78 protein-coding genes and 1 pseudogene (1 of these 79 running past the window's edge) are annotated in these 81,792 nt (G+C 66.2%); 19 read left to right on the forward strand and 60 right to left on the reverse strand.

What is annotated here, in order from left to right; genetic code table 11:
- Together ACYVB7_RS13935 and ACYVB7_RS13940 are read right to left on the reverse strand one after the other, a co-directional pair.
- Window positions 1-416, reverse strand: partial view of a GGDEF domain-containing protein gene (locus ACYVB7_RS13935; protein WP_460508693.1) — the 5' portion only. It extends 1,000 nt beyond the left edge of the window; only the first 416 of its 1,416 coding nucleotides appear in the window; it begins with the start codon at window positions 414-416; its stop codon lies off the left edge, out of view.
- Window positions 417-515: 99 nt separating this feature from the next.
- Window positions 516-1,757: an MFS transporter gene (locus ACYVB7_RS13940; protein ID WP_460508696.1), complete on the reverse strand. Its 1,242-nt coding sequence runs from the start codon at window positions 1,755-1,757 to the stop codon at window positions 516-518.
- 152 nt (window positions 1,758-1,909) lie between these two features.
- Here ACYVB7_RS13940 and ACYVB7_RS13945 point away from each other — a divergent pair, with 152 nt between their 5' ends.
- On the forward strand, window positions 1,910-2,488 hold the full coding sequence (locus tag ACYVB7_RS13945; RefSeq protein WP_460508699.1) for a rhodanese-like domain-containing protein: 579 nt from the start codon (window positions 1,910-1,912) through the stop codon (window positions 2,486-2,488).
- A gap of 101 nt (window positions 2,489-2,589) precedes the next feature.
- Window positions 2,590-3,906, forward strand: a complete 1,317-nt coding sequence (locus ACYVB7_RS13950; RefSeq protein WP_460508701.1) for a tetratricopeptide repeat protein — start codon at window positions 2,590-2,592, stop codon at window positions 3,904-3,906.
- A 69-nt stretch (window positions 3,907-3,975) separates the two neighbouring features.
- On the opposite strand, the gene clpB is transcribed toward ACYVB7_RS13950, so the two are convergent.
- From clpB to ACYVB7_RS13975, 5 genes are all read right to left on the reverse strand, one after another.
- Entirely contained in the window at window positions 3,976-6,585 is a 2,610-nt protein-coding gene (gene clpB / locus ACYVB7_RS13955) for an ATP-dependent Clp protease ATP-binding subunit (protein WP_460508704.1), read from the reverse strand.
- Between the two features lie 143 nt (window positions 6,586-6,728).
- Entirely contained in the window at window positions 6,729-9,194 is a 2,466-nt protein-coding gene (locus ACYVB7_RS13960; protein WP_460508706.1) for a DUF3141 domain-containing protein, read from the reverse strand.
- Between the two features lie 30 nt (window positions 9,195-9,224).
- Window positions 9,225-9,989 carry an enoyl-ACP reductase gene (gene fabI / locus ACYVB7_RS13965; protein ID WP_460508708.1) on the reverse strand — a complete coding sequence of 255 codons (765 nt, stop codon included), beginning with the start codon at window positions 9,987-9,989 and terminating at the stop codon, window positions 9,225-9,227.
- Window positions 9,990-10,108: 119 nt separating this feature from the next.
- Window positions 10,109-10,912: a GNAT family N-acetyltransferase gene (locus ACYVB7_RS13970; protein WP_460508710.1), complete on the reverse strand. Its 804-nt coding sequence runs from the start codon at window positions 10,910-10,912 to the stop codon at window positions 10,109-10,111.
- Between the two features lie 19 nt (window positions 10,913-10,931).
- A complete protein-coding gene (locus tag ACYVB7_RS13975) occupies window positions 10,932-11,426 on the reverse strand; it encodes a molybdenum cofactor biosynthesis protein MoaE (protein WP_460508712.1) in 495 nt (164 codons plus the stop codon).
- A 314-nt stretch (window positions 11,427-11,740) separates the two neighbouring features.
- Between ACYVB7_RS13975 and ACYVB7_RS13980 the strand changes: the two genes are divergently transcribed.
- Window positions 11,741-12,655: a 4-hydroxy-tetrahydrodipicolinate synthase family protein gene (locus tag ACYVB7_RS13980; RefSeq protein ID WP_460508714.1), complete on the forward strand. Its 915-nt coding sequence runs from the start codon at window positions 11,741-11,743 to the stop codon at window positions 12,653-12,655.
- A 29-nt stretch (window positions 12,656-12,684) separates the two neighbouring features.
- On the opposite strand, the gene moaD is transcribed toward ACYVB7_RS13980, so the two are convergent.
- The 6 genes from moaD to ACYVB7_RS14010 form a co-directional block, all read right to left on the reverse strand.
- On the reverse strand, window positions 12,685-12,936 hold the full coding sequence (moaD, locus tag ACYVB7_RS13985; RefSeq protein WP_460508716.1) for a MoaD/ThiS family protein: 252 nt from the start codon (window positions 12,934-12,936) through the stop codon (window positions 12,685-12,687).
- 5 nt (window positions 12,937-12,941) lie between these two features.
- Window positions 12,942-14,237 (reverse strand): molybdopterin molybdotransferase MoeA, encoded by a 1,296-nt coding sequence (locus ACYVB7_RS13990; RefSeq protein ID WP_460508718.1) that lies wholly within the window; start codon window positions 14,235-14,237, stop codon window positions 12,942-12,944.
- Between the two features lie 11 nt (window positions 14,238-14,248).
- Window positions 14,249-14,797: a molybdopterin-guanine dinucleotide biosynthesis protein B gene (gene mobB / locus ACYVB7_RS13995; RefSeq protein WP_460508720.1), complete on the reverse strand. Its 549-nt coding sequence runs from the start codon at window positions 14,795-14,797 to the stop codon at window positions 14,249-14,251.
- Window positions 14,798-14,865: 68 nt separating this feature from the next.
- Complete coding sequence (gene thrC, locus ACYVB7_RS14000; protein WP_460508722.1) at window positions 14,866-16,293, reverse strand: threonine synthase; 1,428 nt, start codon at window positions 16,291-16,293, stop codon at window positions 14,866-14,868.
- A 17-nt stretch (window positions 16,294-16,310) separates the two neighbouring features.
- Entirely contained in the window at window positions 16,311-17,657 is a 1,347-nt protein-coding gene (locus ACYVB7_RS14005; protein WP_460508724.1) for a homoserine dehydrogenase, read from the reverse strand.
- 81 nt (window positions 17,658-17,738) lie between these two features.
- Window positions 17,739-18,986, reverse strand: coding sequence for a pyridoxal phosphate-dependent aminotransferase (locus ACYVB7_RS14010; RefSeq protein ID WP_460508726.1), 1,248 nt, complete (start codon window positions 18,984-18,986; stop codon window positions 17,739-17,741).
- A gap of 138 nt (window positions 18,987-19,124) precedes the next feature.
- Here ACYVB7_RS14010 and ACYVB7_RS14015 point away from each other — a divergent pair, with 138 nt between their 5' ends.
- The 4 genes and pseudogenes from ACYVB7_RS14015 to ACYVB7_RS14030 all read left to right on the forward strand — a co-directional run bounded on the left by ACYVB7_RS14015 (window position 19,125) and on the right by ACYVB7_RS14030 (window position 22,905).
- A complete protein-coding gene (locus ACYVB7_RS14015) occupies window positions 19,125-19,517 on the forward strand; it encodes an Mth938-like domain-containing protein (protein WP_460508728.1) in 393 nt (130 codons plus the stop codon).
- Window positions 19,518-19,687: 170 nt separating this feature from the next.
- Window positions 19,688-20,170: pseudogene (locus ACYVB7_RS14020) on the forward strand (peroxiredoxin); the annotation flags it as partial.
- A 281-nt stretch (window positions 20,171-20,451) separates the two neighbouring features.
- Complete coding sequence (locus tag ACYVB7_RS14025; RefSeq protein ID WP_460508731.1) at window positions 20,452-22,218, forward strand: PhoH family protein; 1,767 nt, start codon at window positions 20,452-20,454, stop codon at window positions 22,216-22,218.
- 33 nt (window positions 22,219-22,251) lie between these two features.
- Entirely contained in the window at window positions 22,252-22,905 is a 654-nt protein-coding gene (locus ACYVB7_RS14030; protein WP_460508734.1) for an AraC family transcriptional regulator, read from the forward strand.
- Window positions 22,906-22,930: 25 nt separating this feature from the next.
- Here ACYVB7_RS14030 and ACYVB7_RS14035 read toward each other — a convergent pair whose 3' ends face one another.
- The 12 genes from ACYVB7_RS14035 to mltG all read right to left on the reverse strand — a co-directional run bounded on the left by ACYVB7_RS14035 (window position 22,931) and on the right by mltG (window position 31,289).
- Window positions 22,931-23,311: a VOC family protein gene (locus ACYVB7_RS14035; protein WP_460508737.1), complete on the reverse strand. Its 381-nt coding sequence runs from the start codon at window positions 23,309-23,311 to the stop codon at window positions 22,931-22,933.
- An 85-nt stretch (window positions 23,312-23,396) separates the two neighbouring features.
- Window positions 23,397-24,815, reverse strand: coding sequence for a replicative DNA helicase (dnaB, locus tag ACYVB7_RS14040; RefSeq protein ID WP_460508740.1), 1,419 nt, complete (start codon window positions 24,813-24,815; stop codon window positions 23,397-23,399).
- Between the two features lie 234 nt (window positions 24,816-25,049).
- Complete coding sequence (rplI, locus tag ACYVB7_RS14045) at window positions 25,050-25,502, reverse strand: bL9 family ribosomal protein (RefSeq protein ID WP_460508743.1); 453 nt, start codon at window positions 25,500-25,502, stop codon at window positions 25,050-25,052.
- Window positions 25,503-25,519: 17 nt separating this feature from the next.
- Window positions 25,520-25,801, reverse strand: a complete 282-nt coding sequence (rpsR, locus tag ACYVB7_RS14050) for a small ribosomal subunit protein bS18 (protein ID WP_460508745.1) — start codon at window positions 25,799-25,801, stop codon at window positions 25,520-25,522.
- Window positions 25,802-25,812: 11 nt separating this feature from the next.
- Window positions 25,813-26,100 (reverse strand): primosomal replication protein N, encoded by a 288-nt coding sequence (priB, locus tag ACYVB7_RS14055; RefSeq protein WP_460508747.1) that lies wholly within the window; start codon window positions 26,098-26,100, stop codon window positions 25,813-25,815.
- Window positions 26,101-26,142: 42 nt separating this feature from the next.
- Window positions 26,143-26,508, reverse strand: coding sequence for a 30S ribosomal protein S6 (gene rpsF / locus ACYVB7_RS14060; RefSeq protein ID WP_460508749.1), 366 nt, complete (start codon window positions 26,506-26,508; stop codon window positions 26,143-26,145).
- Between the two features lie 101 nt (window positions 26,509-26,609).
- Entirely contained in the window at window positions 26,610-27,302 is a 693-nt protein-coding gene (locus tag ACYVB7_RS14065; protein ID WP_460508751.1) for an ankyrin repeat domain-containing protein, read from the reverse strand.
- The gene (locus tag ACYVB7_RS14070) at window positions 27,299-28,111 is read right to left on the reverse strand and encodes a TatD family hydrolase (RefSeq protein ID WP_460508753.1); all 813 of its coding nucleotides are present in this window, start codon (window positions 28,109-28,111) and stop codon (window positions 27,299-27,301) included. The genes ACYVB7_RS14065 and ACYVB7_RS14070 overlap by 4 nt, the downstream gene beginning before the upstream one ends.
- A gap of 101 nt (window positions 28,112-28,212) precedes the next feature.
- Window positions 28,213-28,602 carry a PilZ domain-containing protein gene (locus ACYVB7_RS14075; RefSeq protein WP_460508756.1) on the reverse strand — a complete coding sequence of 130 codons (390 nt, stop codon included), beginning with the start codon at window positions 28,600-28,602 and terminating at the stop codon, window positions 28,213-28,215.
- Window positions 28,595-29,668 (reverse strand): DNA polymerase III subunit delta', encoded by a 1,074-nt coding sequence (locus ACYVB7_RS14080; RefSeq protein WP_460508759.1) that lies wholly within the window; start codon window positions 29,666-29,668, stop codon window positions 28,595-28,597. The genes ACYVB7_RS14075 and ACYVB7_RS14080 overlap by 8 nt, the downstream gene beginning before the upstream one ends.
- Window positions 29,665-30,303: a dTMP kinase gene (gene tmk / locus ACYVB7_RS14085; protein WP_460508761.1), complete on the reverse strand. Its 639-nt coding sequence runs from the start codon at window positions 30,301-30,303 to the stop codon at window positions 29,665-29,667. Before tmk ends, ACYVB7_RS14080 begins: the two co-directional genes overlap by 4 nt.
- The gene (gene mltG, locus ACYVB7_RS14090; protein WP_460508882.1) at window positions 30,300-31,289 is read right to left on the reverse strand and encodes an endolytic transglycosylase MltG; all 990 of its coding nucleotides are present in this window, start codon (window positions 31,287-31,289) and stop codon (window positions 30,300-30,302) included. Before mltG ends, tmk begins: the two co-directional genes overlap by 4 nt.
- A gap of 212 nt (window positions 31,290-31,501) precedes the next feature.
- Here mltG and ygfZ point away from each other — a divergent pair, with 212 nt between their 5' ends.
- On the forward strand, window positions 31,502-32,485 hold the full coding sequence (ygfZ, locus tag ACYVB7_RS14095; protein WP_460508763.1) for a YgfZ/GcvT domain-containing protein: 984 nt from the start codon (window positions 31,502-31,504) through the stop codon (window positions 32,483-32,485).
- A 61-nt stretch (window positions 32,486-32,546) separates the two neighbouring features.
- Window positions 32,547-33,395: an NRDE family protein gene (locus ACYVB7_RS14100; RefSeq protein ID WP_460508765.1), complete on the forward strand. Its 849-nt coding sequence runs from the start codon at window positions 32,547-32,549 to the stop codon at window positions 33,393-33,395.
- A gap of 120 nt (window positions 33,396-33,515) precedes the next feature.
- Here ACYVB7_RS14100 and ACYVB7_RS14105 read toward each other — a convergent pair whose 3' ends face one another.
- From ACYVB7_RS14105 to ACYVB7_RS14115, 3 genes are all read right to left on the reverse strand, one after another.
- Window positions 33,516-34,187 (reverse strand): hypothetical protein, encoded by a 672-nt coding sequence (locus ACYVB7_RS14105; protein ID WP_460508767.1) that lies wholly within the window; start codon window positions 34,185-34,187, stop codon window positions 33,516-33,518.
- Window positions 34,188-34,274: 87 nt separating this feature from the next.
- Window positions 34,275-34,613: a YkvA family protein gene (locus ACYVB7_RS14110; protein ID WP_460508769.1), complete on the reverse strand. Its 339-nt coding sequence runs from the start codon at window positions 34,611-34,613 to the stop codon at window positions 34,275-34,277.
- A gap of 324 nt (window positions 34,614-34,937) precedes the next feature.
- On the reverse strand, window positions 34,938-35,417 hold the full coding sequence (locus ACYVB7_RS14115) for an Lrp/AsnC family transcriptional regulator (RefSeq protein ID WP_460508772.1): 480 nt from the start codon (window positions 35,415-35,417) through the stop codon (window positions 34,938-34,940).
- Between the two features lie 136 nt (window positions 35,418-35,553).
- On the opposite strand from ACYVB7_RS14115, the gene ACYVB7_RS14120 reads away from it, so the two are divergent.
- Complete coding sequence (locus ACYVB7_RS14120) at window positions 35,554-36,594, forward strand: zinc-dependent alcohol dehydrogenase family protein (protein ID WP_460508773.1); 1,041 nt, start codon at window positions 35,554-35,556, stop codon at window positions 36,592-36,594.
- A gap of 84 nt (window positions 36,595-36,678) precedes the next feature.
- Here the strand turns inward: ACYVB7_RS14120 and ACYVB7_RS14125 are convergent, their stop codons facing one another.
- From ACYVB7_RS14125 to ACYVB7_RS14145, 5 genes are read right to left on the reverse strand one after another with little or no spacing between them, the layout of a single operon-like run.
- Window positions 36,679-37,230: a CYTH domain-containing protein gene (locus tag ACYVB7_RS14125; protein ID WP_460508774.1), complete on the reverse strand. Its 552-nt coding sequence runs from the start codon at window positions 37,228-37,230 to the stop codon at window positions 36,679-36,681.
- Window positions 37,231-37,243: 13 nt separating this feature from the next.
- Window positions 37,244-38,140 (reverse strand): YbgC/FadM family acyl-CoA thioesterase, encoded by an 897-nt coding sequence (locus ACYVB7_RS14130; RefSeq protein ID WP_460508776.1) that lies wholly within the window; start codon window positions 38,138-38,140, stop codon window positions 37,244-37,246.
- Window positions 38,137-38,565, reverse strand: a complete 429-nt coding sequence (hepT, locus tag ACYVB7_RS14135) for a DUF86 domain-containing protein (RefSeq protein WP_460508778.1) — start codon at window positions 38,563-38,565, stop codon at window positions 38,137-38,139. Before hepT ends, ACYVB7_RS14130 begins: the two co-directional genes overlap by 4 nt.
- On the reverse strand, window positions 38,555-38,950 hold the full coding sequence (mntA, locus tag ACYVB7_RS14140; protein ID WP_460508781.1) for a nucleotidyltransferase domain-containing protein: 396 nt from the start codon (window positions 38,948-38,950) through the stop codon (window positions 38,555-38,557). The genes hepT and mntA overlap by 11 nt, the downstream gene beginning before the upstream one ends.
- Window positions 38,947-39,951 carry an alpha/beta hydrolase gene (locus ACYVB7_RS14145; protein WP_460508783.1) on the reverse strand — a complete coding sequence of 335 codons (1,005 nt, stop codon included), beginning with the start codon at window positions 39,949-39,951 and terminating at the stop codon, window positions 38,947-38,949. The genes mntA and ACYVB7_RS14145 overlap by 4 nt, the downstream gene beginning before the upstream one ends.
- A 74-nt stretch (window positions 39,952-40,025) precedes the next feature.
- Between ACYVB7_RS14145 and ACYVB7_RS14150 the strand changes: the two genes are divergently transcribed.
- Together ACYVB7_RS14150 and ACYVB7_RS14155 are read left to right on the forward strand one after the other, a co-directional pair.
- Window positions 40,026-41,174, forward strand: a complete 1,149-nt coding sequence (locus ACYVB7_RS14150; RefSeq protein WP_460508785.1) for an iron-containing alcohol dehydrogenase — start codon at window positions 40,026-40,028, stop codon at window positions 41,172-41,174.
- A gap of 65 nt (window positions 41,175-41,239) precedes the next feature.
- Complete coding sequence (locus ACYVB7_RS14155; RefSeq protein WP_460508788.1) at window positions 41,240-41,557, forward strand: hypothetical protein; 318 nt, start codon at window positions 41,240-41,242, stop codon at window positions 41,555-41,557.
- 38 nt (window positions 41,558-41,595) lie between these two features.
- On the opposite strand, the gene ACYVB7_RS14160 is transcribed toward ACYVB7_RS14155, so the two are convergent.
- The 17 genes from ACYVB7_RS14160 to ACYVB7_RS14240 form a co-directional block, all read right to left on the reverse strand.
- Complete coding sequence (locus ACYVB7_RS14160; protein WP_460508885.1) at window positions 41,596-42,675, reverse strand: phospholipase; 1,080 nt, start codon at window positions 42,673-42,675, stop codon at window positions 41,596-41,598.
- 14 nt (window positions 42,676-42,689) lie between these two features.
- Entirely contained in the window at window positions 42,690-43,508 is an 819-nt protein-coding gene (locus ACYVB7_RS14165) for an HDOD domain-containing protein (protein ID WP_460508790.1), read from the reverse strand.
- Window positions 43,509-43,518: 10 nt separating this feature from the next.
- A complete protein-coding gene (locus ACYVB7_RS14170; RefSeq protein WP_460508792.1) occupies window positions 43,519-44,346 on the reverse strand; it encodes an HDOD domain-containing protein in 828 nt (275 codons plus the stop codon).
- Window positions 44,347-44,474: 128 nt separating this feature from the next.
- Complete coding sequence (locus tag ACYVB7_RS14175; RefSeq protein WP_460508795.1) at window positions 44,475-46,979, reverse strand: Tex family protein; 2,505 nt, start codon at window positions 46,977-46,979, stop codon at window positions 44,475-44,477.
- Between the two features lie 76 nt (window positions 46,980-47,055).
- Window positions 47,056-47,976 carry an SDR family oxidoreductase gene (locus ACYVB7_RS14180; protein ID WP_460508797.1) on the reverse strand — a complete coding sequence of 307 codons (921 nt, stop codon included), beginning with the start codon at window positions 47,974-47,976 and terminating at the stop codon, window positions 47,056-47,058.
- Window positions 47,973-48,491, reverse strand: a complete 519-nt coding sequence (locus tag ACYVB7_RS14185) for a GNAT family N-acetyltransferase (protein ID WP_460508800.1) — start codon at window positions 48,489-48,491, stop codon at window positions 47,973-47,975. The genes ACYVB7_RS14180 and ACYVB7_RS14185 overlap by 4 nt, the downstream gene beginning before the upstream one ends.
- Window positions 48,488-49,459: a glutathione S-transferase family protein gene (locus ACYVB7_RS14190; protein WP_460508801.1), complete on the reverse strand. Its 972-nt coding sequence runs from the start codon at window positions 49,457-49,459 to the stop codon at window positions 48,488-48,490. The genes ACYVB7_RS14185 and ACYVB7_RS14190 overlap by 4 nt, the downstream gene beginning before the upstream one ends.
- 209 nt (window positions 49,460-49,668) lie before the next feature.
- Window positions 49,669-50,184, reverse strand: a complete 516-nt coding sequence (locus ACYVB7_RS14195; RefSeq protein ID WP_460508803.1) for a hydrogenase maturation protease — start codon at window positions 50,182-50,184, stop codon at window positions 49,669-49,671.
- A complete protein-coding gene (locus ACYVB7_RS14200; protein WP_460508805.1) occupies window positions 50,175-51,692 on the reverse strand; it encodes a Ni/Fe hydrogenase subunit alpha in 1,518 nt (505 codons plus the stop codon). Before ACYVB7_RS14200 ends, ACYVB7_RS14195 begins: the two co-directional genes overlap by 10 nt.
- A gap of 9 nt (window positions 51,693-51,701) precedes the next feature.
- The gene (locus ACYVB7_RS14205) at window positions 51,702-52,286 is read right to left on the reverse strand and encodes an NADH-quinone oxidoreductase subunit B family protein (RefSeq protein WP_460508807.1); all 585 of its coding nucleotides are present in this window, start codon (window positions 52,284-52,286) and stop codon (window positions 51,702-51,704) included.
- Window positions 52,283-53,014, reverse strand: a complete 732-nt coding sequence (locus ACYVB7_RS14210) for a 2Fe-2S iron-sulfur cluster-binding protein (protein WP_460508809.1) — start codon at window positions 53,012-53,014, stop codon at window positions 52,283-52,285. The genes ACYVB7_RS14205 and ACYVB7_RS14210 overlap by 4 nt, the downstream gene beginning before the upstream one ends.
- Entirely contained in the window at window positions 53,011-54,813 is a 1,803-nt protein-coding gene (locus ACYVB7_RS14215; protein WP_460508811.1) for an NAD(P)H-dependent oxidoreductase subunit E, read from the reverse strand. Before ACYVB7_RS14215 ends, ACYVB7_RS14210 begins: the two co-directional genes overlap by 4 nt.
- Window positions 54,814-54,913: 100 nt before the next feature.
- Window positions 54,914-55,930, reverse strand: coding sequence for an NADP-dependent oxidoreductase (locus ACYVB7_RS14220; RefSeq protein WP_460508812.1), 1,017 nt, complete (start codon window positions 55,928-55,930; stop codon window positions 54,914-54,916).
- Between the two features lie 71 nt (window positions 55,931-56,001).
- The gene (locus tag ACYVB7_RS14225) at window positions 56,002-56,463 is read right to left on the reverse strand and encodes a PaaI family thioesterase (RefSeq protein WP_460508814.1); all 462 of its coding nucleotides are present in this window, start codon (window positions 56,461-56,463) and stop codon (window positions 56,002-56,004) included.
- Between the two features lie 3 nt (window positions 56,464-56,466).
- Window positions 56,467-57,279 carry an SDR family oxidoreductase gene (locus ACYVB7_RS14230; RefSeq protein WP_460508816.1) on the reverse strand — a complete coding sequence of 271 codons (813 nt, stop codon included), beginning with the start codon at window positions 57,277-57,279 and terminating at the stop codon, window positions 56,467-56,469.
- Between the two features lie 93 nt (window positions 57,280-57,372).
- Window positions 57,373-58,368, reverse strand: coding sequence for an META domain-containing protein (locus ACYVB7_RS14235; RefSeq protein ID WP_460508818.1), 996 nt, complete (start codon window positions 58,366-58,368; stop codon window positions 57,373-57,375).
- Window positions 58,369-58,432: 64 nt separating this feature from the next.
- Entirely contained in the window at window positions 58,433-60,391 is a 1,959-nt protein-coding gene (locus tag ACYVB7_RS14240) for an acyl-CoA dehydrogenase (protein ID WP_460508821.1), read from the reverse strand.
- Window positions 60,392-60,684: 293 nt separating this feature from the next.
- On the opposite strand from ACYVB7_RS14240, the gene ACYVB7_RS14245 reads away from it, so the two are divergent.
- Genes ACYVB7_RS14245 through ACYVB7_RS14255 form a run of 3 tightly spaced genes read left to right on the forward strand, consistent with a single transcriptional unit; the run spans window position 60,685 to window position 64,322 of the window.
- Complete coding sequence (locus ACYVB7_RS14245; RefSeq protein ID WP_460508823.1) at window positions 60,685-61,953, forward strand: nitronate monooxygenase; 1,269 nt, start codon at window positions 60,685-60,687, stop codon at window positions 61,951-61,953.
- A 6-nt stretch (window positions 61,954-61,959) separates the two neighbouring features.
- Window positions 61,960-63,372, forward strand: coding sequence for a glutamine synthetase family protein (locus ACYVB7_RS14250; protein ID WP_460508826.1), 1,413 nt, complete (start codon window positions 61,960-61,962; stop codon window positions 63,370-63,372).
- Between the two features lie 23 nt (window positions 63,373-63,395).
- Window positions 63,396-64,322 carry a ketopantoate reductase family protein gene (locus tag ACYVB7_RS14255; RefSeq protein WP_460508828.1) on the forward strand — a complete coding sequence of 309 codons (927 nt, stop codon included), beginning with the start codon at window positions 63,396-63,398 and terminating at the stop codon, window positions 64,320-64,322.
- Window positions 64,323-64,346: 24 nt separating this feature from the next.
- Here ACYVB7_RS14255 and ACYVB7_RS14260 read toward each other — a convergent pair whose 3' ends face one another.
- Window positions 64,347-66,452 (reverse strand): EAL domain-containing protein, encoded by a 2,106-nt coding sequence (locus ACYVB7_RS14260; protein ID WP_460508830.1) that lies wholly within the window; start codon window positions 66,450-66,452, stop codon window positions 64,347-64,349.
- A gap of 388 nt (window positions 66,453-66,840) precedes the next feature.
- Here ACYVB7_RS14260 and ACYVB7_RS14265 point away from each other — a divergent pair, with 388 nt between their 5' ends.
- Both ACYVB7_RS14265 and ACYVB7_RS14270 read left to right on the forward strand, forming a co-directional pair.
- On the forward strand, window positions 66,841-68,259 hold the full coding sequence (locus ACYVB7_RS14265; protein WP_460508832.1) for an alpha/beta hydrolase family protein: 1,419 nt from the start codon (window positions 66,841-66,843) through the stop codon (window positions 68,257-68,259).
- 36 nt (window positions 68,260-68,295) lie between these two features.
- A complete protein-coding gene (locus ACYVB7_RS14270; protein WP_460508834.1) occupies window positions 68,296-69,501 on the forward strand; it encodes a porin in 1,206 nt (401 codons plus the stop codon).
- Window positions 69,502-69,591: 90 nt separating this feature from the next.
- Here ACYVB7_RS14270 and ACYVB7_RS14275 read toward each other — a convergent pair whose 3' ends face one another.
- The 3 genes from ACYVB7_RS14275 to ACYVB7_RS14285 all read right to left on the reverse strand — a co-directional run bounded on the left by ACYVB7_RS14275 (window position 69,592) and on the right by ACYVB7_RS14285 (window position 73,389).
- On the reverse strand, window positions 69,592-70,002 hold the full coding sequence (locus ACYVB7_RS14275) for a PaaI family thioesterase (protein ID WP_460508888.1): 411 nt from the start codon (window positions 70,000-70,002) through the stop codon (window positions 69,592-69,594).
- A gap of 35 nt (window positions 70,003-70,037) precedes the next feature.
- A complete protein-coding gene (locus ACYVB7_RS14280; protein WP_460508836.1) occupies window positions 70,038-71,213 on the reverse strand; it encodes a thiolase family protein in 1,176 nt (391 codons plus the stop codon).
- Between the two features lie 64 nt (window positions 71,214-71,277).
- Entirely contained in the window at window positions 71,278-73,389 is a 2,112-nt protein-coding gene (locus ACYVB7_RS14285; RefSeq protein WP_460508838.1) for a fatty acid oxidation complex subunit alpha FadB, read from the reverse strand.
- 221 nt (window positions 73,390-73,610) lie between these two features.
- Here ACYVB7_RS14285 and ACYVB7_RS14290 point away from each other — a divergent pair, with 221 nt between their 5' ends.
- Both ACYVB7_RS14290 and ACYVB7_RS14295 read left to right on the forward strand, forming a co-directional pair.
- Window positions 73,611-74,975 (forward strand): putative bifunctional diguanylate cyclase/phosphodiesterase, encoded by a 1,365-nt coding sequence (locus tag ACYVB7_RS14290; protein ID WP_460508840.1) that lies wholly within the window; start codon window positions 73,611-73,613, stop codon window positions 74,973-74,975.
- Window positions 74,965-75,843, forward strand: coding sequence for an HDOD domain-containing protein (locus ACYVB7_RS14295; RefSeq protein ID WP_460508842.1), 879 nt, complete (start codon window positions 74,965-74,967; stop codon window positions 75,841-75,843). Before ACYVB7_RS14290 ends, ACYVB7_RS14295 begins: the two co-directional genes overlap by 11 nt.
- A 25-nt stretch (window positions 75,844-75,868) precedes the next feature.
- On the opposite strand, the gene ACYVB7_RS14300 is transcribed toward ACYVB7_RS14295, so the two are convergent.
- The 6 genes from ACYVB7_RS14300 to ACYVB7_RS14325 all read right to left on the reverse strand — a co-directional run.
- A complete protein-coding gene (locus tag ACYVB7_RS14300) occupies window positions 75,869-76,576 on the reverse strand; it encodes an ABC transporter ATP-binding protein (RefSeq protein ID WP_460508844.1) in 708 nt (235 codons plus the stop codon).
- A gap of 33 nt (window positions 76,577-76,609) precedes the next feature.
- Window positions 76,610-77,452 (reverse strand): ABC transporter ATP-binding protein, encoded by an 843-nt coding sequence (locus ACYVB7_RS14305; RefSeq protein ID WP_460508846.1) that lies wholly within the window; start codon window positions 77,450-77,452, stop codon window positions 76,610-76,612.
- A complete protein-coding gene (locus tag ACYVB7_RS14310) occupies window positions 77,449-78,741 on the reverse strand; it encodes a branched-chain amino acid ABC transporter permease (protein ID WP_460508849.1) in 1,293 nt (430 codons plus the stop codon). The genes ACYVB7_RS14305 and ACYVB7_RS14310 overlap by 4 nt, the downstream gene beginning before the upstream one ends.
- Before the next feature lie 7 nt (window positions 78,742-78,748).
- Window positions 78,749-79,783, reverse strand: coding sequence for a branched-chain amino acid ABC transporter permease (locus tag ACYVB7_RS14315; RefSeq protein WP_460508851.1), 1,035 nt, complete (start codon window positions 79,781-79,783; stop codon window positions 78,749-78,751).
- Window positions 79,784-79,870: 87 nt separating this feature from the next.
- Window positions 79,871-81,103 (reverse strand): branched-chain amino acid ABC transporter substrate-binding protein, encoded by a 1,233-nt coding sequence (locus ACYVB7_RS14320; RefSeq protein WP_460508853.1) that lies wholly within the window; start codon window positions 81,101-81,103, stop codon window positions 79,871-79,873.
- A gap of 120 nt (window positions 81,104-81,223) precedes the next feature.
- A partial coding sequence (locus ACYVB7_RS14325) for a PD-(D/E)XK nuclease domain-containing protein (RefSeq protein WP_460508855.1) occupies window positions 81,224-81,792 on the reverse strand: 569 nt, incomplete at its 5' end.

The raw sequence follows: 81,792 nt of genomic DNA on the forward strand, positions 1-81,792 counted from the left end.
CGTTGCCGAACCAGGGTGTCCACCTCTTCCACGCCTGCTGCCAGTCGCCCTTGGGTGCCTTCCAGGCGCGTGAGCAGGTCGGGATCGGTGTGGCCATGAGAGGCCACCTGCCGGGTCATTTTGCGCACCCACTCCAAGCTGTCGACCAAGTCCACCCATTGGCGTCGGCGTTCCTCCTGCGACTGGGATTGCGCCAGCGACAGGCTCTGGCTGATGAGCGCCTCAGACTGCTGGACCAGGCGCACCGAGTCCATCAGATGGTCCAGCTCGTTGGCCACCACCTGCTGCAGGCCGTTCTGCAAGCGCCCCAGGGCCTGGTGCGTGAGCACTGCCGCCGACAAGGCCAGCCCCACCAGCGCCACCGTCCAGAGGCGGGTGCGGGCCACCAGGCCAAAGCGGGGGGCATCGGCGGTCACACGACCTCCAAGGCGTGGGGGTTCAGGGCCCCCCCAGGGACACCAACGGCTTCTTTCATGGGCTCAGTTAAGCACGAAACAGCCCCGTCTGGAACCGGGTCAAACCACCTTCACGGGGGCCGATGCCACCACCGTGCGCCGCCCCACGCCGGTGGCGGCCACCACCGCCAGCGCCAGGGTGAACGCGGCCCCGGTGAGGGTGGCGGCATACCAGCCCCGGTCCATGAACACGCCAAACACCACGGGCGACACCGCAAACCCGGCGTCCAGGCCCGAATACACCAGGCCGTACACCCGCCCGGTGGCCCCTTTGGGGGTGGCCTTCTTGATCATCATGTCGCGGCTGGGGCCGCCCACACCCACCGCAAACCCGGTGGCCGCCAGCCCCGCCATGGTGCCCATGGCCCCCAGCCAGCCCGTGGCGCACAGCAACAGCAGCACGGTGCCCGCCGCCATGGCCCAGGCCACCACACGGTCCGAATGGACGGTCTGCGCCGCCACGAAACCGCCCACCAGCATGCCCAGCGCACCGCACAGCATGTAGGCGGTGATGGTGAGCGTGGCCAGCTCCAGGCTGGCCCCGTGGGCCGCCTTCAGGATGGACGGGCCGAAGCTCTGAACCACCGCCAGCGTCATGGTGGAGAGGAAAAAAAACGCAAAACACCACCACACCACGGGCAGCTTCATGAAGGCCAAGTCTGTGCCCTTGGGCGCGTCCACATGGCGCACCACCACCTCGGTGCGCAGGTGCTCACGCTTCCAGAACAGCAACAGCAGCACACCGGCGTACATCAGCGCGGCGGCGTGGTAGGCGGTGCGCCAGTCGGCCAAGGCGGTGATGCCCACCAGAAACACCGGCGCCAACGCCCACCCCAGGTTGCCCGTGAGCCCGTGGGCGCTGAACGCGTGGCCCAGACGCCCCACCGACACGCGCTGGTTGAGGATGGTGAAGTCCGCGGGGTGGAACGGCGCATTGCCCGCGCCCGCCAGCAAGGCCACCACCATCAAGCCCGTGTAACTGGTGGTGATGGAGGCGACCAGCGATGCCGCCAGAAACAGGCCGATGGCCCCGAACAGCACCGGACGCGCCCCGATGCGGTCCACCACAAACCCCGCCATCGCCTGACCTGAACCCGAGACGACAAAAAAGATGCTCATCAGGAAACCCACGTCGCCATAACTCAGCCCGAAGTCCTTCATGAACATGGGAAACAGCGGGGCCAGCAACAGGTGCGAGAAGTGGGACGTGGCATGCGCCAACCCCACCAGGCCGATGACGGTGGCGTCCTTCTTGAGGGGCACAGGGGTGGGCGACGAGGGATGGAGGGCGGCGGCGGTCATGCGCCCCATGTTAAGGGGTAGGTTTGACTCGGGTTTGACACCCTCAGGGTTTCCCTGGGGTGCGCAGGCCCAATGCACCGTGTCCAATGTCAGGATGAAATAAGTTAACTGCTTATATTCTTATTTTACAATTTTTAGAACGGAGACACACCATGAAACCCATCCTCACCCTCGCCCTGGGCCTGTGCGCCACCTCGCTGGCCTTTGGCCAGGCCGCCACCATCGCCGTGGGCACGCCGCTGACCATTTTCGAAAACCAGAAAGTGGTGGTGGTGCAGACGGCCAAAGGCCCCATCGAGATCACCCGCACCATGACACCCTGCGGCAAGAACGGCGGCACCATCCAGCCGCTGGTGCCGGTGGCGGGTGTGCACCCCATTGGCGAGACCGAAATCATCCAGGCCCTGAGCGACCGTGAATCGCTGGTGGTGGACATGCGCGACACCAACGACCGGGTGAAGGGCACCATCCCCGGCTCGCTGGGCATTCCTTACACCGAGGTGGTGGACCGCATGGCCGAGCTGGGTTGCACCAAAGCAGGCAGCACCTGGAACTGCAGCGCCGCCAAGAAGGTGTACGCCTTCTGCAACGGCCCCACCTGCCCGCAAAGCCCCACAGCCATCCGCGCCATGACCCGCGAGGGCTTCCCCGCGGACAAGATCTACTACTACCGCGGCGGCATGCTGGACTGGGACGCCCTGGGCCTGACGTCCGTCAAGAACGAGTTCTGAACGCCCGCTCCTTCAGCATGGTGCAGGGCATCCAGCAGAGGCAACCTCAAGGAACACCTGATAATCGCGGGATTGACCTCACTCTTACATTGCCCGTTCGCATGACCTCTCCCGTTGCAGACCTCAATTTGCCCCTACTCAATGCCGCACGGCAGGCCATCCAGGATGGAGCGCTACAGAAAGCGGCAGAAACGCTGAACAAAGCCAACCGACAGAACCCCAACGACCCTCGCGTTCACCTGGTTGGGTCATGGTTGGCGGAAGTATCTGGCAATCTCAACGGGGCTTTGGACAGGATGCAACGTGCAGTCACCCTGGCCCCCAACTGGACGCCCGGCCAGCTGGGTCTGGGGTTGTTGCTTGTCAAGCACCGTCGGTTTGTCGAAGCGTTGGCGGCGTCGGACACGGCGTTGAAGCTGGAGCCAGACAACATGAGCGTGCTCATGGGTTCGGTTGAAATATCCCGCAAGGCAGGGGACTTGGAACGGTCCGTCAGGCTGTTGCGCCATGCATTGACCATCGTCCCCAATGACCCTCAATTGCGTTTGATGATTGCCACCGATTTGCAACGACACCGGCAACACGACGAGTCATTGCAGGTCTGGAACAGTCTTGCAACCGAATTCCCAGAAACCGTTGAGCCCCGACTTGCCCGGGTGCAAATTGCCCTTGCCAAAAACGATCCCGCAGGAGCCAAAGCGGATGCGGACTGGCTTGTGGAAAAAGAACCTGCCAACGAAACATTTCAGTACTACCAAGCAGTGGCCAACGGCAAAGTGCCCGACTCACAACCTGCTGCACTGACCATGGGGTTGTTTGACTGGTACGCAGAAACCTTTGACGCCCAGCTGGTGGGGAGCTTGGCCTACAGGCTTCCAAAACTTGTCGCCGATCGAATTCTCGCGGAGCGTGCTGACAAGAAGTTCAACGTGCTGGACCTGGGCTGTGGGACCGGCCTGCTCGGTGCCTGCCTTGGCAGGCTGCAAGGCGCTTTGGTTGGCGTGGAGCTGTCCTCCAAAATGATTGAACAGGCCGCCAAGCATGGTGTGTATGACAAATTTCACACCGTCAACTTGCATGACGCGTTGGAAGCCACTCCCGACTCGCTTTACGAAATCATCGCAGCACTGGATGTGTTCGTCTATGCGGGCACCGTGGACAAGGCCATCCCCAATGCCCACCGCATCCTGACCCCAGGCGGTCAGTTTGTGGCGTCATTCGAAGAAGCAGCGGTCGACGGTCCCAACATGGAACTTCGTCCTTCAGGTCGGTACGCCCACAAACGCTCGCATGTGCAAAGCGTGTTTGAACAAGCAGGATTTGTTGACGTGGTGGTGCAAGATGTGCTGCTGCGCATGGAGGCTGGAAACCCTCTGAACGGCTATGTGGTGTGGGGACGCAAAGCCGTCTCCCACTGAACACCGCCGTTGCAGTACGGAGCCCCCTCAACCATCGGTTGAGGGGGCTTTTTCAGTTTCGAAGTTCCGTTACGCGCCTACAGTCCCCGCAGCGCCAAACTCGAACTGCCCCGGGTTGCGCACCGGGTCCACGCTGACGGCAATCACCGACTTGGGCGGGTAATGCCCTTCCAGCAGCAGCTTGGACAGCGGGTTTTCGATCCGCTGTTGAATGGCGCGCTTGAGCGGGCGGGCACCAAACACCGGGTCAAAGCCCACCTTGGCCAGTTCGGCCAGGGCGGCGTCCGACACCTCCAGCCGCAGGTCCATGGCCTGCAAGCGGGCTTGCAGCACCTTGAGCTGGATGGCCGCGATGCGGGCAATGTGCTCGGCATCCAGGCCGTGGAACACCACCGTTTCGTCGATGCGGTTGAGGAACTCGGGACGGAAATGGTTCTTCAGCTCGCCCCACACCGCGTCCTTGATGTCCTGCACGTCCATGCCCACCATGCCCTGGATGAGGTGGCTGCCGATGTTGCTGGTCATCACGATCACGGTGTTCTTGAAATCCACGGTGCGGCCCTGGCCGTCGGTCAAGCGGCCATCATCCAGCACTTGCAGCAGCACGTTGAACACGTCGGGGTGGGCTTTTTCCACCTCGTCCAGCAGCAGCACGCTGTAGGGCTTGCGGCGCACGGCCTCGGTGAGGTAGCCGCCCTCCTCGTAGCCCACATAGCCGGGGGGCGCACCGATGAGGCGGGCCACGGAATGTTTTTCCATGAACTCGCTCATGTCGATGCGGACCAGGTGTTCCTCGCTGTCGAACAAGAACCCGGCCAGCGCCTTGCACAGCTCGGTCTTGCCCACGCCAGTCGGGCCCAGGAACAAAAAGCTGCCCGTGGGGCGGTTGGGGTCGCTCAGGCCCGAGCGTGAGCGGCGGATGGCGTTGGCCACCGCGGCAATGGCCTCGTCCTGGCCCACCACGCGCTCGTGCAGCTTGGTTTCCATTTGCAGCAGCTTGTCTTTTTCGCCCTGCATCATCTTGGCCACGGGAATGCCGGTGGCGCGGCTGACCACCTCGGCAATTTCTTCCGCGCCCACCTGCGTGCGCAGCAGCTGGTTGCCCTTGCCACCACCGCTGCCGGCCTCCTTGGCCTGGGCTTCCTTCAGCTGGCGCTCCAGCTCGGGCAGCTTGCCGTATTGCAGCTCGGCCACCTTGTTGAAGTCGCCCTTGCGGGTCAGCTCTTCAATCTGGAAGCGCAGCTTGTCGATGGCCTCTTTCACCTGGGCGCTGCCCTGGGCCTGGGCTTTTTCGCGCTTCCACACCTCGTCCAGGTCGGCAATTTCGAGTTGCAGGTCCTCAATTTCGGCCTCGATCAGCTCCAGGCGCTTTTGCGAGGCTTCGTCCTTTTCGCGCTTGACGGCTTCGCGCTCGATTTGCAGCTGGATCAGGCGGCGGTCCAGCTTGTCCATGACCTCGGGCTTGGAGTCCAGCTCGATCTTGATCTTGCTGGCGGCCTCGTCGATCAGGTCAATGGCCTTGTCGGGCAAGAAGCGGTCGGTGATGTAGCGGTGGCTCAGCTCGGCGGCGGCGACGATGGCGGGGTCGGTGATGTCCACGCCGTGGTGCACCTCGTAGCGTTCCTTCAGGCCGCGCAGGATGGCGATGGTGGCCTCCACCGTGGGCTCGCCCACCAGAATCTTCTGGAAGCGGCGCTCCAGCGCAGCGTCTTTTTCGATGTACTTGCGGTACTCGTCCAGCGTGGTGGCGCCCACGCAGTGCAGCTCGCCACGGGCCAGCGCGGGCTTGAGCATGTTGCCCGCGTCCATGGCGCCTTCGGCCTTGCCCGCGCCCACCATGGTGTGCAGCTCGTCGATGAAGACGATGACCTGCCCCTCCTCCTTGGCCAGCTCGTTGAGCACGTTCTTCAGGCGCTCCTCGAACTCGCCGCGGAACTTGGCCCCGGCCAGCAAGGCGGCCATGTCCAGGCTGAGCACACGCTTGCCCTTGAGGCTGTCGGGCACCTCACCGGCCACGATGCGCTGGGCCAGCCCCTCGACGATGGCCGTCTTGCCCACGCCGGGTTCGCCAATCAGCACCGGGTTGTTTTTGGTTCGGCGTTGCAGCACCTGGATGGCGCGGCGGATTTCGTCGTCGCGGCCAATCACCGGGTCCAGCTTGCCCTGGCGGGCGCGCTCGGTCAGGTCCAGGCAGTATTTTTTCAGGGCCTCGCGCTGGCCTTCGGCCTCGGGGCTGTTGACGTTCTGGCCTCCGCGCACGGCGTCGATGGCGGCTTCCAGGCTCTTGCGGGTCAGGCCGTTGTCTTTGGCCATGCGGCCCACGTCACCCTTGGCATCGGCCACGGCCAGCAGGAACAGCTCGCTGGCCATGAAGGCGTCGCCGCGTTTGGCGGCCTCTTTTTCGGTGGCTTGCAGCAGGGTTTGCAGGTCGCGGCTGACCTGCACCTGCTCACCGCCCTGCACCTGCGGCAGGCGCTTGACGGCGTCTTCCGCAGCACGTTGCAGCCCGCCCACGTTGACCCCGGCGCGCTGCAACAGCGACTTGGGGCCATCGTCCTGGCGCAGCATGGCCAGCAGCAGGTGGGCGGGCTCGATGTAGGGGTTGTCGCCCACGTTGGCCAGCGACTGGGCCTCGGCCAGGGCTTCCTGGAACTTGGTGGTGAGTTTGTCGACGCGCATGGTGGCAGTCCTCTTGAAGATTCAACTGCCACCGACGTGAGGCCATCCCGGGTGGTTTCAAGGGTTTGCACCCGTGGATGGCCATGAATTACATGACTTTTTGGCCTATAGCGCTTTTAAATAAAGCGTAAGAAGCTATCAAATCAGGAGCTTTTGCGCACACTGCGCCTCGGCGCTTTGGCGGCTGCACCCGCGGCTTTCGCTGCAGGGGTCGCGGGGGCGTCTGGCTTGGCCTTGGGCGCAGCGCCCGCCTCTGCCACGGCCTGCCCCGGGTGCCGTGCAAGCCGCGACGGCAGGGCCGAAGGTTCGGACGACAGCAGGGTTTCAAACCGCTGCACCAGCGCCTGGGTTTCGGGGGCCATTTCGTCCACCGGACCCAGCACGTGGTGGACCGCCTCCAGGGCCCATTCGCGCAGCTCGCGGGTGGGCAGCAGCTTGGGCAAGGCGGCAATGGCCTTTTCGCGCTCGAACTCGGTGATGATGGACTGCTGGCGGATCAACGCCGACCGGTCTTCCTTGCTCAGCGAGGCGAAAGGCTCCTCCTCGGTCAGCAGCTTGGACGAGCGCTCCAGCCGGTCGCGCCGCACCGAACCGCGGGAGTCGGCCAGCAAAATCAGCATGCGGATGACCGCCTCTTCCAGCCCACCCTGCCCAATGCCCAGCAGCATGGCCTGCACTTCGGGCAGGTAACGCAGTTCGGCGGGGTCTTTTTGCGTGCGGGCGTGGGCATGGGTGGCCCCCACCCATTGCATGAAGGGGTTGCCGTACAGGCCGATGAAGGCCAGTTCGTAGGCGGCATCGCGGGTGTCGCGCCACAGGTCCATGCCGTGGGTGATGCTGGTCGCCACGAGCTTTTCAGCCGCCAGGAAGGGGTTGTCGGCTTGCGCCGGGGCACGCTCGTGGCGCACCTTGTCCGCGGCCTGCTCCACCAAGGGCATGAGCGGGTTGAAGGCGTTGGCAAACGAGCGCCGACTCACCCGCGAGGGGTGGGCGTTCTCGATGGCCTTGGCCACCTGGGGCGTGACCAGGGCCTGCACCGCCGGGCGCACCAGGGTTTCGTAGGTGTGCACGCCCATCTCGGACAGGCGGGCCACGGCGGCAAAGTCGCGCTCGTCGGACCGATCGGGGCTGATGATGCCCAGCAGGTCGGCCATGGTGCGGTTCTGGAAGCTGACGACAAAGTGCTCCTCGCCGTCGTCCTCGCTGATGTCCTCAATGACCATCTCGTACAGCCCGGGGGCCAGCGATTCGATGGTCTTGAGGGTGGACGCCATTTCGGCGTGCTCCTTCTTGGCCACCGACGACGACACGAAGATGCCCAGGTGCCCCACCTTCTCGTGCACCATGTAGATGATGCGGTTGCCGCGCACGACGATTTCGCGTTCGTCGGTGTAGGTGTCGGCAATCCAGTTCAGGGCCTGCTGCGGCGGGGTGATGTTGTCGCCCTTGCTGGCAAACACGATGATGGGCGAGCGGATGGCCTTGAGGTCCAGCGGGCGGCCATGCTCCAGCGACGCCTCGCCACGCGCCAGCTTGTTGCCCACGAACAGCTGCTCGACGATCCAGCGGATTTCCGCCTCGTTGGTGAAGTGGAAGCCCCCCCACCACTTTTCGAACTCCAGGAAGGACTCGCGGTCCTTGTCCACGTTGGCAAACAGGTCGTAGTACTTGCCAAAGAAGTTGCGCCCGGGGTTGAGCATCTCGAAGTTGCTGACCAGGTGCGCACCGTCAAACTGGCCATGGCCCAGGTCGGACATGAGCAGCGCGGGCATGGCCCCACCCAGCAGGCCGCCGTTGTAGCGCATGGTGCTGTCACCCGCATGGCCCGACCAGTAGGCCATGGGCGCCCCGTTGATGACCAGCGGGCCAGAGATGTCCGGGTTGGCCGCGGCCAACACCATGGTGGCCCAGCCGCCCTGGCAGTTGCCCACGATGATGGGGGCCGGTGCATCGGGGTGGCGGCGGGTGATTTCGCGCACAAACTCGGCCTCGGCCCGCATCACGTCGGCCAGGGTCTGGCCGTACACCGGGCGCTGGCGGAACACCACGAAGTACACCGGGTGCCCCGCACGCAGCGCCACGCCCACCTGGCTGTCCTGCTTGAAGCCGCCAATGCCGGCACCGTGCCCGGCCCGGGGGTCGATGATCATGTAGGGGCGCTTCCAGGCATGCACCTTCACGCCCTTGGGCGGCAGGATGTGCAGCAGCTGGTAGTTGACGGGGCGCGGCAGGGTTTCGCCGTCCACCACCAACTCGTGGTCGTACACCAGCACGGGCGGGGTGCCCGCGGCCTCGTGCGCCAAGTCGATGTTGCCGCGCTCGCGCAGCGTGTCCACCGTCAGCACGGCGCGTTGCAGGGCGTCGATCCAGTAGGCGCTGGCCGCCGACAGCAGCGTGCCGCTGGCCAGGGCCTTGCGCACGCCGTCGGCCACCTCGCCGCCCTGCGCCACCACCTTGCGGTTGAACTCGGCCTGGGCCTGCTGCATGCGCTGGCTGTGCTGGGCCGCGCTGTCCTTCAGGCGCTGGGCTTGGTGGTCCAGCACTTCTTTTTCGTTGTGGACACGTTCACCCAGGTGGACCGGGCTGAACAGGGGCTTGGGTGCGTACATGGCAAAACCTTGAGGGGTGAATGACAGGGCTCAGCCCATGATGTGGGCACCGGCATCCACGTGGATGACGTTGCCCGTGATGTTGCGTGCCTGCTCGCACGCCAGGAAAGCGGCCAGTGCGCCCACGTCTTCAGGGGTGGCCAGGCGGTGCATGGGCGCTTGCTGCACCGCGCGGTCCATCAGCGCGTCGAACTGGGCAATGCCGCCCGCGGCGCGGGTCAGCATGGGGCCGGGGGACAAGGCGTTGACCGAAATGTTCTTGTCGCCCAGCTCGGCCGCCAGCTCGCGCACCGTGGCCTCCAGCGCGGCCTTGACCGGCCCCATGAGGTTGTAACCCTCCACCACCTTCTCGGCGCCGTAGTAGCTCATGGCCATGCAGGCCCCACCTTGCTTCATCAGCGGTTCGGCCAATCGGGTGAGGCGGATGAACGAATGCACCGACACGTCCATGGCGGCCACAAAACCTTGCAGCGAGGCATCGACCACGCGACCATGCAAGTCCTGCCGCGGCGCAAAGGCGATGGAGTGCACCAGGATGTCCAGCGCCCCCCACTGCTGTTGGATCTGCTGGAACAGCACCTCGTCCTGCCCCGGAACCGACACGTCCAGCGGGCAAATGAGCGGCGAGCCGATCTGCTCGGCCAGCGGGCGCACATGCGGCTCCGCCTTGGCGTTGAGGTAAGTCACCGCCACCTGCGCACCCCCACGGTGCAGCGCCTGGGCCACGCCCCAGGCAATGGACTGGTCGTTGGCAATGCCCACCACCAGTGCTTTTTTTCCGGCCAAACTGAACATGCCCACTCCCAACGCCCTGTCAAAGCGGACCACTCTAACCGCGGAATTTGACAGGATTCTTGACATTCCGCACAGAAGCCCCAAAACCTGGGGGCACGCACGGCAGGTTCAGGCCGAATTCAGGCCGCAAAACGCCAATAGGCGTAGTCCCAGGCCCGCACCAGGCCCGCCCGCTGGTACAGCCGCTGGGCCGAAGCGTTGGCGGCCCCCACCTGCAAAAACACCTGGTCCACCCCTTGGGCGTGCGCCAGCTCGGCCATGGCCCGCAACACCCACGCGGCCCAGCCCTGGCCCCGGTGCGCCAAAGCGGTGCGCATGCCGTGCACCCCCAGCCAGCCGTGGCTCAACGACGCGGCACCACAGGCCACCGGCTCGCCATGCAGTTCCGCCGTCACGTAGCGGTTGCACGCCGCCCGGGACAGGTTGCGCACGCGGCAGGCCCCGTCCACCGGGTCGAACCCCTCGCCCAGGTACAAGGCCTGCCAGCCCGCGCCCGGGGTGTCGTCCACACGCAGGTGCAAACCTGCGGGCGGCTCGCCGTGCGGGCTGCGCACCGCCTGCCCCAGGCGGGCCACCGCCCCGCGCATGACCCAGGTGGGTTCGTGCGGGGCCGCCCCCAGGGCCGCCACCGCCTGGTGCAACACCACCGACGAATCCGGCAGCCGAAACACGGGTTTGAGGCCATGCGCCCGGTACAACGCCGCCACCTCGGGCACCCAAGCGGCCAGGGCGGCCTGGTGGGCCGGGTCATGGCTGAGGGGCACGGCGCTGTGGGCGCGGCCAATGGTGCCGGGGTCCATGGGCAGCAACCAGCCGGGCACGGAGTGCAGGGCGTCGGGGGCCACGGCGGCCAGGGTGGCCCGCTCCATGGCCTCCACCACGGCGGTGGGGGTTTGCACGGGCGTGGGCTCGGAACTCGGCATGGCGTTCATCCGAGATCGTTCATTGCTGTGCGGGCAGGCCCCAGCGGGCGGCGGCGGCATCGTCGCTCACGCGGGCGTCCACCCAGCGGGCACCCTCGGGGGTTTGTTCCTTTTTCCAGAACGGCGCGTGGCTCTTCAGGTAGTCCATGAGGAACTCGCAGGCCAGGAAGCTCTGGCCCCGGTGGGCCGAGGTCACGGCCACCAGCACGATCTGGTCTTGCGGCAACAGCGGCCCCACGCGGTGGATGACGCGGGCACCCAGGATGTCGAAACGGCGTTGGGCCTCGTCGATCATGGCCTCGATGGCTTTTTCGGTCATGCCCGGGTAGTGCTCCAGCTCCATGGCCGACACGCTCGCACCCTCGTTGCGGTCGCGCACCGTGCCCACAAAACTGCACACGGCCCCCACGCCGGGCTGGCCCGCACGGAGGGCGGCCACTTCGGCGCTGAGGTCAAAGTCGTGGGTTTGGATGCTGACGCGGGGATGGGCGGGGGAGACACTGGCGGCGTTCATGCAGCCATTTTTGCACCGTTTTTTGCGGGCGGTGGGCAGCCCGCCAGGGTGGCTGGTTCGCTCTGCTAGACTGGTCCGATGCGCCTGCTCGCCACCCCCGCCCTCGTCCAAGCCGCCACCGCGGCTGGCGGTGGTGCAGCCAGCGCCCCCAAATCCAAAAAACCGCCGCTCATCTGACCGGGGCTGCGGTTCCGTCGTCGGATGAGCGACGGAACCCCGGCAGCACCCCTCACCGCGTTCGCCCCCCCGTTTCTTCGCGCACACCACGACGGTTGATTCCATCGGTCGTTTCCACCTTTCTCGGAGCCTGTGCCATGTCTGCGTCCCCCCTGCCCTCCACGCCCACCGATTTTTCGGGCCTGTGGGTTCCCCTCGTCACGCCTTTCACGCCCACGCCCGACGGCCTGGCCGTTGACCACGCCGCCCTGGCCGCGCTCACCCAGCGCCTGTGCCGCGACGGCGTGCACGGCTTTGTGGTGTGCGGCACCACCGGCGAGGCCGCGGCCCTGTCGCACGACGAGCAATTGGCCTGCCTGCGCACCGTGGCGCAGCACGCAAGCGGCAAACCACTGGTGATGGGCGTGGGCGGCGAACAATGGCAGGCCACCCGCGACTGGGTGGTGCGCCTGACCGGACCCCACTCGGACGTGGCCCCGCTGCTCAGCGGCCTGCTGCTGACCGCCCCGCACTACATCCGCCCCTCGCAAGCGGGCTTGCGGCAGTGGTTCGAGTCACTGGCCGATGCCAGCACCCTGCCGGTGCTGATTTACGACATCCCCTACCGCACCGGGGCCGTGCTGTCGCGCGACACGCTGCTGGCGCTGGCGGCGCACCCGCGCATCCAGGGCATCAAGGACTGTGGGGGTGACCTGGGCAAAACGCAGGCGCTGATTGCCGACGGGCGGCTGCAGGTGCTGGCCGGGGAAGACCTGGCCGCGTTCTCCACCGTGGCCCTGGGCGGCGCCGGGGCCATTGCCGCCAGCCTGCACCTGCACACCCCCCACTTCGTGGCCTGGTACAGCGCCTTGCGTCAGGGGCAACTGGCCCAGGCCCGCAACGCGTGGCGACGTTTGCTGCCGCTGATGGAAGCCCTGTTCAGCGAGCCCAACCCCGGCCCGCTGAAGGCCGCCCTGGCCTTGCAGGGCGAAGGGTTGGCCCACCTGCGCCCACCGCTGGCGGCCCCGTCGGCCAGCACCGTGGACGCCCTGCGCCGCGCCCTGGCGGCTTGAGCCCGCCTGCAACGCCCCTTAACCGCCCCTCAACCGCCCGTGACGGGCGGGAAAAACGCCACCTCGGCCCCGTCGTGCAGCGGGGCGGTTTCGTCGCTCATCACCTGGTTCAGGGCCATGCGCACGGCGCGGCTGCGGGCCAGCGCCTCGGCGTGCGCACCGCCGCGGGCCAGCAGCGCGTCGCGCAAGCCTCCCAGGGTGGTGGCCTGGGTGGTCACCGATTCGCTGCCCATGCCCAGGGTTTCGCGGATGGAGGCAAAGTATTTGACTTGAACGTGCATGGCGGTCAACGGAGCAGATCGGACAGGGCGATGAAGCGCACCGCGTCGCCCTGGGCGATGGTGCTGCCTGCGGGGTGGTCCACCAGCCCGTCGGCCCACGCGGCGGAGGTGAGCACCGCCGAGCTTTGGTTGGGGAACAGGTCCAGCCCCCCCTGGGCATTGCGGCGCACGCGCAGGAACTCGCGGCGTTTGTCGGGCCGGGGCAGGTCGAAATGGGCGGGCAGCACCTGCACCGGGTGGGCCACGTCCTGCACACCTTGCAGGCGCAGCAGGAAGGGCCGCACCAACAGCAAGAAGGTGACGAAGCTGGAGACCGGGTTGCCCGGCAGCCCAATGAAGTGGGCCTGCCGCACCCGCCCGTGGGCAAAGGGTTTGCCGGGCTTCATGGCAATTTGCCACAGGTCCAGGCTGCCCAGCTGCTGCACCGCGGGTTTGATGTGGTCTTCCTCGCCCACCGACACGCCACCGCTGGTCAAGATCAAGTCATGGCCTTGGGCGGCCTGCTCCAGCGCGGCCAGCGTGGCCTCGCGCCGGTCAGGCACCTGGCCCAGGTCGGTCACGTCGCAGCCCATGCGCACCAGCAGCGCCCGCAAAAAGAAACGGTTGCTGTTGTAGATGGCCCCGGGCGGCATGGCCTCGGGCGGCAGCGTGCCGGGCATCACCAATTCATCACCCGTGGACAGCAAGGCCACGCGCGGGCGGCGGCACACCGTCAGCTGCGCCGCGCCCAGGCTGGCGGCCAGGCCCAGCTCGGCGGGGCTCAGGCGGGTGCCGGGGCTCAGCACCTCGGTACCGCGGCTCACGTCTTCCCCGGCGCGGCGAATCCAGGCCCCCGCACGGGGGCTGGCGGCAAAGCGGGCCCAGGTCTGGCCGTCCTGCTCCACCGCGGTCACGTCTTCCTGCATGACGATGGCATCGGCCCCCTCGGGGACTGAGGCCCCGGTGAACACGCGGGCCACCGTGCCCGCTTGCAGCGGCTGCGCCGGGTGGCCAGCGGGAGTGCGTTGCGACACCAGCAGGCGCACCGGCTGCTGCGGCGTGGCGGCGGCCAGGTCGGCACAGCGCACGGCATATCCGTCCATGCTGGAGTTGTCCTGTGGCGGCACGTGCAGGGCCGACACCAGGGTCTGGGCCAGCACCCGGCCATCGGCCAGCAGGGTGTCCACCACCTCGGTGCCCCCGGCTTGGGTGGGCAAGGGCTGCACACTGGCCAGCAGGCGCTGCAAGGCATCGTCCAGCGACATCAATGGGGCGCGGGGCGTGGCCGCGGCAGGGGGTGTGGGGGCGGCGGGTGCGGTCATGGGTTCAGGGTTCAAACGGCGTGGCGCTCGGCATCGTAGGCAAAGCGTGTGCCCTGGGCCAGCAGCCAGTCGGCCACGGCCCCACCGTCGTTGAGGTTGAGCACCGGCAGGTCGGTGGGGTTGGGCAGGCCAGCGGCGGTGCAGGGTTGGGCGTCGGTGCAGACGGCCACCACAAAGGGATCGTCGGGGTAACGAACCGGTTTGCCCATGGCGGGGCGCCAGACTTCCAGCTTGGGCAGGTCGCACTCGCGGAAACCCTCCACCAGCACCCAGTCCACACCGGCATACAGCTCGGCAATGGCGTGGTGCACCGACAGTTCCATGGTCTGTTCGAACTGGCGTTGCAGCACCAGTTGGTGCGGTGCCGCGGCCACCACCTCGAAGGCCCCGGCCTCGCGGTGGCGCCAGGTGTCCTTGCCGGGGTGGTCCACTTCAAAGCGGTGGTGGGCGTGTTTGACCACCGACACCCGCTGCCCCCGCGCCTTGAGCGCGGGCAGCAGCTTTTCCAGCAAGCTGGTCTTGCCAGAGCCGGAGTACCCGGCCAACACCACAACGTTCACACCCAGCCCCTGGTTGCTACAAATTAAATAGCTGCTTGCGCTTTATATAAAAGCGCAAGAGGCCAATTTCATGCACATTTTTCAGTGATGAAGGCCTTGACCTGGGCGGCATCGGCGGGCATGACGACCACGCGTTTGGGCAGGTCTTCAATGCCGTTGAACTTGGCCGGACGCTCGGGCAGGCGGCCCAGGGCTTCCTGGATGGTTTCGGCAAACTTGATGGGCAGCGCGGTTTCCAGCACCACCATGGGCACGTCGGCTTGCAGGTGCTCGCGGGCGACCTTGACGCCGTCGGCGGTGTGGGTGTCGATGACCATGCCGTGGCGCTCGGCCACGTCGCGGATGGTGGCCAGCCGGTCGGCGTGGGTGCTCTTGCCGCTGGCAAAGCCGTATTTGGCCGCGGCCTGGGCAAACAGCGGGTCGGCGCTCAGGTCGAAACGGCCCGTCTGGTTGAGCTGCGTGCCGAACAGGTTCGCGGTGCGACCGGCATCGCGGCCCAGCAGGTCGAACACAAAGCGCTCGAAGTTGCTGGCCTTGGAAATGTCCATGCTGGGGCTGGAGGTTTCGTGCGTGTCGGCGCTGCCGCGCACGCGGTAGACGCCGGTGCGGAAGAACTCGTCGAGCACGTCGTTTTCGTTGGTGGCCACCACCAGCCGGGCGATGGGCAGGCCCATCTGCTTGGCCACATGGCCCGCACACACGTTGCCGAAGTTGCCGCTGGGCACGGTGAACGACACCTGCTGGCTGTTGCTTTCCGTGGCCTGGATGTACCCCGCAAAGTAGTACACCACCTGGGCCAGCAGACGCGCCCAGTTGATGGAGTTGACGGTGCCGATCTTGAACTGGCGCTTGAAGGCCAGGTCGTTGGAGACGGCCTTGACGATGTCCTGGCAGTCGTCGAACACGCCTTCGATGGCGATGTTGAAGATGTTGTCGTCCATCAGGCTGAACATCTGGGCCTGCTGGAAGGGGCTCATGCGGCCGTGCGGGCTGGTCATGAACACGCGCACGCCCTTCTTGCCGCGCATGGCGTGCTCGGCGGCGCTGCCGGTGTCACCGCTGGTGGCACCCAGAATGTTCAGCTCGGCACCACGGCGGCCCAGTTCGTACTCGAACAGGTTGCCCAGCAGCTGCATGGCCATGTCCTTGAAGGCCAGCGTGGGGCCGTTGGACAGGGCTTCCAGCCACAGGCCGTCTTCCACATGGCGCAGGGGCACGATTTCGCCGGTGCCAAACACCTCGGCGGTGTAGGTCTTGCGGCACAGGGCGCGCAGGTCGTCGGCGGGAATGTCGTCGATGTAGAGCGACAGGATTTCGAACGCCAGCTCGGCATACCCCTGGCGGTGGTAGACCTCGCGCCAGCGCGTCAGCGTGGCGTCGCTCACCTGGGGGTAGTGCTCGGGCAGGTACAGGCCGCCATCGGGCGCCAGACCCTCCAGCAGGATGTCGCAAAAACGTTTGGGCGTGCGGTCGCCGCGGGTGCTGATGTAGTGCATGGCGGTCTCCGGGCCGATCAGGCCAGCTCTTCCTTGCGGATGCGCACGATGGGGGCCAGCACCGTGGGCAGCGCCTGCATCTGGGCGATGGCGGCGTTCATGGTGCCTTCCTTAGTGTCGTGCGTGAGGATGATGACATCGGTCTGGGTGCTGCCCTCGCCGCCCACTTCGTCGGCTTCGCGTTGCAGCACGGCGTCGATGCTGATGCCGGCTTCGGCCAGCAGGCCGGTCACCTTGGCCAGCACGCCGGCCTGGTCGGCCACGCGCAGGCGCAGGTAGTAGCTGGTCACCACCTCGCTCATGGGCAGCACGGGCAGGTCGCTCAGCTCGCCCGGCTGGAAGGCCAGGTGGGGCACGCGGTTTTGCGGGTCGGCGGTGTGCAGGCGGGTGATGTCCACCAGGTCGGCAATCACGGCGCTGGCGGTGGGTTCGCTGCCCGCGCCCTTGCCGTAGTACAGCGTGTTGCCCACGGCATCGCCGTTGACCACCACGGCGTTCATGGCGCCTTCCACGTTGGCGATCAGGCGCTTGGCGGGGATCAGGGTGGGGTGCACGCGCAGCTCGATGCCCGCCGTCTGCTGTGTGGCCGCGTTGGCATCCCGGCGCTTGGCAATGCCCAGCAGCTTGATGCGGTAACCCAGTTGCTCGGCATAACGGATGTCAGCGGCACCCAGCTTGGTGATGCCTTCCACGTAGGCCTTGTCGAACTGCACCGGGATGCCGTAGGCAATGGCGCTCATCAGCGTGGCCTTGTGGGCGGCGTCCACGCCTTCGATGTCGAAGGTGGGGTCGGCCTCGGCATAACCCAGGCGCTGGGCTTCCTTCAGCACCACGTCGAAATCCAGGCCCTTGTCGCGCATTTCGGACAGGATGAAGTTGGTGGTGCCGTTGATGATGCCGGCCAGCCACTGGATGCGGTTGGCGGTGAGGCCCTCGCGCAGCGCCTTGATGATGGGGATGCCCCCGGCCACCGCGGCCTCGAAGGCCACCATCACGCCCTTGGCGCTGGCGGCGGCAAAAATCTCGGTGCCGTGCACGGCCAGCAGCGCCTTGTTGGCGGTCACCACGTGTTTGCCCGCGGCAATGGCTTCCAGCACCAGGGCCTTGGCGATGCCGTAGCCGCCGATCAGCTCGATGACGATGTCGATGTCCGGGTTGGCAATGACTTGACGGGCGTCGTTGACCACGGTCACGCCCTCGCCCACCACGGCCTTGGCACGGGCCACGTCCAGGTCGGCCACCATGGTGATCTCAATGCCACGGCCAGCCCGGCGGGTGATTTCCTCCTGGTTGCGTTTGAGCACGTTGAACGTGCCGCTGCCAACGGTGCCGATGCCCAGCAGGCCAACTTGGATGGGTTTCATGGTCAATTTTTCAGGATAAAAAAGGCTTGTACCGCTTTATTTAAAAGCGCAAGCAGCTACAAAAACAGGAGTGATCGACCCTCAGGCCGCGCGGATGTCGGTGCCCATGCGCCGACGGTACAGCGCCAGGAACTTGGCCAGGCGGCCAATGGCTTCGCGCAGGTCGTCTTCGTGGGGCAGGAACACGATGCGGAAGTGGTCCGGCTCGGGCCAGTTGAAGCCGGTGCCCTGCACCAGCATCACCCGGGTGGCGCGCAGCACTTCCATGAAGAACTGGCGGTCGTCCTCAATGGGGTACACCTTGGGGTCCAGCCGCGGAAACATGTACAGCGCCGCATGGGGTTTGACGCAGGTCACGCCCGGGATGGCGGTGATCAGCTCGTAGGCCAGGTCGCGCTGGCGGCGCAGGCGGCCACCTTCTTTCACCAGGTCGTTGATGCTCTGGTAGCCGCCCAGCGCGGTCTGCACCGCGTATTGGCCCGGCACGTTAGAGCCCAGCTTCATGTTGGCCAGCATGTTCAGGCCCTCGATGTAGTCCTTGGCCACGGCCTTGTCGCCGGAAATGACCATCCAGCCCGCCCGGTAGCCGCAGGCCCGGTACGACTTGGACAGCGAGTTGAAGGTGAGCGTCAGCACATCGGTGCTCAGGCTGGCCATGGCGGTGTGCTTGACGCCGTCGTACAGCACCTTGTCGTACACCTCGTCGGCCATCAGCACCAGGTTGTGCTCACGGGCGATCTGCACCAGCTCCTTCAGCAGCTCGTCGGAGTACAGCGCACCGGTGGGGTTGTTGGGGTTGATGACCACCAGGCCCTTGGTGGCCGGGGTGATCTTGGCGCGGATGTCGTCGAGGTCGGGCATCCAGCCGTTTTCTTCGTTGCAGCGGTAGTGCACCGGCTTGGCACCCGACAGGCTGACCGCCGCCGTCCACAGCGGGTAGTCGGGCATGGGCACCAGCAGTTCGTCGCCGTTGTCCAGCAGCGCGTTGGTGGCCATGGTGATGAGTTCGCTGGCCCCGTTGCCCAGGTAGATGTCGTCCAGCGTCACGCCCTGCACGCCCTGCTGCTGGGTGTAGTGCATGACGGCCTTGCGCGCCGAGAAAATGCCCTTGCTGTCCGAGTACCCCGCCGAGTTGGGCAGGTTGCGGATCATGTCCTGCTGAATCTCTTCGGGGGCATCAAACCCAAACGGTGCCAGGTTGCCGATGTTGAGCTTGATGATCTTCTGGCCCTCTTCCTCCATCTGGTGCGCCACGTCCACGATGGGGCCTCGCACGTCATAGAGCACGTTGTTGAGCTTGGCGGACTTGTGGATGATTCGCGAGGTCATGGCGTACAGGGCATGGGGCCTTGCCAGGAACGGCAGGCACGAGGTGGGCGGAAACTTACAATTTCACCACAATTCCACGTGTCAACCCTGACAACCTGCGCCCTTGTGGCCCCACCCCTCCTCCACCGCCTTTGAACCATGAAACTCCACGCCGACGCCGCGGTTGCCTCGTCCATCCAGTCCTACGGCGAGGGCTGGGTGCAAGTCAATGGCCAGCGGTACACCCACAGCGTGGTGGTCAGCAGCACCCAGGGGGTGCGCCCCTGGCCGTGCCAGCGCTTTGAAGACCTGAGCGCCGAGCTGTTCGCCAGCCTGCTGGCTGACCAGCCCGAGGTCATCGTGTTCGGCTGCGGCGAACGGATGCGGTTTCCCCCACCCGCCACCCTGCAAGCCCTGATGCAGGCCCGTGTGGGCCTGGAAACCATGGGCACCGGGGCCGCCTGCCGCACCTACAACATCCTGGCGCAAGAGGGGCGACAGGTGGTGGCCGCACTGCTGATCAGCGGTGATGGACCCCTTCCTGTTCAATAAACTTTCATCCAAGGGTTAACCCCAACCCCATTTCCCTGAAGAAGCTTGGAATTGGCACCCCCACCTTCCAGGATCCGACACAGCTTCAGGGTAAAATTGCATGTTGATCTTGGCTGGACTCCCAGCCATGGTGCCACACACAAATTCACCTAGGTCAGGGTTCACACAACATGGCAGTCGTCGTCAACAAACCTATCCCCGAGTTCGAAGCCCTCGCCACCAACCAAGTCAAGGTCACCCACCAGTCCCACCTCGGTCAAGACGTCATCCTGTATTTCTACCCCAAGGACAACACCCCGGGCTGCACCACGGAAGCCATGCAGTTCCGTGACAAATACAAAGACTTTGCCAAGGCGGGTGCTGCCGTGTTCGGTGTCTCTCGCGACAACATGAAGTCGCACGACGAGTTCAAGGCCAAGCTCGAACTCCCCTTCGAGCTGATCGCCGACACCGAAGAAAAAATGTGCCACATGTTCGGCGTGGTCAAGAACAAGATCATGTACGGCAAAAAGGTCAAGGGCATCGAGCGCAGCACCTTCCTCATCGGGGCCGACGGCCTGCTGAAGCAGGAATGGCGCGGCCTGAAGGTCCCCGGCCACGTGGAAGAAGTGCTCAAGGCCGTCAAGGCCCTGAAGAAGGCCGGTGCCGCAGCCGCCAAGGAAGCCGCCGCCAGCAAAGAGCCTGAGGCTGCGCCTGCTGCCGCCCCAGCCGCGGAAGCCGCAACCCCCAAAGCCGCCGCCAAGACCGCCCCCGCCAAGAAAGTGGCCGCCAAAAAACCCGCAGCGGCCAAGGAAGCCCCGGTCACCACCGCCTGATGAACTTCCCGCCGGGCGTGCGACATAATGGGCTCATGTCCTTCGGGTCCCACGCACACGCCAATCCCTCTCACATGCAAGCCGCCAGCGAAAGCTGACGGCTTTTTGTTTTTTCAGCCATGCCTTTGCCCCCACCTCCCGCCAAAAAAGCCGCCCGACTGGCCCTGGACAAACACGGCATCACCAACCCGCTGTCCGAGCCAGTTCGGCGTACGCCTGCCCGCTCCGCGCCCGCCGTGGCCGACACCCCCGTGACCCCCGCGGTCACGGCGTCGGCCCCAGTCAGCGCCACGGCCCGCAAGCGCGGCACCGCCAAAACCCGCCCGGTGGAAACCACACCCACCGTGGTCGCGGCAGCCCCCACCGTGGCCGTGGTGCCAACGCCTCCCGCAACCCCGGTTGCCGTGGTGGCCACCCGTACCGCCAACGACACGGGCTCGGCCCGCAAAGGCAAAGCCGCCCAGGGTCGCGCCAAGGCCAAAGCACCTTCCGGCCCCACCAAGCTGTTTGTGCTGGACACCAACGTGCTGCTGCACGACCCCATGAGCCTGTTCCGCTTCGAGGAACACGACGTCTACCTGCCCATGGTGGTGCTGGAAGAACTGGATGGCCACAAGAAGGGCATGACCGAAGTCGCCCGCAACGGCCGCCAAGCCAGCCGCACGCTGGATGCCCTGGCCGCCCTGGCGGGCGAGGACAACATTGGCCGTGGCCTGCCGCTGAACGGCACCGGGCACACCGAAGCCCGTGGCCGCCTGTTCTTCCAGACCGAGCCGCTGGACCACACCCTGCCCGCCAGCCTGCCCCAGGGCAAGGCCGACAACCAGATCCTGGGCGTGGTGCAGGCCCTGAGCGACCGCCACCCCGAGCGCGTGGTGGCCATGGTGTCCAAGGACATCAACATGCGCATCAAGGCCCGCGCCCTGGGCCTGGACGCGCAAGACTACGAAAACGACAAGACCCTGGACGACGGCGAGCTGCTCTACAGCGGCCTGCTGGCCCTGCCCGCCGACTTCTGGACCCGCCAGAGCAAAACCGTGGAAAGCTGGCAGCAAGGCCAGCACACCTTCTACCGTGTGGGTGGCCCCTTGGTGCCCAGCTTCCACATCAACCAGTTTGTGTACTTCGAGGCTCCCGGCGAACCCGCGCTGTACGCACGGGTGGTGGAAATCCGTGAAAAAACCGCGGTGCTCAAAACCCTGCGCGACTTCACCCACCTCAAAAACTCCATCTGGGGCGTGACCGCACGCAACCGCGAGCAGAACTTCGCCCTCAACCTGCTGATGGACCCGGAAATCGACTTTGTCACCCTCACCGGCACCGCGGGCACCGGCAAGACGCTGATGGCCCTGGCTGCCGGCCTGGTGCAGGTGCTGGACGAGCGGCGTTACACCGAAATCATCATGACCCGTGCCACCGTCAGCGTGGGCGAGGACATCGGTTTCCTGCCTGGCTCGGAAGAGGAAAAAATGGGCCCGTGGATGGGCGCCCTGGACGACAACCTTGAGTTCCTGGCCAAGGGCGACGGCGGCAACGCTGGCGAATGGGGCCGCGCCGCCACCAACGAGCTGATCCGCAGCCGCATCAAGGTGAAAAGCATGAACTTCATGCGCGGGCGCACCTTCCTGAACAAGTACGTCATCATCGACGAGGCGCAAAACCTCACGCCCAAGCAGATGAAGACCCTCATCACCCGCGCGGGCCCAGGCACCAAAATCATCTGCATGGGCAACCTGGCGCAGATCGACACGCCCTACCTCACCGAAGGCTCGTCGGGCATGACCTACGCGGTGGACCGCTTCAAGGGCTGGCCGCACGGCGGCCACATCACCCTGGCGCGGGGCGAACGCTCACGCCTGGCCGACTTTGCCAGCGAAGTGCTCTGACCCATCGGCAACACCGCCGCCGCGTGGACGGCCATGGACTTCCCGCTGCTGACCGCCTGGGTTCACACCGCCTCGGCCCAACCGGGGGCGGATGAACCCGCGTGGATCCCGCCTGACGGGTGTCAGGACCTGATTGGCGTCCAGACGCCCGACGGCGTCACCACCTGGCATGTGTTTGCCCTGGCCCAGCGGGCCGAAACGGTGTGCCTGCCCCCTGGCGTGAGCGTGCGGGGCTACCGCCTGCACCCCGGCAGCCAGGTGGATGACGCGACCCTGCTGGCACTGACCCGCCACCAGCCCTTTGAGGCCGATGCCGAGGTTCGCACCGCCCTGGCCCACACCAGCCGGTTGAACCCCAACGTGCAGGAAGCCTTGCACGCGTTGGCCCATGCGCCCTCCGTGGCCGCCGCAGCCCACTCCCTGGGCGTGAGCCTGCGCACGCTGGAGCGCCTGACCCACCGCCACACCCAGCAAACCCCCGGGTTCTGGCGGGGCTTGGCCCGGGTGCGCCAGGCCGCGCGGGCGCTGACCACCCCCTGCCCGTTGGCCGAACTGGCGGTGGACCACGGTTTTTCCGACCAAGCCCATATGAACCTGGCCTTTCGGCATTGGTTGGGCTGTACGCCCACGCAGTTGCGGGCAAGCCCTGATCGGTTGGCCCTGCTGCACGCCACAGGCCACGGTTGAGGCGCCCGAGGCTGACTCCTTCGCATCACCCCACCGGGGTGCACAGCTCCACCCAGAAGCCATCGGGGTCGGCGACATAGGCCACCGTCTGGCCCCAAGGCATGTCTTCGGGAGCTTGCAAGGGCGTGGCCCCTGCCGCCACCGCCCGGGCAAACGCCGCAGGCACGTCAGCCGTGACCATGGCCACCTCCGACACCGGACGCGCCACGTCCGCCCGCCCAGGGGTTTTGCCCATTTGCTGCAACAAATTCAGGGAACAGAACGCCAGCGACGTGCCGCCCGTGTCCAGCTCGCCAAAGTCCCCACCCTCGTGCAGGAACTTGGTGGCCAGCCCAAAGGCCTGCTCGTAAAACCGCAGGCTGGCCCGCACGTCGGGCACGTACAAAATGGTGTAACCCAGCTTCATCACATTCCTCGTGGTTGGAAAACCCCCACTGTAGGGAGGCCACCCGCCAACGTCTTGGAAAAATGCGACACGGCCTGGGTACCGCTCAGAAATCGTCGCTGCCCGAGGCCAGGCTTTCGAAGCGGGTGAGCGAGTTCAGGAAGGCCAGCCGTACCGTGCCGGTGGGGCCGTTACGCTGCTTGCCGATGATGATTTCGGCCACGCCCGGGTCCTTGCTGTCCTTGTTGTAGTACTCGTCGCGGTAGATGAACATGATGATGTCCGCATCCTGCTCGATGGCACCGGATTCGCGCAAGTCACTCATCATGGGGCGTTTGTCGGTGCGTTGTTCCACGCTTCGGTTGAGCTGCGACAGCGCAATCACGGGGCATTGCAGCTCCTTGGCCAGCATCTTCAGGCCCCGGGAGATTTCACCCAGCTCGGTGGCGCGGTTCTCGCCGTTGGAGCCGCTGCTGCCGCTCATCAGCTGCAGGTAGTCGACCACGATCAGGCCCAGCTTGCCGCACTGGCGTGCCAGGCGGCGCGAGTTGGCCCGCAGCTCGCTGGGGGTCAGGCCCGGGGTTTCGTCGATGTGCAGCGAGATGGTGCGCAGGCGCTCGATGGCCTCGGTCAGCCGTGGCCATTCCTCGTCGGTGAGCTTGCCGGTGCGCAAATGCCCCTGGTGGATGCGACCAATGGAGCCCACGATACGCACCGCCAGCTGGGCGGCGCCCATTTCCATGGAGAACACGGCCACTGGCAGGCCCTCGTTCAGCGCCACGTGTTCGGCGATGTTGATGGCAAACGCCGTCTTGCCCATGGAAGGCCGCGCCGCCAGCACCACCAGGTCGCCGGCCTGCAGGCCCGAGGTCATGCGGTCCAGGTCGTAAAAGCCCGTGGGCACCCCGGTGATGTCGTTGGGGTTGTCGGCCATCTCCTGCACACGGTCCAGCAGGTCCACCACCAGGGTGTCCATGCTCTGGAAACCCTGCTTCATGCGCGAGCCTTCTTCCCCGATGTGGAAGATCTTCTGCTCCGCCTCGTCCAGGATCTTGTCCACCGCCCGCCCCTGCGGGTTGAAGGCTGCGGTGGCAATTTCGTCGCTGGCCGTCAGCAGCTTGCGCAGGATGCCGCGCTCCCGCACGATTTCGGCATACCGGCGGATGTTGGCCGCGCTGGGAACGTACTGGGCCAGCGAGTTGAGGTAGGCCAACCCGCCCACCTCTTCGGTGCGGCCCTGGCTTTGCAGGTGCTCGAACACGGTGATCACGTCGGCAGGTTTGGAGCCGTTGATCAGGTGGGCAATGGCCGCAAACACCAGCTTGTGTTCGCGGCGGTAGAAGTCGTCGTCTTTGATGAGGTCGCCGACGCGGTCCCAGGCGCTGTTGTCCAGCAGCAGCCCGCCCAGCACGCTGGACTCGGCCTCCAGCGAATGCGGTGGGATGCGCAGTTGCGCCACCTGCGGGTCGGCGGGCAGGTCGCTCAGGTCAAGCGGATCGAAGGTGCGGGAGGCAACGGTGTTCATGGCATTCGGAGGGCAAGCCGTGCATGGTACGGATTTGACGCCGCGGCGTCATTGCACAACTCTGTGGATAACCCGGGGACAAGCAGGGGGCAACCCGGGATAACCGGGCAGAACGCCCGCCAAACGGACATTCCCAAAAACAAAAAAGCCGCCCCACAAGAGGCGGCTTTTTTTGGGGGCGGCTTTTGCAGCCCGTTGGCTGAGGGCATCAGCCCCCGGCCACGGACAGGCCGATCAGGCGGTTTCGCCCAGCACGGTGACGGTGACTTCGACAGCCACGTCGGTGTGCAGAGACAGGCTGACGGTGTAGTCGCCCACAGCCTTCAGAGGGCCGTTGGGCATGCGCACCTGGGCCTTGACCACGGGGTGACCCATCTTGACCAGTTCGTCGGCGATGTCGTGGTTGGTGACGGAACCGAACAGGCGACCGTCCACGCCAGCCTTCTGGCTGACCTTGACGATGATGCCGGCCAGCTTCTCGCCCAGGGCTTGGGCTTCGGCCAGCTTGGCAGCAGCAGCCTTTTCGAGCTCGGCGCGGCGGGCTTCGAATTCGGCGATGTTGGCTTGCGTGGCGCGGCGAGCCTTGCCAGAGGGGATCAGGAAGTTGCGGGCGTAGCCGTCTTTCACCTTGACCACGTCACCCAGGGCACCCAGGTTGACCACTTTTTCGAGCAGGATGATTTGCATGTTGTGTACTCCTAGCCTCAGACGCGGTGCTGGTCAGAGTAAGGCAACAGGGCCAGGAAGCGGGCGCGCTTGATGGCGGTGTTGACTTGGCGCTGGTAGATGGCGCGGGTGCCGGTCAGACGGGCAGGAATGATCTTGCCGTTTTCAGCGATGAAATCGCGCAGGGTGTCGATGTCCTTGTAGTCGACTTCTTCCACGCCGGCCACGGTGAAGCGGCAGTAGCGCTTGCGCTTGAACAGCAGCGACTGGGTGTTGCGCTTGGGGCGCTTGTCTTTGTTGAAACGTTTCGGTGCAGCCATGATGGGCTTCCTTAAATGCGTTGGATGTCCTGAATGTGAAAAACGACGCCTTTGCCATTGCGGGCTTGTGCCACAAACCCCTTGAACAACCACTGTGCCGCCAGATCGGCCCGGACCAAGGTTTCGGCCTGGGTGCCGAACGCCAAACCCCGAAGGGACAATTTGACGCGGCGGGAAACGCCTGCATCGGTCACGTCGGCTTCGTGCTCCAGCATCACATCCAGGGCGGGCAGGCCCGCGGGGGTGTAACGCAAGGGGAGGACTTGGGCGATGCGCGCCGAAAGTTGCAGCTCGTTCAACAGGGTGGTGTCAGGTGAGTGGGTGCCCGATCAACGGATGACTCAGGCAGCGTTCTCCTGCTGTGCAGCCTTGCGGGCTTCTTCGCGCTCGACGGATTTCATCATGGCGGAAGGACCGGTTTCGGCTTTCTTCTTCTTCACGACCAAGTGACGCAGCACGGCGTCGTTGAACTTGAAGGCATGCTCCAACTCGCCCATCACGGCCTGATCGGCCTCGATGTTCACACACAGGTAGTGGGCCTTGTTCAGCTTGTTGATCTGATAGACCAGCTGACGGCGACCCCAGTCTTCCACGCGATGGACCTTGCCACCGCCGGTGGTGATCATGCCCTTGTAACGCTCCAGCATGGCCGGAACCTGCTCGCTTTGATCCGGGTGGATCAGCAAGACGATTTCGTAATGACGCATACACACTCCTTGTGGTTGATAGCTGCCCCGGCGTCTGACGGATGCAGCAAGGCGGAAAGCCTGCGATTATAGCCCGCAACCCAGCCAGGCCCCAAACCGCCTCACCACTTGCCTGCGGGCAGGGCCTTGCGGGTGCGGGCGGCAATGGCTTCGGCCACGGCGGGACGTTGGGCCCGCAGGGCGAAATCGATGGCGGTGAGGCCCAGGCTGTTGCGCAAGGCCGAGTCGGCCCCCTCTTCCAGCAACAGGGTCACCACGTCTTCACTGCCGTACTGGGCGGCCATCATCAGCGGGGTGGTGCCGTTGGGCGATTCGGCATCGATGTAGGCGTGGTTGTCCAGCAGCCACTGCACCTGCTCCACCGCCCCCTTGCCCGCGTAGGTGGCGGCGTAATGCAACGGGGCCCAACCGGGCTTGTTGACGTCCGCCCCCCGCTCCACCAAGGTGCGGGCCACGTCGGTGTGGCCCTTGAGCACGGCGTACATCAGCGGGGTTTCGTCCTTGGGGTTGCGCTGGTCCACGTTGAACTTGGGGTGGCGGGCCAGAAAGTCGGCCACCAGAAACATCTGGTCCCGCAGCGCCAGGTACAGCGCGTTCTGGCCCGAGGCGTCGGTGGTGTTCAGGTCAAAGCCCTGGGCCGCCAGTTCCTGCAAAGCCGCCACGTCGTTGCGCTTGATGGCGGTGAAAAAGTCGTCAAACGACCCGGCGTGCGCCCCTCCCACCAGCCCGGTCACCCCCATCAGCCCCGTGAAGCCCAGGGCAGCCAGCGCACGAACCAGCGTGCGGCGCGTCATGCCAGCACCCGGGGGAACAGCCGGTCCACGTTGTCGGAGGTGGCCTGGGCCACGGCCTCGACACTCAGCCCTTTGATCTGCGCCACCTGCGCGGCCACATGTGGCACGTAGGCCGGGGTGTTGGTCTTGCCGCGGTAGGGCACCGGGGCCAGGTAGGGGCTGTCGGTCTCGATCAGCAGCCGGTCCAGCGGCACAAAGGCGGCCACCTCGCGCAGGTCTGCCGCGCTCTTGAAGGTCAGGATGCCCGAAAACGACACGTAAAACCCCATGTCCAGCGCGGCGCGGGCCACGTCCATGCTTTCGGTGAAGCAATGGAACACCCCAGTGGCCGCCGCGCCCTGCCCCGCGTCGGCCCCGCTGCCCAGGCCGCCGCTTTCGCGCAGGATGGCCAGGGTGTCGTCCGAGGCGCTGCGGGTGTGGATCACCAGGGGCAGGCCCGTTTGCCGCGCCGCCGCAATGTGGGTGCGAAACCGCTCGCGCTGCCAGGCCATGTCGGCCACGCTGCGCCCGTTCAGGCGGTAGTAGTCCAGCCCGGTTTCCCCGATGGCCACCACCTTGGGCAGCGCCGCGCGGGTGAGCAAGTCGGCCAGCGTGGGTTCTTGCACACCTTCGTTGTCGGGGTGCACACCCACCGTGGCCCACAGGTGGGCGTGGTGGAGCGCCAGGCCGTGCACGGCGTCGAATTCTTCCAGCGTGGTGGCGATGCACAGCGCCCGCGTCACCTGCGCGGCGGCCATGTCGGCCAGCACCGTGTCCAGGCGGTCAACCAGCTCGGGAAAGTTGAGGTGGCAATGGGAGTCCGTGAACATCAAAAATACTCAATCAAAACAGCACCTACCGCTTTATATAAAAGCGCAAGCAGCTACAAAAACAGGAGTAACCCAACAACGCTGAATGGCGTTAAACAGCGTCAGACGGTCTGGGTGGGCCGGTCGGACATCAGACGGTCGCCCAGGATCTGCTCGATGCGCATCTTGAGCTGCTGGGACACATCGTCGCTGGGGAAGCGCACACCCACGCCCTGGGTGCGGTTGCCCGCCGCCCGCGCCGGGGTGATCCACGCCACCTTGCCCGCAATCGGGTAGCGCTGCGGGTCGTCGGGCAGCGTGATGAGCAGGTACAGGTCGTCGCCCAGGCGGTGTTCGCGGGTGGAGGGCACAAAAATGCCCCCATCGGTGAACAGCGGGATGTAGGCGGCGTACAGCGCCGCTTTTTCCTTGATGGACAACTGAATGACGGCGGGCCGATTGCCAGCCACCTTGGCGGTCAGCGGTGTGGGGGCGGAAGGGATGTCAGCCATGGCGCGAGTGTAGTGCGACATCGGCCCCACGGGGCACCGCCGCCCCACGCCCTGTCGGGCGGGTGGCCGGCGACCACACCTGCTGCGCCTTGGCCAGCCAGGCCTCGTGCAGCAGCGCGGCCTGGAACGGGTGCTCCACCGTGCGGGCGGCGGCCAGCAGCTCCTGCGCCCAGGCTTGCAGGGCCATGGGGCTGGGGGGTTTGGGCAGGTCGGCCAGCGCAAAGTAGCGCGGGGCACCGCCTGCGGCCACGGCCAGCCCGTCGTGGCAGAGCTTTTGCAACACGTCCAGCAGGCGGGCCGGGGCCCAATCGGCCACGCCGCTGCCGTCGCCCCGGGCCAGGGCCTGGGGCAAGGCCGCCCACTGCGCGGGTTGCAGGCCCAGGCGGGCCCAGTCCAGCGCGTCGTCGGGGCGGCCCCCGGCGGCTTGCAGCCACACCGCGGCCTGGGCGGCAGGGGTGCCGGGCACCTGGGCCAGCAGCCAGTGCTGGGCCTCGTCGGCGGTGGGCCACTGCAACACATGGGTCTGGCAGCGGCTGCGGATGGTGGCGGGCAGCAGGTGGGCGGCGTCGGCGGCCAGCACAAAACGCAGGTCGCCCGCGGGTTCTTCCAGGGTTTTCAGCAGGGTGTTGGCCGATTCCACGTTCAGCCGGTCTGCCGGGTAGACCATCACCACCTTGGTGCTGCCGCGCGACCGGGTGGTTTGCGCAAAGCCCACCACGGCGCGGGCGGCTTCCACCCGAATCCACTTGCTGGGCTTGATTTCCTTCTTCTCGATGCGGTCGCGGGTTTTTTCGTCCAGCGGCCAGTCACGCTCCAAAGCCAGCAGCTCGGGCATCAACACCATCAGCTCGGCATGGGTGCGCACGTCGATGGCGTGGCAGCTGTCGCACTGGCCGCAGGCCCCGTCGGGGCCGGGGTGGTCGCACAGCCAGGCGCGGGCCAGGGCCAGGGCCAGGTCGTACTGGCCCAGACCCGACGGCCCGGCCAGCAGCAAGGCATGGCCGCGCTGGGCCAGCAGGGTGCGCAACTGCCGTTGCAGCCAGGGGGCCAGGGCGGGGGCGCTCATGCATGGCCCCCGGACGGCAGCCAGCCGCGCTGGGCCACGGCGGCCAGCACGTCGCGGGCCACGGCCTCGCGGGGCTGGTCGGCGGCAATGCGGGCAAAGCGCTGCGGCTGCTCGGTGGCGCGGCGGGCGTAACCGGCCGACACCTGGGCAAAAAAGCGGGCCGATTCACGCTCGAACTTGTCGGGCTCCCGCGCCCCGGCCAGCCGGGCGGCGGCCACCTCGGGCGGCAGGTCGAACCACAGCGTCAGGTCGGGCTGGCGCAGCCCGCCGGGGTGCGACTGCACCATGGCCTCCAGCGTTTGCAGTGTGGCCCAGTCGAAACCGCGCCCCCCGCCCTGGTAGGCAAAGGTGGCGTCGGTGAAACGGTCGGAAATGACCACCTCGCTCCGGGCCAGCGCGGGCTCGATCACCTGCACCAGGTGCTCGCGCCGGGCGGCAAACATCAGCAGGGCCTCGGTCAGCGGGTCCATGGCCTGGGCCAGCAGCAGTTCGCGCAGCTTTTCCGACAGCGGCGTGCCCCCGGGCTCACGGGTCAGCACCACGGTGCGGCCCTGGGCGCGCAGGGCCTGGGCCAGCGTGTCGATGTGCGACGACTTGCCCGCCCCGTCGATGCCTTCGAAGGTGATGAACGTCATGGCTTTTTCAGGATGTGTTGGCGCACGGCGGCGTTGTGCTGGTTCAGGTTGTCGCTGAACTGGCTGGAGCCATCGCCGCGGGCCACAAAGTACAGCGCCTTGGTGCTGGCAGGGTGCAGCGCCGCCTTGAGCGAGGCCGCACCGGGCATGGCAATGGGTGTGGGCGGCAGCCCGGCGCGGGTGTAGGTGTTGTAGGGGGTGTCGGTGTCCAGGTGCACGCGGCGCAGGCGGCCATCAAACGGCTGGGCAAACAGGCCCGGCGGGGCTTGCAGCACGCCGTAGGCCACGCTGGGGTCGGTCTGCAGGCGCATGCCAATGCGCAGCCGGTTGATGAACACCCCCGCCACCTGCGGACGGTCGGCGGCCTTGCCGGTTTCCTTTTCCACCAGGCTGGCCAGAATCAGCGCCTCGTCCGGGCTGCGCAGCGGCAGCGCCGGGGCGCGCTGGGCCCAGGCGTCGGCCAGGGCCTTGTCCATGGCGGTGGCGGCTTGGCGCCACACGTCCAGGTCGCTGCTGTTCTTGGGGTAGACGTAGGTGTCGGGGAAAAACCGCCCCTCGGGGGCCACGCCCGCCTTGCCCACGGCCTTCATCAACTCAGCAGGCTCCAGCGCTTGACTGTCGGGCGCAAGATGCTCTGCTTTTTGAAGCGCTTGGCGGAATTGGGCAAACGTCCAGCCCTCCACCAGCGTCACGCTGCGGGTGGCCTGCTCGCCGCGCACCAGCTTGTCCAGCAGCTGCCGGGGGGTGATGCCCGGCTCCAGCTCGTAACTGCCCGCCTTGATCAGCGGCCCCTGCCCCGACAGGCGCAGGGCCAGTTGCAGCAGCCACAGCGGCTCGTCCACGCCCGCGGCCACGGCATCTGCCGCCACCCGCTGGCCTGCGGTGCCGGGGGGCACGCGCAAATCCACCACCGTCTGGCCGGGGGCCATGCGCAAATGCAAGGGGGCTTGCGGCCACCACCACACGCCAGCGGCCAGCAGCCCCATCAGCGCCGCGGCCACCCAGCGCAGCAGCACCCCCAGGCGCACCCGGCCTAGTTGGTGCCCACGGCCCGCGGTGCGGGCACGCACGGCAGCCGACGCGGCCACGGCAGGTTGGGAACAAGGGCGAGAGGCTGACGGCAAGCAAGGGGGCATTCGGCTGATCATAATTCCCGCCATCTTCCCCACACGCGCGACCTGCCGCCCACCCCACAGCCATGTCTGCCACCGCCACTGCACCCTCTGCCCCCCACCTCAGCACCGCCCCCAACGGTGCCCTGCGCCTGAGCGGCTGGGGCGTCATCCGCGCCCAAGGGGCCGATGCCGCCAAGTTCCTGCACGGCCAGCTCACCCAAGACTTCGCCCTGCTGGGCCTGGGCGAGGCGCGGCTGGCCGGGTACTGCTCGGCCAAAGGGCGGCTGCTGGCCACCTTTGTGGGCTTCAAGCTGGCGGCGGACGACCTGCTGCTGGCCTGCAGCGCCGACCTGCTGGCCCCCACGCTCAAACGCCTGCAAATGTTTGTGATGCGCGCCCAGTGCAAACTGTCCGACGCCAGTGCCGACTTTGAGCTGTGGGGCCTGGCCGGTGCCACGGCCACTGCCACCCAACTGCCCGCCACCCCCTGGGCCAAACAGACCGACGGCCCCACCACCTGGGTGCGCCTGCCGCAGGCCGTGGCCGCCCCTGGTGCCGAGCCCATCCCACGCGTGCTGGCCGTGGTGCCCGCGGGCCAAGCGCCTGCCGCCCTCACCAGCGCCCCGGCGCTGGACGCCGCCACCTGGGCCTGGCTGGAAGTGGCCAGCGGCGTGGGCATGGTCAGCCAGCCGGTGACCGACGCCTTTGTGCCCCAAATGATCAACCTGGAAAGCGTGGGCGGCGTCAACTTCAAAAAAGGCTGCTACCCCGGCCAGGAAGTGGTGGCCCGCAGCCAGTACCGCGGCACCCTCAAGCGCCGCGCCTACCGCCTGCACAGCGAAACCGGGCCCCTGAGCGTGGGGCAAGAGGTGTTCCACAGCAGCGATGCCGAGCAACCCTGCGGCACCCTCTTCAGCGTGGCCCCCGCGCCTGGGGGGGTGGGCTGGGAGGGGCTGGCCTCGCTGCAAATCAGCGCCACCACCGAAGGCACGCTGCACGCGGGCAGCGCCAACGGCCCCATCCTGCACCTGCAAAGCCTGCCCTACACCCTGGCCGAAGACATCTGAATGCATAGCAAACCATGCAATCAGAAAAAGCGCCAGAGGCATTTTTGACTGAGAACTTTGCATGTGCCTGATGGCCTTTGCCATCCAGGCCGCCCCCGGCCTGCCCCTGCTGCTGGCCGCCAACCGCGACGAAGCGCTGGACCGCCCCACCCTGCCCCTGCACCGCTGGACCACCCCCAACGGCACCCCCGTGGTGGCCGGGCGTGACGAGCGCGACGGCGGCACCTGGCTGGGCACCACAGGCCCCCACACCCACCACCCTCATGGTGCCCGCGTGGCCATGCTGACCAACGTGCGCCAAGGCCGCGACACCACCCGCAGGCCCCGCAGCCGGGGCGAGCTGCCCCTGCGCTGGCTGGACGGCACCCCGCTGGACACCCTCACCCAGCAACTGGACCCCACCGCCTACGGGGCCTTCAACCTGGTGGTGGGCGACCTGGCCACCGGCCAATGGCACTGGCTGACCAACCGCCCACCCCAAGCCCATGGCGGCACGGGCCTGCACTGCCAAGCCTTGACGCCGGGGGTGTACGGCCTGTCCAACGCCGGACTGGACACGCCCTGGCCCAAGACCCTGGCGCTGCGCACCGCCCTGCAACAGGCACTGCCACAGTGGACCACGCCCCACCGCCCCCAGGCCGAACAAGCCCTGTGGACCACCCTGGCCAACCGCCACACCTGGCCCGACAACGCCCTGCCCCACACCGGCGTGCCGCTGGAATGGGAACGGGCGCTCAGCGCCATCTGGGTGGACCACCCCCAGGGCTACGGCACCCGCACGAGTGCGCTGCTGTCGGTGGTGAAAACCTCAGACCCGGCCCAAGCCTGGGAATGGACGTTTCAGGAGCACACCTGGCGGCCTGAGGGGGAGCGGGGTCGGCGGGTGGAGGTTTGGGGGAGTTCTGGGTGAGGGAAAAATTCGGTTCTCAGCAAGAAAAGTCAGTCAGGGGCCAATTGAAAAGCAGTCGCTCAACGTCTGAATTCACCGGCCTTGCGCGGCTTTATGCGCAAGGTCCGGTGGAATTAGGGGTTAGAGCCATCCGAGTTTGACGTAGGAAACATTTACATTCCATTCATTCAAAAGATCTCGGGTTGCTTTATGTAGATACGGGATAGTTAGACTCTCCTCATCTGGAACAACCTCTTCGGAGAACAGAAGGCTAGCCACCTTCTTCTTGCTGTAGCGACAACAGTCGTGAAAGAAGTAATACAAGAAATCGTGAGTACCCCTCATGACAGCGACCGCATCAGCTGTGTGCCAGAAATTCGGGTTGATGGCAATTTTTAACAGTACGCTTTCTTCTCTCTCGGCAGTTGCTTCGTCTTCGGAAGAATGAACCCAGATAACCTTCTGCTTCTTGGGGTGGACATAACCATCTCTCAGTTTCTTGATTTCTTGCAGCCCCTGGATCACAGATATTCCTCGATCGATCTTTCTATTGCGAAATTTGGTTCGCAGGAAGAAGTCGAATTTTCCAAGAACAGACAGCTTGTCGATTTCTTGGAAAATGGATCGCTCAAGATCAAGCGTTTCCACGCATATGTTCGCCACAACTTCCGGTATCAGCATCGAGTTGATAATGGAGCTTCTTGCAAGAGTGTTTGAAAGATCTGGATTCCGTTCAAGCTCTGCGGATTCAAGCAAAACAATGCTATCGACGAGCAGCGGGAAAAAGTTTCTGTCGTATGCCTCGCGTTCCATGTGGGATAGATGGCTCTAACGTTGGAGGTCAGCGGACAGCCCGACAGCACAGCTGGCGGGCTGTCCGCTGGACCGGATTGTTATGTTTTAGGAGAGCCACTGGGCAAGGGTTTTTTTGGCTTTTTCTGCATGCTCGTCTTTGATATGAGCTGCGGTGGCGGCTAGCGCTGCGCACAAGACGCCTAGATCATCGGTATATCCGATCACAGGTGTTATATCGGGAATTGCATCAATTGGCGAAATAAAGTAACCCAAGGCCGCATATATCGTAGTCTTTGCCCATGCAGGGGTATCAGAATCTGTAGCCGAGTAGTACATCTTGAGAGCGGGTTCCAATACGCTTTCACCTGCGGCTTTAGCGTATTTCTTTACCTTCTCCCAGAAGCCGTCATCGGAATACTCTTTACTAAATTTATTTTCTGACATTCTTCATTCCTTCCAAATGAGTGGATAAAACATAACGTAATGTATCCCGCAGAACCTGCGGAATAAAACGGACGGTGCGGGATATTCTGGTCACGGCTTCCTCCTGAAAGTGGCTTGCACCCTGGGTTTTCGGTGACACGAAACCCGGCACGCCTGTTTTGCGCTCCGAACGGCTTCTGGACCAGCTGCGGGAGCGGATTCGACACCTTCACTATAGCCTCGGCACCAAGAAGTTTTCCCTCCACTGGGTGCGCTTTTTTGTTCGGTGGCATGGCCGCAACGGCGAAATGCGGCATTCGTGCGACATGGGCGCAGGGCTTCCCCTCACCCTCCCAAAACATCCAGCACCGGCAGCCCCGTGGCCGCCTTCAGCTCGCGCAGCGAAATGCTGGAGCGGATGCCCTGCACCCCGGGCAGTTGGCGCAGCACGCGCTCCACAAAGCGGCTGTAGTCGTCCAGGTCCTGCGCCACCACCTTCAGCAAGAAGTCGGCCTCGCCGGTGATGTTGTGGCACTCCACCACGTTGGGGCAGGCCCTGATCTGTCGCTCGAAGCTGGCGGTCACTTCCTCGGTGTGCTGGGTGCACACGATTTGCACAAACGCCATGACGCCAATGCCCAGCTTGCGGCGGTTGAGGATGGCCTGGTAACCCTCGATGACGCCCGCTTCCTCCAGCCGCTTCTGACGCCGCCAGCACGAGGCTTCGCTGAGGGCGAAGGCTTCGGCCAACTTGGCGTTGGGCGTGCGCCCGTCCTGTTGCAGTTTGGCCAGCATGGCCAGGTCGATTTTGTCCAGCGTGTCCATGCCGAAACCTTTCTTCAACGGCCTTGGGGGTGGCGAAAAAAACCATCAAACCCCAGGCGCAAACACCACCCAAACAGAAAGAACTTTTCACATCATATTTTTATACTGACAAACACATTCAACATTGGAGATTTTCATGAAAGCTGTTGTGTATGAACGCTTTGGTGCGCCCCCGCAACTCAAGGAGGTGCCCGATCCCACGCCCCAGAGCCACGGGGTGGTGATTCAGGTGAAGGCCACGGGCGTGTGCCGCAGCGACTGGCACGGCTGGGTGGGGCACGACGGGGACATTCAACTGCCCCATGTGCCGGGCCACGAGTTCGCGGGCGTGGTCCACGCCGTGGGCGTGGACGTGAAGAAGTGGAAGGTGGGCGACCGCGTCACCGTGCCGTTTGTGGCAGCTTGCGGCAACTGCCCCGAGTGCCATGCCGGGCACCAGCAGGTGTGCGACCACCAGTCGCAGCCGGGTTTCACGCACTGGGGTTCGTTTGCCGAGTACGTGGCCATTGCCCAAGCCGACCTGAACCTGGTGGCCCTGCCCGACTCGCTGGACTTTGCCACCGCCGCCAGCCTGGGCTGCCGGTTTGCCACCTCGTTCCGTGCGGTGGTGGACCAGGGCAAGACCTCCGCCGGCCAGTGGGTGGCGGTGCACGGCTGCGGGGGCGTGGGGCTGTCGGCCATCATGATTGCCAACGCCGTGGGTGCCAACGTGATTGCCATTGACATTGCCGACGACAAGCTGGCCCTGGCCCGCGCCGTGGGCGCGGTGGCCACGGTCAACGCCACGCAGGTGGCCGACGTGGCGCAGGCGGTGCGCGAGATCAGCAAGGGCGGTGTGCATGTGTCGCTGGACGCGCTGGGTCACCCCACCACCTGCTTCAACTCCATCAGCAACCTGCGCAAGCGCGGCAAGCATGTGCAGGTGGGGCTGATGCTGGGTGAACACACCACGCCCGCCGTGCCCATGGCCCGGGTGATCGGGCACGAGCTGGAGATTCTGGGCAGCCACGGCATGCAGGCGCACCGCTACGGGGCCATGCTGGACATGATGCAGTCGGGCAAGCTGGCCCCGCAGCAGCTGGTGGGGCAAACCATCAGCCTGGAGCAGTCGATCGACGCGCTGATGAACATGGACCAGTTCCAGGGCATCGGGGCGACGGTGGTCACCTCGTTCTGAGTTTTTGACCGCCCCACGCTACGCTCTATTGGCTGCGCTTCAGAACGCAGATGACGAAGTGGATGGCCAGCAGGTCACGCAACGTCAAAGCGGCTCCCGGTCGGGCTGGTGTTGATCGGACCGCTCCACCATGAAGTCGTCACTGACCGATGGCCCTGCGTTGAAACACCACCTGCCATACGGATGGGCAATCAACGCCGAGTTGAAGTAGCGGGGGTCGTGGGTGACTTCCGCGCCCAGCCAGTCGGGGCGGGCAAAGGGCTGGTCTTCAGCGGCCAGTTCCACCTCGGCCACCACCAGCCCGGCGTTGTCGCCATGGAATTCGTCCACCTCCCACACGGTACTGCCCTCGGTGAGGGTGTGGCGGGTCTTGTCGATCAGCGGGCCGTCGCACAGGGTCAGCAGGCTTTGCGCGTCAGGCAGGGGAATGGGGTATTCAAACTCGGCCCGGGTGGCACCCTGGTTCTGGCCCTTGATGGTGAGCCAGCCCTGCGCCCCGGCCACCCGCACGCGCACGGTGCGGGCCTTGTCGCGGTTGAGGTAGCCCTGGGTGTAGCGCACGCCGCCGTCGGATTGGGGGTGGTTGCGCCAGCCCTCGCCCGCCACGAGGAATTTGCGTTCGATTTCGGTGGCCATGGGGGCGTGCCGCTCAGGCCAACGGGGTCAGGGGCAGCACCATGGTCTGGTGCGGCAGCCCGGCTTCTTCAAACGGTTCGCCATGGGCCTTGAAGCCGTGGCGGGCGTAGAAGCGCACGGCACCGGCCTGGGCGTGCAGCATCACCTCGGTCATGCCGCGTTCGCGGGCGCGTTGCAGCAGGGCGCGCAGCAGCTGGCCGCCCAGGTCCTGGCTGCGCTGGGGGGCCAGCACGGCCATGCGGCCAATCTGCCCGCGCTGGCCGCCATCCAGCGGCACCAGCCGCCCGGTGGCCAGGGTCACGCCCAGGCGGTTGGTGATGAGGGCGTGGTGGGCGGTGGCATCGGCTGCGTCGGACATGAATTCGGGCGGAATGCCTTTTTCCACGGCAAACACGGTGTGGCGCAGCGGCATGGCCTGGGCCTGGACGCTGGCCCAGTCGCCCACGTGCAGCTGCGTCATGGCCTGGCCGCTCTCAAAAGCGGCCAGGGCGTCGCGCAGGGCCTGGGGCACCTCGCGCGAGGCTTTGGAGCCCTTGGGGGCCTGGGGGTCGATGTACACGTAGGACAGCTCGCCGGTGGCCAGCAGCTCGTCGCCCCGGAAAATGCCGCCCTGAAACCGCATGGAGCTGCGCCCGGCTTCGACAAAGCGCATGCCGATGTCGAGCACGTCGTCCATGCGGGCGCTGCTGACGAACTCCACCGAGGCCTTGCGCACCACGATGTCGCCGCCCAGGGCCAGAAAGGTCTCGTGGTACGGCAGGGACGAGGCGCGCCAGTACTCGGTGATGGCGGTGTCCAGGTACATGAGGTAGTGCGCGTTGAACACGATGGCCTGCATGTCCACCTCGGCCCAGCGCACGCGCAGGCGGTGCAACAGGCGGAAGTCGGAACGGGTGGGCAGAACGGTCATGGGGTCTCCTGGTCGGCGTCACGCCGCAACAAGGCAGCGCTGTAGTGCAAGAAATCATCCAGATGGTGTTGGATGATGCTGACGGTGATGGGCAGGTGCAAGGCTTGGTAGTCGTGCACGGCGATGTTGCGAAAGCCCACCATGCGTTTGAGGCCGTCGGCCAAGTCGGCGGGAATCCAGCCCGCCTGCGCCAACAGCGCAAACACGTCGCGGGCGCTTTGCGGCACCCCCAGGCGCTGTCGCCGGATGAGGTGCTGGCCCATGTCCAAAGCCGCTTCGCAGGCCCGTTGGATGTTGAGGATGGCGGCATCCTGCCGCGTGTGGTCAAACGCAAAACCATCGGGATTTGCCGCGTATTCCTCACGGGCCCGGGCCACACAACGCTCGATGGTGGCGGCTTTGTTGATCAGGACGTCATCTGCCATACACCGTTCCTCGTTGTTGAATGTCGGCCAAAAGCCCGGCGCGTGCTGTATCCAGTTCGCATTTTTCGCTCAGCACCGCGGCTTCGAACAACGCGGCCTGGGCATCCAGGGTCCACCAACGCTCGCCGGTGGTGATGATTTGGTACTGCATGACGGTGGATGCAGTGCGCAAGTCCAGCAAGTCCACCGGACAACCCGCCACATCGGCCAAGTCGCCCGCAAGCCCGAACAGGGCCAGGGGATCGGCTTGGCCCGCCACCAGAACGGCCAGGTCCAGGTCGCTGTTGGGCCCGGCAGTGCCCTGCACCCGGCTGCCAAAGGCATACACCGCCAGCAGCTGGGGCAGGCGCGTTTGCAGCGTGCTGACCAGGGCCTCGCGGTTCATGCCGGTTCCGATGGGGCTGAGGGCATCGACACCCCAAAGGCGTGGCGCAGCGCCCGTGCCGCGTCCTGGTGGGCCTTGAGGGCTTCGGGGATGGCGCGGCCCATTTTGATGAATTCGTGGGTCACGCCTTTGTAGATGTCCAGGTCCACCGGCACCCCGGCCATGCGCAGGCGGTCGGCGTAGGCCAGGCCTTCGTCCACCAGCGGGTCGCACTCGGCCAGGCCCAGCCAGGCCGGGGCCACGCCTTCCAGCTCGGGCGCGTTGAGGGGGGCAAACCACCAGTGGTCGCGGTCGGCCTTGGCAATGTATTGCTCAAAGAAGTAGTCGACGGATGCCGCGTCCAGCACAAAGCCGTGGGCAAAGGTCTGGTGCGAGGGCGTGTCCTGGTGGGCGGTGGTGCCGGGGTAGAACAGCAGTTGCAGCGCCAGGGGAATGCCCGCGTCCCGCGCCTGGATGGCGGTGACGGCGGTGAGCGTTCCCCCGGCGCTGTCGCCGCCCACGGCCACGCGCTGGGCGTCCAGCCCCAAGGTGGCCGCCTGCTGGCGCACGGCCTGCAGGGCGTCGAAAGCGTCGTGCACGGCGGTGGGGAAGCGGTGTTCGGGTGCCAGCCGGTAGTCCACCGACACCACCGCGCAGTGCGCCAGGTGGGCCAGGTGGCGGCACAGGCTTTCGTGGGTGGCGCTGCTGCCCACGGTGAAACCCCCGCCGTGGTAGTACACCAGCACCGGCCAGCCGGTGGCGGGTGCGCCTTCATGGCCCGGGTGAGACACCCACAGGCGGGCGTGCAGGCTGTGGCCGTCGCGGGTGGGCAGGGCCAGGGTTTCGTCCCGGGCCATTTTGTGGGGTGGCAGGTCCAGCACGCCGGAACCCAGCTCGTAGAACGCCCGGGCCTGATCGGGTGGCAGGGCATGCAGCGGCACGCGGCGGGCACGCTCCATGCGGTCGATGACGCCGCGCATCTGGGGCGTGAGCAGGCTGCGGGGGTTGTGGTGGTGGTTCATGCAAGACAAGCAGGTGACAGGCCGAGGGTCAGGCCGAATGGCTCGTAGGGCGGGCAGTGTATAGAGTGTTTGGCATGGCACAAATCCTTTACCTCACGCAGATCCAGATCGACTTTGGCGCCCTGCAAACCCTGCCCGCCGAGTGTGACCGGGTGGGCATGCAGCGCCCGCTGGTGGTCACCGATCCGGGCGTGAAGGCCGCGGGTTTGCTGGACCGCCTGCTGGGGGTGTTGAAGCAGCCCCCAGGGGCCGTGTTCGACCAGACACCCGCCAACCCCACCGAGGCTGCCGTGCGTGCCGCCGCCGCGCTGTACACGGCGCATGGGTGCGATGGCATTGTGGCGCTGGGCGGTGGCAGTGCCATCGACTGCGCCAAGGGCGTGGCCATTGCCGCCACGCACGAGGGGCCGCTGAAGACCTACGCCACCATTGAAGGCGGCAGCCCCAAGATCACCGACCGCGTGGCCCCGCTGATTGCCGTGCCCACCACCGCAGGCACGGGCAGCGAGGTGGCGCGGGGGGCCATCGTCATCGTGGACGATGGGCGCAAGCTGGGGTTTCACAACTGGCACCTGCTGCCCAAGGCCGCCATTTGCGACCCCGAACTCACCCTGGGGCTGCCGCCGCTGCTGACCGCCGCCACCGGCATGGACGCCATCGCGCACTGCATGGAAACCTTCATGGCCGCGCCCTTCAACCCGCCAGCCGACGGCATTGCGCTGGACGGCCTGACGCGGGGCTGGGCCCACATTGAGCGCGCCACCGTCAATGGCCAGGACCGCGAGGCCCGCCTGAACATGATGAGTGCCAGCATGCAGGGGGCCATGGCGTTCCAGAAAGGCCTGGGCTGTGTGCACAGCCTGAGCCACAGCCTGGGCGGCCTCAACCCCCGGCTGCACCACGGCACGCTGAACGCGCTGTTTCTGCCCGCCGTCATCGCGTTCAATGCCTGCGCCGAAACGGTGCAAAAAGAGAAGCGGCTGGAGCGCATGGTGCAAGCGATGGGGCTTAAAAACACCTCAAACCCCGCAGCCGAGTTGGGCACCGCCATCCGCGACATGAACACCCGCCTGGGCCTGCCCAAGGGCTTGGCCGCGCTGGGCGTGACGCCCGATGTGTTCGACCGCGTGATTGCCGGTGCCCTGGCCGACCACTGCCACAAAACCAACCCGCGACTGGCCAGCGCCGACGATTACCGCGCCATGCTGGAAGCCAGCCTTTGACGGACACCCACGGGGGGTACACTGCGCCCGACATGGCGTACAACACGATTCACTTCGAACATCAGATGACGCACCAAGCACGCCGTGCACCGGTGGGTTATGCGTGGACCGTGCTGTTCTTCGGCCCCCTGCCCTTTCTGGCCCGGCGCGAGTGGGTGTGGTTTGCCGTGATGCTGCTGCTGACGGTGTTCACCCTGCACCTGAGCAACGTGTTTTTGTCGTTCAAGGTCAACCGTTACTACATCAACTGGCTGGTGGCCCACGGCTACCGGGTGGCCAAGGTGAAACACGGCTCGGCCAAGAAACTGGCGCGCGAACTGGGGGTGGAGCTGCCCTCGCTGTCGTCGTTCCTGTTCAGCGAAACCCAGGTGGCCGACCGCTGAGCCCCCGGGTCGCCCGGCCCCCAGCCGCCGAACCGTCCTCAGAGGGGCCGGATGACCGAGGGATCGGGCCGTTCCAGCCAGGCCGCCAGCTCGTCGGCCAGTTGCTGGCTGGCCCCCACCGCCTGGGTCCACAGCCGGTGGCGGGTGTCGAAATCGCGGGCAAAGCGGGTGAAATCGGTGCGATCGGGCAGCTTGCCCTGCGGCAAGGTGGACACCCACGCGGGGTTGGGGGCCAGCACCACCATGCGGTCGAGCTTGCGGGTGCTGCGGTGCCGCCAGGTCAGCCCCTTGTCCAGCCAACCGGGCACCACGGCCTGCTGAAAGTGCGGGTACAGCACCAGCCCCGCGCCTTGGGCGGGTTCGGGCTGGTAGTCCAGGTGCAGGTGGTAGTCGGTGATGCCGCCATCCCAGTAACAACCACGCGGGGCCCCGGCAATGTCGGACACGGGCCGCAGCGCAAACGGGATGGAGCAGCTGGCCTGCAGCGCATCCATGAAGTTGGTGCCGTCCAGCCGCACCTGGCGGGTGGCCAGGTCGTGGCCATCGAACGGCAGGCGCTGCGTGGTGGAAAACACCACCCGCTCCAGCCACGCGCCCAGGGCCTTGCGGGACACGGCGTTGCTGGCGAAAGCGCCCAGGTAACCCAACGGGGTGCGCCAGGCGTTGTCGCGCCGCAGGATGTGCCGCCCCCGCGAGGTGACCAGGTGCAACCGGTAGCGCGGGTGCTGGAGCACCTGATCCACCCGGCCACCATAAAAGGCCTCCAGGCTCTGGCGGAACCGCTCACTGACCGCACGCGCGGGCGGACGCTTTTGCCCCGGGGCCAGCGGGTAGTGCTGGGCAATGTAGTCATGCTCCAGGCGGGCCAAGGCGGCCGGGGCATCGTCCAGGCAGGCGGTGGCCATGCGCCAAGCCCCGATGGAGGCGCCCACCAGGTCGATGGGCTGCGTGCTGCGCGGCAACCACTCGCCAAACAGGAAACGGTCCATGCGCCCCAGGATCAAGCCCTTGGGCCCGCCCGCGGCGGCGGGGATGCAGGCCACGTCGGCGGGCTGGAGCCCCTCGCGGGCCAGGTGGGCACGGGCCACCGGCCCGGCGTACAGGTGCAGTGCGTTCAAGGCCATGCCCGCCGTCAGGCAAAACCTTCCTGGGCCAGTTGCAAGGCGGGAATGCTGTCGCTCATGATGGCGTCGGGGTCCACCCCCAGGGCAATGCCCACGGCGTCGGGGTAGGAACCGATGAAATCGCTTTCCTTCACGGCCGTGAAGGCACACCGCGCCCGCCAGGCGGCCAGGTGCACCACGGCGGCAATGGGCTCGATGTTGTCGTTCTCGAAGGGGTGCAGGTGGTTCTCCAGACCGGCCACCATGCGTTTGGGGAAACGCCACTCACGCGCCAGGGCCGCGCCCACCGCGGCATAGTCGTAGCCGAACACCTTGCCCTCCAAATCGGCACGGCGCAGGTCGAACGGTGACAGTGTGTCGTTCACCTCGGCCATGGCCTCGGGCATGCCCACGTGCATGATGAGTTCACCAATGGCATGGATGAGCCCGGCGGTGTAGACCGCGTTGTCTTCCACCCCCAGCGGCGCGGCCACGTAACGGGCCAGGTTGGCGGTGGTGAGGCTGTAACGCCAGAACACCTCCAGGTCGATGCCGGGGGCGTGGTCGAACCCGTCCTGCAGCAGCGCGGCCAGCGCCATGGCACGCACCTTGACCAGGCCCAGCATGGCAATGGCCTCGCGCGGGTGGCTCACCGGGCGCAGCAGCCCGAAGAACGCCGAATTGGCCTGCCGGATGATCTTGGCCGTGAGCACCGGGTCGGTCTCGATCAGCTCGGCCAGGGTTTGCAGGTCGGCTTCGGGGTCGTCCAGGGTGTCGATCAGCCGCCCGGCGATCTTGGGCGCCGGGGGCAGGGTCTTGGGCTGGGCCAGGAGGGCGTCGAGTTTCATGCGCAGGCGATCAGTCGATGAAGGCGCCCAGCTCGCCTTGGCTGGTCCAGTCTTCGGGGTCTTTGTCGAGCAGGGTGTCCAGGTCCAGCCCCATGACCAGGGCCACCATGTCGGGGAAGGTGGCGGCCATGCCGGCGGCGTCCAGCCCCACCTCCTGGGCCCGTGCCCGCCACACGGCCATGTGCAGCACACCGGCCAGCATTTCGTACACCTCGCCCTCGAAAGGCCGGTGCAGGAACTTCAAGGCGTTGACGATGGGTTCGGGGAAGTTCCACTTGACCGCAAAACCGGCGCTCACGTCGGCGTAGGTGTAGCCCAGCGCCGACAGCTCGGCCTGCGGGCGGTCCAGCCCCAGGGGCGGCACGGAGAAATCGAGCCGCCGCATGTCGTCGGGCATGCCCATGTGCATGACCAGATCGCCCAGCGCGTGCACCAGCCCGGCGGTGAAGGCGGCCCCGGCGTCTTGCTTCATGGTCTGGGCCAGGGCCTTGGCGATCTTGGCCACGTTGAGGCTGTAGCGCCAGAACTGCTCCAGGTTGACGCCCTCCACCTGCCGGAACGCGCCGCCCAGCGCGGCGGCCATCACCATGGTGCGGATGTGGTTGAGGCCCATGATGGCCGCGGCCTCCTGCACGCTGCCCACCTGGCGCTGGAGGTTGAAGAAGCTGGAGTTGGCCAGGCGCAACGCCCGGGTGGTGAGCGCGGGGTCGGACGCCAGCAAGGTGCCGATGCGGCGCAGGTCGGGATCGTCCTTGTCCAGCTCGGTCATGAGGTGGGAGACGGCCTCGGGAATGCTGGGCAGCGCCCGGGGCTGGTTCAACAGGGTTTGGAGGTCCATCGAAGGGGGCTCTGTCAGGCTTGCAAAGGGTCGTTGAATCCTTGACCTTAACCGAAAAAACACCCGCCACTCAAGGCGGTTGGATCAAAGGCGGTGCAGAGGGTGGCGCACGGCGCGCCACCGGGTTTTCAGCGCTTGAGGCCTTGCAGTTTGGCGAAGGCGCTGGCCATGGCCGACGGGGCCTGGGCCGCTTCGCCCCGACCGCCGCTGGAACGCTGCTGTCGGCTGGCTGGTTCGTAGCGGTTGTCACCCCGCCCTGCCCCACCTGCACCCTGGCCGTCCCGCCCCCCACGGTCACCGCGGCCACCGGGTTGGGCGTCGAGCTTCATGGACAGGCCGATGCGCTTGCGCGCCACGTCCACCTCCATGACCTTGACCTTGACGATGTCGCCGGTCTTGACCACCTCGCGGGCGTCGTTCACAAACTTGTGGCTGAGCTGGCTGACGTGCACCAGGCCGTCCTGGTGCACCCCCAGGTCCACAAACGCCCCGAACTGGGCCACGTTGCTGACGGTGCCCTCCAGAATCATGCCTTCCTTCAGGTCGGCGATGTCGTCCACGCCTTCGTTGAAGCGGGCCACCTGGAAGTCGGGGCGGGGGTCGCGGCCGGGTTTTTCCAGCTCGCCCAGAATGTCCTGGATGGTGATGGCCCCGAAGCGCTCCGAGCCCAGTTGTTGCGCCAGCTCCTGCGGGCGCAGGGCCTTGAGCACCTCGGCGCGCCCCATCACGTCGGTGATGGGTTTGCCGGTTTTCACCAAAATCTGCTCCACCACCGGGTAGGTTTCGGGGTGCACGCCGGTCATGTCCAGCGGGTTGTCGCCGCCACGGATGCGCAAAAAGCCGGCGCACTGTTCAAAGGTCTTGGCGCCCAGGCCGGTGACCTTGAGCAGGTCTTGCCGGGTGCGGAAGGCACCGTTGCCCTCGCGCCAGCGCACCACGGCCTTGGCCACGCTGCCCGACAGGCCCGAAACGCGGGTGAGCAGCGGCACGCTGGCGGTGTTGAGGTCCACGCCCACACCGTTCACACAGTCTTCCACCACGGCGTCGAGGGTGCGGGCCAGTTCGCCCTGGTTCACGTCGTGCTGGTACTGGCCCACGCCGATGCTTTTGGGGTCGATCTTCACCAGCTCGGCCAGCGGGTCTTGCAGGCGGCGGGCGATGCTGGCCGCACCGCGCAGGCTCACGTCCACGTCGGGCATCTCCTGGCTGGCGTATTCACTGGCGCTGTAAACCGACGCGCCCGCTTCGCTCACCACCACCTTCTGGATGCCTTTGCAGGGGTGGTTGCTGTCGCCGCTGGCGGCCATGCCTTTTTCAATCAGCTTGATGAGGTCGGCGGCCAGCTTGTCGGTCTCGCGGCTGGCGGTGCCGTTGCCAATGGCAATGAGGTTGACGCCGTGTTTGTCACACAGCCGCACCAGGGTGTGCAGGCTGCCGTCCCAGTCGCGGCGGGGTTCGTGGGGGTAGACGGTGGCGGTGTCCACCAGCTTGCCGGTGGCATCGACCACGGCCACCTTCACGCCGGTGCGGATGCCGGGGTCCAGCCCCATCACCACGCGGGGGCCTGCGGGGGCGGCCAGCAGCAGGTCGCGCAGGTTGTCGGCAAACACCTTGATGGCCACTTTCTCGGCCTCGTCGCGCAGGCGGGCGAACAGGTCGCGCTCGGTGGACAGGCTGAGCTTGACGCGCCAGGTCCAGGCCACGCATTTGCGGATCAGGTCGTCCGCGGCGCGGGCCTGGTGCCGCCACCCCAGGTGGTGGGCAATGCGGCCCTCGGCCAGTGTGGGCGTGGTGCTTTTGGTGGTTGCTGCTTTTTTTGTAGCTGGTTGCGCTTGTTCTGAAAGCGCCAGAGCCTGTTTTTCCTTCAAATCTTCCAGCGCATCGGGGGTGAGCAGCTTCACGTCCAGGATGTCTTGCGCCCGGCCCCGGAACACGGCCAGCGCCCGGTGCGAGGGCACGCGGGCGATGGGTTCGTCGTAGTCGAAGTAGTCGCGGAACTTGGCCACGTCGGGCGTGGCCTCCTGCCCGGCCTTGGATTCGAGCAGCTGGCTGCGCAGCACGCCCTGGTCCCACAGCCATTCGCGCAGGGTTTGCACCAGGGTGGCGTCTTCGGCCCAGCGTTCGGAGAGCAGGTCGCGCACGCCGTCCAGAACGGCCAGGGGGTTGGAGAAATCGGTGCCCTCGGGGTCGCCCTGGGGGCGCACAAAGGCCTGGGCCTCGGCCATGGGGTCCAGGCTGGGGTTGGCCATGAGCTTGTCGGCCAGGGGCTCCAGCCCGGCTTCGCGGGCCATCATGCCCTTGGTGCGGCGCTTGGGCTTGTAGGGCAGGTACAGGTCTTCCAGCTCCTGCTTGGTGGGCGCGGTGAGGATGGCAGCGCGCAGCTCGGGTGTGAGCTTGCCCTGCTCTTCAATGCTTTTGAGCACGGCGGCACGGCGGTCTTCCAGCTCGCGCAGGTAGGCCAGGCGGGCTTCCAGCTCACGCAGCTGGATGTCGTCCAGCCCGCCGGTCACCTCTTTGCGGTAGCGGGCGATGAAGGGCACGGTGGCCCCGCCGTCCAGCAGGTCAACGGCGGCTTGCACCTGCCGGGCTTGGACATTCAGTTCCTGGGCAATCTGGGAAACGATGGGTGTCATGAGGTCGGGAGATACGTACAGGACCAAAGGGCGCGCAGTGTGCCACAGCGGCCCCAAGCCCCGCGCCCCCCCGCCCTCAGCCCTGGGCCAGGGCGGCGCGCAGCTTGGCACCCACGTCGGGGCGCTCGGCAAACGGGTCGGGCGGGTTGTGGCCCTGCAAGATGGCGCTGGTGCGGTGGCCCACGTTGTCGGCCACGGCGCCCGGGTGGCTGTAGATGTAGAAGCGGTCGGTCTCCATGGCCTCCATCACCCGGGCGGCCACCTCGGCGGCGGTGACCTTGCCGCTGCTGACGGCCTTGGAGGTCATGGCCTGGTTGACCAACTGGCTGGGTGTGGGCGTTTCGTCGGCCATGGTGCCGGGCTTGTTGCGGTGGCTGTCGGCAATGCCGGTGGCCACAAAGAAGGGGCACAACACGCTGGCCCCGATCTGCGAGGTGACCAGCGCCAGGTCCTGGTACAGGGTTTCGGTGAGGGACACCACCGCGTGTTTGCTGACGTTGTACACCCCCATCAGCGGCGCGTTCAGCAGCCCGGCCATGCTGGCGGTGTTGACGATGTGGCCTTGCCAGTGAGCGTCGGCCTGGGCGGCGGCCAGCATGTGCGGCGTGAAGCAGCGCACGCCGTGGATCACACCCCACAGGTTGACGCCCAGCACCCATTCCCAGTCGGCCACGGTGTTCTCCCACACCAGGCCACCGCTGCCCACCCCGGCGTTGTTGAACACCACATGCGGGGCCCCCAGGTGTTGCACCACCTCGGCGGCCAGGGCGTCCATGGCGGTGGCGCTGGACACGTCCACGCGGCGGGCCATCACGGTGCGGCCATGGGCGGCGCACACCGGGGCCAGTTCGGCCTCGGCGCGGGCCAGGGCGTCGGCCTGCACGTCCACCAGCACCAGGTTCATGCCCCGGTCGGCGGCCAGGCGGGCCAGCTCCAGCCCAAAGCCCGAGCCAGCGCCCGTGAGCACCGCGGTTTTGCCCGCAAAGTTTGAAATCATGCTTTGTCTCCGGGTTGGTACAGCATTTCCACGTGGGCAATGCCGTCTTCGTCGTAGGGTTCACTCACCGTCACAAAACCGTGGCCTTGGTAAAAGCCTTGCAGCCGCGCCTGCGCCCCGATGCGGATGGGCTGCTCGCCCCACAGCCGCGCCAGTTCGGCACAGGCCCGGGCCATGAGCTCGTGGCCCAGCTTCAGCCCGCGTGCCGCCGGGGCGGTCACCACGCGGCCAATGCTGGCTTCGGGGTACTTCAGGCCTGCGGGCACCAGGCGGGCACAGGCCCAGAGGTCGCCCGACGGTGTGCGGGCCAACAGGTGGTGGCACGGGGCATCGGCCCCGTCGGGCTCCAGAAAGGCACACCGCTGCTCCACCACAAACACCGCCGAGCGCAGTTGCAGCAGGGCGTAGAGGGTGTGCACGTCCAGGGCGTCAAACGGCAGGCAGTCCCAGCGCAGGGACTGGTGCTCGGGCTGGGGCGTGGGGGTTGCGTCGGCCACGGCGGTCATGGCGCTCATGCGGCCTTCAGCACGTAACCCACGCGGGGGAAGTGCACACGCACGGTGCCTGCGCGTTCGTCGGTGTGTTGCAGCGTGTAGCGGGTGCGGGTGGCGGCCAGCAGCGTGCCCTGGGTGGTTTCGGTGCCAAAGCTTTCGGCGGCCACGGTGACCTGGCTGCCCAAGGGCAGGCCATGGTCGTCCTGGAAGGTGTCGGCCTCGCCAAAAATCTTCAGGTCGTTTCGGAGGCCTGCGCTTGATGCTGCTGCGCTGTCTGCTATGGCTTCTGCAGCAGTGCTTTTGGTCGGGTTGCCGTGGCCAATGGCCGTCATGCGGGCCAGCCAGTCTTGCACCGCGGGGGTGTCGGCCAGGATGCCCGCCAGCGCGGGCACCTTGTGCTGGGTGAACCACACCGAGTGGTACACCGCAAAGTCGGCCAGGCTGGGAGCGGTGGCCCCCAGCAGGTAGGCCAGTTGGCCGTCTTGGGCACTGTCGTGCAGCATGTCGGACAGGCGGCGCAGGTAGCTGCGGTAGGCCGATGCACCATCGGCCGGGCGCACGCGTGGCGCACCGGCCATGGCCCCACGGTCAGCCCCAAAGGCCTTGATGGCCTCGGGCGACGCCCCTTCAAACAGCTGCGCCATGCCCTGGGGCTGGAAGTTGTAGCCCATGGCCGCCCAGAACAGCTGGTGGTCGGCCCACTGCGCCACGGTGCGGTTGAGGCCCCGCTGGCCGTGGGGGTAGAACGTGGGCTCGGGGGCCAGGTGCTCCAGCACGTCGGCCATCAGGGCGGTGTCGCAGAACACGTCGTTGCCCATCTGCAAAAACGGGGTCTTGCGGTAGCCGCCGGTCAGCGCCACCACATCGGGCTTGGGCATGATGGCCGGCACAATCACCGACTTCCACGGCAAGCGCTTGTACCCCAGCATCAACCGAGCCTTCTCGGCAAAGGGCGACATGGGGTAGTGGTGCAGGTACAGAGGCGACATGCCAAGCTCCGAAAAGACGAAAAGCCGCACTGTAAAGGGCTTGGGCGCGGCGGCGCTGTGTCGCAAGAGACAGGGGCTGGGGAGGGGCGATGGCGTGGGGTGCCACCGGGAGCACAGGGGGATGGCAATGGCGTCAACGCCGAGACGGAAATGGCGCTGATTTCATGAACAAAAATAGGCCATAGCGCTTTATTTGAAAGCGTGAGCAGCTATGAATTTTGACTTTCTTTCTGCACCACCCACCCCCAAGCCCATTCCACCGCGGCATCCAGGTTCAGCTGCGCCTGAGGGCTGAGGTTGTCGCCCAGTTCGAACGATTGCCCGGCGATGCCCAGCACCCAGACGGGGGGCACGGCGTCAGGGCCGTGCACGGTGTGCATGACGTGCAGCAGGGCCTGCGGGCTCAGGGCGTGGGAGCTGACGCTGTGGTCGGGCCGCGGCTGGGGGCGCTGCACCTCAAACGGGGGCTGGGCACTGGCGGAGGCGTCGATGAACAGCACGCGCTGGCGGTGCAGCAGGTCGCACACATGCTCCACCTGCAGCTGAAAGTCTTCCAGAAACTCCACATCCGCCAAGGGCGGGCATGCGTCCCCGCCCTGCCCGGCTTGCAGCCGCTGAAGAAGCCGCTGCTCAAGCTGCGCCAGGCAGGCGGGGCCCAGCGCGTCGTCGCCCCGGCTGGGGTTGCCCCAGGCCAGCACCAGCGTGGGGGCCACGCTCAACGCCATGCGGCGGTGGCAAAGGGCGTTTGGACGTGCTCGAACTCGCCTTCCGAGCCGCGCTGCACCTGGTCGCACACACTGCCGTCGGCGGCCAGCACCTGCACTTGCAGGGGCATGCGGCCCAGCGCGTGGGTGGCGCACGACAGGCAGGGGTCGTAGGCGCGGATGGCCACCTCGATGTGGTTGAGCAGGCCCTCGGTCACCTCGCGCCCGTCGAAGTACTGGGCGGCCACGTCGCGCACGGCCACGTTCATGGCCTGGTTGTTGTGGGTGGTGGAGACGATGAGGTTGCAGCGGGTGACGAGGTCGTCGGCGCCCACGTCGTAGTCGTGGATGAGGGTGCCGCGCGGCGCTTCGATGATGCCCACGCCCCGCGTCTGCCGGATGCCCTGGCGCAGGGTGTCGCCCGCGGTCACTTCGGGGCGGGCCAGCAGCTCGCCAATGACTTCGGTGGCGTGCAGCGCCTCGATCATGCGGGCCCAGTGGTAGGCCAGCGCCCCGTGGATGGGCTGGTGCCCACCCCATTCCAGCAGGCGCTGGCGGGCGGCTTCGGCGCGGGGGGTGGGGATGAAGTCGCAGTTCTGCACCCGGGCCAGCGGCCCCACGCGGTACCAGCCGTCTTCAAAGCTGTGCTGGCGCAGCACCGGAAACTTCATGTAGCTCCAGGGGCGCACCTGTTCTTCGATGAGGCTCAGGTAGTCGTCGGTGGCCACCTGGTCGTGGGCGATCTGGCCCTGGGCGTCGCGCACGCGCAGCACGCCGTCGTACAGGTCCATGGCACCGTCGGGCCGCACCAGCGACATCAGGGCCGAGGGGGTGGAGCCAAACCGCGCGTACAGCCCCGGGTCGCCCTGGTGCATGGCTTCGATCACGTCCACGGCTTTTTGCGCCCAGTCCAGCATTTCGGGCCAGGCGCGCACCAGGGCGTCGTGTTCTTCTCCCGACAGCAGCTTGTTGACGCCACCGGGCACGGCCCCCGTGCCGTGGATGCGTTTGCCCGAGGTGAGGCGGATGACCTCCTGCCCGAACTTGCGCAGGCCAATGCCCATGCGGGCAATGTCGGGGTGGGCGGCGGCCACGCCCACGATGTTGCGCTGGGCCACCTCGGACTCGAAGCCGAACAACAGGTCGGGCGACGACAGGTGGAAGAAGTGCAGCGCATGCGACTGCAACATCTGCCCGTGGTGCATGAGTCGGCGCATGGCGTCGGCGCTGGGGGTGACGGGGCGTGCGCCCAGCACCTGGTCCATGGCCTTGGCTGCAGCCAGCTGGTGCGACACGGGGCAGATGCCGCACAGGCGCTGCACCATGACGGGCACTTCCCAGTACGGGCGGCCTTCGATGAATTTCTCGAAGCCGCGGAACTCGACGATGTGCAGCCGCGCCTGTTGCACGCGGTTGTGTTCGTCCAGCAGCAGCGTGACCTTGCCGTGGCCTTCCACGCGGCTGACGGGATCGATGGCGACACGGCGCAGCCCCTGGGGCTGTGCGGCGGTTTCCAGATTGGCGCTCATGGTGTGTGCTCAGTCGTAGTGCAACAGGGCGTGGCCCAGGTGGGGGACACGGCCCGCCAGCCAGTCGGTCAGGAAGGCCCAGATGGCGTCGCCGCTGGGCGGGCAGCCGGGCAGGAAGTGGTCGATGTGCACCACCTCGTGGATGGGGTGCACCTGGTTGAGGGGCAGCGGCAGCTCGGGGTCGTTGGGGATGCGGCTGCCCGGGGCCACGCCGGTCTGGTCGGTGTAGACGTCGCGCATGATCTGCCCCACGTCCATGTGGTTGCGCTGGGCCGGCAGACCGCCATTGACGGCGCAGGCCCCCACCGCCACCAGCACGCGGCAGTTGGCGCGGAATTCGCGCAGCACGTGCACGTTCTCGGCGTTGCACAGGCCGCCTTCCACCAGGCCGATGTCGCACTTGCCGATGTGCTTGATGTCGGTGAGCGGGGTGCGGTCGAACTCGATGTGCTCCACCAGCTCCAGCAGCCGCTCGTCAATGTCCAGGAACGACATGTGGCAGCCAAAACAACCGGCCAGCGACACGGTGGCGAGCTTGAGCTTGCGGCCCTTGTGCGGCGTGCGTGCGCCGGGCGATGGGGTCTGAGGGGTCATTCAGCCTCCTGTTTCAGTTGCTCGGCAATGGGGGCGCGGTCGTAGCGCCGCTGGCCGATGGGCACGGCAAAGCCCTGGCGCTTGGGCAGCAAGGCCCCCACGGGGCAGGCGGCCACGGCGGCGTCGGTCACGGCCAGGGCGCTGTCGCCCAGCTTGCCGCTGGGGCTGTTGACCAGCAGCACCGAACGGATGCCGTGGTGGCCCATGGCAAACACGTTCTTGCCATCCACCTCGCGGCTGGCGCGGGCGCAGCGCTCGCACAGGATGCAGCGGTTGTGGTCCAGCAGCACGTCGGGGTGGGTGGCGTCCACCTCGCGCGAGGGGCTGAGGGCTTCGAAATGCGGGTTGTCCATGCCCAACTGGTAGGCCGTGGCCTGCAACTCGCAGGCCCCGCTGCGCTCGCACGAGGGGCAGAAGTGGTTGCCCTCCACAAACAGCATTTGCAGCAGCGTGCGCCGCTGGGCGTTCAGCTCAGGGGTGTTGCTCTCCACCTTGAGGCCGTCGCTGGCCTTGACGGTGCAGGCCGCGCCCACCCGCCCGTTGATGCGCACGGTGCACAGGCGGCACGAGCCATGGGGCGTGAGGTCGCGGTCGGCACACAGGTGGGGGATGTAGTGGCCGCCGCGCAGCGCCGCGTCCAGCAGGCTGTCGCCGGGGTGGAACTCGACGGTCTGGCCGTCCAGGGTGAAGCGCCCCGAGGCGGGGGCGTCGAAACGGTCGGTGCTCACGCGATGGTCTCCAGGTGTGCGCCCTCGTCGTCGCGGCCGGTGGCCAGGCGGGCGCGGGACAGTTCGGCGTCCATGTCAAAACCGGGCACAAAGTGCATGGAGCGCAGGTGGACTTCGTAGGCGGGGCGGAACTTGACGAGCGTGTCGCGCAGGTTGTTGCAGGCCGCTGCGCCCAGGCCGCAGTGGGTGGTGGCGTGCATGAGCTTGTCCAGTTCGCCCAAGATGGCCATGTCATCGCCCGAACCGTGGCCGCGGCTGAGCTTGTCCAGCCGCCGCACCACCAAGTCGGTGCCCACGCGGCAAGGGGTGCAGAAGCCGCAGCTTTCGTGGGCGAAGAAGTGGGCAAAGTTGCGGGCCACCTCGAACATGTCGCGCTCGCGGCTGAACACCATGAAGGCCCCGGCGGTGGGCACGTCTTCAAAGCCGATGCGCCGCCCGAAGTCCGACGCCGACAGGCAGGTGCCCGAGGGCCCGCCCACCTGCACGGCCTGCGGGTCGCGGGCACCGCAGTCTTCCAGAATGCGGCCGATGCGCACGCCCATGGGGTATTCGTAAATGCCGGGGCGCTCGCAGTCGCCACTGACCGAGTGGATCTTGGTGCCGGTGGATTCGTGGGTGCCGTAGCCCGTCCACCATTCCGCGCCGTTCAGCAGGATGTGCGGCACCGAGCAGAAGGTTTCCACGTTGTTGACGGTGGTGGGCTGGTCGAGGTAGCCGCGCTCCACCGGAAACGGCGGGCGGATGCGCGGGGTGCCGCGCTTGCCTTCCAGCGATTCGATCAGCGCCGACTCTTCCCCACACACATAGGCCCCGGCACCCAGGTGGATGTCGATGTCAAAGTCCCAACCCGGCTGGCCCAGGATGCTGTGGCCCAGCAGGTGCTGCTCGCGGCGGCGGGCCAGCACGGCCTTCAGGTGGTCCAGCAGGTAGCGGTACTCGCCCCGCAGGTAGATGAAGCCTTGGTTGGCCCCCACCACGTGGGCGGCCAGGGTCATGCCCTCGATCACCGTGTCGGCGCAGCGGGTGAGCAGCACGCGGTCCTTGAAGGTGCCGGGCTCGCCCTCGTCGGCGTTGCACACCACGTAGTGGCGGTCGCCCGGGGCGTTGCGGCACAGCTGCCATTTGGCCCCGGTGGCAAACCCAGCCCCACCTCGCCCCCGCAGGCGCGAGCGTTTGACCTCGTCCAGCACGCCCAGCGGGCCACGCGCCAGGGCGGCACGCAAGGCGGCACCGGGCTCGGGCTGCGGGTCGGCCAGCTTGACCTCGGTGCGGCGGATCTGGTCGTCGATGCGAAACCACTCGGCGGGCCAGTCGGCCACGGGCACCTGGGCCTCGATCAGGGCAGCCATGTGGTCCACCCGCGACGGGTTCATGCGCGTGACCACCTGGTGGTGGTTGATGAGCAGCGCCGGTCCCTGGTCGCACAAGCCGGTGCAGGAGGTGAAGTCCACACTCACCCGCCCGTCGGCCCGCACCTGCCCGGGCTGCACGCCCAGGCGCTGGCACAACTGGTCGCGCAGGGCCACGCTGCCCAGCATGCGGTCGGTGATGTTGTCGGAAAACAGCACCCGGTACTGGCCCACCGGGCGGGTGTGGAAGAAGCGGTAGAACCCCACCACCCCGCGCACCTGGGCCACGCTCAGGGTCAGGGCCGAGGCGATCTTGTCAAGCACCTCGGGGGGCAACCAGCCCAGCGCGGCCTGCGTCTCCCGAAGGATTTGCACCAGCCGGTAAGGCGAACCATGGTGTCGCTGGAGAATGGGCTCCAGCACCTGAGCGAAGGCAGGCACAGCTGTCATGCGAAGGGCTCTCCCCAAGGAAGTGTGAGGCACCCGGCTGATGCCGAGGGCCTCACATTCTGGAGCCCGCCTTCACTGGCAGCGTTTGATGTTCGTCAACTCAGATGAGCTTGACCAGTTGCTTGCCGAAGTTCTTGCCCTTGAGCAGGCCCAGAAAGGCTTCGGGCGCGGCGTCAAGGCCCTGGGCCACGCTTTCGCGCGGGCGCAGCTTGCCGCTGCCCACCAGGCCGCCGAGTTCGGTGAGGGCTTCGGGCCACACTTCCATGTGTTCGCTGACGATGAAGCCTTCGATCTTCATGCGGTTGACCAGGATCAGCGCCGGGTTGGTCATGGGCAGCGGGGCGCCGTCGTAGCCAGCGATCATGCCGCACACCGCAATGCGCGAAAACGCGTTGGCGCGCAGCATCACCGCGTCCAGCACCATGCCGCCCACGTTTTCGAAATGGCCGTCGATGCCGTTGGGGCAGGCCACCTTGAGGGCCTTGGCCAGCGAGAGCATGTCGCTGTGCTCGCGGTAGTCGATGCAGGCGTCAAAGCCCAGTTCTTCCACCACGTAGCGGCACTTGTCGGGGCCGCCCGCAATGCCCACCACGCGGCAGCCGCGGGCCTTGGCCAGTGCGCCGTAGGCGCTGCCCACCGCCCCGCTGGCGGCGCTGACGGTGACGGTTTCGCCCGCCTTGGGCGCAATGATCTTGACCAGACCGTACCAGGCGGTCACGCCGGGCATGCCCACCGCGCCCAGGTAGTGGCTGAGGGGCACGTGGGTGGTGTCCACCCGGCGCAAGGCCCCGGGCACGGAGGCGTCCACCACGCTGTACTCCTGCCAGCCACCCATGCCCACCACCTTGTCACCGGCGGCGAATTTGGGGTGACGGCTCTCCACCACCTCGCCCACGGTGCCACCGATCATCACCTCGCCCAGGGGCTGGGGTTCGGCGTAGCTGCGGCTGGCGTTCATGCGCCCGCGCATGTAGGGGTCCAGGCTGAGGAAGTGGTGGCGCACCAGCACCTGGCCCTCGGCCAGGGCGGGTGTGTCGGTGGTGACCAGCTTGAAGTTGCTGACGGTGGCTTCGCCCTGGGGACGGTTGTCGAGCAGGATTTGGCGGTTCTGGGGCATGATTTATTCCTGAAAATGTAGCAATGATTCACCGTCAAACATGCGGTGAGGCACAAAAAAGCTTTTAAAAATCAATCGGTGGCAATGCCGCCGCCGGAACGGTTGAGGCCGTGCACGTCGCGCCCACCTGCGGGCAAACGGGCCACGTACTTGAAGGTGCCGGTGGCGTGGGCGCACAGGCGGCCCTTGCCGTCCAGCACCCGCCCTTCGGTGAAGGCCAGGGTGGTGGTGCGCTGCAGCACCTTGCCCACGGCCACCAATGGGCCCCGCTCGGCCTTGGCGGCGGACATGAAGCTGGTCTTCATCTCGATGGTGACGCAGCCCATGTGGGCTTCGGTCTCGGGCAGGGCGCTGCGGGCCGCGTGGGCCATGACCACGTCGAGCAGGGTCATGCTGGCCCCGCCGTGCACCACGTTGAACGAGTTGAGGTGCTCGGGCCGGGCGGCAAAGTGGATTTCGGCCTCGCCGTCGGCCATGCGCACCAGCTCAAAGCCCAGCAGCTCCACGAACGGGATGTGGACGGCAAACTCCATGCCTCAACCCCCGATCAGGGCGCTGACGCCCCCGTCCACCGCCAGGTACTGGCCAGTGATGTGTTTGCCCGCGTCGGACGCAAACAGCAGGGTGATGCCCTTCAGGTCTTCTTCGTCGCCCAGGCGGCGCAGCGGCGCTTGGGCGGCCATGTTGTCGGCCCCCAGGGTCTGGAGCAGGCCCGCCGTCATCTTGCTGGGGAAGAAACCCGGGCACACGGCGTTGACGTTGATGCCCCGCGGCCCCCACTCGCAGGCCAGCGCCCGGGTGAAGTTGATGACCGCGGCCTTGGAGGTGTTGTAGGCAATGGTCTGCATGCCCGGTGGGTTGCCGCCCAGGCCGGCGATGCTGGCCACGTTGATGATGCGTCCGCCCCGCGCCTTGTCGCTGCCCGCGGGCACGGTGAGCATGCTGCGCTTGGCCACCAGCTGGCTCAGCAGGAAGTAGCCGCGCACGTTCAGGTTCATGACCTTGTCCCAGGCGGCCACGGGGTGTTCTTCGGCGGGCGCGCCCCAGGTGGCCCCGGCGTTGTTGACCAGGATGTCGATGTCGCCCACGCGTTGCAGGGTTTCGTCCACCAGGTGGGTGATGCTGGCCTCGTCGGCGCAATCGGCGGCCACCCAGCGGGCGTCAATGCCCGCGGCCTGCAGGTCGGCGGCGGCCTCTTCCAGGTCAGCCGCCTTGCGCGACGACAGCACGATGCGGGCACCGCCCTCGCCCAGCGCATGGGCCATTTGCAGCCCCAGGCCGCGGGAGCCGCCGGTCACCAGGGCGGTCTTGCCAGTCAGGTCAAACAGTTGTTGGGTGGTGCGGGTCAAGGTGTGTCTCCTGTGGGTGTTTTGGAATCCATCGGCGAAGGACGCGGATTGTGGTGTCCGCCTGCGCCGCGCCATGTCTCGTGGGTGTCTGGTTCAGTGTGCGGTGTGGGCGTCGCCGTCTGCGGTCAGCAAGGTCAGGCTGCCATCGTCGGCCAGGTCGTGGCGCGACACCTTGGGCAGCCAGCGCAAAAACGCCTGTTCCACAGCCATGGCGTCGCCCAGGCAAGCCTTGCGGGTGGTGACCAGGGCATCGAGCTTCAAGAATTCGCCCTGCATCCGGTAGCGGCCATGGAACACATTGCAGCCGGTGGAGCCGGTCAGCCGGCCGTCGGGCTCGAACTGCACCGTGGCCGGGCTGTCCGTCAACCGCCACGTGCGGTGCTGAAGCATGCTCAGGGTGTCTCCCCCACAACCGGTGAAGGTTTGCCCGTCCTTGCGCACGACGGCGGTGAAGGGTTTGGGCAGGCCATTGATGCGGTCTTTGCACACGCGGTGAAACACCGTCACTTCGGTGGCGCCGGAACCCACACCCATCACCACGGGTTGGCCCACCGCCAAAGGCCGCTGGGGCGACACCTTCACGCCCTCGAGTTCGTCGGCACGGCCACCGGGCTGAGACCAGTGCAAGGTGATGGCACCCGCGTCGGCCACCAAACGCCACGACGGTTCATGGCCATTGGCCATGAACGGCGACACCAGGGGCTTGACCACCCGGCATTCCCCCAAAGCCTGGCCGCGCCAGCTCAGCACAGGGTCCGTCCCTTTGAACCACAACCACGTCCCGGGGTCTCCGGGCAACTGATAGCGGGTGCCCGAGGCCGATGGCGCAGGGGTCAGGTGGGCTTGCTCGGCCCCCAGGGTCACACGGGCCAACGTGCCCGCATACCCCACGCCCACCTCACGCCCTCCACAGGAGTACACGGTGGGCAACTGCCCCAGCCGAGGATCGGCCTTTTCGTACTGCAGGGTGGCGCGGGCGAGGTCGGGAGCGCGCATGCCCTCCTTCAGGCTCACGGTCGGTGCCGAACAGCCTCCCAAGGCCGCGACCGCACACAAGGCAAAGACAGGAGAGCGAACAGACAGGTTCATGACAGGGGCTTTCGGGTTTGCACCGAATTTTGGCCGAACCCGCGCCCCGGGTGTGAGGCGACGCTCAGAAGGCGGCCTCCGGCATGTCGGCGCACAGCGGGTCGCGGGTGGACACCACCTGCAACCACGCATCGATCTTGGGCAATTCGTAATGGTAGAAAAAGGCTCCAGCGCTTTTTCTGCCTGAATTGACAGCTACAGAAAACGCTGCATCCTTCTGGGCCACGGCCAGCACCACGTCCAACCAGATCCAGGCCAGCACCGTGTGCCCGAAGGCTTGCAGGTAGGGCACGGCGTTGGCCAGGGCCTCGTTGGGGTTGCCGGTGGACCAGGCGGCACGCGTGGCTTCGCCCACCCGCTGCAAAGCCCCCAGCAACGCCCGGGCCTGGCGGCCCAGTTCTGCCGCATGGGGGGCTGCGGGGTCTTGGGCGTCGGCATGCGCTGCCGCCCAGGCTTGGGCCCGGGCAGCGGTGTCTTGCATGCGGGCGGCCAGCAGTTGCAGGCCGCGGCCTTGCTCCATCAGCACCTTGCGGCCCAGCAGGTCCATGGCCTGGATGCCGTGGGTGCCCTCGTGGATCATGTTCAGGCGGTTGTCGCGCCAGTACTGCTCCACCGGGAAGTCACGGGTGTAGCCGTAGCCACCGTGCACCTGGATGGCCAGGCTGTTTGCCTCCAGGCACCACTCGCTGGGCCAGCTCTTGGCAATGGGGGTCAGCACCTCCAGCAGCAGACGGGCTTCGTCAGCAGCCTCAGGCGTGCCGGTGTGCTGCTCGTCAACCAACCGAGCGCAGTACAGCTCCAGGGCCAGTGCGCCCTCGGCGTAGCTCTTCTGGGCCAGCAGCATGCGCTTGACATCGGCGTGTTCGATGATGCGGACCTGAGGCGCGCTCGCGTCTTTTCCGGAAGCGCCCATGGGCCGCCCCTGCGGGCGGTTCTTGGCATAGTCCAGGCTGGCGTGGTAGCCCGCCATGCCCAACATGGTGGCGGCCATGCCCACGCCAATGCGGGCTTCGTTCATCATGTGGAACATGCATTTCAGGCCCTCGCCCGGCGCACCCACACGGTAGCCGATGGCCCCTGCGCCCTGTCCGTCCAACCCGGGCCCGCAGTCCACGCCCTGCCCCGGCAGGTTGCGGAACTGGCCTTCGCCAAAGTTGAGCAGGGTGTTGGTGGTGCCGCGCCAGCCGCATTTGTGGTTGAGGCCAGCCAAGGCCACGTCGTTCCGGCGGCCCGTCAGTTCACCGTGGGCGTTGACCAGCTTCTTGGGGACGATGAAGAGCGAAATGCCCTTCACCCCCGGCGGCAGGCGGCCCTGGTCGTCGGGGATCTTGGCCAGCACCAGGTGCACGATGTTGTCGGTCAGCTCGTGTTCGCCCGCCGAAATCCACATCTTGTTGCCGCGCAGGCGGTAGCGCGGGCCCAGGGGGTCTTGATCCCAGGGCACCGAGCCGTCGGCAGCCTCTGCGGGGCTTTCGTCAGGGGTGGCGCGGGTGGCCACGTCGCTCAGGGAGGAGCCGGCCTGGGGCTCGCTCAGGCACATGGTGCCCGACCACTCGCCCGCGAACTCCTTGGCGGCAAACACGCGTTTTTGCGCTTCGGTGCCGTGGGCCATCAGCAGGTTGGCGTTGCCACTGGTCAGCATGCCCGAGCCGATGCTGACCGACGCATGGCCAAAAAAGGCGTTGGCCGCGGCTTCCACGGTGTAGGGCAGCTGCATGCCACCCCATTCGTAGTCCTGGGCGGCGCTGAGCATGCCGCTGTCGGCGTAGGCTTTTTGCGCATCGTGGGTGGCCTGGGGCAGCACCACGCGCAGGCAGCCGTCGGGGTCGGTGACGGTGGTGGGCTCCTGGGTGTCCACCAGGCGGTTGAAGGGTGCGAATTTGTCGCGGGCAATGCGCTCGCAGGTGTCCAGCACGGCGTCAAAGGTTTCGCGGCTGTGGTCGGCAAAGCGGGGGCGCTGGTTGAGTTGTTCGACGCGAAGCCAGTCGTGCAGCAGAAAGTCGATGGTGGGGCGCAGGGACATGGTGTGGGGGAAGGTGCAAAAACAGCAGGTGCGGCAAGTGTCCATGCCTTGGCGCCCGACACAAGAGGCCCCACCCGCAGGGCGCGGGGGTTTGCGTCCCGACGGTGACAGCGGCGCCACACGGGGCCTTGATCTGACGCAAAACGGCTGCAATCGCCCCGGCGGGAACCCAGAAATTCAGCCCCGCGTCAAGCCCAGCGGGTAGACTTCTGCCCCTACTTTCGATCCTGCGCAACGGGTCAGAGCCCCGTTGTTGGAGACAGGCCCACCGCGCCGCGCACCCCACAAACACAATGAAGCAACTGAACGATTTCCGCCTGAATTTTGGCCGCCAGGAACTGGTGCCCATCATGATCGGGGGCATGGGCGTGGACATTTCCTCGTCCGACTTGGCGCTGGAGGCCGCGCGGCTGGGCGGCGTGGGCCACATTTCCGACGCCATGATCAAGACGGTCACCGACCGCCGCTACAAGACCAAGTTCGTCAAGGCCAAACAGGCGCTGTACAAGTACAACGTTGACTCGGAAGACAAATCCGCCGTCAAGTTCAACCTGGGCGACCTGGCCGAGGCCACCCGCCTGCACGTGGAGCACACCATGGGCCGCAAGCGCGGCAGCGGCATGGTGTTCATCAACTGCATGGAAAAGCTGACGATGAACGCCCCCAAGGAAACGCTGCAGGTCCGCATGGCGGCGGCGTTGGACGCGGGCATTGACGGCATCACCCTGGCCGCCGGTCTGCACCTGGGCAGCTTTGCGCTGATTGAAGACCACCCACGCTTTCGGGATGCCAAGCTGGGCATCATCGTGAGCTCGGTGCGGGCCTTGCAATTGTTTTTGAAGAAAAACGCCCGCCTCAACCGCCTGCCCGACTACGTGGTGGTGGAAGGCCCGCTGGCCGGGGGCCACCTGGGCTTTGGCATGGACTGGGCGCAGTACGACCTGGCCACCATCGTGGCCGAGGTGCTGCAGTACCTGCGCGACGAGCAGCTCAACATTCCCGTCCTCCCGGCTGGGGGCATCTTCACCGGCAGCGATGCGGTGCGTTTCATGGAAATGGGCGCGTCCGGGGTGCAGGTGGCCACGCGCTTCACCGTCACCCAGGAATGTGGCCTGCCCGACGACGTGAAGCAGGAGTACTTCAAGGCCAACGAGGACGACATCGAAGTCAACCAGATTTCGCCCACCGGCTACCCCATGCGCATGATCAAGTCCAGCCCCGGCATCGGGGACGGCATTCGCCCCAACTGCGAGGCCTACGGCTACCTGCTGGACGCCAACGGCAAGTGCGCCTACGTCACGTCCTACAACCGCGAGGTGTTGGCGCATCCCGGGGAAAAACGCATTTCGGTGATGGACAAGACCTGCTTGTGCACCCACATGCGCAACTTCGAGATCTGGACCTGCGGCCAGCTCACCTGGAAGCTGAAGGACACCACCGTGCGCCACGAGGATGGCCACTACCAGCTGCTGTCGGCCCAGCACGTGTTCGAGGACTACCAGTACAGCACCAACGACCGCATCAAGCTGCCCGAGCCGGTGGCGGAAGCCTCGGCAGGCTGATCCCCCATGCTGGCCCCGCTGGCGGCGGTCTCCGCCGAGGCTTTTCAGGCAGCCTGGAGCACCCTGGCCGCGGCGTCGGCACCTGGCGTGCAGCGTGTGGAGTGCGCCATGGGCGACTTCAGTTCGCTGGCGCGGGGCAAAACGGTCAGCAGCGCTGACTTCATCGCCGCCCAGGGCTGCAAGCTGCCCACGGTGCTGCTGGGCATGGGGGTCACCGGGGGGGCTCCAACCGACGTGTTCGGCGCCCTGCTGCCCCAGGCCTATGGCGACATGCAGCTGGTGCCCGACCTGCACACCCTGGCCCTGCGGCCAGGCCGCCCCCACGAAGCCACGGTGATTTGTGAACCCGTGGGGCGCTGGTGGTCCCCCGCGCTGGACCGCGAGGTGGAGGCCTCCGAGTTCTCGCCCCGTGCCGCGCTGCGCCATGTGCTGGCCGCCTACGCGCAACGGGGTTTGCAAGCCCGCGTGGCCCCGGAGTTGGAGCTGTTTCTGCTGCAACGCCAGGCCACCACCGGTGAACACCAGGTGGGCAGCGCCGTGGCCCAGCCCGGCAGTTCGGCCCGCGAATCGGCCTGCGAGCAGTATTCACTGGAGCGGACCACCCACTTTCAGGCCTACTTTGACGCGCTGTACGCCGGGGCCCAGGCGCTGGGCATCCCGCTGTCGGGCCATTTGCACGAGGCCGCGTTATCCCAGTACGAAATCAACTTCTTCCCCGGCGAGCCCCTGGCCATGGCCGACGCGGTGTTCCGCTTCAAGCGGCTGGCGCGTGAACTGGCCGTGCAGCACGGCTTCCTGGCCAGTTTTGCCGCCAAACCCTTCCTGGACCAGCCCGGCACCGGCATGCACTGGCACTTCAGCGTGCAGCGCCCGCAAGCGGCGTGGCCTGCGGTGTTTGCCGAGGCCGATGGCAGCTCCACCCCGGCGCTCACCCACTTCATTGCCGGGGTGCAGCGCGAAGCCGCCGCCGCCATGGCGCTGTTTGCCCCCTACGACATGGCGTTTGACCGCATCCGCCTGAGCGATGCCTCGCCCACCCACGCCAGTTGGGGCCACGAGGATCGGCATGCCGCGCTTCGCATCCCCACCTCCGGCCCCGCGGCGCGGCGCGTGGAAAACCGCCTGCCCGGTGGCGACGCCAATCCCTATTTGACCGTGGCCGCCACCCTGGCCTTGGGTCTGGTGGGGCTGGAGACCGCGGTGGCGCCTTCCGCCCCCGGTGAACCCGCACCCCCCTTGCCGCAAACCCTGCCCACGGCGCTGGACGCCCTGGCGCACAGCCAGGTGTTGCGCGAGTGGCTGGGCAGCCCCTTGCTGGATTTGTACACCGCCCTCAAGCGCCAGGAACATGCCGAACGCAATGCCCTGCCCGACCCACGCACCCAGTGGGACCTCAGGCACCTGATTGAGTTGGCCTGACCCCTGCACACCCAACCCCTGCCATGCCTCAAGCCCCCCTGCCCCCGCTGTTTCAGGTTGCCGTGATGGGGGCCGGTGCCGTGGGCTGTTACTACGGCGGCCTGCTGGCACGCGCCGGGCACCCGGTGGTGCTGATCGGGCGGCCTGTGCATGTGGACGCGGTGCAGGCCCACGGGCTGCGCCTGCAAACCCAGACCTTTGACGAACACGTGCACCTGGCCGCCAGCACCGAGGCCAGCGCGGTGGCGGGGGCCGATCTGGTGCTGTTTGGCGTCAAGTCGCCCGACACCGAGCGTGCGGGCGAGCAGATGCGCCTGCACCTCAAACCCGGGGCGGTGGTGCTGTGCCTGCAAAACGGCGTGGACAACGCCGAGCGGCTGCGCCAAGTGCTGCCATTGCACGAAGTGGCGGCTGCGGTGGTGTATGTGGCCACCGAAATGGCCGGTCCCGGCCACCTCAGGCACCATGGCCGGGGTGAGTTGGTGATGGAAGCCTTTTCCAGCAGCCCCACGGTGACCCAGGCCCTGGCCCGGGCAGGCGTGCCTGCGGAAGTGTCCGACAACGTGCGCGGTGCGCTGTGGGCCAAGCTGGTGCTGAACTGCGCCTACAACGCCTTGTCGGCCATTTCGCGCAAGCCCTATGGGCCGTTGGTGGCCTCGCCCGGGGTGAAAGACCTCATGGAGCAGGTGGTGGCGGAATGCCTGGCCGTGGCCAGCGCCGATGGGGTGACCCTGCCCGGCGATGTGCCCGCCGCCGTTCGCCGCATTGCCGAAACCATGCCCAGCCAGTTCTCATCCACCGCCCAGGACCTGATGCGCGGCAAACCCACCGAAATCGACCACCTCAACGGCCATGTGAGCCGCCGAGGCCAGGCCCTGGGTGTGGCCACGCCGGTCAACCAGGCCCTGTGGACCTTGGTGAAGCTGTTGGAACAGCCCGGTCGAGGTTGAACGGCCGCACGCAGTGGCACACGCTCAACCGTTGAGGTTTCGCTCGATGTAGCCGATGCAGGCAACCTCGGTCAGCGGCGGGCTGTACAGGTAGCCCTGGAACACGTTGCACCCCAGCGCCCGCAAACAATCGCGTTGCGCCACCGTCTCCACGTACTCCGCCACCACCGCCACGTGCTGTGCGCGCCCCAGGTTGGCAATGGTGCGGATGATTTCGGCGTTGGTTTTTTCCAGCATCACGTCGCGGGTCAGGGACCCGTCGATCTTGATGGCCGACATGGCAAACCGCCGCATGTACAGCAGTGACGTGTAGCCCATGCCGAAATCGTCCATGGACAAATTCACCCCCATCTGCACCAGGGCATTCAGGCTGTCATTGACCATGGGCACGTCGGGCAGTTCGGCCGATTCGGTCACTTCCAGCTCGATCTCGCCAGGTTGAAGACCGTGCAACGCCAAGGTTCTGGACACCTTGTGCACCAGTTGCGGATCGGTCAGCTGCAGGGGAGAAATGTTCACCGACATCTTCACGCCGCCCAAACCCTGCCGGTTCCAGCGCGCCTTGCACGCGCAGGCTTCGTTCAGCACCCATTCACCCAAGGGCAGGATGTCGCGGCTGTCTTCGGCCAACAAGATGAGCACCATGGGTGAAATGGCCCCATGAACCTCGTGGTGCCATCGGATGAGCGCCTCAACCCCCACCACACGCCCGTGCTCGTCGTGCTTGGGCTGATAGACCAGATACAAAGGGCCTTGTGGGGCGGACAACTCCTGCCGAAGGTCGCGCATGAGGCTGCGGGCAAAAATGCCCAGGTGGTCCTGCCGCATGTACAAGGCCTTGGAGGGCTGTGCGGCATGCGCGACTTCCTTCATGGCGGCCGCAAAGGCCAACCGCTCATCATCCAGGCGTTTGGCTTCTGCCCTGCGCACAAACGGCAGGTACATCAATGTTGAAATGCACAGGAACAACGCCTGCAATGCCAGACCATGCCAGGACTGCGTGAGGATCCAGCCCGACCACAAGGGCGGCAACGTCCAGGTGGCCTGTGTGTCCACAATGGTCAACCACCCACTTTGCGCTGCAGCCACCGCCAGCAGGTTGAGCACCACGGGCACCGCAAAAAACGGAACGACATAACGGGCGTTCAACACCACGGGCAAACCATACAGCAGCGATTCATTGATGTTGAACGCGGCCATGGGCACCGACACCCAGGCAATTTTTCGCTGGCGACCCGAGCGGGTGCCCCACAGCAAGGCCAGCAGCAAGCCCACGGTGGCACCTGTCCCGCCCAGCAGAACAAAGTAGTTGAACAAGGGGCGGTAGGCCAACGCGCTGCTGTACGGCTGGTTGTCGGGGGTGAACAGGCCCAGGAAATACACATCCAGGACACTGGCCCCCGAAATGCCCAGAAACCAGGTGGCCTGGTACAACACCACCGCCAGGCTGCTCAACCACCAGATGCCGTCAATGCCTCCCGACTGCGCCCACTCCACCAGGGGTTGCAGCACATCCAGCGGCACCGGCGGGAGCATGCGCAACAACTGCGCCAAGGCAAACACCACCAGACCCGCCACAAAAAAGACCGGGGCCAGCCGAATGGCGTAATAGAAGCTGACTTCGGCATCGTAGGCGTCGTCCACCAGCCGCATCAACGGGGAGCGCACCAACCAATACAGCACTTCCACCGAATAAATGCCCACGGCAATGCCCATGAGGATGGACTGGCGTCCCAATTCAGCCCAAGGCACCCCCAGCGACAGGGCCACCACCATGAAGTTGAACAGCGCTGACAGCCCCACCAACAAGGTGGGAACGCTGAACGCACGACCGTTGGACACCGGTTTTTTGAGCACCAGGTGCACCGCCACCAGGGTGGCCAGCACCAGACCGAAAATGCCATGCGTGGCGGTGTGGAGGATGCCCAGGCGGGCAAACCAGTTTGGCCCCAGCAACCACTCCAGCACCGCGTGATGCCCCGTCCAGGGGGCAAATTGCAGCAAGGTTCCCACCAAGCCCAGAAAGGTCCAGGGAATCAGCGTGACGAAGGAATTCCGGATGGCGTCCACCCAGTGCAGCAAACGATCTGCACCCGCACGCCACAACCCCGGAATGGACAGCAATCGCATGCAGGACTTTCAGCGAATGCAATGCACCCGCCAAGCAACCGCGAGTTTGTTCATGGATGACGGCACCCACGCCACCGGGCATTGATGCACCACATTTGCCTTCGGGAATACATCATGTCCTTGGCCTCGGAATTGGCATGGCGCTGCATGCTGAAGCAAAAATGTTAACACGACATTAAATTCCCAGATCCATTTTCATACAGCGGTCATTGTCAACCATGTTGGCATGGGAGTTTGCCATCCGTGGACCAAATCCCACCGCCATTGGACAGGGTCTGCACCACGCCTTGACCACTGGTGTTTACCCCCAACGACAAGACTCATCATTTCCCGTAAATTCTTGTCGCATAAATAGCACGATCGTTCGTTTTTTATCAGGAGCATTTCAATGAAGCACTTTCAACTGGCACTGACCGCTTTGGCTGCGGCTGTTCTGACCGCTTGCGGTGGCGGTGACAGCGTGTCCAATGGCCCGACGGTTGACCTGTCGGGCAACCGCGGCAGCCTGCGGGCCACTCCCGCGCTGCTGACGTCGCTCACCCCTCAGCAATTCCAGGCCGCCGCACCGGCCAGCCTGTTTGCGGTGACGGGCACCCCCAAGTGCACGGTCAACTTCAATTACTTCCAGTACGGCACGGTGGGTGCCAAGGGTGAAGCCACCACGGCATCGGCCGGCCTGATGGTGCCCAGTGGCACCGACGCCGCCTGCACGGGCAACCGCCCGGTGTTGCTGTACGCCCACGGCACCACCGTGGACAAGAAGAAGAACATGGCCAGCCCCCAGGACAGCGAAGCCGCCCTGATTGCCGCCATGTACGCGGCGCAGGGGTACATCGTGGTGGCCCCCAACTACGCGGGTTACGACGCGTCCCCCCTGCCCTACCACCCCTACCTGGTCATGGACCAGCAAGCCAACGACATGGTGGACGCCCTGACCGCTGCCCGCAAGGGCTTTGCCGCCACCGGGGCTAGCGCCAACAGCAAGCTGTTCGTGAGCGGTTATTCCCAGGGCGGCTACGTGTCCATGGCCACGCAGCGGGCCTTGCAACTGGCGGGGTCTCCGGTCACCGCTGGCGCCCACATGTCAGGGCCCTATGCGTTGGGCCGCATGGGTGACGCGGTGTACGCGGGCAATGTCAACCTGGGTGGCACCGTGTTCTCTCCCCTGCTGACCACGGCGTTCCAAAAAGCCTACGGCAACATCTACAGCACGCCGTCGGACATGTACAACGACACGTTTGCCACCGGCATCGAGACGCTGCTGCCCGGCACGTTGACCACCACGGAACTGTTCACCACCGGCAAACTGCCCGCCACCTTCATGTTTGAAGGCACCGCACCGTCGGCCCAATTTGCACCGTTCTTCGGCAGCCCGGCCCTCATCAAGACCAGCTACCGCCAGGCTGTGCTGGCCGATGCCGCCACCAACCTCACCAACCCGCAACACCCCCTGCGTCAAGCCGCCTACAAGAACGACCTGCTGAGCCAGAACTGGACCCCGGCCCAGCCCATGCTGCTGTGTGGCGGCAATGCCGACCCCACGGTGTTCTACGCCGTCAACACCCAAGGTGCCCAAGCCTACTTCGCGGGCAAGGGCCTGCCCGCGCAGGCGGTCACCGTGTTGGACGTGGACAGCACCCCCTCCAGCGCTGCCGATCCCTTTGCCGCCGCCAAGGTGGGGTTTGCCACCGCCAAGGCCAGCACCGCGGCAGCGGGTGGCAGCTCGGCCGTGGTCCAGGCTTACCACGGCTCGCTGGTGCCCCCGTTCTGCAACGCAGCGGCACGCGGGTACTTCTCCCAGTTCTGACGACCCGACCCACGCCCCCTTTTGGAGACAGCACACATGAAACACAGCATCATTGCGGCGGCCTGTTTGGCCTGCACCGGCGCGGCTTGGTCCCAAGTCACCCTCTACGGTCTGGCCGACATCGGCGTGACCCACGTCACCGGGCTCACGGGCGGCACCAAGACGGCCGTCAGCAGCGGCATCATGGAAGGTTCGCGCTGGGGCCTCAAAGGCACCGAAGACCTGGGCGGCGGCTACAAAGCCCTGTTCACCCTGGAAAGCCGCCTGGAACTGACCGACGGCAGCCTGGGCAACCGCCCCGCGTCGGGCAACCAGATCCCCGACCGGCTGACCGCCGGGCTGCCCTCGGCCGTGGCCACTGGCGTGGCCAACGCCATTGGCCCCTCTCTGGGCGTGAACCACGTCAACCCCAAGGGGTTTGACCGGCAAGCCTGGTTGGGTCTGGTGACGCCGATCGGCGGCATCCTGGCCGGTCGGCAATACACCCCGGCCTACGAGACGGCGGCTCAGTTCGACATCATGGGCACCCAAAGCGCGCTGTCGCCAGGTCAAGTGGCCTCGGTTCCTGCGGGCTTTGACATCCGTTACGACAACACCTTCCAGTACCGCGTGATCCAAGGCCCCTGGAACGCGGCGCTGATGGCCAGCCTGGGCCCCCGCACCACCAGCAGCGGCAACCGCTTGCTGGGCATGAACGTCATCTACAAGGGTGACCGCTTCCAGGTGGGCTTCGGGCACAACGAAAAGCGCAACTCAGCCGGTCAACGGGCGTTGCAATCCACGCTGGTCGGCGCATCCACCACCCAAGGGGCGTGGACGGTGTCGGGCTTTGTGGGCCGAATCCGCGAGCCCAACCCCACGGCAGGCCCTGAGCTGACCGCCGGTCTGACCGCCGCCGGCGTGCCCACCGCGCTGGTGACCAACGTGATCGACCGCCTGAAGCAAGACGCGCAGCTCCTGCACCTGGGGGTCCGTTACGACTTGGGTGCCGCCGGTCAGCTGTCGGTGGCCGTCAACCGCCTCAACGACAAGCGCGGCACCAACGCCGACGTGACCTCCTACGGCATGGCCTACACCTACCCGTTGTCCAAGCGCACCAACCTGAACATGGTGGTCACCCGCTTTGTGAACTCCACCAACGCGCAATCGGCCCCCGGCGGTGCTGGCTACCTGGGCGGGGTGACGGCCTCTGCGGGCACCGACTCCACCTCCATCGCCCTGGGCATCCGGCACACGTTCTGACCCACACCCCACGGGTCTGAAACGCAGAAACCGCCCGAAAGGGCGGTTTCTTTTTGGCGGGAGGCGTTGCCGCCGTTCAGACCAAACCGTTCAAGCCGAAGCACCGCCCCCCGACAACGCCGCGATGGTGCCCTGGGCCACGGCACAGAGCTTTTCGGAGCCATCGGCCTGCACCGCGAACACGTCGCAGCGGCACACGGCCTGCGTCTTGCCCGCATGCACCGCATGGGCGCGGGCCAGCAGGCGCACACCCATGGCGGGGCGCACGTAGTTGATCTTGAATTCCGAGGTGACCACCGGCACGCGCAGGGCCGTGCCCCCGGCGTAGGTGAGTGCGTTGTCGGCGGCGTAGCTGACCACGCCGCCGTGCACAAAGCCGTGCTGCTGGCGAATCTGGTCGGTGATGGGAACCGCCAGCTCCACCTGGCCCGGAGACAAGGCCACCAGCTCCGCCCCGATGAGCTGGCTGAACGGCTGGGCCGCCAGCACCTGGCGGCCCATGTCCAGAAACACCTCGGGCGAGACCACCGCGTCGTTCACAGCACCTCGAAGATGCCGCAAGCGCCCATGCCACCGCCAATGCACATGGTCACGGCCACGCGCTTGGCCCCGCGACGCTTGCCTTCGATGAGGGCATGGCCGGTCAGGCGCTGTCCGCTCACGCCGTAGGGATGGCCCACGGCGATGGCACCACCGTTGACGTTGAGGCGGTCGGCTGGAATGCCCAGCTTGTCGCGGCAGTACAGCACCTGCACGGCAAAGGCTTCGTTCAGTTCCCACAGGTCGATGTCGTTGACCGTCAGGCCCAGGCGGCCCAGCACCTTGGGCACGGCAAACACGGGGCCAATGCCCATTTCGTCGGGTTCACAACCGGCCACGGCAAAGCCCAGGAAGCGGCCCAGCGGCTTCAAGCCCTTTTGCTCGGCCAGCTTTTCGTCCATGACCACGCAGGCACCCGCACCGTCGGAGAACTGGCTGGCGTTGCCTGCGCTCACCAGGCCGCCGGGCAGCGCGGAGCGCAGGCCCTTGATGGCGTCGTAGGTGGTGCCGGGGCGGATGCCCTCGTCATGCTCCACGGTCACTTGTTGGGTGATCAGACCCAGGGTCTTGTCGGCCACACCGGCGGTGACGGTGATGGGGGCGATTTCGTCCTTGAACAGGCCCGCCTCCAGCGCTGCCGCCGCCTTTTGCTGGCTGGCGGCACCGTACTCGTCCATGGCTTCGCGGCCGATATTGTAGCGCTTGGCCACCTGCTCGGCAGTTTGCAGCATGTTCCAGTAGATCTCGGGCTTTTGCTTGAGCAGCGCCGGGTCGGTCAGCATGTGCTGGTTCATTTCCTGCTGCACGCAGGAGATGCTTTCCACCCCACCGGCCACATAGACCTGGCCTTCGCCGCTGATGATGCGTTGGGCGGCCAGGGCAATGGTTTGCAGGCCCGACGAGCAGAAACGGTTGATGGTCATGCCCGAAACGCTGATGGGCAGCCCGGCCTTGAGCGCGATCTGGCGGGCGATGTTGGCGCCGGTGGCCCCTTCGGGGTTGGCGCAGCCCATGATCACGTCTTCGATCAGCTCGGGGTCGATGCCGGCGCGCTGCACGGCGTGCTGCACGGCGTGGCCACCCAGGGTGGCGCCGTGGGTCATGTTGAAAGCGCCCTTCCAGCTCTTGGCCAGCGGGGTGCGTGCGGTGGAAACGATGACGGCTTGGGTCATGGTGAAATCCTGTTTTGATAGCTGCTTGCGCTTACATATAAAGCGCTAGCAGCCAAAAATATGCTTAAAACGTTTGGCCTTCGGCGGCCAGCTTGGCCAGCAGCGGCGCGGGCTGCCAGAACTGGGCGTCGTCCAGCGGGTTCTTGGCAAAGCGCTTCATGGCCTGCACCACGTTGAACAGCCCCACCTCGTTGGCGTAGTTCAGCGGGCCGCCGCGGTAGACCGGGAAGCCGTAGCCAAAGATGTAGACGATGTCCACGTCGCTGGCCTTGTTGGCAATGCCTTCTTCCAGGATGTGGGCGGCCTCGTTCACCAGGCTGAACACCAGGCGCTGCACGATTTCCTCGTCGGAAATCTTGCGCGGGGTGATGCCCAGCGCCTTTCGGTGTTCTTCGATCATGGCCACCACCTCGGCGTTGGGGATGGCGTCGCGCTTGCCCGGCACGTAGTCGTACCAGCCCGCACCCGTCTTCTGGCCGAAGCGGCCTTTTTCGCACAGCAGGTCGGCGGTCTTGCTGTACTTCATGTCGGGCTTTTCCTGGTAGCGGCGCTTGCGGATGGCCCAGCCGATGTCGTTGCCGGCCAGGTCGCCCATGCGGAACGGGCCCATGGCAAAGCCGAACTTCTCGATGGCCTTGTCCACCTGCGCAGGCGTGCAGCCTTCGTCCAGCAGGAAGCCACCTTGGCGGCCGTACTGCTCGATCATGCGGTTGCCGATGAAGCCGTCGCACACGCCGGAGACCACGGCGGTCTTCTTGATCTTCTTGGAGATGGCCATCACCGTGGCCAGCACGTCATGGGCCGTTTGGTCGCCACGCACCACTTCCAGCAGCTTCATGACGTTGGCCGGGCTGAAGAAGTGCATGCCCACCACGTCCTGCGGACGGGCGGTGAAGTGGGCGATCTTGTTCACGTCCAGCGTGGAGGTGTTGCTGGCCAGGATGGCTCCGGGCTTGCACACGCGGTCCAGCTCCTTGAACACCGCCTCCTTGACGCCGATGTCCTCGAACACCGCCTCGATGACCAGGTCCACATCCTTCAGGTCGTCGTAGCTCAGGGTGGTGGACAGCAAGCCCATGCGCTGCTCGTACTTGTCCTGCTTGAGCTTGCCCTTTTTCACCTGGGCTTCGTAGTTCTTGCGGATGGTGCCCAGGCCGCGGTCCAGGGCTTCCTGCTTCATTTCCAGCATCTTGACGGGGATGCCGGCGTTCAGGAAGTTCATGGCAATGCCGCCGCCCATGGTGCCCGCGCCGATGATGCCCACCAGTTTCACGTCACGCTTGGGCGTGTCTTCGGGCACGTCGGGGATCTTGCTGGCGGCGCGCTCGGCCACGAACAGGTGGCGCAGCGAACGGCATTCGGGCGTCCACATCAGGTTGATGAAGGTCTCGCGCTCGTGGGCCATGCCGTCTTCGAACTTCATTTGGGTGGCGGCTTCCACCGCGTCCACACATTTGGCGGGCGCCGGGAAGTTCTTGGCCATGCCTTTGACCATGTTGCGGGCGAACTGGAAGTACGCCGCGCCCTGGGGGTGCTTGCAAGGCAGGTTGCGCACCAGCGGGAAGGCCGAGCCATCGGCGGCGTGTTTGGCCGCCACTTCGCGGGCAAAGGCCAGGGCCTCTTCGGCCAGGCTGTCGGCGGAGGCAGCCATCTTGTCGAACAGCTTCTGGCCGGGCAGTTGGGCCAGCAGTTCGCTCTTGACCGGCTCACCGCTGACGATGAGGTTGACCGCAGCCTCCACCCCCAGCACGCGGGGCAGACGCTGGGTGCCACCGGCTCCGGGGATCAGACCCAACTTGACCTCGGGCAGCGCCACGTTGCAGCCGGGGGCGGCCATGCGGTAGTGCGCACCCAACGCCAGCTCCAGGCCACCGCCCATGGCCACGGTGTGCACCGCAGCCACCACGGGCTTGCTGGTGTTTTCCACGGCGCGGATGACGGACAGCAGGTTGGGCTCCTGGATGGCCTTGGGGCTGCCAAATTCCTTGATGTCGGCCCCACCCGAGAAGGCCTTGCCCGCCCCGGTCAGCACGATGGCCTTGACCGCAGCGTCGGCCTCGGCCTTTTCCAGTCCGGCCACGATGGCCTGGCGAGTGGCCAGCCCCAAACCGTTGACCGGCGGGTTGTTCAACGAAATCACGGCCACGTCACCGTGGACGGCGTAGTCTGCGCTCATGCGGAGGTCCTTTGTGTCGGAGGGGAAAACAGAAAAACGAACGACCGTGCTAATTTAGTCGAAACTGCCGTTTTGCCCAAGCAAAAGCTTGTCCCACCCGGGACAAATCAGGGAAAACACCAACATCGTTGGAAATTGACCTTCCAGCGGTAAACGGCATGGGTGGCGTGCCTAGAATGGGCCATGACTTTTGTCATCCAACGCAACCTCCGCTGCCGTTCATGACCAGCCCCCCTGCACCCTCCCCCCGGTGTGCCAGCGTCCCCAACGGGGGCAGTGGCAGTTCCTCCACAGGGGCGGGTGTTGGCACAGGGTCTTGGAGCCGGGAAACCGGTCGCGCCCTCTGCCACCAGCTGTTGCAACAGGCGCGGCAGCAGCACCGCACCCTGACCGTGGTGTGGATCGACATCGACCGCTTCCGCCAGATCAACGACACCTTCGGCCACGCCTGTGGCGACCAGATCATCGAGAGCCTGGCCCAGCGCATCCAATCTGCCGTGCCCCCCTCCTGCCCCTGCGTGCGCATGGGCAGCGACGAGTTCGTGCTGCTGCACACCGCCCTCAGCCACACCGGGGCCGAACAACTCGCCCGCAGCATCCTGGCCGAAGTGAGCAAGCCCCTGGCCCTGCAAGGCATCGACATCCGCCCCACCGTCAGCCTGGGCCTGCACCGGGCGCACGCCGGCGAAACCGCCAGCGAGGTGCTGGAACAGGCCGACCGGGCCATGATCGACGCCAAGCGCCACGGCGGCAACCGCTGGGTGTGGTCGGGGCACGAGACGCTGCCCGGGGCGCTGGGCATTGAACATTCCCGCCGCGAGCTGGCCGTGGCCAGCCACCTGCACGAGGCCCTGGACCGCGGCGGCTTCTGGCTGCGTTACCAGCCCATCCTTCGGCCCGATGGCAGCCTGGAGGCGGTGGAGGCCCTGATGAGCTGTGGCATGGGCCACCCACCGCTGTCGCCGGGCGAGTTCATCCCGGTGGCCGAAAAAATCGGACTCATCGACAAGCTGGGCGAATGGTGCCTGATGGAAGGTGCCCTGTGCGCCGCCCGGCTGCACCGCCGGGGCTGGCCCACCAAGGTGGCCATCAACGTGTCGCGGGCCCAGCTGCTGTCCGAGGGGTTCCTCAACGCCTTGCAAGGGGCCCTGGTGTGCGCCAACGTGGCCCCGCAGTGGATCGAGCTGGAGCTGACCGAATCGCTGTTCATGGAGCAGACCCCCATCGTGCAGGACAACCTGCGCCGCATTCGCGACACCGGTGTGGGCCTGGCCATCGACGACTTTGGCACCGGCTACTCGTGCCTGGCCAGCCTGAAGGACCTGCCGGCCACCAAGCTCAAGTTCGACCGCGCCTTCATCCAGTCCCTGCCCGATGACCCGCGGGCGCTGGCCATCGTGCGCTCCATGACCGACCTGGCCCACCACCTGGGCCTGGTGGTGGTGGCCGAAGGGGTGGAAACCCCCGAGCAACTGGCCGCCTGCGAAGACGCGGGACTGGATTCCACACAGGGCTACCATCACGCCCTCCCCATGCCCGAAGACCAGCTTCTGGCGTGGATGGAAGCCCACAACCATGAATGCTGACGTCTCCGGTCCCGCCCCCTACCCCATCGAACAGTCTCTGGAAAGCCACATCCAGGACATTGACATCCCGCCGCGCCCGGCCATCCTGGCCGCCGTGCAAACCGAAATGGGGGCCGACGAGCCCGATTTCCGCCGCCTGGAGGCCCTGATCAGCGCCGACGTGGCCCTGGCCGCCGGGCTGATCAAAACCGTCAACTCGCCTTTTTTTGGCCTGGACCGGCGGGCCACCACCGTGCAGGACGCCCTGATGATGCTGGGCCTGGCCGCCACCGCGCGGGCCGTGGCCACCTTCAGCCTGCGCCGGGCCTTCCCCGACACGGGGCACTTTGAACGCTTCTGGGACGCCTCGGCCAAGATCGCCGCCCTCTCCGGCTGGCTGACCAAACGCCTGGGCTCGCTCAAGCTCAAGGCCGACGAGGCCTACACCTATGGCCTGTTCAGGGACTGCGGCGTGATCATCCTGATGCGGCGTTTTCCCCGCTACCAGGACACCCTGAAAACCGCCAACCAGGAGCGCGAGGCCTCGTTCACCGAGGTGGAGCGCAAGCACCTGCCCACCGACCACACCATCGTGGGGCGGCTCATGACGCAGAACTGGTGGCTGCCCGACAGCCTGTGCGAGGCCGTTCGTTACCACCACAACCTGGGCTACCTCAGCGGCCCCGACCTGGCCAGCCACCGCACCAGCCGCCAGCTGATTGCCGTGAGCCAACTGGCCGAACACCTGCTGCAACAGGCCACCGGCGCCTCGCAAACCGCCGAATGGCACAAGCTGGGCCGCGCTTGCGCCCACGTGCTGGACCTGAGCGAACACGACCTGCTGCAACTGCACACCGAAGTGGGCGCGCAGTTGGAGCAAATCGTTTGACCCGGGTGGCCGCGGCGCACGGGCGTCACACCTCCAGCCACTCCTTGCGGGTGTAGGTGTCGGCCTTCAGTTCCTCCGGCGTGCCCTGGAACACGATGCTGCCGTGCCCCATCACCTGCACCCGGTCGGAAATGGCCATGGCGATGGTCAGCTTCTGCTCGATCAGCAGCACCGAAATGCCCTTGGCCTTGAGCGTCTGCAGATACTGGCCCACCAGCTCCACGATCTTGGGGGCCAGGCCCTCGGTGGGCTCGTCGATGATGATGAGGTCGGGGTCGCCCATCAGCGTGCGGCACAGGGTCAGCATCTGCTGCTCGCCGCCAGACATGACGCCCGCCTCGGTGTGCTCGCGCTCCTTCAGGCGCGGAAACAGGGCGTACATGTCGTCAAACGACCAGCGGCTGCCCTTGCCGTTTCCCCCCTTGGTGCGTTTTTGGCCCAGCAGCAGGTTCTGGCGCACCGTGAGCTTGGGGAAGATGTCGCGGTTTTCGGGCACGTAGCCCAGCCCCAGGTGGGCCACCTCGAAGGGCTTTTTGCCTTGGATGTTCTGCCCCTTCCACAGGATGCTGCCCTCGCAGTCCACCAGGCCCATGATGGCCTTGGCGGTGGTGGAGCGGCCCGAGCCATTGCGGCCCAGCAAGGCCACGATTTCGCCCTGCCCCACCCGCATGTTGACGCCGTGGAGCACGTGGCTTTTGCCGTAGTAGGCATGGAGGTTGGTGATGTCCAACATGGTGGTTCTCGTGTCGGTGGCCGTCGGTGGGGTTCAGTGGCCGGCGGCCTGCGCCTCGGCCAGCACCGAGCCCAGGTAGGCTTCCTGCACGCGGGGGTTGGCGCGCACGGCCTCGGGGGTGTCAAAGGCAATGACCTCGCCATACACCACCACGGCAATCTTGTCGGCCAGGCCGAAGACCACGCCCATGTCGTGCTCCACGGTCAGCAGGGTCTTGCCCACGGTGACCTCGCGGATGAGCTCGATGAAGCGTTGGGTCTCGCTGCGGCTCATGCCCGCGGTGGGCTCGTCCAGCAGGATGACGTTGGCCCCACCGGCAATGGTGATGCCGATCTCCAGCGCCCGCTGCTCGGCGTAGGTGAGGTTCATGGCCAGCACGTCGCGCTTCTTGTGCAGGTGGATCTGGTCCATCAATTCCTCGGCGCGGTCGTTGGCGTCATCCAGGTCGGCCAGGAACTTCCAGAACGCGTACTTGTAGCCCAGGCTCCACAACACGCCGCAGCGCAGGTTCTCGAACACGCTGAGCTTGGGGAAGATGTTGGTGATCTGGAAGCTGCGGGACAGGCCCAGGCGGTTGATCTCGAACGGCTTCTTGCCATTGATGCGGTGGCCGTTGAGCAGCACGTCGCCGCTGGTGGGCGCAAACCGCCCGCTGATGAGGTTGAACAGCGTGGACTTGCCCGCGCCGTTGGGGCCGATGATGGCCACCCGCTCGCCCGCCTTCACCGCGAGGTTGACCCCGCGGATGATTTCGGTCTTGCCAAAGCTCTTGCGCAGGTCGCGCAGCTCCAGGGCCACAGGGGCGGCGTCCATGTTTTTTAAGCCTTTTTGGGCTGTAGCGCTTTCAGAAAAAGCGTGAGCAGCTACCGAATTCATAGCATCTCCCGGCGCTTGATTTCTTTCTCGATGTCCACCTGCACCTCACCCCAGTCGTGCAGGAACTGGCGGCGGGTCAGCTCGAACAGCACCAGCCCGGTCAGCATGACAAACCCCGCACCAAACCAGCTGTTGAGGCCGCGGGCGTTGAGCGTGGCGCCCATGTAACTCAGTTCGTCGCCCAGCGCCGCGTTCAGCTGCAGGTGGTAGACCATTTCGATCATGGCCCCCGCCCCGGCCAGCACCACCAGGGCCGTGCCCGCCAGCGCCAGGTAACTGGCCCAGATGCGCCGCAGGAAACCGAACGAGGCCACCCGCAGGTTCATCATGATCAGGCTGGCCACCCCACCGGGCGCATACATCACCATGAACAGGAACACCAGCCCCAGGTACAGCAGCCAGGCCTTGGTCAACTCCGACAACATCACCGCGGCCAGCACCATCAGCACCCCGCCAATGACCGGCCCGAAGAAGAACGTGGCCCCGCCCAGGAAAGTGAACAGCAGGTAGCCGCCGGAGCGCGCCGCCCCCACCACCTCGGCGGTGACGATTTCAAACAGGATGCTGCTCAAGCCCCCGGCAATGCCCGCGAAAAAGCCCGCGAAGATGAAGGCCAGGTAGCGCACCCGCTGGGTGTTGTAGCCCACAAACTCCACGCGCTCCGGGTTGTCACGCACCGCGTTGAGCATGCGCCCCAGCGGCGTGCGGGTGAAGGCAAACATCAACGCCGTGCACACAAAGGTGTAGACGGCAATGAGGTAGTACACCTGGATGCCTGGCCCGAAGCTGATGCCCCACACTGGCTGGCCCACCACGCGGTTGCCGGACACCCCGGCCTCGCCCCCGAAGAACTCCGAGAACATCAGCGACATGGCAAACACCAGCTCGGCCAGGCCCAGGGTGATCATGGCAAACGGTGTGCCCGACTTGCGGGTGGTCACGTAGCCGAACAGCACGGCAAACGCCATGCCCGCCAGCCCGCCCACCAGGGGCAGCAGGCTCACCGGCAGGGGCAGGCTGCCCTGGGCCACCAGGTTGAGGGCGTGGAGGGTCATGTACGCCCCCAGGCCCGAATACACCGCGTGGCCGAAGCTGAGCATGCCGCCCTGCCCCAGCAGCATGTTGTACGACAGGCAGGCCACGATGGCCACGCCCATCTGCGACAGCATGCTGACCGCCAGGCTGCTGCCAAACAGCTTGGGGGCCACCAGCAGCACCAAGGCAAACACCCCCCAGACGATCCAGCGACCGACGTTGTAGGGTTTGAATTCGTAATGCGTTCGAGACATGAACCCTTCACTCCTCTCGGGTGCCCAGCAGGCCCTTGGGCCGGAAAATCAGGATCAGCACCAGGAACAGGTACGGCAGGATGGGGGCCACCTGCGACAGCGTGAGCTTGACGACCGAGTTGTTGCGCACCGCCTCGCTCAGCTCAATGCCCAACTGCTGCGCCAGCGTCACCAGCGACTGGTCCACCGCCACCGCAAAGGTCTGCACCACCCCAATGAGGATGGACGCCAGGAACGCGCCCGACAGCGAGCCCAGCCCGCCCACCACCACCACCACAAAAATCACCGACCCCACCGTGGCCGCCATGGCCGGTTCGGTCACGTAGGTGCTGCCACCGATCACGCCGCCCAGCCCGGCCAGCGCCGCGCCCACACCAAACACCAGCATGAACACCCGCGGCACGTTGTGGCCCAGGGCCTCCACCATCTCAGGGTGGGTGAGGGCCGCCTGGATCACCAGCCCCACCCGCGTGCGGGTGAGCAGCAGCCACAGCGACACCAGCATCAGCACCGCCACCAGCATCATGAACGCCCGGGTGGCCGGGAACGGCGTGCACACCACACGCACCGCGGCGTCGGCAGCCACACACAGCTCGGGCGCGGCCTTGCCCCACACCATTGCCAAGCCGTTCACCGAGTGCTGCACCAACGTGAACACCGGCCCCTGCAACAGCGGGGGCGGTGCAAACTCCACCGCCACACGGCCCCAGATCAGCTGCACCAGCTCCAGAATCACGTAAGACAGGCCAAACGTGACCAGCAACTCCGGCACATGGCCGAAGGGGTGCACCTTGCGCAGCACGGTGCGCTCGAACAGCGCCCCCACACCACCGGCCAGGAGGGGGGCCAGCACCAACGCGCCCCAGAAGCCCACCACACCGCTGAGCGTGTAGCCAAAGTAGGCCCCCACCATGTAGAAGCTGGCATGGGCAAAGTTCAGCACGCCCATCATGCTGAAGATCAGGGTGAGCCCCGAGCTGAGCATGAACAGCAGCAACCCATAGCTCAGGCCGTTGAGCATGGAGATGATGAAAAACTCCATCGGTCGGTCTCCCGTGGCTGGAATTTGGACAAAAGAAAACCCGACGAGGTCAGCCCGCCGTCGGGTTCAGTGGAACGCGCCGAAGAATCAGGGGCGCTTCATCTGGCAGCTGGTGGGTGTGCTGGCCACGTAGGCCGGGAACTCCTTGACCGGTGCCAGCGTCATGCCGGTGTTCTCGGGGCTGTAAGCGTACTTCTTGTCGGCCTTCTGCCAGACGCTCAGGTACAGCGGTTGCTGCAGCTGGTGGTCGGTCTTGCGCATTTCCACCTCGCCGCTGAAGCTGTCCACCTTCAGGCCTTCCAGCGCCGTGGCCACCTTCACCGGGTCGGTGGACTTGGCCTTGGCCATGGCCGCACCCAGCGTGGTGTAGATCTGCACCACCGAGTAGGTGTAGAAGTCGTCCTTGAAGCGGGTGCGGAATTCCTCAGCCCACTTCTGCGCCTGGCCACCCATGTTGTAGTGGCTGTAGGCGATCTGGAACACGCGGCCCTCGCCGCCCGTACCCAGCGCGGTGGGCGTGCCGGTCACGCCGGTGTAGTAGGTGTAGAACTTGCCGTTGTAGCCACCCTCGTTGGCGGCCTTGATCAGCAGCGCCAGGTCAGAGCCCCAGTTGCCGGTGATGACGGTGTCGGCCCCGGAGGCCTTGATCTTGGCGATGTAGGGCGCAAAGTCGCGCACCTGGGCCAGGGGGTGCAGGTCCTCGCCCACGATCTGCACGTCGGGGCGTTTGCGGGCCAGGTTTTCCTTGGCGTACTTGGCCACCTGGTGGCCGTGCGAGTAGTTCTGGTTGAGCAGGTAGACCTTCTTGACGTCGGGCTGGTCCTTCATGAAGGTGGTCAGCGCCTCGATCTTCATGGAGGTGTCGGCGTCGAAGCGGAAGTGCCAGTAGCTGCACTTGCTGTTGGTGAAGTCGGGGTCCACCGCCGAGTGGTTGAGGAACACCACCTCCTTGCCGGGGTTGCGCTCGTTGTGTTTGTTGATGGCGTCGATCAACGCCCCCGCCACCGACGAGCCATTGCCCTGGGTCACGTAGCGTGCGCCCTGGTCGATGGCGGCCTTGAGCGCGTTCAGGCTTTCGGCGGGGCTGAGCTTGTTGTCAATGCCCACCACCTCGAACTTGACCCCCGCCGGGTTGCCCGCACCGCTGAACTTCTCGGCAAAAAACTGGAAACTCTTCAACTGGTTGCTGCCCACCGGACCCATCAGGCCCGAGAGCGGGTCGATCCAGACGATCTTGACCGTTTCACCCTTCTGGGCCATGGCGGCGGTGGACGCCACCACCAGCGCGGCCAGGGTCAGCTGCTTGAATCCGAACTTCATCGTTGTCTCCTGCTGTTGTGAGTGGCGTCCAGCTTAGCGGGAGGACGTTGCCGCCCCCTCAGGGATTGCCCTAGCCACTATCGCGGAGGTGACTGGCCCGGACCGGGCCCCCAAAGCCCCTCAACCCACCGCCACCTCAAACCCCACCACGTTGCGCTCGGCCTTGCTGAACTCCACCCCGATGAGGTGAATGGGTTCGCCCCGGGCGCGGTACTTGTCGGCATACCCCTTGGCCTGGATTTGCGCCAGCGCCCTGCCTTCGGGCACCAGCTCCACCACCTTGAACTCGAACACAAACACCTGCCCGTTGAACAGCACCGCCATGTCGATGCGGCCTTTGTTGGTGGTGTCCTCCAGCCGGATGTCCAGCCCCAGCGCCGCAAAGTGGCTGTAGAAGATGCTGGCCCAGTAACCCTCGAACTGCGCAATGGGGCTGTTGCGGTACCAGTCGTGCGGGATGGTGGCAAAAAAGGCCTGGAACAGCGCCTTCAGGCCCTCAAAGTCCTGCGCTTGCAGCAGGCGGTACAGGCGGCCAATGTGCGGCCCCGGTGTGGATGCGTTACCCACCAGGTGTTGCAGCAGGCTGTCGTTCAGGCTGGCCTGCACTTCCAGGTTGGGGTACTTCAGCGTGACCTCCATGCGCCCCGGGATTTGCCACACGCTGTCAATGGTGAGGTAGCCAGCCTGGA

Source organism: Hydrogenophaga soli, from assembly GCF_054777695.1.

Coding starts and splice junctions, on each gene's coding strand:
- ACYVB7_RS14195 (WP_460508803.1), bottom strand. CDS start 50,184: ATGGCGTTGAGCGTGGCCCCCACGCTGGTGCTGGCCTGGGGCAACCCC.
- ACYVB7_RS14235 (WP_460508818.1), bottom strand. CDS start 58,368: ATGAACCTGTCTGTTCGCTCTCCTGTCTTTGCCTTGTGTGCGGTCGCG.
- ACYVB7_RS14205 (WP_460508807.1), bottom strand. CDS start 52,286: ATGACCCCTCAGACCCCATCGCCCGGCGCACGCACGCCGCACAAGGGC.
- ACYVB7_RS14145 (WP_460508783.1), bottom strand. CDS start 39,951: ATGAACCACCACCACAACCCCCGCAGCCTGCTCACGCCCCAGATGCGC.
- moaD (WP_460508716.1), bottom strand. CDS start 12,936: ATGCACGTTCAAGTCAAATACTTTGCCTCCATCCGCGAAACCCTGGGC.
- ACYVB7_RS14115 (WP_460508772.1), bottom strand. CDS start 35,417: ATGGACACGCTGGACAAAATCGACCTGGCCATGCTGGCCAAACTGCAA.
- ACYVB7_RS14285 (WP_460508838.1), bottom strand. CDS start 73,389: ATGAGCGCAGACTACGCCGTCCACGGTGACGTGGCCGTGATTTCGTTG.
- ACYVB7_RS14185 (WP_460508800.1), bottom strand. CDS start 48,491: ATGAGCGCCATGACCGCCGTGGCCGACGCAACCCCCACGCCCCAGCCC.
- mntA (WP_460508781.1), bottom strand. CDS start 38,950: ATGAACCGCGAGGCCCTGGTCAGCACGCTGCAAACGCGCCTGCCCCAG.
- ACYVB7_RS14015 (WP_460508728.1), top strand. CDS start 19,125: ATGAAACTCCACGCCGACGCCGCGGTTGCCTCGTCCATCCAGTCCTAC.
- ACYVB7_RS14125 (WP_460508774.1), bottom strand. CDS start 37,230: ATGGCCACCGAAATCGAACGCAAATTCCTCGTGGCGGGCGAGGGCTGG.
- hepT (WP_460508778.1), bottom strand. CDS start 38,565: ATGGCAGATGACGTCCTGATCAACAAAGCCGCCACCATCGAGCGTTGT.
- rpsR (WP_460508745.1), bottom strand. CDS start 25,801: ATGGCTGCACCGAAACGTTTCAACAAAGACAAGCGCCCCAAGCGCAAC.
- ACYVB7_RS14130 (WP_460508776.1), bottom strand. CDS start 38,140: ATGACCGTTCTGCCCACCCGTTCCGACTTCCGCCTGTTGCACCGCCTG.
- tmk (WP_460508761.1), bottom strand. CDS start 30,303: ATGACGTTCATCACCTTCGAAGGCATCGACGGGGCGGGCAAGTCGTCG.
- clpB (WP_460508704.1), bottom strand. CDS start 6,585: ATGCGCGTCGACAAACTCACCACCAAGTTCCAGGAAGCCCTGGCCGAG.
- ACYVB7_RS14220 (WP_460508812.1), bottom strand. CDS start 55,930: ATGCCCCAGAACCGCCAAATCCTGCTCGACAACCGTCCCCAGGGCGAA.
- ACYVB7_RS14170 (WP_460508792.1), bottom strand. CDS start 44,346: ATGGACCTCCAAACCCTGTTGAACCAGCCCCGGGCGCTGCCCAGCATT.
- dnaB (WP_460508740.1), bottom strand. CDS start 24,815: ATGAACACCGTTGCCTCCCGCACCTTCGATCCGCTTGACCTGAGCGAC.
- ACYVB7_RS14265 (WP_460508832.1), top strand. CDS start 66,841: ATGAAGCACTTTCAACTGGCACTGACCGCTTTGGCTGCGGCTGTTCTG.
- ACYVB7_RS14150 (WP_460508785.1), top strand. CDS start 40,026: ATGGCACAAATCCTTTACCTCACGCAGATCCAGATCGACTTTGGCGCC.
- ACYVB7_RS14280 (WP_460508836.1), bottom strand. CDS start 71,213: ATGACCCAAGCCGTCATCGTTTCCACCGCACGCACCCCGCTGGCCAAG.
- ACYVB7_RS14120 (WP_460508773.1), top strand. CDS start 35,554: ATGAAAGCTGTTGTGTATGAACGCTTTGGTGCGCCCCCGCAACTCAAG.
- ACYVB7_RS14320 (WP_460508853.1), bottom strand. CDS start 81,103: ATGAAGTTCGGATTCAAGCAGCTGACCCTGGCCGCGCTGGTGGTGGCG.
- ACYVB7_RS13990 (WP_460508718.1), bottom strand. CDS start 14,237: ATGACCGCACCCGCCGCCCCCACACCCCCTGCCGCGGCCACGCCCCGC.
- ACYVB7_RS14310 (WP_460508849.1), bottom strand. CDS start 78,741: ATGTCTCGAACGCATTACGAATTCAAACCCTACAACGTCGGTCGCTGG.
- ACYVB7_RS14215 (WP_460508811.1), bottom strand. CDS start 54,813: ATGACAGCTGTGCCTGCCTTCGCTCAGGTGCTGGAGCCCATTCTCCAG.
- ACYVB7_RS14290 (WP_460508840.1), top strand. CDS start 73,611: ATGACCAGCCCCCCTGCACCCTCCCCCCGGTGTGCCAGCGTCCCCAAC.
- mltG (WP_460508882.1), bottom strand. CDS start 31,289: ATGGGGCTGCTGGCCGCTGGCGTGTGGTGGTGGCCGCAAGCCCCCTTG.
- ACYVB7_RS14105 (WP_460508767.1), bottom strand. CDS start 34,187: ATGGAACGCGAGGCATACGACAGAAACTTTTTCCCGCTGCTCGTCGAT.
- ACYVB7_RS14110 (WP_460508769.1), bottom strand. CDS start 34,613: ATGTCAGAAAATAAATTTAGTAAAGAGTATTCCGATGACGGCTTCTGG.
- ACYVB7_RS13980 (WP_460508714.1), top strand. CDS start 11,741: ATGTCTGCGTCCCCCCTGCCCTCCACGCCCACCGATTTTTCGGGCCTG.
- ACYVB7_RS14065 (WP_460508751.1), bottom strand. CDS start 27,302: ATGACGCGCCGCACGCTGGTTCGTGCGCTGGCTGCCCTGGGCTTCACG.
- ACYVB7_RS14100 (WP_460508765.1), top strand. CDS start 32,547: ATGTGCCTGATGGCCTTTGCCATCCAGGCCGCCCCCGGCCTGCCCCTG.
- ACYVB7_RS14035 (WP_460508737.1), bottom strand. CDS start 23,311: ATGAAGCTGGGTTACACCATTTTGTACGTGCCCGACGTGCGGGCCAGC.
- ACYVB7_RS14275 (WP_460508888.1), bottom strand. CDS start 70,002: ATGGGCCGCCAGGTGCTGGCGGCCCAGCCGTTCAGCCAGCTCATCGGG.
- ACYVB7_RS14305 (WP_460508846.1), bottom strand. CDS start 77,452: ATGAATTCGGTAGCTGCTCACGCTTTTTCTGAAAGCGCTACAGCCCAA.
- ACYVB7_RS14005 (WP_460508724.1), bottom strand. CDS start 17,657: ATGAAACCCATCCAAGTTGGCCTGCTGGGCATCGGCACCGTTGGCAGC.
- ACYVB7_RS14250 (WP_460508826.1), top strand. CDS start 61,960: ATGCTGGCCCCGCTGGCGGCGGTCTCCGCCGAGGCTTTTCAGGCAGCC.
- rpsF (WP_460508749.1), bottom strand. CDS start 26,508: ATGCGTCATTACGAAATCGTCTTGCTGATCCACCCGGATCAAAGCGAG.
- ACYVB7_RS13970 (WP_460508710.1), bottom strand. CDS start 10,912: ATGCCGAGTTCCGAGCCCACGCCCGTGCAAACCCCCACCGCCGTGGTG.
- ACYVB7_RS14070 (WP_460508753.1), bottom strand. CDS start 28,111: ATGTTCACGGACTCCCATTGCCACCTCAACTTTCCCGAGCTGGTTGAC.
- ACYVB7_RS13945 (WP_460508699.1), top strand. CDS start 1,910: ATGAAACCCATCCTCACCCTCGCCCTGGGCCTGTGCGCCACCTCGCTG.
- ACYVB7_RS14080 (WP_460508759.1), bottom strand. CDS start 29,668: ATGAGCGCCCCCGCCCTGGCCCCCTGGCTGCAACGGCAGTTGCGCACC.
- ACYVB7_RS14300 (WP_460508844.1), bottom strand. CDS start 76,576: ATGTTGGACATCACCAACCTCCATGCCTACTACGGCAAAAGCCACGTG.
- ACYVB7_RS13960 (WP_460508706.1), bottom strand. CDS start 9,194: ATGTACGCACCCAAGCCCCTGTTCAGCCCGGTCCACCTGGGTGAACGT.
- ACYVB7_RS14030 (WP_460508734.1), top strand. CDS start 22,252: ATGGACTTCCCGCTGCTGACCGCCTGGGTTCACACCGCCTCGGCCCAA.
- ACYVB7_RS14270 (WP_460508834.1), top strand. CDS start 68,296: ATGAAACACAGCATCATTGCGGCGGCCTGTTTGGCCTGCACCGGCGCG.
- ACYVB7_RS14225 (WP_460508814.1), bottom strand. CDS start 56,463: ATGGAGTTTGCCGTCCACATCCCGTTCGTGGAGCTGCTGGGCTTTGAG.
- ACYVB7_RS14180 (WP_460508797.1), bottom strand. CDS start 47,976: ATGATTTCAAACTTTGCGGGCAAAACCGCGGTGCTCACGGGCGCTGGC.
- ACYVB7_RS14165 (WP_460508790.1), bottom strand. CDS start 43,508: ATGAAACTCGACGCCCTCCTGGCCCAGCCCAAGACCCTGCCCCCGGCG.
- ACYVB7_RS14075 (WP_460508756.1), bottom strand. CDS start 28,602: ATGGCTGACATCCCTTCCGCCCCCACACCGCTGACCGCCAAGGTGGCT.
- ACYVB7_RS13940 (WP_460508696.1), bottom strand. CDS start 1,757: ATGACCGCCGCCGCCCTCCATCCCTCGTCGCCCACCCCTGTGCCCCTC.
- ygfZ (WP_460508763.1), top strand. CDS start 31,502: ATGTCTGCCACCGCCACTGCACCCTCTGCCCCCCACCTCAGCACCGCC.
- thrC (WP_460508722.1), bottom strand. CDS start 16,293: ATGCACTACATCAGCACCCGCGGCGACCGCACGCCCAAACGTTTTTGC.
- ACYVB7_RS14260 (WP_460508830.1), bottom strand. CDS start 66,452: ATGCGATTGCTGTCCATTCCGGGGTTGTGGCGTGCGGGTGCAGATCGT.
- ACYVB7_RS14240 (WP_460508821.1), bottom strand. CDS start 60,391: ATGTCCCTGCGCCCCACCATCGACTTTCTGCTGCACGACTGGCTTCGC.
- ACYVB7_RS13975 (WP_460508712.1), bottom strand. CDS start 11,426: ATGAACGCCGCCAGTGTCTCCCCCGCCCATCCCCGCGTCAGCATCCAA.
- ACYVB7_RS14025 (WP_460508731.1), top strand. CDS start 20,452: ATGCCTTTGCCCCCACCTCCCGCCAAAAAAGCCGCCCGACTGGCCCTG.
- ACYVB7_RS14315 (WP_460508851.1), bottom strand. CDS start 79,783: ATGGAGTTTTTCATCATCTCCATGCTCAACGGCCTGAGCTATGGGTTG.
- ACYVB7_RS14155 (WP_460508788.1), top strand. CDS start 41,240: ATGACGCACCAAGCACGCCGTGCACCGGTGGGTTATGCGTGGACCGTG.
- ACYVB7_RS14245 (WP_460508823.1), top strand. CDS start 60,685: ATGAAGCAACTGAACGATTTCCGCCTGAATTTTGGCCGCCAGGAACTG.
- ACYVB7_RS14010 (WP_460508726.1), bottom strand. CDS start 18,986: ATGACCTCGCGAATCATCCACAAGTCCGCCAAGCTCAACAACGTGCTC.
- ACYVB7_RS14295 (WP_460508842.1), top strand. CDS start 74,965: ATGAATGCTGACGTCTCCGGTCCCGCCCCCTACCCCATCGAACAGTCT.
- ACYVB7_RS14175 (WP_460508795.1), bottom strand. CDS start 46,979: ATGACACCCATCGTTTCCCAGATTGCCCAGGAACTGAATGTCCAAGCC.
- ACYVB7_RS14190 (WP_460508801.1), bottom strand. CDS start 49,459: ATGTCGCCTCTGTACCTGCACCACTACCCCATGTCGCCCTTTGCCGAG.
- ACYVB7_RS13950 (WP_460508701.1), top strand. CDS start 2,590: ATGACCTCTCCCGTTGCAGACCTCAATTTGCCCCTACTCAATGCCGCA.
- ACYVB7_RS14200 (WP_460508805.1), bottom strand. CDS start 51,692: ATGAGCGCCAATCTGGAAACCGCCGCACAGCCCCAGGGGCTGCGCCGT.
- ACYVB7_RS14255 (WP_460508828.1), top strand. CDS start 63,396: ATGCCTCAAGCCCCCCTGCCCCCGCTGTTTCAGGTTGCCGTGATGGGG.
- fabI (WP_460508708.1), bottom strand. CDS start 9,989: ATGTTCAGTTTGGCCGGAAAAAAAGCACTGGTGGTGGGCATTGCCAAC.
- rplI (WP_460508743.1), bottom strand. CDS start 25,502: ATGCAAATCATCCTGCTCGAAAAAGTGGTCAACCTGGGTGCCCTGGGT.